Annotated in this window: 111 protein-coding genes (2 of these 111 cut by a window edge); 44 read left to right on the top strand and 67 right to left on the bottom strand. The window is 58.5% G+C overall.

What is annotated here, in order from left to right:
* Positions 1 to 252, bottom strand: partial view of a molybdopterin molybdotransferase MoeA gene (locus BFW87_RS20495; RefSeq protein ID WP_078741590.1) — the beginning only. It extends 936 nt beyond the left edge of the window; 252 of the gene's 1,188 nt are visible here — the first part of the coding sequence; it begins with the start codon at positions 250 to 252; its stop codon lies beyond the left edge, outside the window.
* A 22-nt stretch (positions 253 to 274) separates the two neighbouring features.
* Positions 275 to 814 (bottom strand): molybdenum cofactor biosynthesis protein B, encoded by a 540-nt coding sequence (moaB, locus tag BFW87_RS20490; protein ID WP_078741525.1) that lies wholly within the window; start codon positions 812 to 814, stop codon positions 275 to 277.
* A 76-nt stretch (positions 815 to 890) separates the two neighbouring features.
* On the opposite strand from moaB, the gene mobA reads away from it, so the two are divergent.
* A complete protein-coding gene (mobA, locus tag BFW87_RS20485) occupies positions 891 to 1,493 on the top strand; it encodes a molybdenum cofactor guanylyltransferase MobA (protein ID WP_078741524.1) in 603 nt (200 codons plus the stop codon).
* An 80-nt stretch (positions 1,494 to 1,573) separates the two neighbouring features.
* Positions 1,574 to 1,795 carry a YgdI/YgdR family lipoprotein gene (locus BFW87_RS20480; protein ID WP_065901933.1) on the top strand — a complete coding sequence of 74 codons (222 nt, stop codon included), beginning with the start codon at positions 1,574 to 1,576 and terminating at the stop codon, positions 1,793 to 1,795.
* A gap of 56 nt (positions 1,796 to 1,851) precedes the next feature.
* Here the strand turns inward: BFW87_RS20480 and BFW87_RS20475 are convergent, their stop codons facing one another.
* From BFW87_RS20475 to BFW87_RS20460, 4 genes are all read right to left on the bottom strand, one after another.
* Positions 1,852 to 2,742 (bottom strand): pseudouridine synthase, encoded by an 891-nt coding sequence (locus BFW87_RS20475; RefSeq protein WP_078741523.1) that lies wholly within the window; start codon positions 2,740 to 2,742, stop codon positions 1,852 to 1,854.
* Between the two features lie 70 nt (positions 2,743 to 2,812).
* Positions 2,813 to 3,148, bottom strand: a complete 336-nt coding sequence (locus tag BFW87_RS20470) for a hypothetical protein (protein WP_016978478.1) — start codon at positions 3,146 to 3,148, stop codon at positions 2,813 to 2,815.
* Between the two features lie 74 nt (positions 3,149 to 3,222).
* Positions 3,223 to 3,459, bottom strand: a complete 237-nt coding sequence (locus BFW87_RS20465; protein WP_078741522.1) for a glutaredoxin family protein — start codon at positions 3,457 to 3,459, stop codon at positions 3,223 to 3,225.
* A 65-nt stretch (positions 3,460 to 3,524) separates the two neighbouring features.
* Complete coding sequence (locus BFW87_RS20460; protein WP_078741589.1) at positions 3,525 to 4,733, bottom strand: ammonium transporter; 1,209 nt, start codon at positions 4,731 to 4,733, stop codon at positions 3,525 to 3,527.
* Positions 4,734 to 5,090: 357 nt separating this feature from the next.
* On the opposite strand from BFW87_RS20460, the gene BFW87_RS20455 reads away from it, so the two are divergent.
* From BFW87_RS20455 to BFW87_RS20420, 8 genes are all read left to right on the top strand, one after another.
* Positions 5,091 to 5,405, top strand: coding sequence for a DUF883 family protein (locus BFW87_RS20455; RefSeq protein WP_078741521.1), 315 nt, complete (start codon positions 5,091 to 5,093; stop codon positions 5,403 to 5,405).
* 4 nt (positions 5,406 to 5,409) lie between these two features.
* Entirely contained in the window at positions 5,410 to 5,796 is a 387-nt protein-coding gene (locus BFW87_RS20450; protein ID WP_078741520.1) for a phage holin family protein, read from the top strand.
* On the top strand, positions 5,793 to 6,128 hold the full coding sequence (locus tag BFW87_RS20445; protein ID WP_078741519.1) for a hypothetical protein: 336 nt from the start codon (positions 5,793 to 5,795) through the stop codon (positions 6,126 to 6,128). Before BFW87_RS20450 ends, BFW87_RS20445 begins: the two co-directional genes overlap by 4 nt.
* A gap of 93 nt (positions 6,129 to 6,221) precedes the next feature.
* A complete protein-coding gene (locus BFW87_RS20440; protein WP_078741518.1) occupies positions 6,222 to 7,385 on the top strand; it encodes an EAL domain-containing protein in 1,164 nt (387 codons plus the stop codon).
* Positions 7,386 to 7,457: 72 nt separating this feature from the next.
* Positions 7,458 to 8,789, top strand: coding sequence for a deoxyguanosinetriphosphate triphosphohydrolase (locus tag BFW87_RS20435; protein WP_078741517.1), 1,332 nt, complete (start codon positions 7,458 to 7,460; stop codon positions 8,787 to 8,789).
* A gap of 169 nt (positions 8,790 to 8,958) precedes the next feature.
* Entirely contained in the window at positions 8,959 to 9,354 is a 396-nt protein-coding gene (locus BFW87_RS20430) for a response regulator (protein WP_078741516.1), read from the top strand.
* A 253-nt stretch (positions 9,355 to 9,607) separates the two neighbouring features.
* Entirely contained in the window at positions 9,608 to 10,231 is a 624-nt protein-coding gene (locus BFW87_RS20425) for a response regulator transcription factor (RefSeq protein WP_078741515.1), read from the top strand.
* Between the two features lie 8 nt (positions 10,232 to 10,239).
* On the top strand, positions 10,240 to 13,878 hold the full coding sequence (locus tag BFW87_RS20420; RefSeq protein WP_078741514.1) for a transporter substrate-binding domain-containing protein: 3,639 nt from the start codon (positions 10,240 to 10,242) through the stop codon (positions 13,876 to 13,878).
* A gap of 39 nt (positions 13,879 to 13,917) precedes the next feature.
* Here BFW87_RS20420 and BFW87_RS20415 read toward each other — a convergent pair whose 3' ends face one another.
* The gene (locus BFW87_RS20415) at positions 13,918 to 14,400 is read right to left on the bottom strand and encodes a GAF domain-containing protein (protein ID WP_078741513.1); all 483 of its coding nucleotides are present in this window, start codon (positions 14,398 to 14,400) and stop codon (positions 13,918 to 13,920) included.
* Positions 14,397 to 15,287 (bottom strand): ATP-binding protein, encoded by an 891-nt coding sequence (locus BFW87_RS20410; RefSeq protein WP_078741512.1) that lies wholly within the window; start codon positions 15,285 to 15,287, stop codon positions 14,397 to 14,399. The genes BFW87_RS20415 and BFW87_RS20410 overlap by 4 nt, the downstream gene beginning before the upstream one ends.
* 164 nt (positions 15,288 to 15,451) lie before the next feature.
* Between BFW87_RS20410 and BFW87_RS20405 the strand changes: the two genes are divergently transcribed.
* Positions 15,452 to 17,761, top strand: coding sequence for a hybrid sensor histidine kinase/response regulator (locus BFW87_RS20405; protein ID WP_078741588.1), 2,310 nt, complete (start codon positions 15,452 to 15,454; stop codon positions 17,759 to 17,761).
* On the opposite strand, the gene BFW87_RS20400 is transcribed toward BFW87_RS20405, so the two are convergent.
* The 3 genes from BFW87_RS20400 to msrB all read right to left on the bottom strand — a co-directional run bounded on the left by BFW87_RS20400 (position 17,715) and on the right by msrB (position 19,282).
* Entirely contained in the window at positions 17,715 to 18,206 is a 492-nt protein-coding gene (locus BFW87_RS20400; RefSeq protein ID WP_078741511.1) for a MarR family winged helix-turn-helix transcriptional regulator, read from the bottom strand. The two genes, BFW87_RS20405 and BFW87_RS20400, sit on opposite strands and share 47 nt — an antisense overlap.
* Positions 18,203 to 18,688: a glutathione peroxidase gene (locus tag BFW87_RS20395; RefSeq protein WP_078741510.1), complete on the bottom strand. Its 486-nt coding sequence runs from the start codon at positions 18,686 to 18,688 to the stop codon at positions 18,203 to 18,205. Before BFW87_RS20395 ends, BFW87_RS20400 begins: the two co-directional genes overlap by 4 nt.
* Positions 18,689 to 18,889: 201 nt before the next feature.
* Complete coding sequence (gene msrB, locus BFW87_RS20390; RefSeq protein ID WP_058411775.1) at positions 18,890 to 19,282, bottom strand: peptide-methionine (R)-S-oxide reductase MsrB; 393 nt, start codon at positions 19,280 to 19,282, stop codon at positions 18,890 to 18,892.
* 202 nt (positions 19,283 to 19,484) lie between these two features.
* On the opposite strand from msrB, the gene BFW87_RS20385 reads away from it, so the two are divergent.
* Together BFW87_RS20385 and htpX are read left to right on the top strand one after the other, a co-directional pair.
* Complete coding sequence (locus BFW87_RS20385; RefSeq protein WP_017734399.1) at positions 19,485 to 20,696, top strand: pyridoxal phosphate-dependent aminotransferase; 1,212 nt, start codon at positions 19,485 to 19,487, stop codon at positions 20,694 to 20,696.
* A gap of 304 nt (positions 20,697 to 21,000) precedes the next feature.
* On the top strand, positions 21,001 to 21,888 hold the full coding sequence (gene htpX, locus BFW87_RS20380; RefSeq protein ID WP_012723005.1) for a protease HtpX: 888 nt from the start codon (positions 21,001 to 21,003) through the stop codon (positions 21,886 to 21,888).
* Between the two features lie 173 nt (positions 21,889 to 22,061).
* On the opposite strand, the gene BFW87_RS20375 is transcribed toward htpX, so the two are convergent.
* A complete protein-coding gene (locus BFW87_RS20375) occupies positions 22,062 to 22,718 on the bottom strand; it encodes a thiopurine S-methyltransferase (protein ID WP_078741509.1) in 657 nt (218 codons plus the stop codon).
* Between the two features lie 103 nt (positions 22,719 to 22,821).
* On the opposite strand from BFW87_RS20375, the gene BFW87_RS20370 reads away from it, so the two are divergent.
* On the top strand, positions 22,822 to 23,589 hold the full coding sequence (locus BFW87_RS20370; RefSeq protein ID WP_078741508.1) for a DODA-type extradiol aromatic ring-opening family dioxygenase: 768 nt from the start codon (positions 22,822 to 22,824) through the stop codon (positions 23,587 to 23,589).
* 183 nt (positions 23,590 to 23,772) lie between these two features.
* Here the strand turns inward: BFW87_RS20370 and BFW87_RS20365 are convergent, their stop codons facing one another.
* The gene (locus BFW87_RS20365; protein WP_017136163.1) at positions 23,773 to 25,446 is read right to left on the bottom strand and encodes a DEAD/DEAH box helicase; all 1,674 of its coding nucleotides are present in this window, start codon (positions 25,444 to 25,446) and stop codon (positions 23,773 to 23,775) included.
* Positions 25,447 to 25,868: 422 nt separating this feature from the next.
* Here BFW87_RS20365 and BFW87_RS20355 point away from each other — a divergent pair, with 422 nt between their 5' ends.
* Positions 25,869 to 26,660, top strand: a complete 792-nt coding sequence (locus BFW87_RS20355) for a crotonase/enoyl-CoA hydratase family protein (RefSeq protein WP_078741507.1) — start codon at positions 25,869 to 25,871, stop codon at positions 26,658 to 26,660.
* Between the two features lie 117 nt (positions 26,661 to 26,777).
* Here the strand turns inward: BFW87_RS20355 and BFW87_RS20350 are convergent, their stop codons facing one another.
* On the bottom strand, positions 26,778 to 27,533 hold the full coding sequence (locus BFW87_RS20350) for a spermidine synthase (RefSeq protein WP_078741506.1): 756 nt from the start codon (positions 27,531 to 27,533) through the stop codon (positions 26,778 to 26,780).
* A gap of 124 nt (positions 27,534 to 27,657) precedes the next feature.
* On the opposite strand from BFW87_RS20350, the gene BFW87_RS20345 reads away from it, so the two are divergent.
* On the top strand, positions 27,658 to 29,004 hold the full coding sequence (locus tag BFW87_RS20345) for a class II 3-deoxy-7-phosphoheptulonate synthase (protein ID WP_078741505.1): 1,347 nt from the start codon (positions 27,658 to 27,660) through the stop codon (positions 29,002 to 29,004).
* Positions 29,005 to 29,099: 95 nt separating this feature from the next.
* Here BFW87_RS20345 and BFW87_RS20340 read toward each other — a convergent pair whose 3' ends face one another.
* Positions 29,100 to 30,332 carry a winged helix-turn-helix domain-containing protein gene (locus tag BFW87_RS20340; protein ID WP_078741504.1) on the bottom strand — a complete coding sequence of 411 codons (1,233 nt, stop codon included), beginning with the start codon at positions 30,330 to 30,332 and terminating at the stop codon, positions 29,100 to 29,102.
* A 45-nt stretch (positions 30,333 to 30,377) separates the two neighbouring features.
* Positions 30,378 to 30,584, bottom strand: a complete 207-nt coding sequence (locus BFW87_RS20335) for a DUF1127 domain-containing protein (protein ID WP_176159789.1) — start codon at positions 30,582 to 30,584, stop codon at positions 30,378 to 30,380.
* 70 nt (positions 30,585 to 30,654) lie between these two features.
* Here BFW87_RS20335 and BFW87_RS20330 point away from each other — a divergent pair, with 70 nt between their 5' ends.
* Positions 30,655 to 31,536, top strand: a complete 882-nt coding sequence (locus tag BFW87_RS20330) for a LysR family transcriptional regulator (RefSeq protein ID WP_078741503.1) — start codon at positions 30,655 to 30,657, stop codon at positions 31,534 to 31,536.
* On the opposite strand, the gene BFW87_RS20325 is transcribed toward BFW87_RS20330, so the two are convergent.
* Positions 31,526 to 32,275 carry a sulfite exporter TauE/SafE family protein gene (locus BFW87_RS20325; protein ID WP_078741502.1) on the bottom strand — a complete coding sequence of 250 codons (750 nt, stop codon included), beginning with the start codon at positions 32,273 to 32,275 and terminating at the stop codon, positions 31,526 to 31,528. The two genes, BFW87_RS20330 and BFW87_RS20325, sit on opposite strands and share 11 nt — an antisense overlap.
* Before the next feature lie 109 nt (positions 32,276 to 32,384).
* On the opposite strand from BFW87_RS20325, the gene BFW87_RS20320 reads away from it, so the two are divergent.
* The 4 genes from BFW87_RS20320 (at position 32,385) to BFW87_RS20305 (ending at position 35,590) form a co-directional block, all read left to right on the top strand.
* The gene (locus BFW87_RS20320; protein ID WP_078741501.1) at positions 32,385 to 33,335 is read left to right on the top strand and encodes a LysR family transcriptional regulator; all 951 of its coding nucleotides are present in this window, start codon (positions 32,385 to 32,387) and stop codon (positions 33,333 to 33,335) included.
* Positions 33,336 to 33,414: 79 nt separating this feature from the next.
* The gene (locus tag BFW87_RS20315; RefSeq protein ID WP_078741500.1) at positions 33,415 to 33,867 is read left to right on the top strand and encodes a MarR family winged helix-turn-helix transcriptional regulator; all 453 of its coding nucleotides are present in this window, start codon (positions 33,415 to 33,417) and stop codon (positions 33,865 to 33,867) included.
* A 259-nt stretch (positions 33,868 to 34,126) separates the two neighbouring features.
* Entirely contained in the window at positions 34,127 to 34,546 is a 420-nt protein-coding gene (locus BFW87_RS20310; protein WP_057710901.1) for an organic hydroperoxide resistance protein, read from the top strand.
* 27 nt (positions 34,547 to 34,573) lie between these two features.
* Positions 34,574 to 35,590, top strand: coding sequence for an alpha/beta hydrolase (locus BFW87_RS20305; protein ID WP_078741499.1), 1,017 nt, complete (start codon positions 34,574 to 34,576; stop codon positions 35,588 to 35,590).
* 66 nt (positions 35,591 to 35,656) lie between these two features.
* Here the strand turns inward: BFW87_RS20305 and BFW87_RS20300 are convergent, their stop codons facing one another.
* Both BFW87_RS20300 and earP read right to left on the bottom strand, forming a co-directional pair.
* Complete coding sequence (locus BFW87_RS20300) at positions 35,657 to 36,229, bottom strand: elongation factor P (RefSeq protein ID WP_071487782.1); 573 nt, start codon at positions 36,227 to 36,229, stop codon at positions 35,657 to 35,659.
* Positions 36,230 to 36,278: 49 nt separating this feature from the next.
* Positions 36,279 to 37,412 (bottom strand): elongation factor P maturation arginine rhamnosyltransferase EarP, encoded by a 1,134-nt coding sequence (gene earP / locus BFW87_RS20295; protein ID WP_078741498.1) that lies wholly within the window; start codon positions 37,410 to 37,412, stop codon positions 36,279 to 36,281.
* A gap of 132 nt (positions 37,413 to 37,544) precedes the next feature.
* Here earP and BFW87_RS20290 point away from each other — a divergent pair, with 132 nt between their 5' ends.
* Positions 37,545 to 37,913, top strand: coding sequence for a hypothetical protein (locus BFW87_RS20290; RefSeq protein WP_078741497.1), 369 nt, complete (start codon positions 37,545 to 37,547; stop codon positions 37,911 to 37,913).
* 5 nt (positions 37,914 to 37,918) lie between these two features.
* Positions 37,919 to 38,401, top strand: a complete 483-nt coding sequence (locus BFW87_RS20285) for a GreA/GreB family elongation factor (protein WP_078741586.1) — start codon at positions 37,919 to 37,921, stop codon at positions 38,399 to 38,401.
* A gap of 5 nt (positions 38,402 to 38,406) precedes the next feature.
* On the opposite strand, the gene cysB is transcribed toward BFW87_RS20285, so the two are convergent.
* The 5 genes from cysB to BFW87_RS20260 all read right to left on the bottom strand — a co-directional run bounded on the left by cysB (position 38,407) and on the right by BFW87_RS20260 (position 42,343).
* Positions 38,407 to 39,381: an HTH-type transcriptional regulator CysB gene (gene cysB / locus BFW87_RS20280; protein ID WP_012722988.1), complete on the bottom strand. Its 975-nt coding sequence runs from the start codon at positions 39,379 to 39,381 to the stop codon at positions 38,407 to 38,409.
* A gap of 104 nt (positions 39,382 to 39,485) precedes the next feature.
* On the bottom strand, positions 39,486 to 39,986 hold the full coding sequence (locus BFW87_RS20275) for a universal stress protein (protein WP_016972341.1): 501 nt from the start codon (positions 39,984 to 39,986) through the stop codon (positions 39,486 to 39,488).
* A 66-nt stretch (positions 39,987 to 40,052) separates the two neighbouring features.
* Positions 40,053 to 40,970 carry a 5'-nucleotidase gene (locus BFW87_RS20270; protein WP_078741496.1) on the bottom strand — a complete coding sequence of 306 codons (918 nt, stop codon included), beginning with the start codon at positions 40,968 to 40,970 and terminating at the stop codon, positions 40,053 to 40,055.
* 27 nt (positions 40,971 to 40,997) lie between these two features.
* Entirely contained in the window at positions 40,998 to 41,960 is a 963-nt protein-coding gene (locus BFW87_RS20265; RefSeq protein ID WP_078741495.1) for a putative 2-dehydropantoate 2-reductase, read from the bottom strand.
* Positions 41,957 to 42,343 (bottom strand): thioredoxin, encoded by a 387-nt coding sequence (locus BFW87_RS20260; RefSeq protein WP_078741494.1) that lies wholly within the window; start codon positions 42,341 to 42,343, stop codon positions 41,957 to 41,959. The genes BFW87_RS20265 and BFW87_RS20260 overlap by 4 nt, the downstream gene beginning before the upstream one ends.
* On the opposite strand from BFW87_RS20260, the gene BFW87_RS20255 reads away from it, so the two are divergent.
* Positions 42,342 to 42,776, top strand: coding sequence for a PilZ domain-containing protein (locus tag BFW87_RS20255; protein WP_078741493.1), 435 nt, complete (start codon positions 42,342 to 42,344; stop codon positions 42,774 to 42,776). The genes BFW87_RS20260 and BFW87_RS20255 overlap by 2 nt on opposite strands.
* Positions 42,777 to 42,907: 131 nt before the next feature.
* On the top strand, positions 42,908 to 43,984 hold the full coding sequence (locus tag BFW87_RS20250; protein ID WP_060753323.1) for a 3-deoxy-7-phosphoheptulonate synthase: 1,077 nt from the start codon (positions 42,908 to 42,910) through the stop codon (positions 43,982 to 43,984).
* A gap of 61 nt (positions 43,985 to 44,045) precedes the next feature.
* Here BFW87_RS20250 and BFW87_RS20245 read toward each other — a convergent pair whose 3' ends face one another.
* Entirely contained in the window at positions 44,046 to 44,327 is a 282-nt protein-coding gene (locus BFW87_RS20245; protein WP_003233387.1) for a GNAT family N-acetyltransferase, read from the bottom strand.
* A gap of 612 nt (positions 44,328 to 44,939) precedes the next feature.
* Here BFW87_RS20245 and oprI point away from each other — a divergent pair.
* Positions 44,940 to 45,191, top strand: coding sequence for an outer membrane lipoprotei OprI (oprI, locus tag BFW87_RS20240; protein ID WP_003172710.1), 252 nt, complete (start codon positions 44,940 to 44,942; stop codon positions 45,189 to 45,191).
* A gap of 122 nt (positions 45,192 to 45,313) precedes the next feature.
* On the opposite strand, the gene BFW87_RS20235 is transcribed toward oprI, so the two are convergent.
* The 3 genes from BFW87_RS20235 to BFW87_RS20225 all read right to left on the bottom strand — a co-directional run bounded on the left by BFW87_RS20235 (position 45,314) and on the right by BFW87_RS20225 (position 47,326).
* Positions 45,314 to 46,285 carry a L,D-transpeptidase family protein gene (locus BFW87_RS20235; RefSeq protein WP_078741492.1) on the bottom strand — a complete coding sequence of 324 codons (972 nt, stop codon included), beginning with the start codon at positions 46,283 to 46,285 and terminating at the stop codon, positions 45,314 to 45,316.
* A gap of 83 nt (positions 46,286 to 46,368) precedes the next feature.
* Positions 46,369 to 46,662, bottom strand: coding sequence for a hypothetical protein (locus tag BFW87_RS20230; RefSeq protein WP_078741491.1), 294 nt, complete (start codon positions 46,660 to 46,662; stop codon positions 46,369 to 46,371).
* A gap of 58 nt (positions 46,663 to 46,720) precedes the next feature.
* On the bottom strand, positions 46,721 to 47,326 hold the full coding sequence (locus BFW87_RS20225) for an arylesterase (RefSeq protein WP_078741490.1): 606 nt from the start codon (positions 47,324 to 47,326) through the stop codon (positions 46,721 to 46,723).
* A gap of 10 nt (positions 47,327 to 47,336) precedes the next feature.
* Between BFW87_RS20225 and BFW87_RS20220 the strand changes: the two genes are divergently transcribed.
* Together BFW87_RS20220 and BFW87_RS20215 are read left to right on the top strand one after the other, a co-directional pair.
* Positions 47,337 to 48,020, top strand: a complete 684-nt coding sequence (locus BFW87_RS20220; protein WP_059397119.1) for an ABC transporter ATP-binding protein — start codon at positions 47,337 to 47,339, stop codon at positions 48,018 to 48,020.
* Positions 48,020 to 50,530 (top strand): ABC transporter permease, encoded by a 2,511-nt coding sequence (locus BFW87_RS20215; protein WP_078741489.1) that lies wholly within the window; start codon positions 48,020 to 48,022, stop codon positions 50,528 to 50,530. Before BFW87_RS20220 ends, BFW87_RS20215 begins: the two co-directional genes overlap by 1 nt.
* Before the next feature lie 44 nt (positions 50,531 to 50,574).
* On the opposite strand, the gene greB is transcribed toward BFW87_RS20215, so the two are convergent.
* Positions 50,575 to 51,048, bottom strand: a complete 474-nt coding sequence (greB, locus tag BFW87_RS20210; protein WP_078047544.1) for a transcription elongation factor GreB — start codon at positions 51,046 to 51,048, stop codon at positions 50,575 to 50,577.
* Positions 51,049 to 51,174: 126 nt separating this feature from the next.
* On the bottom strand, positions 51,175 to 52,176 hold the full coding sequence (locus tag BFW87_RS20205; RefSeq protein ID WP_078741488.1) for a hypothetical protein: 1,002 nt from the start codon (positions 52,174 to 52,176) through the stop codon (positions 51,175 to 51,177).
* A 241-nt stretch (positions 52,177 to 52,417) separates the two neighbouring features.
* Between BFW87_RS20205 and BFW87_RS20200 the strand changes: the two genes are divergently transcribed.
* Genes BFW87_RS20200 through BFW87_RS20190 form a run of 3 tightly spaced genes read left to right on the top strand, consistent with a single transcriptional unit; the run spans position 52,418 to position 55,826 of the window.
* Positions 52,418 to 53,344 (top strand): ATP-binding cassette domain-containing protein, encoded by a 927-nt coding sequence (locus tag BFW87_RS20200; protein ID WP_078741487.1) that lies wholly within the window; start codon positions 52,418 to 52,420, stop codon positions 53,342 to 53,344.
* On the top strand, positions 53,341 to 54,066 hold the full coding sequence (locus BFW87_RS20195) for an ABC transporter permease (RefSeq protein WP_078741486.1): 726 nt from the start codon (positions 53,341 to 53,343) through the stop codon (positions 54,064 to 54,066). The genes BFW87_RS20200 and BFW87_RS20195 overlap by 4 nt, the downstream gene beginning before the upstream one ends.
* Before the next feature lie 14 nt (positions 54,067 to 54,080).
* Positions 54,081 to 55,826, top strand: coding sequence for a GldG family protein (locus tag BFW87_RS20190; RefSeq protein WP_078741485.1), 1,746 nt, complete (start codon positions 54,081 to 54,083; stop codon positions 55,824 to 55,826).
* A gap of 16 nt (positions 55,827 to 55,842) precedes the next feature.
* On the opposite strand, the gene BFW87_RS20185 is transcribed toward BFW87_RS20190, so the two are convergent.
* The 3 genes from BFW87_RS20185 to BFW87_RS20175 form a co-directional block, all read right to left on the bottom strand.
* Complete coding sequence (locus tag BFW87_RS20185; RefSeq protein ID WP_078741484.1) at positions 55,843 to 56,151, bottom strand: hypothetical protein; 309 nt, start codon at positions 56,149 to 56,151, stop codon at positions 55,843 to 55,845.
* A gap of 272 nt (positions 56,152 to 56,423) precedes the next feature.
* A complete protein-coding gene (locus tag BFW87_RS20180; RefSeq protein ID WP_078741483.1) occupies positions 56,424 to 56,858 on the bottom strand; it encodes a DoxX family protein in 435 nt (144 codons plus the stop codon).
* Positions 56,859 to 56,961: 103 nt separating this feature from the next.
* Positions 56,962 to 58,383 (bottom strand): transglycosylase SLT domain-containing protein, encoded by a 1,422-nt coding sequence (locus BFW87_RS20175; RefSeq protein ID WP_078741482.1) that lies wholly within the window; start codon positions 58,381 to 58,383, stop codon positions 56,962 to 56,964.
* 236 nt (positions 58,384 to 58,619) lie between these two features.
* Here BFW87_RS20175 and BFW87_RS20170 point away from each other — a divergent pair, with 236 nt between their 5' ends.
* The 5 genes from BFW87_RS20170 (at position 58,620) to BFW87_RS20150 (ending at position 67,038) form a co-directional block, all read left to right on the top strand.
* On the top strand, positions 58,620 to 59,426 hold the full coding sequence (locus BFW87_RS20170) for a TatD family hydrolase (protein WP_078741481.1): 807 nt from the start codon (positions 58,620 to 58,622) through the stop codon (positions 59,424 to 59,426).
* Between the two features lie 96 nt (positions 59,427 to 59,522).
* Positions 59,523 to 61,004 carry a methyl-accepting chemotaxis protein gene (locus BFW87_RS20165; RefSeq protein WP_078741480.1) on the top strand — a complete coding sequence of 494 codons (1,482 nt, stop codon included), beginning with the start codon at positions 59,523 to 59,525 and terminating at the stop codon, positions 61,002 to 61,004.
* 198 nt (positions 61,005 to 61,202) lie between these two features.
* Positions 61,203 to 65,879 carry an RHS repeat-associated core domain-containing protein gene (locus BFW87_RS20160; protein WP_078741479.1) on the top strand — a complete coding sequence of 1,559 codons (4,677 nt, stop codon included), beginning with the start codon at positions 61,203 to 61,205 and terminating at the stop codon, positions 65,877 to 65,879.
* A 3-nt stretch (positions 65,880 to 65,882) separates the two neighbouring features.
* Positions 65,883 to 66,515, top strand: coding sequence for a hypothetical protein (locus BFW87_RS20155; protein ID WP_078741478.1), 633 nt, complete (start codon positions 65,883 to 65,885; stop codon positions 66,513 to 66,515).
* 160 nt (positions 66,516 to 66,675) lie between these two features.
* Positions 66,676 to 67,038 (top strand): Mpo1-like protein, encoded by a 363-nt coding sequence (locus BFW87_RS20150; RefSeq protein ID WP_078741477.1) that lies wholly within the window; start codon positions 66,676 to 66,678, stop codon positions 67,036 to 67,038.
* Positions 67,039 to 67,041: 3 nt separating this feature from the next.
* Here BFW87_RS20150 and BFW87_RS20145 read toward each other — a convergent pair whose 3' ends face one another.
* The 3 genes from BFW87_RS20145 to BFW87_RS20135 form a co-directional block, all read right to left on the bottom strand.
* On the bottom strand, positions 67,042 to 67,839 hold the full coding sequence (locus BFW87_RS20145) for an acyl-CoA thioesterase (protein WP_078741476.1): 798 nt from the start codon (positions 67,837 to 67,839) through the stop codon (positions 67,042 to 67,044).
* Positions 67,840 to 67,929: 90 nt separating this feature from the next.
* Entirely contained in the window at positions 67,930 to 68,691 is a 762-nt protein-coding gene (locus BFW87_RS20140; protein ID WP_078741475.1) for a CHAD domain-containing protein, read from the bottom strand.
* A gap of 44 nt (positions 68,692 to 68,735) precedes the next feature.
* Complete coding sequence (locus tag BFW87_RS20135) at positions 68,736 to 69,014, bottom strand: hypothetical protein (protein WP_010176194.1); 279 nt, start codon at positions 69,012 to 69,014, stop codon at positions 68,736 to 68,738.
* Between the two features lie 215 nt (positions 69,015 to 69,229).
* Here BFW87_RS20135 and BFW87_RS20130 point away from each other — a divergent pair, with 215 nt between their 5' ends.
* A complete protein-coding gene (locus BFW87_RS20130) occupies positions 69,230 to 70,267 on the top strand; it encodes a patatin-like phospholipase family protein (protein ID WP_078741474.1) in 1,038 nt (345 codons plus the stop codon).
* Positions 70,268 to 70,388: 121 nt separating this feature from the next.
* Here the strand turns inward: BFW87_RS20130 and BFW87_RS20125 are convergent, their stop codons facing one another.
* The 6 genes from BFW87_RS20125 to kdpF all read right to left on the bottom strand — a co-directional run bounded on the left by BFW87_RS20125 (position 70,389) and on the right by kdpF (position 78,368).
* Positions 70,389 to 71,078: a response regulator gene (locus tag BFW87_RS20125; protein ID WP_078741473.1), complete on the bottom strand. Its 690-nt coding sequence runs from the start codon at positions 71,076 to 71,078 to the stop codon at positions 70,389 to 70,391.
* 37 nt (positions 71,079 to 71,115) lie between these two features.
* Positions 71,116 to 73,767 carry a sensor histidine kinase gene (locus BFW87_RS20120; protein ID WP_078741472.1) on the bottom strand — a complete coding sequence of 884 codons (2,652 nt, stop codon included), beginning with the start codon at positions 73,765 to 73,767 and terminating at the stop codon, positions 71,116 to 71,118.
* A 126-nt stretch (positions 73,768 to 73,893) separates the two neighbouring features.
* The gene (gene kdpC, locus BFW87_RS20115; protein ID WP_078741471.1) at positions 73,894 to 74,439 is read right to left on the bottom strand and encodes a potassium-transporting ATPase subunit KdpC; all 546 of its coding nucleotides are present in this window, start codon (positions 74,437 to 74,439) and stop codon (positions 73,894 to 73,896) included.
* A gap of 66 nt (positions 74,440 to 74,505) precedes the next feature.
* Positions 74,506 to 76,563 carry a potassium-transporting ATPase subunit KdpB gene (gene kdpB / locus BFW87_RS20110; protein ID WP_439848395.1) on the bottom strand — a complete coding sequence of 686 codons (2,058 nt, stop codon included), beginning with the start codon at positions 76,561 to 76,563 and terminating at the stop codon, positions 74,506 to 74,508.
* An 11-nt stretch (positions 76,564 to 76,574) separates the two neighbouring features.
* Positions 76,575 to 78,269 carry a potassium-transporting ATPase subunit KdpA gene (kdpA, locus tag BFW87_RS20105; RefSeq protein WP_078741469.1) on the bottom strand — a complete coding sequence of 565 codons (1,695 nt, stop codon included), beginning with the start codon at positions 78,267 to 78,269 and terminating at the stop codon, positions 76,575 to 76,577.
* A gap of 9 nt (positions 78,270 to 78,278) precedes the next feature.
* Positions 78,279 to 78,368 (bottom strand): K(+)-transporting ATPase subunit F, encoded by a 90-nt coding sequence (gene kdpF, locus BFW87_RS20100; protein ID WP_003218754.1) that lies wholly within the window; start codon positions 78,366 to 78,368, stop codon positions 78,279 to 78,281.
* Between the two features lie 413 nt (positions 78,369 to 78,781).
* On the opposite strand from kdpF, the gene eat reads away from it, so the two are divergent.
* Together eat and BFW87_RS20090 are read left to right on the top strand one after the other, a co-directional pair.
* Positions 78,782 to 80,146, top strand: coding sequence for an ethanolamine permease (gene eat, locus BFW87_RS20095; protein WP_078741468.1), 1,365 nt, complete (start codon positions 78,782 to 78,784; stop codon positions 80,144 to 80,146).
* A gap of 111 nt (positions 80,147 to 80,257) precedes the next feature.
* The gene (locus tag BFW87_RS20090; protein ID WP_008437727.1) at positions 80,258 to 80,425 is read left to right on the top strand and encodes a DUF2897 family protein; all 168 of its coding nucleotides are present in this window, start codon (positions 80,258 to 80,260) and stop codon (positions 80,423 to 80,425) included.
* Positions 80,426 to 80,431: 6 nt separating this feature from the next.
* On the opposite strand, the gene BFW87_RS20085 is transcribed toward BFW87_RS20090, so the two are convergent.
* On the bottom strand, positions 80,432 to 81,280 hold the full coding sequence (locus tag BFW87_RS20085) for an urea carboxylase-associated family protein (RefSeq protein ID WP_078741467.1): 849 nt from the start codon (positions 81,278 to 81,280) through the stop codon (positions 80,432 to 80,434).
* 14 nt (positions 81,281 to 81,294) lie between these two features.
* Positions 81,295 to 81,939 carry a GntR family transcriptional regulator gene (locus BFW87_RS20080; protein WP_078741466.1) on the bottom strand — a complete coding sequence of 215 codons (645 nt, stop codon included), beginning with the start codon at positions 81,937 to 81,939 and terminating at the stop codon, positions 81,295 to 81,297.
* A gap of 133 nt (positions 81,940 to 82,072) precedes the next feature.
* On the opposite strand from BFW87_RS20080, the gene BFW87_RS20075 reads away from it, so the two are divergent.
* Positions 82,073 to 82,651 (top strand): TetR/AcrR family transcriptional regulator, encoded by a 579-nt coding sequence (locus tag BFW87_RS20075; protein ID WP_078741465.1) that lies wholly within the window; start codon positions 82,073 to 82,075, stop codon positions 82,649 to 82,651.
* Positions 82,652 to 82,678: 27 nt separating this feature from the next.
* Here the strand turns inward: BFW87_RS20075 and BFW87_RS20070 are convergent, their stop codons facing one another.
* From BFW87_RS20070 to mtnA, 23 genes are all read right to left on the bottom strand, one after another.
* A complete protein-coding gene (locus tag BFW87_RS20070) occupies positions 82,679 to 83,011 on the bottom strand; it encodes a ComEA family DNA-binding protein (RefSeq protein ID WP_078741464.1) in 333 nt (110 codons plus the stop codon).
* 111 nt (positions 83,012 to 83,122) lie between these two features.
* Positions 83,123 to 85,117, bottom strand: a complete 1,995-nt coding sequence (locus BFW87_RS20065; RefSeq protein WP_078741584.1) for a polysaccharide biosynthesis protein — start codon at positions 85,115 to 85,117, stop codon at positions 83,123 to 83,125.
* A gap of 69 nt (positions 85,118 to 85,186) precedes the next feature.
* Positions 85,187 to 86,224, bottom strand: a complete 1,038-nt coding sequence (locus tag BFW87_RS20060) for an MraY family glycosyltransferase (RefSeq protein WP_078741463.1) — start codon at positions 86,222 to 86,224, stop codon at positions 85,187 to 85,189.
* Entirely contained in the window at positions 86,221 to 87,183 is a 963-nt protein-coding gene (locus tag BFW87_RS20055; RefSeq protein WP_078741462.1) for a UDP-glucose 4-epimerase family protein, read from the bottom strand. Before BFW87_RS20055 ends, BFW87_RS20060 begins: the two co-directional genes overlap by 4 nt.
* Complete coding sequence (locus BFW87_RS20050) at positions 87,183 to 88,436, bottom strand: glycosyltransferase family 4 protein (RefSeq protein ID WP_078741461.1); 1,254 nt, start codon at positions 88,434 to 88,436, stop codon at positions 87,183 to 87,185. Before BFW87_RS20050 ends, BFW87_RS20055 begins: the two co-directional genes overlap by 1 nt.
* A gap of 14 nt (positions 88,437 to 88,450) precedes the next feature.
* Positions 88,451 to 89,581: a non-hydrolyzing UDP-N-acetylglucosamine 2-epimerase gene (gene wecB / locus BFW87_RS20045; protein ID WP_078741460.1), complete on the bottom strand. Its 1,131-nt coding sequence runs from the start codon at positions 89,579 to 89,581 to the stop codon at positions 88,451 to 88,453.
* Between the two features lie 22 nt (positions 89,582 to 89,603).
* A complete protein-coding gene (gene wbjC / locus BFW87_RS20040) occupies positions 89,604 to 90,722 on the bottom strand; it encodes a UDP-2-acetamido-2,6-beta-L-arabino-hexul-4-ose reductase (RefSeq protein ID WP_078741459.1) in 1,119 nt (372 codons plus the stop codon).
* 3 nt (positions 90,723 to 90,725) lie between these two features.
* Positions 90,726 to 91,760: a polysaccharide biosynthesis protein gene (locus BFW87_RS20035; protein WP_078741458.1), complete on the bottom strand. Its 1,035-nt coding sequence runs from the start codon at positions 91,758 to 91,760 to the stop codon at positions 90,726 to 90,728.
* Positions 91,753 to 92,964 carry a glycosyltransferase gene (locus BFW87_RS20030; RefSeq protein WP_078741457.1) on the bottom strand — a complete coding sequence of 404 codons (1,212 nt, stop codon included), beginning with the start codon at positions 92,962 to 92,964 and terminating at the stop codon, positions 91,753 to 91,755. Before BFW87_RS20030 ends, BFW87_RS20035 begins: the two co-directional genes overlap by 8 nt.
* An 83-nt stretch (positions 92,965 to 93,047) precedes the next feature.
* Positions 93,048 to 94,061: an EpsG family protein gene (locus BFW87_RS20025; RefSeq protein ID WP_078741456.1), complete on the bottom strand. Its 1,014-nt coding sequence runs from the start codon at positions 94,059 to 94,061 to the stop codon at positions 93,048 to 93,050.
* Positions 94,062 to 94,066: 5 nt separating this feature from the next.
* A complete protein-coding gene (locus tag BFW87_RS20020) occupies positions 94,067 to 95,074 on the bottom strand; it encodes a hemolytic protein HlpA (protein WP_078741455.1) in 1,008 nt (335 codons plus the stop codon).
* Positions 95,075 to 95,171: 97 nt separating this feature from the next.
* The gene (locus BFW87_RS20015) at positions 95,172 to 96,356 is read right to left on the bottom strand and encodes an oligosaccharide flippase family protein (protein ID WP_176159788.1); all 1,185 of its coding nucleotides are present in this window, start codon (positions 96,354 to 96,356) and stop codon (positions 95,172 to 95,174) included.
* A gap of 672 nt (positions 96,357 to 97,028) precedes the next feature.
* Positions 97,029 to 97,271, bottom strand: a complete 243-nt coding sequence (locus BFW87_RS20010; protein WP_078741453.1) for a lipopolysaccharide assembly protein LapA domain-containing protein — start codon at positions 97,269 to 97,271, stop codon at positions 97,029 to 97,031.
* A 24-nt stretch (positions 97,272 to 97,295) separates the two neighbouring features.
* Positions 97,296 to 97,592 (bottom strand): integration host factor subunit beta, encoded by a 297-nt coding sequence (gene ihfB, locus BFW87_RS20005; RefSeq protein ID WP_003218804.1) that lies wholly within the window; start codon positions 97,590 to 97,592, stop codon positions 97,296 to 97,298.
* Between the two features lie 129 nt (positions 97,593 to 97,721).
* Positions 97,722 to 98,003 carry a hypothetical protein gene (locus tag BFW87_RS32335; RefSeq protein ID WP_078741452.1) on the bottom strand — a complete coding sequence of 94 codons (282 nt, stop codon included), beginning with the start codon at positions 98,001 to 98,003 and terminating at the stop codon, positions 97,722 to 97,724.
* Positions 98,004 to 98,163: 160 nt separating this feature from the next.
* Positions 98,164 to 99,852: a 30S ribosomal protein S1 gene (rpsA, locus tag BFW87_RS19995; protein WP_078741451.1), complete on the bottom strand. Its 1,689-nt coding sequence runs from the start codon at positions 99,850 to 99,852 to the stop codon at positions 98,164 to 98,166.
* A gap of 119 nt (positions 99,853 to 99,971) precedes the next feature.
* Entirely contained in the window at positions 99,972 to 100,661 is a 690-nt protein-coding gene (cmk, locus tag BFW87_RS19990) for a (d)CMP kinase (RefSeq protein ID WP_003172653.1), read from the bottom strand.
* On the bottom strand, positions 100,658 to 102,868 hold the full coding sequence (locus BFW87_RS19985) for a bifunctional prephenate dehydrogenase/3-phosphoshikimate 1-carboxyvinyltransferase (protein WP_254865920.1): 2,211 nt from the start codon (positions 102,866 to 102,868) through the stop codon (positions 100,658 to 100,660). The genes cmk and BFW87_RS19985 overlap by 4 nt, the downstream gene beginning before the upstream one ends.
* A 28-nt stretch (positions 102,869 to 102,896) precedes the next feature.
* Complete coding sequence (gene hisC, locus BFW87_RS19980) at positions 102,897 to 104,009, bottom strand: histidinol-phosphate transaminase (protein ID WP_078741449.1); 1,113 nt, start codon at positions 104,007 to 104,009, stop codon at positions 102,897 to 102,899.
* Positions 104,010 to 104,018: 9 nt separating this feature from the next.
* Positions 104,019 to 105,113, bottom strand: a complete 1,095-nt coding sequence (gene pheA / locus BFW87_RS19975; protein ID WP_078741448.1) for a prephenate dehydratase — start codon at positions 105,111 to 105,113, stop codon at positions 104,019 to 104,021.
* A complete protein-coding gene (gene serC / locus BFW87_RS19970; RefSeq protein WP_078741447.1) occupies positions 105,113 to 106,198 on the bottom strand; it encodes a 3-phosphoserine/phosphohydroxythreonine transaminase in 1,086 nt (361 codons plus the stop codon). Before serC ends, pheA begins: the two co-directional genes overlap by 1 nt.
* Before the next feature lie 242 nt (positions 106,199 to 106,440).
* Positions 106,441 to 109,095: a DNA gyrase subunit A gene (gene gyrA, locus BFW87_RS19965; RefSeq protein WP_078741446.1), complete on the bottom strand. Its 2,655-nt coding sequence runs from the start codon at positions 109,093 to 109,095 to the stop codon at positions 106,441 to 106,443.
* A gap of 423 nt (positions 109,096 to 109,518) precedes the next feature.
* Positions 109,519 to 110,589: an S-methyl-5-thioribose-1-phosphate isomerase gene (mtnA, locus tag BFW87_RS19960; protein WP_078741445.1), complete on the bottom strand. Its 1,071-nt coding sequence runs from the start codon at positions 110,587 to 110,589 to the stop codon at positions 109,519 to 109,521.
* A gap of 109 nt (positions 110,590 to 110,698) precedes the next feature.
* On the opposite strand from mtnA, the gene BFW87_RS19955 reads away from it, so the two are divergent.
* From BFW87_RS19955 to BFW87_RS19940, 4 genes are all read left to right on the top strand, one after another.
* Positions 110,699 to 112,030, top strand: coding sequence for a TRZ/ATZ family hydrolase (locus tag BFW87_RS19955; RefSeq protein ID WP_078741444.1), 1,332 nt, complete (start codon positions 110,699 to 110,701; stop codon positions 112,028 to 112,030).
* A gap of 64 nt (positions 112,031 to 112,094) precedes the next feature.
* Positions 112,095 to 112,793 (top strand): bifunctional 2-polyprenyl-6-hydroxyphenol methylase/3-demethylubiquinol 3-O-methyltransferase UbiG, encoded by a 699-nt coding sequence (gene ubiG, locus BFW87_RS19950; protein WP_017734479.1) that lies wholly within the window; start codon positions 112,095 to 112,097, stop codon positions 112,791 to 112,793.
* Positions 112,794 to 112,797: 4 nt separating this feature from the next.
* On the top strand, positions 112,798 to 113,469 hold the full coding sequence (gene mupP, locus BFW87_RS19945) for an N-acetylmuramic acid 6-phosphate phosphatase MupP (RefSeq protein ID WP_078741443.1): 672 nt from the start codon (positions 112,798 to 112,800) through the stop codon (positions 113,467 to 113,469).
* A 176-nt stretch (positions 113,470 to 113,645) separates the two neighbouring features.
* Positions 113,646 to 113,755: the 5' end (the start) of a YciK family oxidoreductase gene (locus BFW87_RS19940; RefSeq protein WP_078741442.1), read on the top strand. It continues 631 nt past the right edge of the window; 110 of the gene's 741 nt are visible here — the first part of the coding sequence; the start codon lies at positions 113,646 to 113,648; its stop codon lies off the right edge, out of view.

Here is a 113,755-nt window from a genome sequence, read left to right as displayed (position 1 = left end):
GGCTAAAGGCTGCGGCGCCTGGCCTGCGAAAACCCTCTGGCTGACGGCCAACGGCTCGCCGGTCCAGTCCGCGAGGCGCAGCGCATAACCGTCCATGGCACTGTTGGGCCAGGGCGGCAAGTCGAGGGTGGAAACCAGATCCTGCGCCAGTACGCGACCATCACAGTCGGCCAGCGTCAGGGTTTCCTGCTCGCGGATCGGCGCGGCTTCGGCCATGTCCAGCAACTGCTTGAGCGCTTGTTCGACCGGCATCAAGGCGCCGGTTTTGCCGGGCTTATCCACGGGTTTCGCAGGGTTCAGCCTGCTTCAAGTGGGGCACGAAATTGCACGGGCGGTGACGGTTGTCGAGTTGCTCGGCGAGGATGCCGTCCCAACCGGTGCGCACGGCATTGGTGGAACCCGGCAGGCAGCACACCAGCGTGCCATTGGCCAGGCCGGCCAGTGCGCGCGATTGCACGGTGGAGGTGCCGATATCGGCCACGGAAATCTGGCGGAACAGTTCACCAAAACCATCGACCTGTTTGTCCAGCAGGCAGCTCACGGCTTCGGGCGTGCTGTCGCGGCCGGTGAAGCCGGTGCCGCCGGTGATCAGCACCACTTGCACCACGTCTTCGGCGATCCAGTGGGCGACTTGGGCGCGAATTTTATACAGGTCGTCCTTGAGCAACACGCGCTCGGCCAGGCGGTGGCCGGCGGCGGTGAGGCGGTCGACGAAGGTCTGGCCCGAGGTGTCGGTATCGAGGGTGCGGGTGTCGCTGACGGTCAATACAGCGATGTTCAGGGGTACGAAGGGCGCATCTGCCTTGGCTTTCATGGCACGGTCCGGTTGTCGAAGGAACAGCCCGATGTTATATCACAGGGCCCTGTTTACCTGCCCCTGTGGAACCGCCATGTCTCTCGATTCTTCGCCTTTACCGTGTTCAATTTTGCTGCTGGCCGGTGGGCGTGGCCAACGCATGGGAGGCCAGGACAAAGGCCTGCTGACCTGGCAGGGCGAGCCATTGATCGCGCATTTACAGCGCCTGACCCGGCCGCTGACGGACGACTTGATCATTTCGTGCAACCGCAATCATGAAATCTATGCGCCCTATGCCGACCAGCTGGTGAGCGACGACAGCCCGGACTTTCCCGGCCCGCTGGCGGGCATCCGCGCGGGGTTGGCGGCGGCACGGCACGAACACTTGCTGATCTTGCCCTGCGATGTGCCACACATCGATGCGCGCCTGCTGGCCGAGCTGCGCGCGACGGCGCAGCGCAACCCGCTGCTGCCTCTGATGGTGCGCCATGGCGAATTCTGGGAACCCTTGATCTGCATCATCCCCACCCGCCTGCGATCCGAGGTAGAACAGGCGTGGGATGCAGGAGAACGCAGCCCGCGTAAAATCTTCATGCAATTGGGCGGAACAGGCCTGGAATGCCCGGCAAATGACCCGCGCTTTGCCAACCTGAACACACCCGAGCTGTTGCTCCCGGGGTTGGGCGTGTCAGAATGAACCTCGCACAAGGAACTTTGTCGACGCCGCGTGCGTCACAGGGTCAGCACTTCAAAAAGTATTCTCTCGGAGACAAACTCATGACTCAACGGACCATCGCCGCTCTCATGCTTGCACTGGGCCTGGCTACTCTCGCCGGTTGCGCTTCGCCTACAGTGATCACCCTGAATGACGGTCGCGAAATCCAGGCCGTCGACACCCCTAAATTCGACAAGGCTTCGGGCTTCTACGAGTTCGAACAGCTTGACGGCAAGCAGACCCGCATCAACAAGGATCAGGTTCGCACCGTTAAAGACCTGTAAGTCTTAACGCTGAACCCACAAGGCCCGCCTCGCGCGGGCCTTGTCGTTTCCGGGGGTTACCAGTCGAGGGTAATCCGGCTGCGAAAACTGCGCTCCTCGCCGGTGACCGGGTCAATAAAACGCACGCCCTGGGCCAGCAGTTTAAGTGGGTTGGCGTAGTCGTCTTCGGCGTCCTTGAGCACATCCGGGTAGAACGGATCGTTACAGATGCTCGCCCCCAGAGCCGTCATGTGCACGCGCAACTGGTGCTTCTTGCCCGTCACCGGGAACAGGCCGTAGCGCCATAAATCGCCGTTTTTTTCGCGCACTTCCACGGCTGTTTCGGTATTGCTGGCACCCGGCCCCTCTTGCATTCGGAAGAACGGCTCGCCGTCGACGAGGCGGCTTTTGTGCACCAGGGGAAACGTGAGCTGAGGTAAGGCCGGGGCGATGGCTTCGTAGAATTTGTCGATACGCCGCGTGGGAAACAGCTGTTGATACGCCGAGCGAGTGGCCGGGTTGGCCGAGAACAGCACCAGACCTGCGGTGTGCCGGTCGATACGGTGCAGCGGCACCAGCGAGGGGTTATCCAGGCGACGAATGAGGCGGCGCAACAAGGTTTGCTCGACGTACTCACCGGCAGGCGTCACCGGCAGGAAATGCGGTTTGTCCGCAACCACCAAATGCTCATCGGCATACAGGATGGTTTCCTCAACCGGAATTACTTTCTCATTCGGCACTTCGCGAAAGTAATAAATGCACAGGCCTTCCTTGTAGGCCAGGTCCACGCTGATCGGGTTGCCGTTGATATCCAGCACGCGGCCACGGGCAATGCGATCCAGCCAGTGCTCACGGCTGATGGCCGGGAAGTGCTCGCACAGGCAGTCCAGCACCGTCGCCCAAGGGCCAGGAGGCAGATACAGGGTGCTGGCTTGGTGCTGCGACGCGGAAAAACCGGATGTGGACATGAAATGCTCGAGGCCTGGACAAACAGGCGGGCATTATCCCGCATGACGCGGGATGCAGCCTAGGCTGATCTCAGGCCTTGGCCAACTCCGCGCGCAGGATCGGCGAGGCGCTGGCGGCGTCGGTGAATTCCTTGAGCCAGCGCAACACGTCCACTGCTTCCCAGCGGCCCGGGTCATAGAGCGCATACAACAAGCCCTGATAACCCACCACATCCAACTGTTTGTGATAGCCGGCGCGCTGGAACAACGCTTCGATCTCGGCAAAGCAGGTGTTGAAATGCACTTTGTTAAAGGGCGTCTTGCCTTCCGTGACCAGACCGTCGAGGCGCAGCTCGTTCACCGCGTCGCGCACGACGTCGGCGGACATGCGATTGACGCTGCTTTTCAGTTGTTCAACATTCACCACGGGCGTTCCCTCTATTCAATCGCTGTACAAACATACAGTAACGTAATATTTGGAAACCCGCCATCGGATAACCGCTAAAGCAGAAAGGACACCACCTGCTCGGTGTCGAAAGGCCAATCCAGTTCAGCCCCGGTGTCCACCCGCCGAAGTACCGGAATCCGCAGGCCGTAAGCCTCAAACAGGGCCTCGGAATCGGCAATGTCGATCAACTCTACCAACAGCCCGTGTTCGACCAACGGCATGATTTCCTCTTCGGCGAGTTCACACAGATGGCAACCCAACGTGGTGAACAGCTGGCATTCAGGAGGCATGTCAAAAAGACCTGATCAGAAGTAGGCCATTATTCTATGCCCGCCCAATATCCATGGCGAGCCCGTCAATCCTGGCTGACTGCACCAATTTTGTGGATCGACAGGTCCGCGCCGTAATACTCCTCTTCCTGACTCAGACGCAGCCCGTGCACGCGTTTGATGACGCCGTACACCAACAGGCCGCCGGCCAGTGCCACGGTCACGCCCAGGGCGGTGCCGATCAACTGGCTGATGATGCTGACGCCGCCCAATCCGCCGAGGGCAGTCTGGCCGAAAATGCCGCACGCGATACCGCCCCACACGCCGCACAAACCATGCAAGGGCCACACACCCAGCACGTCGTCGATTTTCCAGCGATCCTGGGCGGCAATAAAGAACCACACAAACAGGCCACCGGCGACCACACCGGTCACCAGGGCGCCGACAGGGTGCATCAGATCCGATCCGGCGCAGATCGCCACCAGCCCGGCCAATGGGCCGTTGTGCAGAAAGCCCGGGTCGTTGCGCCCAATGATCAGCGCCGCGACCGTGCCGCCCACCATGGCCATCAGCGAATTGACCGCCACCAGGCCACTGACGCCGTTCAGGGTTTGTGCGCTCATCACGTTAAAGCCGAACCAGCCGACGATCAGAATCCACGAGCCCAACGCCAAGAATGGAATACTCGATGGTGCGAATGCCACCAGCCGCCCTTCACGGTAACGCCCGTTGCGCGGCCCGAGCAGCAGCACCGCCGCCAGCGCCAGCCAGCCGCCCATGGCGTGCACCACCACGGAACCGGCGAAGTCGTGAAAGCTGGCGCCAAACTTCGCCAGCAACCAGGCTTGCAGACCGAAATTGCCGTTCCACACCATGCCTTCAAAAAACGGGTAGATAAACGCCACGATCAGCGCGGTGGCGCACAACTGCGGAGCGAACTTCGCACGCTCGGCAATCCCTCCGGAAATGATCGCGGGGATGGCCGCCGCGAAGGTCAAAAGAAAGAAAAACTTCACCAGCCCATAGCCGTGATCAGCGCTGATGACCGCCGCCGGTTGCATGAAGCTCACGCCGTAAGAGATCCAATAGCCTATAAAGAAATAGGCCAGGGTGGAGATGGCGAAGTCGCTGAGGATTTTCGACAGGGCGTTGACCTGGTTTTTCTGGCGCACCGTGCCGACTTCCAGGAACGCAAACCCGGCGTGCATGGCCAAAACCATGACCGCACCGATCAAAATAAACAGGGTGTTGGAACTGTGAACTAGGGTGTCCACCGCGCTTTGCAAATTTTCCATGGAGGTTGGCAGGCCTGCATTAAAGGCAAAAAGCACCAAAGCGGTTCAAGCCAGGGTTTCGCGCACTAAATTGGCACCACCGGCCCCGCCCCTCTTCAGAGGGCGTGAACCGCTTTAGCGCAGCGATCAACACGACAGGCCGATGCCGACAGGGTTTTTCCGCGAGTTTCAGTTATTTAGGGTAAGGTTTTTCAAGGTTTTAGCCTCGACCGCCCAGATTCAGCGCAAGCCATAGGGCATGCGCACCAAGGCAAAGCAAAAGCTGTACCACACAATTGCACTGAACCTTCACCGATGCCGGTGACTCGAAACCACACCTGCACGCACAGTACAGATCAGCCAATCACGGAGATAACCATGGCCAGAAGAACTGCAAAGACCGCTCAAGAAATTCTGTTGGCGGATTTTCAAACCCTGGTGAGTGACACCGAAAAGCTGTTGGATGACACCGCCGTGCTGGCGGGTGACCAGGCAGACGAGCTGCGCACCAAGATCCACGACAGCCTGCTCAAGGCCCGCGAAACCCTGCAACTGACCGAAGACTCGCTGCGTGAACGCGGCCAGGCGGCAGTCACCGCCACCGAAGATTACGTACAGGCCAACCCTTGGCAGTCCGTCGGCATCGCAGCCGGTGTGGGCTTTTTGATCGGTCTGCTGGCTACAAGGCGCTAACATCATGTCTATTGGCGAAACCGGCTCGTCATCGGGCACAAGCTCTACCTCCCGACGCCTGGGCGCAGCCGTTCTGGGCTTGCTCCACAGCCACGTCGAGCTGTTTGGCATCGAACTGCAGGAACAAAAGTCGCGCACCGTCAGCCTGCTGTTGTTTGCAGGCCTGGCACTGGTGTTTGCCCTGCTGTTGCTGGTTGGGCTGTCGGCGCTGGTGATGATTCTGGTGTGGGACACCTACCGGCTCACCGGCATCATCAGCCTCTGCGTGTTCTACATCCTGGCTGCCGGGTTCTGCGGGTTGCGCTTGAAAGCGGCGATTTTCGATGAATCCACGCCGTTCCACGCCACCCTCGAAGAATTGGCCAACGACCGGGAGCGCCTGCTGCCATGAACCTGACAGAAATTCCAAAAACCACCTCCCGCCGGGAAATGCGCAAAGCCTTGATCCGCCTGCGCATGGAAATGCATCGTCAGGAAATCCGCCATGAGTCCCAGCAACTGATGGCGCCCCTGCACAAGGTGCGCAGCATGGGCAGCAACTGGCAGGACAGCCTGGGCATCAAGCACGCGCCGCTGTGGGGCGTGGCGGCGGTGACGCTGATGGGCTTCTTCACCGGCAAAGGTGCCAAGGGCGGCGGTATCAGCAGCCTGACGCGCCTGGTGCGGCTGGGCGCCGGTTTGATCCCGCTGATCAAATTGGCCATGGCCGGGCGCAAAGGTTAAGCACTGCTGGCTGCATTCTTGCAAACAGAATCGGCCCGGCCCTCGCTATCGAGGGCCGGGCCTTTTTTTCGCCACCACCATTAAGGAGGCCCCGTGATCGACGGGCAACCGCTCGCCTGCTTCCAGCCCTTCATCGACACCGCCACCGGGCGCATTGCTGGCGTTGAAGCGCTCGGCCGCCTGCGTCAGGCCGATGGTCGCTTGCAGTCGGTGGGGCCGCTGTTTGCCGACCCGCGCACACCGGGCGTGTCATTGCGGCGTCTCGACCGGCAAATCCGCGATAACGCGTTGAGCCGTCTGCACGAGGCGCCCGGCGACTGGTTTCTCAGCCTGAACATCTCGCCTCGCTGGATCAACCGCCTGCGTCCCGGCCAGGCCTTGCCCAGCCTCAAGCAGGTGCACGCCCATGGCGTCGACCCACAGCGCATTGTGTTTGAGATCACCGAACTGGGCGGCGACATCCGGCGCCTGGCCGACGTTGTGGCACGGTATCGCGAAGCCGGAGCGCGTATTGCCATTGATGACTTCGGCGCCGGTTATTCCCAGCTCGACCGGGTGCTGGCGTTGCAGCCGGATATTCTCAAGCTGGACATGCGCCTGTTCCAGGAAGCCGCGCGCGGCGGGCCCAGCAGTGAAGTGGTACGGGCCCTGGCGCAAATGGCGGAAAAGACCGGGTGCTGGATCATTGCCGAGGGCGTGGAAACCGAGGCGCAATTGAGCTTCGCCCTGGAATGTGGCGCGCGCTATGTGCAGGGCTATCTGTTTGCCCAAGCTCAGCTTGACTGGTTCGCCACGGACGCATTCGTGTCGCGTTTTGCCCACCTGCGCACCGCGTATGTCCAGCAAAAACTCGTGGAACGCGGACGTGTCATGCAACTGCGCCTGCAACTGGTCGAGTTGATGAAAATCCTGCAAAACTGGGCCCAGGCCCGGGCGCCACTCAGCCAGCTGCCGCAATTGCCTGACTTCCCCTGGCTGCTGCGCTTCTACCAGTGCGACCGCCACGGTACCCAACTGACGCCCAACTTCGAATGGCGCCAGGACGCCTGGCAGGCCGACAGCCGCTACCTGGGACACAACTGGTCGTGGCGACCGTACTTCTATCACCTGCTCGCTGAAGGCTGGGAAGAACGCCGCCTGATTCTCTCCTCGACCTACCGAGATGCCACGACCAACCAATACTGCCTGACCGCAGGACAATTCTTCGATAACGGTCAGCGTTTGCTGTTAATCGATATCGACGCGGCCGGTCTGTAGATTTTCGCTTGCCCCGCCGAGGCGGAACCGGGAAGCTGGGCGGTGTCATTCACTGCACGGAGAGTACTCGCCTTGGATTGGCCCACCCTGCTAAATCGTGAACGCCTTGGAAAACCCCTGCACAGCCCGGAAGAACTGGGCCGCAGTCCGTTTCACAAAGATCACGACCGTATTATTTTCTCCGGCGCGTTCCGCCGCCTGGGCCGCAAGACTCAAGTGCACCCGGTGTCCAGCAACGACCATATTCACACCCGCCTGACCCATTCCCTGGAAGTCAGTTGTGTCGGTCGCTCCCTGGGCATGCGTGTGGGCGAAACCCTGCGCAGCGCCCTGCCCGACTGGTGCGACCCGAGTGACCTGGGCATGGTGGTGCAGTCCGCTTGCCTGGCCCATGACATTGGCAACCCGCCCTTCGGGCACTCCGGTGAAGATGCCATCCGCCACTGGTTCCAACAGGCTGCCGGGCGCGGCTGGCTGGATGACATGAGCAGCGCCGAGCGCAATGACTTCCTCAATTTCGAAGGCAACGCTCAGGGTTTTCGAGTGCTAACCCAGCTTGAATATCACCAGTTCGACGGTGGCACGCGGCTGACTTACGCCACCCTGGGCACCTATCTGAAGTATCCGTGGACTGCGCGGCACGCCGACTCTCTGGGCTACAAGAAGCACAAGTTCGGCTGCTATCAAAGCGAGCTGCCGATCCTTGAGCAGATCGCTAACAAACTCGGCTTGCCGCAACTTGAAGAGCAACGCTGGGCACGTCACCCGCTGGTCTACCTGATGGAGGCAGCAGACGACATCTGCTACGCCTTGATCGACCTCGAAGACGGCCTGGAAATGGAGTTGCTCGAATACGCCGAGGTGGAGTCTTTGCTCCTCGACCTGGTGGGCGATGACCTGCCCCAGACCTACCGGCAACTGGGCGCGCAGGATTCGCGCCGGCGCAAGCTGGCGATCCTGCGCGGCAAGGCCATCGAGCACCTTACCAACGCGGCGGCGCGGGCGTTTGTCGAGCAGCAGGACGCCTTGCTTGCCGGCACCCTACCCGGTGACCTGGTGGAGCATATGCACGGCCCGGCCAAACGTTGTGTACTGGACGCCAAGGACATGGCGCGCAAGAAAATCTTCCAGGACAAACGCAAGACGCTGCATGAGATCGGCGCCTACACCACCCTGGAGATCCTGCTGAATGCCTTCTGCGGCGCGGCGCTGGAGCAACATGGCGGACGCACGCCATCGTTCAAGAACCGGCGCATTCTCGACTTGCTGGGAAACAGCGCGCCAGATCCAGCGTGGTCATTGCACGCCTCGTTCCTGCGCATGATCGACTTTATCGCCGGTATGACCGACAGCTACGCCACCGAAATGGCGAGGGAGATGACCGGACGCTCCAGCCCGCAATAAAGAAGCCGGTCACGCCGCCTGTCTCCCGAACAGAATCTGCCTACGACGGGAACAGAGCGGCCTGATCGAATTCGCACAACCACTCAAAGAATAATCACGCACGCTTCTGGCGGACTTGGCGAGCAATTCCTACGCCCCCATCGATGCTTGACTGACCCGTGTGCCTTCCATGCCCATAAACCCCTTTCGAATCCTGCTGGTGGAGGATCACCCCTTCCAACTCCTGGCCACTCAGTGCCTGCTTAAAAGCTTCGGCTTTGATCAGCTGACTCTCGCGGAAAATGCTGAACAGGCGATCCGTTCGATGTCCCAGTCCCACGCGCCGTTCGACCTCATGCTGTGCGACCAGTGCCTGCCCGATTTACGCGGGTTGGAGCTGGTGGAAATTGCCAGTCGCCGCCACTTCATTGTCGGCGCCATTTTACTGAGCGGGCTGCCTCGCACGGAGCTGTCCAGGCTGACCGCCCAAGCGTTACTGCGCGGGCTGCCGCTGCTTGGGTACTTGTCGAAACCCTTGAATAACGAAGAACTGTGCAAGTTGATCGCTCCCATCGTCCGGCCATGAATGTAGGACTTTAAACATCAGATGCCCACTAAGAGTGACTAAATACTACTGTTAACGTCTTGCCCCCTTATGACGTCTGTCATTAAAAACCTGCTTACACTTGACGTCGCAAAGCCTTAGCGCATGGTAGGCCGTCACCTTTTTTGCTGTAGGACTTCTCCTGTTTTACACCTACTCGCCCCATGGCTCATGCTCCTCCCTCATCTTCTGAGCTAATGTGCCCGCTTTATTTGCACTTGCATGGAATGTGATTATGAACACAGTTTTTATCATTGATGACCATCCTGTTATCAGGCTGGCGATTCGAATGTTGCTGGAACATGAAGGTTATAAAGTCGTCGGCGAAACGGACAACGGTTGCGATGCAATTCAAATGGTTCGCGAATGCCTTCCAGACTTGATCATTCTGGATATCAGCATTCCGAAACTGGATGGGCTGGAAGTGCTGTGCCGATTCAATGCAATGAACACCCCCATGAAAACACTTATTCTGACGGCCCAGTGCCCGACGCTGTTTGCCACTCGCTGCATGCGCTCAGGCGCGGATGGCTACGTCTGCAAGGAAGGTGACCTGGGTGAATTGCTCAGTGCCATTCGCGCCGTATTGTCCGGCTACAACTACTTCCCCAGCCAGGCGTTGAATACGGGTGGGCCGGAATGTAACTCCGAAGAACTGGAACTGTTCAAAACCGTGAATGACCGAGAGTTAATGGTCTTGCAACTTTTTGCACAGGGTCGCACCAACAAGGAAATCGCCAAGGGTATGTTTCTAAGTAATAAAACCGTCAGCACCTACAAAAAGAGGCTCATGCAAAAACTTAAAGCCAAATCCTTGGTAGAACTTATCGAGATGGCAAAACGAAACGCGCTAGTGTGAGAAAGCGGATGCCCAGGCGTATAAAGGACTATTTGATTATATTGATTGCCGGCGTGTGTATCAGCACTGCCGTGCCCGCGAGCCCAGCAACTGGCCCGGAACACTTCACCTTACTGAGCCGCGCGAGTGCCGTTCAACTGGACATTCAACTGGATAAGGCTCAGCGCCAGTGGTTACAGAACAAACGCGAGTTGGTGTTGGGCACTGCCGCGCCCGATTACCCCCCCTTCGACCTGACTTCCAGCGGCCGCGATTACGAAGGCCTCACCGCCGACTATGCAGGGTTGCTGGCCAAGGCCATTGCCTTGCCGATAAAAGTCTTGCGTTATCCCTCCCGTGAAGCAGCGATTCACGCCCTCGAGGCCGGCGAAATCGATTTGCTGGGGTCCTCCAACGGCTTTGAGGCCGCCAACCCGAACCTCGCGCTGTCAGAGCCCTACGCCGTGGATCAACCGGTACTCGTCACCCGTGAAGGTGAAACACGCAGCCTCGGCGATGACTTGGCCGGGCTACGCGTGAGCCTTGTCTATCACTACCTGCCGCTTGATGAAGTGGAGAAGTTGTACCCGCACGCCATTATTCGCGCCTACCCGTCCTACCAGAACGCCTTGAATGCGGTTGCGTTTGACCAAGCTGATGTGTTCATCGGCGACACCATTTCCACCCATTACATGCTCAACAAGGGCTACCTGAAAAACATTCGCATGGCCAACTTCGGCAAACATGAGGCGTATGGATTCAGCTTTGCCCTGCGTCAGGATCAGCGCCTGCTCTTGAGTATTGTCGATGCGGTGCTGATGGCCGTGCCCAGCAATAAGCGCGACAGCATCGCCAAACGCTGGAGCGCCGGCAGCGACATCCTGCTGACCGACCAGAAACTGCAGCTGACCCAACGTGAAGAGCGCTGGTTGAGCGACCACCCGGTGGTCAAGGTGATCGTCAACGAGACGTTGGCACCCATGACGTTTTTTGATGTGGACGGCAACTTTCGCGGCATCACCGCCGACCTGCTTGAGTTGATTCGCCTGCGCACCGGGCTGCGTTTCGATATTCAGCGCGGCCGTGACGTCAATGCAATGATCGAAAAAATCGACAGCGGCAAAGTCGACATCATCGGGGCCATTGTTCCCAGCGTCGAAAGAGAGGCACAACTGAATTTCAGCCGCCCTTACCTTGAAAACTCCTACGTGCTGTTGACACGTAAAGAGCCCGGCGCCCCTTTGAACCTGGAGCAGATGACCGGCAAGCGTCTGGCGATTACTCAAGGCAACCCGCTGAGCAAGGTCTTGCGCGAGGATTTCCCGCACATTCAACTGGTGGAAACCAGCGATACCTTCAAAGCCTCGGAACTGCTGGCCCAGAGGCACGTCGACGGCGCGGTGAACTCGCTGGTCATCGCCAATTACTTGCTTTCATCGCAAATATTCCAGGACAAACTGCAGATCAGCAGCAGCGTGGGCACGATGCCCGCCACTTTCGCCCTGGCAACGTCTCGCCGTGCGACCGAGTTGAGCTCGATCCTCGACAAGGCGCTGCTCAGCATCGCACCGGACGAGCTGGGCATCATCAACAGCCGCTGGCGCGGCTATACCGCCGCGCCTGACAGTTACTGGCGCAACTACCACCAGTTGATCGCGCAAATCATTTTCGGCACCGGGATGTTATTGCTGATTTCCCTGACGTGGAACGCCTACATGCGCCGTCAGATCCAGCACCGGAAAATGGCTGAGCGCGCCCTCAACGATCAATTCGAGTTCATGCGTGCGCTGGTCAACGAGACGCCGCACCCGATCTACGTGCGCGATCGCAAGGGTTTGCTGCGGACCTGTAACGACAGCTATCTGCAAGTGTTCGACGTCAAGCGCGAAGACGTGATCGGTAAAAGTGTGATTCAGATGAACATGGCACTCGAAACCGAAGCGGCGCAGTACCATGCCGATTACCAACGGGTGGTGGCCGAAGGCAACCCGCTGATTCTTGATCGAACCCTGCATATCCACGGGAAAAAGCTGACGATCTACCACTGGATCCTGCCGTACCGTGATTCCGATGGTGAAGTTCAGGGCGTCATTGGCGGCTGGATCGACATCAGTGAGCGGCGCCAGCTGTTCGACGAGTTGCGCGCCGCCAAGGAGCGCGCCGACGAAGCCAATCGCGCGAAAAGTACCTTCCTTGCCACCATGAGCCATGAAATCCGCACGCCGATGAACGCAGTGATCGGCATGCTGGAATTGACCCTCAAGCGGGCCGACCAGGGCCACCTTGATCGCCCTGCCATCGAAGTGGCCTACAACTCCGCCAAGGATTTGCTGGAGTTGATCGGTGACATCCTGGACATCGCGCGCATCGAGTCCGGCCGCTTGAGCCTTGCGCCGGAACGCGTGAACCTGCGGGAAGTCATCGACTCGGTCGCGCGCGTGTTCGACGGTCTGGCGCGCCAGAAAACCTTGAGCCTGCTGCTCGAATTCAAGCCTGAACTGGACGCTATCGATGTATTGATCGACCCGCTGCGCTTCAAGCAGGTGCTGTCCAACCTGGTCAGTAACGCCATCAAGTTCACCGAACGCGGGCAGGTCAAAATCCGCGTGGACGTGCAAGCCACAGACCTGCCGCAACAAGTCGAGATGAAACTGGTGGTGGAGGATACGGGTATCGGCATCAGTCGGGATGACCAACTGCGCCTGTTCGAACCCTTTGCTCAAGCCGACAACTCGGGGCATCTTGCTCGCAGCGGCGCAGGCCTGGGGCTTGTCATCTGCCGCAGCCTGTGCTCAATGATGGGCGGGCAATTGAGCCTGAGCAGCGTGCCGATGGTCGGCACCCAGGTGCACATCAGCTTGAAAATGACCCGGCTGCCACCGGTTCAGCCCGTGCACGAACTCAAGCCTGCGCCGCCCGCACCGGCACCGGTACTCAACGTGCTGGTGGTGGACGACCACCCGGCAAATCGGTTGTTGATGTGCCAGCAACTAGGGTACCTGGGGCACCAGTTCACGGCGGCCCAGCATGGCGCTGCAGGGTTCCATGCCTGGCGCCAGGAGCGCTTCGATCTGGTCATTGCCGACTGCAACATGCCCATCATGAATGGCTACGAGTTAAGCCGCTCGATCCGCGAATATGAGCAGCGAGAACAACTGCCCCCCTGCGTGATATTGGGGTTTACCGCCAATGCCCAGCCGGAAGAGAAGATACGGTGCGCCGAAGCGGGGATGAACGACTGCCTGTTCAAACCCATCAGCCTGACGGCATTGGAACGCCAACTGGCGCAGATCGGGCCACCGTCTTCTGGTACGCAACTCGACCTGAGTAGCCTGGATGCGCTCACGGGCGGCGACCCCCAACTGAGTCGCCGTCTGCTGGAAGAACTGCTGAGCAGCAGCTGCCATGACCGCCAGGAACTGATTGCGTTGCTGGCACGCCAGGCGACGCCCCAAGACATCATTGACCAGGCACACAAGATCAAGGGCGCCGCACGCATCGTGCAAGCGGCAGCGTTGGCCGGCCAATGCGAGGCACTGGAACAGGCGTGCGCCCGAGGTGATGATCAGCCGATGATCGAAACCGGCATCAAGACCCTGGAAAAATGCATGCTGGAATTGGAGAGGATGCTGCAAATGCGCCTGAACGGCCTGGACACCGCGCTGTAGGCAGGAGCGAATACTTTCATTCGCCCCTGCAACAGTCGATCAGCAATCGGTCAAGCGCAGGAAAATCGCCGCCAGTTGCTCGATACCCGTCTGGTCTTGCGCGGTAAAGCGGGCCAGCGATGGGCTGTCCAGATCCAGCACGCCGATCAGTTGGCCATCCTTGACCAGCGGCACGACCAGTTCGCTGTTCGAGGCGCTGTCACAGGCGATGTGCCCGGGAAATGCGTGCACATCTTCAACCCGCTGGGTCTGCCGCGTTGCCGCCGCTGCGCCGCACACGCCACGGCCGAACGGAATGCGCACACAGGCGATCTGGCCCTGAAACGGGCCCAGCACCAGTTCTTCATCACGATTGAGGTAGAAGCCAGCCCAGTTAAGGTCGTCCAGCTGATTGAACAAAAACGCGGAGAATTGCGCGCTGTTGGCGATGAAGTCACGCTCATCAGCCAGCAGCGACTCCAACTGCGCACACAACAGGGCATAGCCATCCAGACCGGTGCCGGCCTGTTGTAAATCGATCATGCTTGACGCTCCAGCAATTTGAGACCCACCCAGTAACGGGCGAATTGATACGCGCAACGACCATTGCGATTGCCGCGCCCGGTGGACCAGCGGACGGCCAGGATGTCGAGCTGTTCATCGCGCTGCCACTGCAAACCCGCCTTGCTCGCCAGCTCGCCGATCCAGTGTTCCACCACGTCCAGGAAATGTTCCTGAGTGAACGGGTAGAACGACAGCCACAGGCCAAAGCGGTCCGACAGCGCAATTTTGTCCTCTACCGCTTCGCTCGGGTGCAGCTCGCCGTCCACACGTTTCCAGTTGTCGTTGTCGCTCTGGTTTTCCGGCACCAGGTGACGACGGTTGGAAGTGGCGTACAGCAGCACGTTTTCCGGCGCTTGTTCGAGCGAGCCATCCAGCACGCTCTTGAGCACGCGGTAGTCGCCCTCGCCCGCCTCGAACGACAGGTCATCACAAAACAGGATAAAGCGCTGCGGCAGCTTGAGCAGTTGCTCGACCACTCGCGGCAGGTCCGCCAGGTGATCGCGCTCGATCTCGATCAGGCGCAAACCGGCGTTGGCATGCTGGGCGAGCAAGGCGCGCACCATGGAGGATTTGCCGGTGCCGCGCGACCCCCACAGCAGCGCGTGGTTGGCGGGCAGGCCGTCAAGAAACTGTTGGGTGTTGCGGGCGAGTGTTTCAAGCTGTTTGTCCACGCCGATCAGGTCGGACAGACGCATGTCCAGGCTCACTTCCAGCGGCAGCAAAAAACCGCTGCGGCCTTCACGCTGCCAGCGAGCGGCCAGGCACTGGTTCCAGTCGATGGCCTGGCGCGGCGCAGGCAGCAAGGGTTCCAGGCGGGCGAGTACGGCGTCGGCGCGCTCAAGAAAGGCATTCAATCGAGAATCCACGATTATTCCTCTGGCAAGTTCTTGCAAAAGATGGCGTATTGGCAACCCTGCGGCAGACCGCACGAGGCTGCGTAAAAAATCGATTCATGCCGGGCAAGCCAGAGCCTGTGGATGTTCAGCTATGCTTGCCGGGCGAAGGGAAACGTGAAGTGGTTCAACACCCGATGGATATCAAGTTCGCCCACCGCTTGTCTTATAAACAAGCCAGATTGACTGTGCTGGTCGGTTTCGTGTTGGGAACCTTGCTCAGCCTGATCCAAATCGGCATTGATTATGCCAGTGAAGACGCATCCATCAACCGTGAAATCCGCTCGCTGATCGAAATCAGCCATAACCCTGCCTCGCGTATCGCTTACAACATCGATGCCGAACTCGCTCAGGAACTGACGTTGGGCCTGCTGCACTCCCCGGCAATTACCCGCGCGCAACTGGTCGACAACAATGGCGTGGTGCTGGCCGACGTCAATCGTCCGCGCAAGGAAAGCACCTACCGGCCCATCAGCGACTTTCTGTTTGGCGCCAACCGCGAGTTTGAAGACCATCTGTTTCTCAGCCACATGCCCAATGATGCCTTGGGTGTGCTGCGTCTCGACGTCGATACCTATGCCTTTGGCAGCCGTTTCCTGCACCGCGCCGAAATCACCCTGCTCAACGGTTTTACCCGCAGCTTGCTGCTGACCGGGATCCTGCTGGGCCTGTTCTACGTCATGCTGACCCAACCACTGGTGCGCATCATCCGCGCGCTGAGCACCAGCAAGCAGGCCCATCTGGACTGCCCGCCCGGGCATGAAAATGATGAAATCGGTGTGCTGGTGAGCGTCGCCAACCAGCAGTTCGAAAACATGGAGACCGAAATCCAACAGCGCCGCCACGCCGAAGACCGCCTCACCGAGTACCTGGGGCAACTGGAAGATATAGTCTCCGCGCGCACCCTTGAGCTCAAGGCCAGCAACAAACGCTTGATTCAGTCCAACGATGAGCTGGAAGCGGCCAAGATGACCGCGGTGGGCATGGCCCAGGCACGGGCGGCGTTTCTGGCCAACATGAGCCATGAAATCCGTACCCCGCTCAATGGCCTGCTGGGCATGATCGCGCTGTCGCTGGACAGCCCGCTGAATGCCGAGCAACGCCAGCAGCTGTCGATTGCCCATGACTCAGGCAAAGTGCTGGTGGAATTGCTCAACGATATCCTCGACCTGTCCAAATTCGACGCCGGCCAGCTGGAGCTGGAGAAAATCCCGTTCGACCTTGGCTCATTGGTGGAAGACACCGCCAACCTGTTGTCGCAGAACGCCGCGCCGAATGTTGAATTGACGTGCTTGATCGACCCGCTGTTTCCCGCCCAGGTGATCGGCGACCCTACCCGCGTCAGGCAAATCGTCAGCAACCTGCTGTCCAATGCGTTGAAGTTCACCCGTTTCGGCCGCGTCGACGTGCGTTTGAGCTCACATGAGGGCCGGGTAAACATTGAAGTGTGCGACACCGGAATCGGCATTGCCCAGGACGCCCAGGTCAAGATCTTCCAACCTTTCACCCAGGCCGGCGCGGGTATCACTCGCCAGTTTGGCGGCACGGGCCTGGGCCTGGCGCTGACGCATAACCTGTGCGAAGCGATGAAGGGCCGCCTGAGCATCAGCTCGGAAGTGGGCTTTGGCAGCCAATTCTGCGCGGACCTGCCATTGCCCACGCATTTGCCGGCGGTTCGGCAAGCACCACTGACAGGGAACGTTATCGCCATCACCAGCGCCGACAGCGGCCTGACAGAGCTGCTGAGCAGCTTGTTGCCCCATTGGGGCCTGACGCCTCAATGCTATGCCCGCGACGCAGACGTGAGCGGGCAAACGCCTGACCTGCTGATCACCGACTGCCCGGAGTGCCTGTTCCGCCTGCGCCCCACGATCAGCGCGCCGATTCTGCTGGTGACCGCCTATGGCAACTTTATGCCCAGCGAGGAAGTCGCCGCCCTCGGGCCCTTGCAGCAACAGGCCCGCCCCCTGAGCCGCAATGCGCTGTATCAGATATTGCAACGCAACCTGCGCAGCGATGAAGAGCTGGTCCTCGACACCCTCCAGATGGACGCTGCGCCCCTCATGCACCGTGCGCGCATCCTGTTGGTGGAGGACAATCCCGTGAACCAACTGGTGGCCAAGGGCATGCTCAGCAAGCTTGGTTGCGAAGTGATTGTGGCCGCCCATGGTGGCGAAGCGCTGAAGCTCCTTGAAGAGCAACGCTTCGACATGGTGTTGATGGACTGCAATATGCCGGTGATGGATGGCTACGAGGCCAGCCGGCAGATCCGTCGCAGCGGGCGCTGGCCGGACCTGCCCATCGTCGCCTTGACCGCCAACGCGCTGTCGGAAGAACGCGAGCGTTGCCGGGCGGCCGGGATGGATGATTATCTGGCCAAACCCTTTCGCCGCGAAGAACTTAAAGCCCTGCTGGACCTGTGGGTGTCGAAGACGACAAGCCTTTGATCTGCGCCAGCAACTGGTCCAGGCCATCACGCAAGGCATCGGCCTGATTGAGGTCGACGCCGCTGTCACAGAGCAGCCGGGTTTTCAAGCGGTGCGCTGCATCCTGAAGCTGTGCGCCTGCCTCGCTCAACCCCAGGTGCACTTCTCGTTCATCGCGCGCACTGCGCTGGCGCCGAACCCAGCCCAGTTGCTCAAGGCGTTTGAGTAACGGCGTGAGGGTGCCCGAATCGAGCATCAACCGCTCACCCAGGGCCTTGACCGTAGGTTGCGCCGGCGTAGCCACGTGCCACTCCCACAACACGAGCATCGCCAGGTATTGCGGATAGGTCAGGCCCAATTGATCGAGCATTGGCTTATAAGCGCGCGTGACCGCCCGCGAAGCGGCGTAAAGTTTAAAGCACAGCTGGTCGTCCAGGGCGAGAGAAACGGTGGGTGCGTCGGTCATTTGAGCAGGGCTTCGATCTCTTGGGTCAGGTCCTGAGGTTTGGTGGTCGGGGCGAAACGCTTGACCATCTGGCCATCGCGGCCGATCAGGAACTTGGTGAAATTCCACTTGATGCCCTTGGAACCCAGCAGGCCCGGAGCCTGTTTTTTTAGCTGCACGAACAAAGGGTGCGCATTGCCGCCGTTGACGTCGATCTTCTTGAACAGCGGAAAACTCACGCCAAAGTTCAGCTCGCAGAACTCGGAAATCGCACCTTCGTTACCCGGTTCCTGCTTGCCGAACTGATTGCAAGGAAAGCCCAGCACCACCAGGCCCTGATCCTTGTATTGCTGCCAGAGCTGTTCCAGACCTTTGTATTGCGGGGTGAAGCCACACTTGCTGGCGGTGTTGACCACCAAAATGGCCTTGCCGGCGAAGTCGGCCAAGGTCTTTTGCTCGCCCGTGATGGTGGTGCACGGGATGCTCAGCAGTTGGTCGCTCATGGCAGTGTCTCGAATCTGGAAGAAGAAGGAAGAAACATAGCTTGCAATTCAATTGTGCGCAATTGAATTGATCGCAATGATGATTCGTAATCGCTTCAAATGTGGGAGCCGGGCTTGCCCGCGATGCAGGCACCGCGCGCTCTCAGTCGCACCGGTTTGCCCGCATCGCAGGCAAGCCAGCTCCCACACAAGCCACCTGCCCTAGCGCGGGACGAGGTCCAGGCACACCGAATTGATGCAGTAACGCAGGCCGGTCGGCGGCGGGCCGTCCGGGAACACGTGCCCCAGGTGCGCATCGCACTTGGCGCAGGTGACTTCGGTGCGGATCATGCCGTGGCTGACGTCACGGATCTCGATCATCGCGCTGTCGGCGATGGGCGCGTAGAAGCTCGGCCAGCCGCAGCCGGAATCGAACTTGGTGGCCGAATCGAACAGCGCTTCGTTGCAGCAAATGCAGTGGTACACGCCGTCAGTCTTGGTGGCGTTGTACTTGCCGGAAAACGGGCGCTCGGTGCCCTTGAGACGACACACGTTGTATTGCTCTGGGTCGAGCATCGCTTTCCATTCATCAATGGTTTTCTGCAGCTTTTCCATCGGTACACCTCGGCAACTGAAAAACCCTGATCTGTGTCTTTTCCATGGATCAGGCGGCACGTATGATTGCGCCTCTTCAAAACGCCAGTCTGGCACCCGCGCTACCGGCATTCAAACGTATTTATGGGTGCGGGCCCCGCAGGTTTCGCAGTACGGTAGTGTCCACACCGTCTGGATCGTTCATTTTCAGGATCACATCGCCATGCAGGTCAGCAAATCGAACAAGCTCGCCAACGTCTGCTACGACATTCGCGGCCCGGTGCTCAAGCACGCCAAACGCCTGGAAGAGGAAGGCCATCGCATCCTCAAGTTGAACATTGGCAACCCGGCGCCCTTTGGTTTCGAAGCACCGGATGAAATCCTGCAAGACGTGATCCGCAACCTGCCGACCGCCCAGGGTTACAGCGACTCCAAAGGCCTGTTCAGCGCGCGCAAAGCTGTGATGCAGTACTACCAGCAGAAGCAGGTTGAAGGTGTCGGCATCGAAGACATCTACTTGGGCAACGGCGTGTCCGAGCTGATCGTGATGTCCATGCAGGCCCTGCTCAACAATGGCGACGAAGTGCTGGTGCCGGCGCCCGACTACCCGCTGTGGACCGCCGCCGTAACCCTGGCCGGCGGCCACCCGGTACATTACCTGTGTGACGAAGGCGCCGACTGGTTCCCGGACCTGGCCGACATCAAGGCCAAGATCACCCCGAACACCAAGGCGCTGGTGATCATCAACCCGAACAACCCGACCGGCGCCGTGTACTCCAAAGAAGTGCTGCTGGGCATGCTTGAACTGGCACGCCAGCACAACCTGGTGGTGTTCTCCGACGAGATCTACGACAAGATCCTCTACGACGACGCCGTGCACGTGTGCACCGCCTCCCTGGCGCCGGACCTGCTGTGCCTGACCTTCAACGGCCTGTCCAAGTCCTACCGCGTGGCGGGCTTTCGTTCCGGCTGGATCGCCATCTCCGGGCCCAAGCACAATGCCCAGAGCTACATCGAAGGCATCGACATGCTGGCCAACATGCGCCTGTGTGCCAACGTGCCGAGCCAGCACGCGATCCAGACCGCCCTCGGCGGCTACCAGAGCATCAATGACCTGGTATTGCCTCAGGGCCGCCTGCTGGAACAACGCAACCGCACGTGGGAATTGCTCAACGCAATCCCGGGCGTCAGCTGCGTGAAGCCCATGGGCGCGCTGTACGCCTTCCCACGGATCGACCCGAAAGTCTGCCCGATCTTCAACGACGAGAAGTTCGTGCTCGACCTGCTGCTGTCGGAAAAACTGCTGGTGGTGCAAGGAACCGCGTTCAACTGGCCGTGGCCGGATCACTTCCGCGTAGTGACTTTGCCGCGTGTGGATGACCTGGACATGGCCATTGGTCGCATCGGCAACTTCCTCAAGTCCTATCGCCAGTAACGAATGGTGCGCTGTACGGCCGGTATTTGGTCGTACAGCGAGTATCTGGCAACACTTCTCCACCCTTTACCCCTTCTCCTCTGTCGCGGCGCACCAAGGATCGGTCAGCCCCCTATAATTACGGGACGGCAAGGCGAGAATCCGGTGAAGCCTGTCGGCTTTCCAACTCGGAAATTCCCTTCAAGGCTCTACATTCCGGCTGTAGGACACAGTTTGAAATAGTCGCTCGGTTGAATCACCCCAACGCGCACCTTATATACCCCGCAGTACGCGACATATTAAGCATGAGGAGAACTCTACAACCATGATGCGCATCCTGCTGTTCTTGGCCACTAACCTGGCGGTCGTGCTGATTGCCAGCATCACCCTGAGCCTGTTCGGCTTCAACGGGTTCATGGCGGCCAACGGGGTCGATCTGAACCTCAATCAGCTGCTGGTTTTCTGTGCGGTCTTTGGTTTTGCCGGCTCGCTGTTCTCGCTGTTCATCTCCAAGTGGATGGCGAAGATGAGCACCAGCACCCAGGTCATCACCCAGCCACGCACCCGGCATGAGCAATGGTTGCTGCAAACCGTGGAGCAACTGTCCCGCGAAGCCGGCATCAAGATGCCTGAGGTCGGGATCTTCCCCGCCTATGAAGCCAACGCCTTCGCCACCGGCTGGAACAAGAACGACGCACTCGTTGCGGTAAGCCAGGGCATGCTGGAACGCTTCTCCTACGATGAAGTGAAGGCCGTGCTGGCCCACGAGATCGGCCACGTGGCCAACGGTGACATGGTCACCCTGGCGCTGGTACAGGGCGTGGTGAACACCTTTGTGATGTTCTTCGCGCGGATCATCGGCAACTTTGTCGACAAGGTGATCTTCAAAAACGAAGGCGGCCGCGGTATCGCCTACTTCGTGGCAACCATCTTCGCCGAAGTGGTGCTGGGCTTCCTGGCCAGTGCGATCACCATGTGGTTCTCGCGCAAACGCGAATTCCGCGCAGACGAAGCCGGCGCCCGCCTGGCCGGTACCGGGGCGATGATCGCAGCGCTGCAACACCTGCGCTCCGAACAGGGCCTGCCGGTGCACATGCCGGACAGCCTGACCGCCTTCGGCATCAACGGCGGCATCAAACAGGGCATGGCTCGCCTGTTCATGAGCCATCCGCCGCTGGAAGAGCGCATTGACGCGTTGCGTCGGCGCGGCTGATAGCTCAGCAGCGAGACTGGAAGGGGCGATCTGATCGCCCCTTTTTTTGCGGGTGCTGGAATTGTCATCGCGGGCAAGCCCGGCTCCCACATTGGCCGATGCCGTTCATAGACTGTGTGAACCCACAAAGATCCCTGTGGGAGCCGGGCTTGCCCGCGATGGCGGTGGCAGGTTCAGCGCTTTACCAACCGATACACACGCTCTTCCAGCCGAGTCACGCCGTCCTGCACAAACTTCCAGCTCTCGCCCAGGATGTCTTGCTCTTGCAGCACATTCAGAGCCCAGCGAGCCCCGAATAGCACCTTCACTTCCTCGTCCGTTACCGCAAACGGCGGGCCTGCCTTTTGCGTCTGGTCATAGTCGAGGGTAATCAACAGCCCTGTGCAGCCAGAACCCAGTAAGGTATTGAGATGCTCCGCGTACTGCGCTCGCATCAAGGGCGGCAAGGCGATCAGCGCAGCGCGGTCGTAGAGTGCGCTGCAACCGGCCACAGCATCAGCGTCCAAGGCGAAAAAATCCCCGCACCACAGTTCGATCAAGTCAGCCTGAAACACCTTGAACGCGCCTTGCCGGCTGATCCGTGGCACGAGCCCTTGCTCACTGAAAAACGCCTCTACCGCCTGCTCCGACAGCTCCACGCCCATCACGCGATGCCCCAGGCTGGCCAACCACATCAGGTCCAGGCTCTTGCCACACAAGGGCACCAGCACCTTGGCGCCTTCAACAAAGCCTGACTGCGGCCAGTGCCGTTGCAGGTAAGGGTTAACCTCAGGCAAATGAAAGCCGATCTGATTGCGCGCCCAACGCTCCTGCCAAAACTTAGGCTCCATAAATCACCCTGAAAATTCGATCAAAATGGGCTAAAACTTATATTAGATTTAGATCAATGATCTGATTGAAGATGGGCCCATGTTAACGCTCAGGACCCTACTTATGCTCCCTAGCCTCTATATATCCCACGGTTCGCCCATGCTGGCCCTGCAACCCGGCGCCAGCGGCCCGGCGCTGCAGCGCTTGGCGGCCGAGCTGCCACGCCCCACAGCGATTGTGGTGGTCTCCGCGCATTGGGAAAGCCAGGAATTGCTGGTCAGCGGCAGCCCCGCCCCGGAAACCTGGCACGACTTCGGCGGCTTTCCTCGCGAGCTGTTTGCCGTGCAATACCCGGCGCCGGGCGACCCGCAGCTGGCTGGCAACATTGTCGAACTGCTGCATGCCGATGGCTTGAATGCACGTATTGATGATCGCCGACCCTTTGACCACGGCACCTGGGTGCCGCTGTCGCTGATGTACCCGGCCGCGGATATTCCGGTGGTTCAGGTTTCCCTGCCCAGCCGCATGGGCCCGGCCCTGCAGACCCGCGTAGGCCACGCATTGGCCAGCCTGCGTGAAAAAGGCGTGCTGCTGATTGGCTCCGGCAGCATCACCCATAACCTGGGTGAACTGAACTGGCACGCCGGGCCTGAGAGCATCGAGCCTTGGGCGCGGGACTTCAGGGATTGGGTGGTGGACAAACTTGCCGCCAATGATGAAACGGCGCTGCACGATTATCGTCGCCAGGCGCCCCATGCCGTGCGCAGCCATCCCAGCGATGAGCATTTGTTGCCGCTGTACTTTGCGCGTGGCGCTGGGGGCGAGTTCAGCGTGGCGCACCAAGGGTTCACCATGGGCGCTCTCGGGATGGACATCTACCGTTTTGGCTAACGTGTGGGAGCTGGCTTGCCTGCGATTACGGTGTAACAGTGACAAATATGCTGACTGAACTACCGCCATCGCAGGCAAGCCAGCTCCCACAGTTGAGCGACTGCTGATCCAAAGAATCAGGCAAAAAAAATCCCCGAACATGTCGGGGATTTTTTATGTGGGATCAATCAGCCCAAGGGCGGATCAATCTTCGCGGTAGCGACGCAGCTTGAGCTGCTTACCGGCAACGCGAGTGTCTTTCAGCTTGGCCAGCAGTTTTTCCAGGCCATCTTCCGGCAGTTCCACCAGGGAGAAGCTGTCACGTACCTGGATACGACCGATCGCTTCACGTGCCAGGCCACCCTCGTTGAGGATAGCGCCCAGCAGGTTCTTGGCTGCAATACCGTCACGCGCGCCCAGCGCGGTACGGCAACGAGCACGGCCTTCAGCCAATGGAACCGGAGCGCGACGCTCACGATCACCACGGTCTGGACGGTCGCCAGTACGCTCTGGACGATCACCGCGTGGCGCGTTGTTCGGAACCAGTGGGCGTTCTTTCTCGATGGCTGCCAGGGTCAGGGCTTGACCGTTGGTCGCTTTGCGCAGCAGGGCCGCAGCCAAGGCACGCGGGGTGCAACCGATATCGGCGGTCAGGCGGTCCAGCAGGTCGCCGTGGGTCGATTCAGCGTCAGCCACCAGCGGCGACAGGCTGTTGGTCAGTTTCTTGATGCGGGCATCCAGAACAGCCTGAGCATCCGGCAGGCGGACTTCGGCAACTTTCTGACCGGTTACACGCTCGATCACTTGCAGCATGCGGCGCTCACGTGGAGTCACCAGCAGCAGTGCACGACCTTCGCGACCGGCACGGCCGGTACGGCCGATACGGTGAACGTAGGACTCTGGATCGTAAGGCATGTCAACGTTGAACACGTGAGTGATACGTGGAACGTCGAGGCCACGAGCGGCTACGTCGGTCGCTACAACGATGTCCAGACGGCCATCCTTGAGGGAGTCGATCACGCGCTCACGCTGGTTCTGGGCGATGTCACCGTTCAGCGCAGCAGCTTTGTAGCCTTTGGCTTCCAGGGCACTGGCCAGGTCCAGGGTCGCTTGCTTGGTGCGCACGAACATGATCAGGGCGTCGAAGTCTTCGACTTCCAGCAGGCTCAATACAGCCGAGGTCTTCTGGTCAGCGTGAACCAACAGGTGAGCCTGTTCGATCGCGGTAACGGTCTGAGTCTTGGTCTGGATCTTCACGTGTTGCGGATCGCGCAGGTGGCGTTCGGCAATGGCACGGATCGACTGTGGCAGAGTGGCCGAGAACAGCACGGTCTGACGGGTTGGTGGCAAAGCCTTGAAGATGACTTCCAGGTCATCCATGAAGCCCAGCTTCAACATTTCGTCAGCTTCGTCGAGAACCAGGTGGTTCACGGTCGACAGCACTTTTTCGTCGCGACGCAGGTGGTCGCACAGACGGCCCGGGGTGGCGACAACGATCTGTGCGCCGTTACGGATTGCTTTCAGTTGTGGGCCCATAGGCGCGCCGCCGTAAACGGCCACAACGGTTACGCCCGGCATTTGCTTGGCGTAGGTTTCAAAAGCGGTTGCTACTTGCAGCGCCAACTCTCGGGTTGGCGCCAGGATCAGGGCTTGCGGCTCGCGCTTGGCAGGATCGATGCAGTGCAGGATTGGCAGAGCGAACGCGGCGGTTTTACCGGTACCGGTTTGCGCCTGGCCAATCATGTCTTGGCCGGCCATGATGATCGGGATCGATTGCTGCTGAATAGCCGAAGGTTCTTCGTAGCCAGTCGCGATGACGGCAGCAAGAATGTTCGGGTTAAGATTAAAAGCGGCGAAGCCGCCGGTTTCCTGGGTCATGGGTCTGCCTCTAAGTGCATCCGCAAAGACCCATGCTCCAAAGCTGCGCATGCCGTGTTGAGACTCAAGAGTCGCCCTGGCTGCTTTGTCGGCGGGGATTTGCGAAAACGAATGAATGAAAAAGATTCGTCAAGGGAGAGTCCGCTGTGCGGACGTGCAGCCGAAGCTGACTTCGGGGAATTGCGCTACCTAAACGCGGCCCGGTTAAAGGCCGGCGCGCACTATACCGGAAATACCTGAAAAAGGGAGCTTTTTTTATCGGAAAACACTGATAAACCGCGCTGGATCACAGTCTTTGCAGATAACTCGCGCAGGGTCTATTTTTCAAAGGCCCGGCCATGTGGGTCATGAAGCTTAAACGGTTCACCTATCGATCAAGACCTTTGGTCTGAAACCCCAACCCGCGCCCGAGGGCACACTCGATGAATCAAGCCAGCAGCAGTCGCGTCAGTCGTGAATTACAGGGCCATGTCTTGCTGCTGGGCCTGGACCGGGTCGCCAAGCGCAACGCCTTTGATCTGGATTTGCTCAATGAGCTGAGCCTGGCCTATGGCGAATTTGATCGAAACGACGACGCGCGGGTTGCCGTGGTGTTTGCCCACGGTGACCACTTCACCGCCGGGCTGGACCTGGCCAATGTCAGCAGCGTGATGTCGGGAGGCTGGCAACCGCCGCTGGGCGGCTGCGATCCGTGGGGCGTGTTCGCCGGTCCCAGGGTCAGCAAACCGGTCATTGTGGCGGCCAAGGGTTACTGCCTGACCATCGGTATCGAATTGATGCTGGCGGCGGATATCAATATTTGTGCGAGCAACACGCGCTTTGCGCAGATGGAAGTGCAGCGCGGGATCTTTCCCTTTGGCGGCGCGACGTTGCGCTTTCACCAGATCGCCGGCTGGGGCAATGCCATGCGTTGGTTGCTCACGGGTGATGAGTTTGATGCTCATGAAGCCTTGCGCCTGGGTTTGGTTCAGGAAGTCATGGCCAGTGAGGATCTGCTGCCGCGCGCGATTGAACTGGCCAGCCGCATCGCGCGGCAGGCGCCGCTGGGGGTTCAGGCGACCTTGATGTCGGCGCGTCAGGCGCGCATGGAAGGTGAGGCCGTCGCGGCGGCGGGGTTGCAGGTGGTGGTGGAGAAATTGTTGAACAGTGAGGATGCCAAAGAAGGTGTGCGGGCGATGGTTGAGAAGCGGCCGGGGGTGTTCAAGGGGATTTGAGTGGGCTGTGCGGGCCTCATCGCGGGCAAGCCCGCTCCCACATTTGAAATGCATTTTCCTGTCGAATGCATTCCCCTGTGGGAGCGGGCTTGCCCGCGATGGCGTCAGAACAGGCAACTAAGTCGCCGGCCGGATGGCCTTGATCAACTCCTGCAACGAATACCCCAACCGCGGCGCCAAAGCCTCGGCGCGGGCCGACAGCGCATCAATATCCAGCACCTGATCCAGCTCCGAAGGCACCAACAGAATCACGTTGCCCTCCTTCACCGGCAATTCCCAGTAATGCCGGTGATACAAACCACGCAACAACGCCGCCCCCAAAGGTTTTCCATCGTCGGTCGCCCACTGGTTGATCACCAGCCAGCCACCCGGGTTGAGCTTCTTCTGGCAGTTCTCCAGAAACGTCCAGGCCAGGTGCCCGACGCCTGGGCCGACGTCCGTATAGAGATCGACGAAAATCAGATCGGCCGACTCGGCGGTGTCCAGCAATTGCAGGGCGTCGCCGATGCGAATGTACAAGCGCGGGTCGTCATCCAGCCCCAGATATTCGATGGCCAGGCGCGGCACATCGGGCCGCAGCTCGATGGCTTCGACGTCTTCCAGCGGCAGAAACTTGAGGCACGCCTGGGTCAGCGTGCCGGCACCCAGCCCGAGGAACAGCGCGCTTTCCGGCTGCTCATGGCACAACGCACCAATCAGCATGGCGCGGGTGTAGTCGTACTCCAGCCAGCTCGGGTCGGCGGTGAACACGCAGCTTTGCTCGATGGCGTCGCCAAATTCGAGAAAACGGTAATCGGCCACTTCGAGCACGCGGATCATGCCGAAGTCATCGTGGACCTCAGCCAGCAGGCGCTCGACACGCTCTTCGGTCATCACTACTCCTAAAGGGTTTGGCGCAGGGCAAAGGCGCGATTGTCGGCCAACCGGCGGCAACAGGTCACGCACTAATTGCTGATAACATTGGCGCCCGACCGTCAATCAACCTATCGAGTTCATGATGAGCCAACCCTGGAGCCCCGACAGCTGGCGCGCCCTGCCGATCCAGCAACAACCCCAGTACCCGGACGCTGCGCATTTGCTGCAGGTTGAGCAGAACCTGGCCAGCTACCCGCCGCTGGTGTTTGCCGGGGAAGCCCGCGAGTTGCGTCGTCAGTTTGCCGAAGTGACCCAGGGCCGCGCGTTCCTGCTGCAAGGCGGCGACTGCGCCGAGAGCTTTGCCGAGTTCTCCGCCGCAAAAATCCGCGACACCTTCAAGGTGCTGCTGCAGATGGCCATTGTGATGACCTTCGCCGCTGGCTGCCCAGTGGTCAAAGTCGGGCGCATGGCCGGCCAGTTCGCCAAGCCGCGCTCAGCCAACGATGAAACCATCGACGGCGTGACCCTGCCCGCCTACCGTGGCGACATCGTCAACGGCATCGGCTTCGACCTGAAAAGCCGCGTGCCGGACCCGGACCGTCTGTTGCAGTCCTACCACCAGTCCACCGCGACCCTTAACCTGCTGCGCGCCTTTGCCCAGGGCGGTTTTGCCGACCTGCATCAAGTGCACAAGTGGAACCTGGACTTCATCGCCAACTCCGCGCTGGCCGAAAAATACAGCCAACTGGCAGACCGCATCGACGAAACCCTGGCCTTCATGCGCGCGTGCGGCATGGACAGCTCGCCGCAACTGCGCGAGACCAGCTTCTTCACCGCCCACGAAGCACTGCTGCTGAACTATGAGCAAGCCTTCGTGCGCCGCGACAGCCTGACCAACGACTACTACGACTGCTCGGCCCACATGCTGTGGATCGGCGACCGTACCCGTCAGCTCGATGGTGCTCACGTCGAGTTCCTGCGCGGCGTGAACAACCCGATCGGGGTCAAAGTCGGCCCAAGCATGAACCCCGACGACCTGATCCGCCTGATCGACATTCTCAACCCGGACAACGACCCTGGCCGCCTCAACCTGATCGCGCGCATGGGCGCCGGCAAGGTCGGCGATCACCTGCCCGGCCTGATCCGCGCGGTGCAGCGCGAGGGCAAGCAGGTGTTGTGGAGTTCGGACCCGATGCACGGCAACACCATCAAGGCCAGCAGCGGCTACAAGACCCGCGACTTTGCGCAGATCCTGGGCGAAGTGAAGGAGTTCTTCCAGGTGCATCAGGCCGAAGGCAGCTACGCCGGCGGGATTCATATCGAGATGACCGGGCAGAACGTCACCGAATGCATCGGCGGCGCGCGGCCGATTACGGAAGATGGTTTGTCGGACCGTTACCACACCCATTGCGACCCGCGGATGAATGCCGATCAGTCGCTGGAGTTGGCGTTTTTGATTGCCGAGACCTTGAAACAGGTCAAACGCTGAGGGTTTAGTTGTCTGGGCTGACCCCATCGCGGGCAAGCCCGCTCCCACAGTTGACCGCATACTCCTGTGGGAGCGGGCTTGCCCGCGATGAGGCCCTAAAGACCACTATCCATGTGAGTCATTGCCACCCTTAACCGGTCAGCACTCGGCCGCTGGCAATTGAGCTGTACCTGCTCAAGCCCCAGCCAACTGGCCATCCGCACCAAGCTCAACGCCAACGCCTGCATCCCCTCCTCATCCAGCCCTGGCTCCTCTTCATACACCGCATGCACCGCCAACCGCCCATTCGCACGCTCGGCGCGTAAATCCACGCGCGCGGCAATCCGTTCATTGTGCAAAAACGGCAGCACGTAATAGCCGTACACCCGCTTGTCTTGCGGGGTGTAGATCTCCAGCCGATAACGAAAATCGAACAGCCGCTCGGTACGGCTGCGCTCCCAGATCAACGAATCAAACGGCGACAGCAACGCACTGGCTGGCACCTTGCGTGGCACTTTTGGATCGGGCAGGCAGAACGCCGGCGCTTTCCAGCCCTGCACCTGGCACGTCAGCAATTGGCCGCCCTCAACCAATTCGGCAAGGCGGTTTCGGCTGTCAGCAGGGTCGAGCCGGAAGTAATCGCGCAGGTCTTTTTCGGTAGCCACGCCCAACGCTGTCGCACTGTGCAACAGCAAACCACGCTGGGCCTCGGCTTCGCTCAATGAGGTCTGTTGAAGGATCTCGTCAGGAATGACTCGCTCCGGCAAATCATAAAGCCGCTCAAACCCACGCCGCCCCGCGACGGTGACCAAGCCAGCGGCAAACAGCCACTCCAACGCGTGCTTTTCATCACTCCAGTCCCACCAAGGCCCTGCGCGTTCTTCGCGGGTGGACAAACTCCCCGCGCCCAACGCCCCCTGCTGCTCGACGGTCTGCAATACGCGCTGAATCGTGGCCTGTTGCTCGCGGCCAAAGCGCGCCATCTGCGAATAAATTCCCTGGCCCCTCTTTGCCCTTTCCATGCGCCAGCGCATCAACGGGTACAACGCCAGAGGCAATAACGAGGCCTCGTGCCCCCAATATTCAAACAATGCACGCCGCCGGCCCTGACTCCAGGCCGCCTGTTCAAGAATCAAAGGGGAGTAATTACCGAGACGGGAAAACAACGGCAGGTAATGCGAGCGCACCACGGCATTGACCGAATCGATCTGCAACACGCCGAGGCGTTCAATCAACCGGTTGAGTTGCGCAGCCTTGACCAGCGCAGGCGGCTGACGCCCGGAAAACCCCTGGGCCGCCAGCGCCATGCGTCGTGCTTGTTTGACTGAAAAAGACAGGTCGGCGGGCATGAGTTTCTCCGTAAGGGCGCGCCGACCACCCTACCCCATCACGGGTCATTTTCGCAGCGGGTCTTGCCAGAAATGCTGGTGGCGTTCTTGCTCGACATCGCCTCGGTTGAGCCCGATATCCTTCAGCGCCTCATCACTCAAACTCGCCAGCAACTGGCGCTCATGATGCAGTGTCTGCCAACGGGCAATTGTGTGAAACAGCCCGGAAAACGGGCGTTTCGCCAACAACACAAAACCTTTCTGACCTTTCATCTTCTCGCCCTCCAGTGGGGATGACGCGAGTGTGTGCCCTGCCTTATGATCAATCCAACGAATGTTTCTTATGCAATACATCTCGGAGATTGATCAATTGTCTGGCTACCCGAGCATTGATACAGAAGTGCTGCGCACCTTCGTCGCCATCGCCGATCTGGGCGGTTTTACTCGTGCTGGTGAAGTGGTCAACCGCACCCAATCAGCGGTGAGCATGCAGATGAAGCGCCTGGAAGAAGACGTGCTGCAGCGCAAGCTGTTTGAACGTGACGGGCGCCAGGTTCGACTGACACCCGAGGGCCAGGTGCTGCTGGGGTATGCGCGGCGCATCCTGAAACTGCACAGTGAGGTCTTTAATACCCTGCGCGAGCCGCATATGGTCGGGCTGGTGCGCATCGGCACGCCGGATGATTACGTGATGCGGTTTTTGCCGGGGATTCTCAAGCGGTTTTCCAAAGCCTACCCGCTGATCCAGATCGAAATGCATTGCGAGTCGTCACGGGAGTTGATGCAGCGCCGAGACCTGGCGTTGACGGTGATCAGCCGTGAGCCGGGGGTTGAAGTCGGCGAATTGTTGCGCACCGAGCGCATGGTGTGGGTAGCGTCACCCTGTTTTTGTTTAGACGAGCACGATGTCCTGCCTCTGGCAGTTTCCGGCGTAGAAAGCTATTGCAGCCAGTGGACACGCGCGGCACTGGATGCAGCTGGGCGGGACTATCGCTTGGCGTATCACAGCTCCAACGTGGCGGCGATCCAGGCGGTCGTCAGTTCCGGCTTGGCGATTATGGCCAGCATGGAAAGCCTGGTGACCGAAGACTTGCGCGTACTCGGGAGCGCCGAAGGTTTTCCGCCACTGCCGTCGATGAACCTGCGCTTGTTGCGTAACCCGACAATGAAGTCGCCGATTACCGATTGCCTGGCCGAATACATCCTCGAAGGCTTCAGACTTTAAACGTCAACATCACCGCACAGATCGCCAGAAAGCCACAGAACAGGCCACGCAGAACACGCTCCGGCAATGCATGAGCGACTTTTACGCCCCAACTGATACTCAGCAGGCCGCCGACAGCCAGGGGCACGCCGATCATCCAGTCCACTTCGTGGTGCCAGGCGTAGGTGACCAGGGTCACACTGGTGCTGGGCAGCGCCAACGCCAGGGAAAGGCCTTGAGCAACCACTTGAGTGGTGCCGAACAGGCTGGTCAACACCGGCGTGGCAACCACTGCTCCGCCTACGCCAAACAGGCCGCCCATAGAGCCGGACGCCGCCCCCAGCACCCCAAGCCATGGCCAGGAATAGCGCATCTCGGCCGTCGGCGGTGCATTGCGAGTGAACATGCGCAGCAGGTTGTAGGCCGACAGCACCAGCAGAAACGCGATAAAGCCGACGCGCATCGCACCTGCGTCCAGGCCCACCGCCCAGATCGAGCCGAGCCAGGCAAAGCTGAACCCCATGACGCCGAGCGGCAACGCGTGGCGCAATTCGATGCGGTTGCGCTGGTGGTAACGCCACAGGGCCAACATCACATTGGGCACCACCATCACCAAGGCTGTGCCCTGGGCGAGTTGCTGGTCCAGGCCGCACAGTACGCCGAGCACGGGGATGGCGATCAGCCCGCCACCGATACCAAACAGGCCGCCCACAGTGCCCAAAGCCACGCCCATTATCAGGTACATCACTAAATCCAACACCGCGCGTCACTCCACAAAGCCCAGGCGTCACATGCTACGCAGTCGGCTCTGGCGCGGAAACGCACAGCAACGCACAATGGCTGTGCCAATCTCGCATAAGCGTCCGCTCATGAACCCAAATGCCCTGACCGATCAGCTCGGCCTGTTTCTGGATGTATTGGAGACCGGCAGTTTCTCCGCCGCCGCGCGGCGCCATCCGCTGACCCCTTCGGCGGTGGCCCGGCGTATCGACAGCCTGGAAAGCTCGGTGGGCAGCCGCCTATTTCAGCGCAGCACCCACGCGGTAGTGCCCACTCCGGCAGGTTTGGCGTTTGCCGAACGGGCGCGGCGGATCGTCAGCGAACTGCAATTGGCGCGCGCCGAGGCCGTATCCCTCAGCCATGCGCCGGAAGGCCTGATTCGCGTGGACGCGCCGGCGGCCTTTGGTCGGCGGCACCTGGCACCGGTCATTGCCGACTTTTTGAATGTGTACCCGGGGCTGGATGTGCACCTGCATTTGATCGACAGCTTCGTGGATATGCAGGGCGCGCACCTGGGCAAAGTCGATCTGGTGCTGCGCGCCGGGCATATCGTCGACACCCGCCTGATCGCCACACCCCTGGCGAGTATTGTGCGCATCGCCTGCGCCAGCCCGGCTTACTTGAAAAGCCGGGGCACGCCGACTCATCCCCGTGAACTGAGCGAACACGACGGCCTGGACTGGGACGGCATCGCGCCGATGTTCGCCTGGCGCTTCGAGCTGGACGGGCGCCGCGCCACCTATCGACCGCAACGCATCCGCATGAGCGCGAACAACGCCGAAGCCTTGCTCTCGGGCGCACTCGCCGGCTTGGGCATCGCGCATTTGCCCACGTGGCTGGCCAGTGAATACCTGGTACGTGGCGAGCTGATGCCGCTGTTCTGCGAAGACGGCTTGCCCAGCCCGGAAACCAGCGGCATCTACGCGCTGCGCCTGGAACAACAGGCCAATGCGCGCAGCCGCCTGCTGCTGGAGTACCTGAAATCACGTTTTAGCCCGATACCCCCATGGGATCTGGCGCTGCAAAGCGGTTTGGTCTGACTCGCCGACAGAATTATCTGGCGCATTAAAGGTTTGCCCGCTAGATTCCAGCCAAGACACGCTTTTTCGAGGTACTGCCATGAGCAAAAACCCTGACCCGTGCGAATCCCTGATGCTGGACAACCAGCTGTGCTTCGCCCTGCATTCCACCTCGCTGCTGATGACCAAGGTTTACAAGCCCCTGCTGCAAGCGCTCGGCCTGACCTACCCGCAATACCTGGCGATGATGGTGTTGTGGGAAGAGGATGGTTTGACCGTCGGAGAAATCAGCAGCCGATTGCTCACCGACCCCGGCTCGCTGACCCCACTGCTCAAACGCCTGGAAGTCGAGGGCCTGCTCAGCCGCACCCGCAGCCGTGAAGATGAACGCGTGGTGGTGGTGGAGCTTACCGCTGCTGGCCGCGCGCTGCAGGACAAGGCCATGGGTATTCCGCAGTGCATTCTCGGAGCCAGCGGCCTGGAACTGGAGCAGTTGCGCAAGCTGCAAGGCGACCTGATCGCGCTTCGCGCCAACTTGCAGTCCAACATCTGACGCAGTACCCCCGCGTACAGATATCTAACATGTGGGAGCTGGCTTGCCTGCGATAGCGTCACCTCGGTTTGAGTGGTCGACCGAGGTGTCTGCATCGCAGGCAAGCCAGCTCCCACATTGCTTTGTGGAAGGCCAGGAAATCCGCCAGCAAAATAATTTGTAAATTTATCTTGCGCGCTAAACATTAGCGCTATACATTCATCTCACCAACTACTTAGCGCGCAAATGTTTAGCGCTAACAACCCAAGAGGAAAACGCCATGCAAACTCTCTATACCGCAGTAGCCACCGCCACCGGCGGCCGTGATGGTCGTGCTGTTTCCAGCGACAACATCCTCGACGTCAAGCTCTCCACCCCCAAAGAACTCGGCGGCGCCGGTGGCCAGGCAACCAACCCGGAACAACTGTTCGCCGCCGGTTACTCGGCCTGCTTTATCGGCGCCCTGAAATTCGTCGCCAGCCAGACCAAACGCAAAATCCCGGATGACGCTTCGATCACAGCCCACGTGGGTATCGGTCAAATCCCCGGCGGTTTCGGTCTGGACATCGACCTGAACATCAGCCTGCCGGGCCTGGCCCAGGACGACGCGCAAAGCCTGGTCGACGCCGCTCACCAAGTCTGCCCATACTCGAACGCCACCCGTGGCAACGTTGATGTGCGCCTGCACGTGACCGTCTGATGCCCTCTGCCGCCCCTGGAGAACACAATGAACACAATTGGTAAAGCACTCACCGGCACCCTGCTCGCCCTGTCCATCAGCAACGCCTTCGCCGCTACCGGCGATGTCGAGCACACCACCCAGGCTTTTCTGGATGTGCTGAACGCCGGTACCGGCAAGCCGATGGAACAACTGACACCAAAAGACGCGCGTGCAGTTTTGACCGGCGCTCAGGCTGGCGTGAAGCTGACCCTGCCAGCGGCTGATGTCAGCCAGAAGACCATTGAGGTCGATGGCAAGCCACTGAACCTGACCATCGTGCGTCCGGCCGGGGTCAAGGGCACATTGCCAGTGTTCATGTTCTTCCACGGCGGCGGCTGGGTGCTCGGGGATTACCCGACACACGAACGTCTGGTACGGGATTTAGTGGTGGGTTCAGGCGCGGCGGCGGTGTTCGTCAACTACACGCCATCGCCGGAAGCGCGTTACCCGGTGGCGATCAACCAGGCCTACGGCGCCACCAAATGGGTGGCCGAGCATGGCCAAGAGATCAATGTCGATGGCAAGCGTCTGGCAGTAGCGGGCAACAGTGTCGGCGGCAACATGGCGGCGGTAGTAAGCCTGATGGCCAAGGACAAGGGCACGCCGGCGATCAAATTCCAGCTGCTGCTGTGGCCGGTGACTGACGCGAACTTCGACACAGGCTCCTACAACCAGTTTGCTGAGGGGCACTTCCTCACCAGAAACATGATGAAGTGGTTCTGGGACAACTACACCACCGACGCCAAGCAGCGCGCCGAGATCTACGCCTCGCCGCTGCGGGCTACAACCGATCAGTTGAAAGGCTTGCCACCTGCGCTGATTCAGACGGCCGGCTCCGACGTGCTGCGCGATGAAGGCGAGGCGTATGCCCGCAAACTGGACGCCGCCGGTGTACCGGTAACCGCAGTGCGCTACAACGGCATGATCCACGACTACGGTTTGCTCAACGTGGTCAGCCAGGTACCCGAGGTACGTTCGGCCCTGTTGCAGGCCTCGCAGGAACTGAAACAACACTTGAAGTAAAACGCAGCGCCCACAAAAAAGCCCGACGCATGGTCGGGCTTTTTCATTCGTACGGTTTGGCCAGAATTACTTCTTGGCGCGACCTTTGTACGAACCACCTTCGCGGGTGTCGATCTCGATCAGGTCGCCGATTTCGATGAAATCTGCAACAGCCAGTTCGGTACCGTTTTTCAGTTTGGCAGGCTTCATCACCTTGCCCGAAGTGTCACCGCGAGCGGAACCTTCGGTGTAGTCAACCTGACGCACGATGGTGGTCGGCAGTTCTACGGAAACCAGGCGCTCTTCGAAGAAAATAGCTTCGCAGACGTCTTCCATGCCTTCTTCAATGAACGGCAGAACGGCTTCGATATCTTCAGCGTTCAGCTCGTACATGGTGTAGTCAGAGGTGTCCATGAACGTGTAGGTGTCGCCGCTGATGAAGGACAGGGTCGCTTCTTTGCGGTCGAGGATTACGTCGTCCAGTTTGTCGTCGGCGCTGTAAACGATCTCGGTCTTGTAACCGGTCAGCAGGTTCTTCAGCTTGGTCTTCATGATTGCGCTGTTACGACCAGACTTGGTGAACTCAGCTTTCTGAACCAGCCAAGGGTCGTTTTCGAGACGGATCACTGTACCGGGTTTCAGTTCTTTACCAGTTTTCATTGCATATATCCGAAATTTGGATGGGATTTACAAAAATCAAGGTGGCGTATCATATCCAACTTTCATAAAACTGTACCAGCGCCGTCGCAAGATCGGCCTGCAAGCCTTGTTCCAGACACCACGATTGCGCGTGCTGACTGACCTCGGGCCAGTGTTCCAGCAGCATTTTCCACGGTTGGGCCATATCGCCATCCGTGTTCCAGGCCTGCCAAAGCGCGATCAGCGCCGCCTTGGCAGCCGGGGATAAGGCGGCGGTGTACAGGTCCAGAAACGCATCGAGCTTGTCCAGGTGGATGTCTTCATCCTGGCGGTAGATGTGCCACAACAGCGGGCGCCCGGCCCACTGGGCGCGCACGAACGAGTCTTCGCCACGTACGGCGTTGAAATCGCAGCACCACAGCAAACGGTCATATTGCTCCTGGCGCACGAACGCAATGACCTGCACGGTCAGCGCGTCACGTTGATGGACGTCCCCCGCGACCAACCCGTCCACACCCAGCCAGCGCTGTACATCGCCGAGAATGCGCCCTTCCGGCACCAACAGATGAGTGGCGTGCCCGTCCGTCGACAACACGTCCAACCAACTGCCGAGCCCGGCATTTTCGTAGGCGAACAGCGACATCAACCGCGCACCGGCTGCAGGAAACACCCCCAGGTTGTGCAGGAATTGCTGCTGCGCAGCGGCGTCCTGCTGAAATGCCTGACGCTGCTCCAGCAAACCGGTCTCACGTAATAAACCGCCGGTTCCCGCGCGAAACCCAGGAAAGAAGAAGTACTTCTGCACGCCCTTGAACTTCACCGATGGCAGTCGATGGCAACCTACAACCCACTCTTCAGCGCTGAGGTAATCCAGGTTCATCCACAACGGCGTGCGCGCACGTGCGGCCATGGCCTCCATATAGTCAGGCGGCAATTGACAGGCGAATGCGGCAATCACCACATCGGCGGATTCGGCCCCAGGCCATTCGGCGGGCCAATGGCGGACTTCGACGCCCTCTTGCCATTGCTGAATCAACTGCACATCAACCTCGGGGCACATGCGTTCGAACGCCCGCAGGTCATCGACCCACAAGCGCACGTCGCACCCGTGCTCCACCACCAGTTGCCGGGCCAGACGCCAGGTCACGCCGATGTCGCCGAAGTTGTCGACGACGCTGCAAAAAATATCCCAGCGGGCTTTCATTCCGGGCTCCAACGCTCAAAGGCTCGATTGTCCGCATAAATGCGCCGATGCAGAAGGCTTGATCGCGATTATTCTGCACAGCGGCTGTGCGACAATCGCCGCCACACCGCAAATGCCTGCCAGGAGGCCGCCATGTCTGACCGTCCGCTGTCACTGCTCAAATTGTGCTTCGCCATCGCGTTTGGCCTCTGGCTCGGGTTTATTGCCATTGTGCTGACCACCTGGCTGGCCTCGCGCTACCTGTTCCCGCAAAGTCTGGCACCAGTCGCGCAAGCCGTTCAGCAACTGGGAAAACCGGCCGTCGTTGCGCCGGAGCCGCCGAACCGAATGTTCGAGCAGTATCAGGAAAACCTGCAAAAACAGGCCCAGCAGCAATCCCTGGATCAGGCCCGCAACAATGCGCGCAACCTGTCCAACCCCAAATGCCAGTTCTGGCTGCAGCAGGACCAGAACGCACCCAACGAAAAGACCCGGGCGAATGTCCTGCAATTCTGTGATTGATGACCATGAATAAACACGCCGTTCACCTGCTCATCCTGGAAAAGCTCACCGTCGACCTCGACATCGCTCAGCGCGCTGCGCAGACCGCCTACGAAACCGCGACCCACGAAGAAAATATCGCGGAGAACAAATACGACACGCTGGGGCTGGAAGCGTCTTATCTCGCGGCCGGGCAAGCCAAGCGTGTCGAGGAAATCAAGCAATCGCTGGCGCTGTGTCAGAACATGCAACTGCGTGCTTACGATGATCAGCGCGGTATAGAAGTGGGTGCGTTACTGGGTCTGGAAGACGAAAACAGGCGCCAGCAATGGCTGTTCCTGGCGCCGGATGCGGCGGGCTTGAAGGTGGATGTGGTTGGGCAACCGGTGACCGTCATCACCCCGCGCTCGCCGCTGGGCAAAAGCCTGCTGGGCAAGTTTGAAGGTGATGAGGTGGAGATTCTGGTGGCAGGCGCCCGGCAACACTTCACGGTTACCGAGGCCAAATAAGCCACTCAGTGGACGGGCAGTTCCACGCCGTCAAACAGCTCTTCCAGTTCCTGCTTGTTGTGGCACTGGATCGCCTTGGCCATGACTTCACGGGTCAGGTGCGGCGCGAATTTCTCGATGAAATCACACATGAAGCCGCGCAGGAACGTGCCGCGACGGAAACCGATCTTGGTCACGCTGGATTCGAACAGCTCGCTGGCGTCGAGTACCACCAGGTCTTTGTCGAGGGCGGTGTCGACCGCCATCTTGGCGACGATGCCCACACCCAGGCCCAGGCGTACGTAAGTCTTGATGACGTCGGCGTCGGCGGCGGTGAACACCACTTTCGGCGTGAGGCCACGGTGGCTGAAGGCTTCGTCGAGCTTGGAACGGCCGGTGAAACCGAACACGTAGGTCACGATCGGGTATTCAGCCAGGGCTTCCAGGGTCAGCTTCGGCAACTTCGCCAGCGGGTGACCTTGAGGCACGACCACGCAACGGTTCCAGCGGTAGCACGGCATCATCACCAGGTCGCCGAACAGCTCCAGAGCTTCGGTGGCGATGGCGAAATCGACGGTGCCGTCAGCGGCCATCTCGGCGATCTGCATCGGCGAACCCTGGTGCATGTGCAACGCAACGTCAGGGTATTGCTTGATGAAATCGCGGATTACCGGCGGCAATGCGTAACGTGCCTGGGTGTGAGTGGTGGCGATCGACAGGGTGCCTTTCTTCTCGTTGGAGAATTCCTGGGCAATCTGCTTGATGCTTTCGACTTTGCGCAGAATCTCGCCGGCGGTGGTGATGATGCGCTCACCGGCTGGCGTGACGCGGGTCAGGTGCTTGCCGCTGCGTGCGAACACTTCAACGCCCAGCTCGTCTTCGAGCAGGCGGATCTGCTTGCTGATACCGGGTTGCGAGGTGTAGAGGCTTTGAGCAGTAGCGGAAACGTTGAGGTCGTGGTGCGCCACTTCCCAGATGTAGCGCAGTTGTTGAAGCTTCATATGTGTCCCTCAAAGCAGATAGACGCCACGGGTATCAGCGACGGTATATAACTATATTAAAGGTAGGACGGATAAATCTAGAACTTTTTATCGTTTTCTACAGGTCATATGTCGTCGCTGCGTCGCCGCTGCAAAGAGGGCACCAGATAAACCGGTACCGTAGACAGCTGCAACACCCGTGCAGCGGTGCGTCCGAGCGGTGTGGCCGCTGCGGTTGCATGGCTATGACTACCTACGATCAACAGGTCAACGGAAAGTTTACGCAGTTGGTCGAGAATCACCTCGCACGGGTCCCCCTGGATCACCCGCACCGAGCGAATCAACTGCAAGTCCTGCTCCCCTTCCCCCAACTCCTCGCGAAAACTGTCCAGCACGCGTTGCTCAATGGTCGCCATCACGGTGGTCAAGCCCTGGCTCTGCCACTCATTCAAGGCCTTCTCATCAAGGTAGCTCTGCAACACCGATTCGGCGAACAGCCCGATCGGCTCGACCACGTGAATCACATACAAATCCGCCTTGAACGTTCGGGCCAGTGCCAGCGCATGTTGCATCACATAAGGCGCATACAGACCAAGGTCTGTGGCGTACAGCATCGAACGGATCATAGAACCTCCTGGACGGCCAGGATGGCGGAGATTGAATCAGCTTAGCAGCGCCTTGCAGAGTTCGGATCAGCTCTCGCTCTGGATTTTCAACTCGTTACTGATGCCATGGGGCACATGCCCGGTGGCGACCACCGCGTTGGCTTTCTCACAATGCCCGGCCTGGTCATCGAAAAACACATCGGCGGCAAACGCTTCCAGGAACGCGGACTTCTCCAGGCCACCGAGAAACAGCGACTCGTCCAGGCGGATATCCCATTCGCGCAACGTGCGAATCACCCGTTCGTGAGACGGCGCCGAGCGTGCAGTGACCAGGGCGGTGCGGATCGGACAAGCCTCGTCGGCGAACTCACGCTGCAACAAATTCAGCGCCGCCAGGAACCCTTTGAAGGGTCCGCCATGCAAAGGCTCGCGCGCTGACTCGCGCTCGTTGGTCAGGAATGCCTCCAGGCCTCCGGCCTGATACACACGCTCCGACTCATCGGAAAACAACACGGCATCGCCATCAAACGCGATCCGCAATTCTTCACTCGAGGCGCGTCGCGCACCGCCTGACAGAATAGTCGCAGCGGCAAAGCCGGCATCCAGCGCGCTGCGTACATCTTCGGCATGGGTGGACAGAAACAGGTGGCAACCAAACGCCGCCAGATAAGGATAAGGACTGCGCCCGCCCACGAACGCGGCGCGGGAAATATCCAGGCCGTAATGCTGGATCGAATTGAACACGCGCAAGCCGGTGTCGGCACTGTTGCGCGACACCAGCACCACTTCCACCCGTGCACGGCCCAGGCTGGCATTGAGGCTCAACAGTTTTTTTACCAGCGGGAAAGCATCGCCGGGCTCAAGCGTCTCTTCTTCGTGCTCGATCTGGTATTTGCGATATGCCTCAACCCCTTCTGCCAGGTAGACCTTGTGGCTGTCGCTCAGGTCGAACAGCGCCCGCGAGGAAATCGCCAGCACCAGTTTGTCGCCCAATCCCTTCGCCATGGTGTTTCCCCCGAGTCAGCGTCCCGCTCAACGATTGTGCCGATCAATAAAACTCAAGGCCTGATACAGCGCCTGCATGCGTGGCAATTCGCAACCTGCCGCACTGGCCGCCGCCAGTGGCCGCGCGTAAATGGCCGCCAGTTCCAGCGGACGTTTGTGCACGTGGTCGTGGTACATGCTGGGCAGGTAGTCGTCCATGGTTTCGGTCATGGCGAACATCTGCTCGGCATAGCTTGCAGGAATTTCATGGCCACAGGCATGAGCCCCCTTCACCACTTCAGCCATCAGCGCCTGGATCAATTCGCGGCTCGATTCATCAGCCATCATCGCCGTGGTGCCGCTACCGAGCAACACGGAAAGGCCGTTGTACGGCACATTCCACACCAGCTTGTGCCAGCGTGCCTGATGCACATTGGCCATGGCCTGGGAGTCGATACCCGCCTTGTGAAACAACGCGGCGCCTTCTTCGACGATGGCTTGCTGACGGCTTTCATCATGGGCTGCGCTGCCACTGTGATAACCCAGATTGACCCGGCCCAGGGCCTGATGCTCGACGACGCCGGGCGCCGAGCGGTGCACGCCGATGTAGCACAGGCCACCGAGCAAATGCAGCGATGCCGGCAAGTGTTGGCGCAGGCTGTCTTCAACGTCGAGGCCGTTTTGCAGCAGCACTATTTTGGCGTCCGGCGCAGCGACCTGGGCGAGGGTCGGGGCGAGGTCCACATTGCCGGTGGACTTGGTGCCCACCAGCAGCCAATCGCACGCCGGCATGTCGGCGGCGCGTGCATAAGCCTGCACCGGGTGCAGGTGCAATCTGCCGTGCAACGTACTGTTAAGGTGCAGGCCATGCTCGCTGACCGCGGCGTATTCACTGCGCAACAGAAAGTGCACATCGAACCCGGCACGCGCCAGCATCAGGCCGTAGAACCCACCAATAGCGCCGGTGCCGATGATGCCAATGCGTGGCGACGGGGGTGTAACTGCGGTCATGGCAAATCCTCTGGTGTGCGGGTCAGTGCTTGATTCACGGCGTCAGTCAGGTCGGCCAGCGTAAGACGTGTCTGTAATTGCCCGAGGAATTGACCCTCGCACACCACGAACAATGCGGGCAAATGAAAGATCTCGTAGCGCTCGACCGCGCCGCCGTTGTGCCCGGCATCCACCCAGCACACGCGGTCCACCGGCAACGGCCAACCCGGCAGTTGCTGGCGTGCCCAACGGCAACTGGAACAGCCTGCGCCTGTAAACACCACGAGCGAAATACCTGGCAATCCCAGCAATTGCTGGTCAATATCCAGGTCGGTCAATTCCAGTTCCTTCACTATACTGCTGCCACCGCCGTCAACTGGACGGTGCTCGGAGTCCGTGTACATGGGTCGTTTTTTACCTCACCCTGATGATGTCGCTGTCGAGTTAATCCAACGTCCCGCTCCTGCCATTCCCCGCCAACGCCTGCACACTATCGGCCTGGGCGGCGTCGCCTGCAATTGCCCGCGCGCCTGGCGCCAGGGCACTGCGGTGGACTTGCGCATCCCCTCCCTGGGCGCCAGCGCCCGCTATCCGGGCTATGTAGCCTGGTGCCGCAAGGTGGAAACCGGCTACCGCATCGGCATCTCGTTTACCGATGAACACGCCTTGTTTGGCGCGCGAATGGGCGAGCAAGTGTGCCAGATCGAACGCTACTGCCGCTTGCACGAACACACGGAGCCTACGCCTGCGCAACTCGAAACGCTGGCCCGCGAATGGGTCTCGCGCCATGCCGGCGAGTTTGCCCACGAGACGTTTGTGCAGCCAGTGCTGGATTAAACCCGGCTTTGCCCATTGTCGCGGGCCCGTATTACGCGCTAAGGTTCCTCCCCCCTGCATTCAAATCATGCTGTGCTCCGCCGCACGGGGATGGCTGGCGGCCGGCACCCGTGACCCTGACGAGTAACACGATGGCTGATTTACCGATCAACGACCTAAACGTCGAATCCAACGAGACCCTGATCACGCCCGATCAGCTCAAACGCGAAATCCCCCTGAGCGACGCTGCCCTGCAGACCGTCACCAAGGGTCGCGAAGTCATCCGTGACATTCTCGACGGCACCGACCACCGCCTCTTCGTAGTGATCGGCCCTTGCTCGATCCACGACCTCAAGGCTGCCCACGAATACGCCGAACGCCTCAAGGTGCTGGCGGCAGAAGTGTCCGACACCTTGTACCTGGTGATGCGCGTCTATTTCGAGAAGCCGCGTACCACCGTCGGCTGGAAAGGCTTGATCAACGACCCGTACCTGGATGACTCGTTCAAGATCCAGGACGGCTTGCACATCGGTCGTCAGTTGCTGCTCGACCTGGCCGAAATGGGCCTGCCGACGGCCACCGAAGCCCTTGACCCGATCTCCCCGCAGTACTTGCAGGATTTGATCAGCTGGTCGGCGATTGGCGCGCGCACCACCGAATCCCAGACCCACCGTGAAATGGCGTCCGGCCTGTCTTCGGCCGTGGGTTTCAAGAACGGCACCGATGGCGGCCTGACGGTTGCAATCAACGCACTGCAATCGGTCTCGAGCCCGCACCGCTTCCTGGGTATCAACCAGGAAGGTGGCGTGTCCATCGTCACCACCAAGGGCAACGCCTACGGCCACGTGGTATTGCGCGGCGGCAATGGCAAGCCCAACTATGATTCGGTCAGCGTCGCACTGTGCGAACAGGCGCTGAACAAGGCCAAAATCAAACCGAACATCATGGTCGACTGCAGCCACGCCAACTCCAACAAGGACCCGGCCCTGCAGCCGCTGGTGATGGAAAACGTCGCCAACCAGATCCTCGAAGGCAACCAGTCGATCATCGGTCTGATGGTCGAGAGCCACCTGAACTGGGGCTGCCAGGCGATTCCAAAGGATCTGGCCGACCTGCAATACGGCGTGTCGATCACCGATGCCTGCATCGACTGGTCTGCCACCGAGACCACCTTGCGCAGCATGCACGCCAAGCTCAAGGACGTATTGCCGAAACGCAAACGCACCTGAAATCGTACGCACACAAAAACGCCGGGCTTAGCCCGGCGTTTTTCATTGTGCTGCAGAAGGTTTACAGCTTCGCGGCATGCCGCTGGTGACGCTCCATGTAGCGCTCTACGTAGGAGCACGACGGGATCACGGTATAGCCGGACTCTTCGGCGAACTTCAAGGCTTCTTCGGTCAACGCGGCAGCAATGCCACGGCCCCGCAGTGCGTTGGGCACGAAGGTCCGATAGATATCCAGGGTCTGCTTCCCGAGGTCCATGTAGGTCAGGTAGGCACGATGACCGTCCACATTGGTCTCGAACTGATGACCTGCCTGGTCATGGTGGATGGACAACGCCTCGCTCATCACTACTCCTCGCGGGTCTTGAAATTCGACCCCTACCTTACCGATGTTTTTCCGGCGAAGGAACATCTACGCCACCCCGTGCCGGTTTCGACAACGAGAAAACCTATAGCGCTCACAACCAGCACGTAGGGAATAGTAAGCACCAATGCTGCAATAGCTCAAGGCGCACTCGTCATCCCCTGCCGCTGGCGGTTACAGAAAGGGCTTCGATCTACCTGCGATCGATAGCCTGAACATTGCCGGCAGTTGAAGCTTGAGACGAACTGCCGCTGTTAAAGTCACCTCTACATGCGCAAAAGATGCCAGGCGTGGTAAAGGCGAGCGTTACGAAAGTGTCATCGACGATATATAAGATTTCACTCGATCACCTGGCCTAACACATGCGGGCCGGACCTTTCAGCTTGGATCCAGTTCCCGCAAAAAAGAAAATATTTGAACAGTTTTTATACAAACCTCCAAAAGATTAGCCAAAATAGATTCCGTGCAAGAATTTTTTTTGCTTCTTGCGCTACGTCAGTTTACTTACTACAAGTAATGAGTAGTATGTACGCCGGCTATCAGCTCACTCTGAGAAAGTAGCCATTTAATAGAAAGTCCTTGAAGGGGAACACGATGAACAACGTTCTGAAATTCTCTGCTCTGGCTCTGGCCGCAGTTCTGGCTACCGGTTGCAGCAGCGTCTCCAAAGAAACCGAAGCTCGTCTGACTGCAACTGAAGACGCAGCAGCTCGCTCCCAGGCTCGTGCAGACGAAGCCTACCGTAAAGCTGATGAAGCGCTGGCTGCTGCTCAAAAAGCACAACAGACTGCTGACGAAGCTAACGAGCGCGCTCTGCGCATGCTTGAAAAAGCAAGCCGCAAGTAATAATCCCTCGGGGTTGTTATCAAGCCGATCCATTCTTGGGTCGGCTTTTTTATTGCCCGCGATTCGGCCCTGAATCCGGGGCAATAAAAAGCCCGCCGGAGCGGGCTTCTGATCATGCAGGCTTACTGCTGCAGATCGACCGGTGTGCTCGACGCCACGGGTGCATTGCCGCCCGGTACGCCAATTTCGGTAGGCAGACCATCTTCAGCCGCCACTACGTCACGCACCTGGTCCCAATTCACCCGCAGGTTATTCGCCAGGTCTTCACGCTTGAGCAAGGCGTTGATCACTGCGGTGTGTTTGTCGACCACGGACGGCGTGCCGTCGTCATTGAGCGGCGTATGCGCTTCAAGGTAGACCTTGCCACCGCTGGTGCCGAATTTGTAGGCATCACTGATGATGCGCACCGACGTCCCCACCGGCACCATGTCGGCCATTTCCAGCACATTGTTGTTGAACATGCGGAAGCAGCCGTGGCTTGTACGCGTGCCGATACCAAATTTCATGTTGGAGCCGTGGATCAGGTAGCCCGGCGTGCCCAAGGTGAACTTGAACGGCCCCAGCGGATTATCCGGCCCGGCCGGCACCACGTTGGGCAGCGGGTCGCCATTGGCAGCGTGTTCAGCCTTGATAGAAGCCGGTGGCGTCCAGGTCGGGTTGGGAATCTTGCCGGTAATGGTGGTATGTGCAACCGGCGAACCCCAGCCTTCACGACCAATGCCCAGCGGGAAGGTGTAGACGACGTTCTGACCTTTCGGATAGTAGTAGAGCCGGTACTCCGCCAGGTTGATCACGATGCCTTCGCGTGGGCCGGGCGGCAGGATGAAGCGCGTGGGCAGCACAATGTCGGTGCCGGCGCCCGGCAACCAGGCGTCGACGCCTGGGTTGGCCGCGACCATTTCCGAATAACCCAGGTCGTAGGTGGTGCCCAGGTCAGCAAAGGTATCTTCGTACTTGGCCTTGATCACCTGGACCTGACCGACAATGTCCTCACCTGGCGGCGGCAAGGGCAACTGCAAGGCTGCTGCCGAACCGGCCGCACAAAGAGCAGCGAGAGACAGGCAGCAGGTGACGACGGAAAGGCGCGACAACATCCGGAAAATCCTTCGCAGAACGACGGGTAGGAAAAAACTGATTGTATACGTGAAGCGCGCCTCAAGCATCAAGCGCCCCGCGTTTACAGCTCGAAGCGCAGCTCCGGCCAGATCGGCGGTGTGCCGCGCTTTTGCGATTCGAGAATCGCCCGACACAACGGGCACAGACGCTGGTCCTGGAAGATCGAGCGATCCACCGACGACCAGCGTGGCTGTGCCGGCAACAAAGTGCCACAGAGTGTGCGATCGATCGAACCGCCCAATTCCAGTTGACGCGGCACCAGATGCACCCTGACTTCCTGGCAGGCGAACAAATCCAACTGCTCGTCCGGCTCGATCAGTTGGTAGTTAAACAGGGACCAGGCAGGACGCGACATCGGGGGCTCCAAATCGGGGGGGCGCCACCTTAGCCGAAAGGCCGTCTCGAGAGAAGCGTCATAGCAGCGGTTTTAACGTCGGCCAGACATTTTCCAGCAAACGGCCCTGGGCGCCGACCGCCGGGTGAAGTTGGTCGGCCTGCATCAGCTCCGGATGACCACCGATACCTTCGAGGAAGAACGGCACCAGCGGGATGTTTTTCTCCTCCGCCAACTCGCCATAAACCTTGGCAAAGGCCGTGGTATAGCGCGGGCCATAATTGGGCGGCAGTTGCATGCCCAGCAGCAACACCTTGGCGCCGCCCGCTTTGGACTGGTCAATCATCGAAGCAAGATTTTGTTGCAATTGCGCAGGTGGCTGACCACGCAGGCCATCGTTGCCGCCCAACTCAAGGATCACCACATCCGGCTTATGCTCTGCAAGCGCCGCCGGCAGCCGCGCCAGGCCTCCCGCACTGGTGTCGCCACTGATGGACGCATTGACGACTTTATCGTCGAAACCTTCCTTTTTGAGCCGTTGTTCGAGCAAGGCGACCCACCCTTTGCTGGTATCCAGGCCGAAACCGGCACTGATACTATCCCCAACGATCAGGACTGTACCCGCCGCTGCGTTCTGGGCCATGCACATCAAGGCCAGGCCAGCACTCAAAAACCACATTCGCATTGGATTCTCCATGGGCGCAAGCATTCTCACCGCGCGAAACCTTAGCAAAGTGGTTCCCAGCGCGGAAGGTGAACTGACTATCCTGCACGAACTGAGCCTGGAACTGAACAAGGGCGATAGCCTGGCTATCGTCGGCAGCTCCGGTTCCGGCAAATCCACCCTCCTCGGCCTGCTGGCCGGTCTCGACCTTCCCAGCAGCGGCGAAGTCACTCTCGCAGGGCAAGCACTCAGTGCCCTGGACGAAGACCAGCGCGCGCGCATTCGTGCCGAACACGTGGGCTTCGTGTTTCAGTCCTTTCAATTGCTCGACAGCCTCAACGCCCTCGAAAACGTAATGCTGCCGCTGGAACTGGACGGCCGCAAAGACGCTCGCGAGCGGGCCAGACACCTGCTGGAGCGCGTCGGCCTGGGTCAACGCCTGACCCACTCGCCCCGCCAGCTTTCCGGTGGCGAGCAGCAACGCGTGGCCATTGCCCGCGCATTTGCCGCCGAACCCGACGTGCTGTTTGCCGATGAACCCACCGGCAACCTCGACAGCCACACCGGCGAGCGCATCAGCGACCTGTTGTTTGAGCTCAATAAAGAAAGCGGCACGACCCTGGTGCTGGTCACCCACGACGAGCGCCTGGCCCATCGTTGCCGACGCCTGATCCGCCTTGAAGCCGGCCTGATGGTCGCGCCCCTGGAGCCTTGATGGCACGCTTGCCGCTACTGCGTTTGTTCAGCCTTGCCATGCGCCAATTGCTGCGCGATGCCCGCGCCGGTGAATTGCGTGTGTTGTTCTTCGCCCTGCTGGTAGCTGTGGCTGCCAGCACCGCTATCGGCTACTTCGGGGCGCGACTCAACGGCGCCATGATGTTGCGTGCCACCGAATTCCTCGGCGCCGACCTGGTGCTCGAAGGCAGCTCGCCAGCGCGCCCCGAGCAAATCAAATCCGGGACCGAGCTGGGCCTGGACCACGCGCGCATCGTCGAATTTTCCAGCGTAATCGCCACGGACAACGGCATTCAGCTTTCCAGCATCAAAGCGGTCAATGAGCGGTATCCGCTGCGTGGCGAACTGAAAAGCGCTGCCGAGCCCTTCGGTGCAGAAACCCCAGGGGGAGGCCCGAAACCCGGCGAAGCCTGGGTGGAGGCACGGTTGCTGACGGCGCTTGACCTGAAAGTGGGCGACAGCATCGATGTCGGCATGAAGACGCTGCGCCTGGCGCGCATCCTGACCTATGAGCCCGACCGCGCCGGCAACTTCTACAGCCTGACGCCGCGGGTGATGATCAACCTGGCGGACCTGGACGCCACCGGTGTGGTCCAGCCCGGCAGCCGCGTGAGCTATCGCGAACTGTGGCGCGCCCCTCAGGGCACCACGGTGCTGCAAACCTATCGTGACCTGGTGAAGCCTGGCCTCGCCGCCAACCAGCGCCTGCAGGACTCGCGGGACGGCAACCAACAGATCGGGGGCGCACTGGGCAAAGCCGAGCGTTACCTGAACATGGCAAGCCTGGTCGCGGTGCTGCTGGCGGGTGTGGCGGTGGCGCTTTCGGCCAACCGTTTTGCCAGCCGGCGCTTCGACGCCAGTGCGCTGCTGCGCTGCCTCGGCCTGTCACGGCGAGAAACGATGCTGCTGTTCAGCCTGCAATTGACCGTACTCGGCCTGCTGGCAAGCCTGGCCGGCGCGGTACTCGGCTGGCTGGCGCAGTTCGGGCTGTTCTATTTCCTCCACGACTTGCTCCCGGCCGACGTGCCGCCAGGTGGGCTGTTGCCGGCGATTGCAGGCATCGGCACCGGTCTGGTCGCACTCGCCGGCTTCGCCCTGCCCCCACTGGCAGCGCTGGGCCGCGTGCCGCCATTGCGGGTATTGCGCCGCGACTTGCTGCCCATCCCCTCCAGCACATGGATGGTCTACGGTGCCGCGCTGTTTGCCCTGGGCCTGATCATGTGGCGCCTGAGCCTCGATCTGGTACTGACCTTCGCGTTGCTGGGCGGTGGCGTGGTGGCCGCGCTGATCCTCGGCGGTCTGCTGCTGTTGTTGCTGCAAAGCCTGCGCCGCTTGTTGGCACGTGCCACCCTGCCCTGGCGTCTGGGCTTGGGCCAATTGCTGCGCCATCCATTGGCGGCCGCTGGCCAGTCCCTCGCGTTTGGTCTGATCCTGTTGTCGATGGGCCTGATCGCCCTGCTCCGGGGTGAGCTGCTCGACACCTGGCAAAACCAGTTGCCCAAAGACGCACCCAACTATTTCGCGCTGAACATTCTGCCCGCCGACAAAGATGCATTTGGCGCGCGGCTCCTGGAGTTGCAAGCGCAAGCGGCGCCGCTGTACCCGGTCGTGCCGGGGCGGTTGATCAGCATCAACGGTACCCCCGTGCAGGAGATCGTCAGCAAAGACTCAGGTGGTGACCGCGCCGTGCAGCGTGATTTGAGTTTGACCTGGGCGGCCGATCTACCCCCGGGCAACGTGCTGACTGCAGGTTCCTGGTGGTCACAGCAGCCGACGGATGAGGTGCCTGGCGTGTCAGTTGAGGCCAAGGTTGCAGAAAGTCTGAAGCTCAAACTCAATGACCACCTGGTGTTCACCGTTGGCGGGGAAAACCGTGAGGCCCGGGTTACCAGCCTCCGGACCATCAACTGGGATAACTTCCAGCCCAACTTCTTCATGATCTTCCAGCCGGGGACCTTGAAGGACTTGCCCGCGACCTACCTGACCAGCTTTTATCTGGCGCCGGGTCATGATCAGCAGATCGTTGACCTGTCCCGAGCCTTCCCGGCGGTCACCATCCTGCAGGTCGAGGCTTTGCTGGAGCAGCTACGCAGCATCCTCGCCCAAGTGACGCTGGCGGTGGAGTACGTGCTGCTGTTTGTGTTGGCGGCGGGGATGGCGGTGCTGTTTTCCGGCTTGCAGGCCACACTGGATGAGCGGATTCGTCAGGGCGCATTGCTGCGCGCACTGGGCGCCGAACGCAAACTGCTGGTCAAGGCACGGCGTATCGAGTTCGGCTTGCTGGGTGCCGTCAGCGGCTTGCTGGCAGCACTGGGCACCGAACTGGTGACATGGGTGCTGTACCGCTACGCGTTTGACTTGGCCTGGCACCCTCACCCGTGGTTATTGGTGCTACCGGTGATTGGCGCGGTGCTGATCGGCGGTGCGGGGGTGTTCGGCACGCGCCGCGCGCTGAATGCCAGCCCGTTGACCGTATTACGCGAAGGCTGAAACGCAAATGGCCCGCACCTCTACTCAGAGAGCGGGCCATTCGCCTACTTCACATACTCGATTCCGGTAATCCACCAGCACACTTCTCCGCTTGGAGTCTGCACCATCGCCTCATCATCGACTTCCTTGCGCAACAGCGCCCGGGCCATGGGCGAGTCGATAGAGATGTAATCCATTCGATCGTAGATCTCGTCATACCCCACAATGCGAAACCGCTTGGTCTCGCCCTGCTCGTTTTCAATATCCACCCAAGCGCCGAAAAACACTTTGCCCTCCTGCTCGGGCATGTACTCCACCACGCGCATGTCTTCCAGGCGTTTGCGCAGATATCGCACCCGCCGGTCGATCTCACGCAGCAGTTTTTTGTTGTACTGGTAGTCAGCGTTTTCGCTGCGATCCCCCAGCGAGGCCGCCCACGTTACTTTGCGCGTGGTATCCGGACGCTTTTCACGCCACAGATAATCCAGCTCCTTTTTCAGCGCTTCATGGCCTTCTTTGGTAATCAGCTTGGTACTCAAACGCATGCATCCCCAGGCAATGTCCAACGGTGCCGAAACGCTACGGCGTCATGCCTTGGCGTCGGCTGGCAGGGGTTGATGATAAATGAACCCGGGAAAGTAGCCAGACCGCAGACCTCTTCTGATTCAGCCTTGACCCTCAAGGGCCTGGTCCAGTTCAAGCAGCGCGCTGCGTAAACGCTGGCGCATACCGGACAAATGCGCCATTGCCAGCGTCATCTTTTCAGCCTGCTGGTCAGCCTCCTCTTTTTGGCTATGCAGTTGTGCGTCGCGCTGCTCCAGGCCACGACCTTTTTCATCCAGGTCACTTTGCGTCTGCTGCAATCGAGCCTGCCACTGCTCGAGCATTTCCTCTCGCTCAGTGACTGCACGTTTTTGTTGCGTCAACTCTTGCGCCACTTTGGCAAGATTGGTGAGCGTGCTGTCGACCTCCTGCAATGAAGCAGGCTCCATCGGGGCGGGCAGCTTCAGCGGGGTTGATTCACCGCGCTCAACGTCGGCAGGCGGCGCCTGCGCTTCAACCGGCTCCACCGCAGGCACGTCATCCACGGAATCCGATGGTTCGGCTTCAACAAACACATGCTCGGATGGCTGCGTGGGCTGAGAGGGGGTTGCGTTTCTGATGGGCGCAACCATTTGCGAAGAAAAGCGAATGGACGGCACGATCAGCGCAGCGCTTTCGATCGCCGGCAGCGCAGGCGCAGCGATGCCCAGGGTAATCACCTTCATCACCAACGCTTTCTTGATGATTACCGAGTGATGGTCCTCAGGCCTTGCAGGCGGCAGCTTGCAGCCTTTCAAATCGATAAAGTGAAAGGGCACTGCCGCCTCCACTGCAGCACCTGCCTTCGCTCCGGACGCTGCGGCTGCCGTCAAAATTTGCTTAAACACCTGCATGGCCACTTGCAGGTCTTCCTTGGACTCGACACCGCCCAGAAAATATCGGTCGAGCTTCTTACGCAATGCCGCGATATAGACACGGGAGTTACCGGGTTCGGTTTCTTCATCCAGGCTGTAAACAAGAAAGTTGGAAGCGGTCTGGGCCACTGCAAAACCACAGAGCAGTGCACCGTTGACCGGAGCGTCCTGACCACTGCGTTCAAGAACAAGGGTACGTAGAAGCATCATAGTAATCAGGCCTCATCACAAAAGAGCAAACCTTACCTAAAACATTAGATAAACATCCGAGCATTTAGAAGCGTCGAGATCTCACAATTGTTTCAGCAAGTTATCAAGCTCGGTGTAGGACTTTTCTGAGATGTCCGCCACCGCATTCACAAACTCAGTCATTAAACGTAACCTTTTTAACGCTTCAGCCTTCATCGCCAGCGCTTCTCCAATACGCCTACCACACTCACGCGGTAACACAATGCTCGAAATAAGTAACCTGACCAAGCATTTGGGCAAAAGAGAGGTGATCACCGATCTTTCGTTTTGCGCGCAACACCGAGAATGCATAGGTATTTTTGGAGGACAGGGCGCGGGCAAAACGACGTTACTGAACTTGATTGGCGGATTAGCCAAACCAACTTCCGGGCATATTGGTATTGCGGGAATGAGTCTTCACACCCATCCACTTCAAGTAAAGCAAGCGGTGGGTTATCAACTTCAAGGCGGGCTCAGCCATCACGTGTTATCCGTCAAAGGTGTACTGAACTTTATTGCAGAAGTCCGGGGCTTCAGCGGGGCTGAAAAGCGCGAGCGAGTAGCGCGTGCAGCCGCGCGACTAGACTTGTTGCCCGTGTTCAACACGCCCATCAATGCACTCTCTCCAAGTATGAAACGCAACGTTGCCATCGCTCAAGCCATCCTGCATACACCAAGCCTGCTCTTGCTGGACGAACCAACGGAAGGCGTGGGCACGGATCAACGAATCAAGTTCAAAACACTGATCCAGTCATTGATTGAAGAGATGACAGTGATTATTGCGTCTCGCCACTGCGACGAACTGTCGAACCTCTGCACGCGCGCGCTGGTTATCGCAAACGGCAGGTTGATATCAGATACTCCGCTGCACGAACTCCAACGCAGTTCCCGACACTTTCAATCCGTCACGCTGGCGGCAAAAACGCCGTTGGACTTACTGGCACTCGCCGTATTACCCGGCGTTGCAGGCATAGAAGAAGATCGACAGGCACCAGGTACGGTGACCGTACTTGCGATGCCGGGGCATGCCATTTATTCCCATATCAATGCACTGATCGCCAGTCGCGGTTGGGACATCACGTCCTTAAGCCTGGAGCCAGGTCGCCTGAACGAAGTCGTTCACCACTTGAGCCAGGAGGCCTCGCTTTGAAACGGCTACCCGTCATTTTCAAGCGCCAACTCGTCAGTTATGCCTGCACGCCAGGCACTTACGTGAGTGTTGCCGCGTTCCTGGTGCTCAGCACCTCACTGGGATTGCACGCAAGCCAATGGGTGGAGAACAACAGCGGTGATTTACGCGTGTTCTTTCACTTACATCCCTGGCTTTATCTGCTGCTGATACCCACGCTGTCGACACAACTATGGTCAGACGAGCAAAATATCAGCCTGCGTGAACTGATGAAAACGCTGCCCCTTACTGCAGCAGAACTTGTCATCGGCAAGTTTCTGGCCGCGTGGGTCGTATGCGGCATCGCCGTAGTGCTGACGTTTCCTGTAGTGCTTGCTGCCAACTATCTCGGCGCTGCAGACAATAGCGTTATCGCCTCACAATTTCTCAGCAGTTGGTTGCTGGCGGGGAGTTACCTGTCCGTCGGTTGTTTCATCTGCGTGCTGACGCGTCACCGTATTGTTGTTTTCCTGATGACGCTGGGTTTGCTGCTTATCGCCAGTGGGCTGTATTCGATTTTGGACGCACTTGATCATCAGGCCCCCATCTGGCTAATCGACAGCTTGATCAAAATAAACCCACTTTCACGCTTCGACGCTATCGACAATGGAAAACTGACACTTCGTGACAGTTTGTACTTCATCAGCATGATCCTTGCATTTCTCTGTGCAACGACCGTCACACTTAACGGCAAAGCCAGCTGAGAAGGAAGCAACGTATGCGGTCCGCGCTACTTACGGGTATGACACTTGCAGTCATATCGTTACTGTTTCTGGCATTTAATCTGGTCTGGATAAACAATCTTCCCGATATCCGCTGGGACCTTTCACACCAAAAAAACCATACGCTTTCGCCGTCCGCACGGCAGTTGTTGACCGAGCTGGAAAGCCCGGTGGACTTGTATTATTTCAACTCACGCAACGGCGCAAAAAAAAATCAGGCGATGAAACGCTATGGCGAACACGTGGCAGACCTGCTTAAGGAATATGAAAAAGCCGCCAACGGCATGATCAACCTGCACGTGATCGATCCCGCACCTTATTCAGAGGATGCCTACAAAGCCGGCCTGTTCGGTCTGGATGACACGCAAGGCTTTTTGGGCCTGATTGGCACCCGTGCAGGCCAGGTTGCACAGCGCATAGAAGCCTTCAGCCCTGGGCGCGAAGCTTTCCTTGAGTATGAAATCAGCCACCTGATCCACAAATTGAAGCAACCTGAGCCTCCTGTGATCGGCCTGGTGTCCGGGTTGGCACTGGCGGAGTCCGCGGGCCAGGTGCTGGAGCAAATACATCAGCATTTCAACGTGATAGACCTGGCAGCGAAGATCGAACAAATCCCTGAATCGATCACAACACTCATGGTCGTGCACCCGCGCGCACTGCCGGAACACACTTTGTATGCGATCGAACAGTTTGTATTGAGGGGAGGCAAGCTGATGATCTTTATCGATCCCATGAGCGAAATGGAGGCGAACGCTGCCCCCTTGGACTCACGACTGGACGGCTTGCTGACAGCCTGGGGCGTACAGATGCCTATGGATAAATTGCTGGTCGACAGTCTCTACGCCTCATCGGCCACAGTCGGTCAGGGCGAGCCGACGGTAATCCACCCGGCCAGATTGAATTTAACGCGACAGGCGATGGCGGCAGACGATATCAGCACCAGGAAACTGGGCTCGGTGATCGTTTCGAGCAGCGGTGCACTCTCGCGTATCAAAAAAAGCCGTACAACGCTTACCCCGTTGCTGCGTAGCTCCAGGCAGTCCGCACTGATGGATGCCACGCAATTTGCATCGGCGACCACGTTTGACTCATTCACCCACAAGATATCGGATGGGGCGCAACAGCACGTCATCGCGGCTCGACTCGAAGGACCGGCCTATTCGGCATTTCCGGACGGCATCAACGGGGTCTCATCCGGTTTGCAAAAAGCCGCGCACATCCAGGTGGTGGTGGTGACCGACACGGACTTGCTCGCAGACGCTGTTATCAATTCGGGCCCCAACGACAACGCGTTGTTTATCCTCAATACCCTGGACAACCTGGTGGCTCCTGATGCGCTTGCAAACATCCGGCCCCCGGCGGTAGCCAGCCAGTCGGCATACCCACTGGAACAGATGCGCGAGGCAGCGGCGCAGGCCTATGCGCAACAGGCCGGCGAACGGGAACGACGGCTGGAGCAGACGGAGCAAGAGTGGCAACGACTGGCTCCGCCGAGCAAAGGCGTAGTGACCCAAGCGGTGAATACCAATACCCAGTTGCAAGCACTCAATAAAGAGCGTCTGCGACTGCCCATGGAGTTGCACGCGCTCAATGTCGAGACCTACGCGCAAGTACATCGAACTGAAAAAATCCTCAAACTGCTGATGATTCTTCCCGTTCCGCTACTGCTCTGTCTAATCGCCTGGATACTGTTTCTGCTCCAGCGCCGACGCCGATTCGCGGCAGCCACTGCACCTCACTGAGGGTCTGAAAAACCAATCAGCGACGGGTAATCAGCCCCTGGCGGGCAATACGCGTCAGTTGGCGAATCACTTCTTCGGCGGCGTCGGCACTGGGCGCCTGGATAACGGCGAGGTCAAAGCTGTTGCTGGCAAAGCGCGCCAGCGAATCACCCTCTTCAACAAACTGAATCAGAAACGCTGAAGGCCGCCCAGTGCGGCGTGGCCAGCCATCCAGGTAGCGCAATAGCGTTGGCTGGTGCTTTCCGCCGAGGAGAATTTTTGGATTGCGTTGAGTCAGGCCCGCAGTGATCGGGGCCAGGCGTATGAGGGGGCGTAGTGCATTCATTGTGTCGTGTCTCTGCCTCAAAAGTCTGCGGGCAGGTGAGAGGCAACACCGAACCAGCGCTTTAGCGGAATTTCGAAACCTGCCTCTATCAAGAGTGCATGTTTCTGTCGGGCTGTATCGAGTCCCGGTGGCGCCCCGCAATTAGCTGTTTAAATCGGCGCATGAGAGCCATCCTAGAGAAGCCGATAGGGCCATGTCAAGAATCCCGCGCAATGAAAAGGCCCGCTTATAGCGGGCCTTTTCCGGTCTGGTGCGTGGATTTTTCCCACGTTTCAGCGGGCAATGGCGCGGTCAGCAGACAGTTTTCCAGCCCCTTCCACCAGCACAGCCAACGAACCGCCGAGTAAGGCCAATGCGAATTCATAACCGTTGTTGGCCATGAAAAGCCCGTTATGGATATGCACCGAGAAAATCGCCACCAGCGACAGGATAGTCAGCCCCAACGCCGCGGGACGCGCCAACAAGCCGATGATCAGTGCCAGGCCCGCGAAGAACTCAGTGCCGCCCGACAACACAGCCATCAAAGTGCCCGGTGCAAGGCCGATGCTTTCCATCCACTGCGCAGTGCCTGCCAGGCCGTAGCCGCCAAACCAGCCGAAGAGTTTTTGCGACCCGTGGGCAGCGAAAATGATGCCGACGAAAATCCGCAGGATGGTCAAGCCATAACCGGCGCGGGTGAACAGGATGCGGTTGATCAGTGGGCTCATGGCGATAATCCTTTTTAAAGTAGAGGTCTGTTGGCCGCCATCTTAATCGGATTAACCAATGATAAAAGCGCAAATAATGCCTAATACATATCGATAAATTAGATTATTTTCGAGAGGCAATTTTGGGCGTTGACGGCTCAAGGGACTCCCGTTCCCGATCAAATGCCAAGTAGTACTTGTTGACGCTATTCACATAGCTGACGCCGCCCATCCCGACTTGCTCCATGGCAATGCGCTCGACCTGAAAGAACCATTGGTTCGGGTTGAGACCACGGCGACGCGCTTCAGCGCGCATGCCCTGCACCCGTTCAGGCCCCATGTTGTAAGCCGCCAGCACAAACGCCATGCGTTCACGTTCATTCAGTTTGGGGCTGGAAAAAAACTTGCGACGAATCATCGCCAGGTACCGGGCGCCCGCCTGAACATTGCTGTCGAGACTCTCGATATTATTGACGCCCACCCGCTGCGCCGCCGAAGGCGTGATCTGCATCAGCCCGGTCGGGCCTCCGCTGCTGCGCGCGCCGGGGTCCAGCGCAGATTCCTTGAAGGCCAGGGCAGCGAGGTTCAACCAGTCCATGCCCTGCTCGCGGGCGTGTTTTTGCAGGACCGGACGCAGTTTTTCCAGGCGCTGGCGGTCGGCGCGGGCCAACGGGTTGCGCACCTGATAGAGGCGTCGGTAGATGCGCTGGAACGCTACGTCCTGGTCAGACGGGGTTCTGTAAGTCTTGAGAAAACGATCAATGCTGGCGCGCAACATCGAGGCATCCTGGCGTACAAACCAATACTCGTCGCCCGGCTCACTGATCACCACCTGTCGATCAAACCGCAACTTGGGCAGGATTTTCGACCAGCGTTCGGCAATCGGCTTTTCGACGATGGTCAGGTGGAAAATTCCCGCCTGAACCATTTCCAGCACATCTTCCACCGCCAACGTCGGGTCAACCCATTCCACCTTCACCGGCGGCTGCTTGTGCAAGGCCAGTTTCTGGTTGACCTGGCTGATCGCATCCGCCGCCGCGCTGCCAGTGGTCAGCGCCAGCGTACGCCCGGAAAGCTGCTCCAGCCTGGTAAACCGCCGCTCCCCTTTCACGCCCACCAGCCACAACGGCACATCGCTGGCGATCGGGTCGCTGGTGCTGATTTTGTGCGCAGCCTTCACATCCAGCAACTCACCGGGCGCCACCAGATCGCCTTCGCCACGGGCCAGCGCGCCGAGTAGCTGGTCCTTGGCCTTTGGAATGATCTTGAGGTTGATTTCTTCGCCATCACGGGCGTGGCCGTTCAAGTACTGCTCGAAGGCACGCAGGCGATGGTATTCGACACCAATGGCCTGGCCCTGGACTTCACCCGAACTGTTTCGGCTCTGGTTGACCAGCACGCGCAAGGTTCGGCTGCTGCGAATTTGCGCCAGGTCACGCACCTTGCCGGGCTTAGTCACTTCCAGCGGCCCGTCCAGACGTGCAACCGCCGCCATGGGCAGCAGTAACGTCAGGCATAACATTAGCAACGCCGAGGGTCGGATCATCCGCTCTCCGGAAAGAATACTGGCCAGCGCCGGCGCGAAAGACGCGGTGCTGGGGGTCAGAAACAGAGCGCTTTATGCGCAGGCTTTGCGTGCATCGGCGGCAGGGTAAGCGGCGAACCACTCACCACAATGTCACTTGCGACGTTCAAAGACAGCTATAACTCGTTGTAGTTCTTAGATTTTCTTATAAATCTACAGCTCTGATATGCTTTCCGACCGCAGGCGGAGATAGCACCATGCAACTCATTGATATCGGCGTCAACCTGACCAACCCCAGTTTCGACGAGAGGCACCAGGCCGTCCTCGACCGCGCCTACGCCGCCGGCGTGCAACAATTGGTGCTCACCGGCACCAGTGTCGAAGGCAGCGAACAGGCCCTGGAACTGTGCGTAAAACTCGATGAAAGCGGCCAACGCCTGTTCAGCACCGCTGGCATCCACCCCCACTCCGCCAGCGACTGGAACGGCGAAAGCGCCAGGCGTTTGCGCGGTTTGCTCACTGAAAGCCGCGTGCGCGCGGTGGGTGAATGCGGGCTGGACTTCAATCGTGATTTCTCTCCGCGCCCTCAGCAGGAAAAGGTCCTGGAAGAACACCTGGCGTTGGCCGTCGAGTTGAAATTGCCGGTATTTCTCCACGAGCGCGACGCCAACCAACGCCTGCTGGAAATCCTCAGGGACTACCGCGACCACCTGACCGCCGCCGTTGTCCATTGCTTCACCGGCGAGCAACAGGCGCTGTTCAGCTACCTGGACCTTGACCTGCACATCGGCATCACCGGCTGGATCTGCGACGAGCGCCGTGGGACGCATCTGCATCCACTGGTAAGAGAAATCCCCCGCGGCCGTCTGATGCTGGAAAGCGATGCGCCCTACCTGCTGCCACGCACCCTGCGCCCCAAGCCGAAAAATGGCCGCAATGAACCGGCTTATTTGCCGGAAGTCCTGCGCGAGGTGGCCCTGCACCGCAACGAAACCGTGCAAGACCTGGCCGAACACAGCACTGCCTGCGCCCGCACGTTTTTCGGGCTGCCGACCGTGGAGTGATGCGGCGCATTGACCCATGTCAAAACCGGCTTTCTGAGTAGCGGCACAATAATGGCACCTTGCCAATACTGTTTCCGCTATCAGAGAAAACCTTCCATGGGTGCCTGGCTTAGCAATATCTCGCTGAAATACAAATTCTGGGCCGTGAACGCGGTCGCCTTCATCACCACCTTGCTGCTGGTGCTGTACGCCGTGCAGCTTGAGCAACGAGCGCGCAGCGATGCGTCTCAGGCCTCGGCTCTGGCGCAGGGGCGATTGCTCAATGCCTGGCCTGCCGACAAGCCATTGCCCAAAGGCGAGCAATGGCTGACGTTTACACACGGCCAAATCCCACAGCTTGAACGTTATGATCTGTCAGCCTTGAGCACAGCCAGCGGCTGGGTCGAGCTTAATCACCTGCCCCTGTTCGGTGAAAACCCTCTGATAGGCGCCGAGGTGATCGCCAGCCCCGACGGCCAACAAATCGCCGTTCTGGCCTACGGTCGCAGCTTGAGCCAGGTGTTCGGCGAACGCTTTGCCAACTACGCCGTGGCGGTGCTGATATTGATGCTGGCGATGCTCGGCGCCTCGCAGTTGCTGATCCGTTTTTTGCTCAGCCAACTCAACACCCTCAAGGACGTAATGCTGCACGTGGAAAAAACCGGCGACCTGTCAGCCCGCGTGCCCTTGGCGTGCAAGGATGAAGTCGGCCAGATGGCCAGCGCATTCAACGCCATGCAAGCGGGTTACCAGCGCGTGGTCAACACTGTCGCCCGCACCGCCAAGCAGTTGGATGAGGGCGCCGCGCGCCTGGCCAGCAGCATGAACGAGGTGCAGCACGGCATGCTCGGCCAGCAAAGCGAAACTGACCAGGCTGCGACCGCGATCAACGAAATGACCGCCACCGTTTATCACATCGCCCAGCACGCTGGCGCTACCCGCGACCTGTCCCAGACCGCCGACACCCTCGCCGGCAGCGGCCAGGAGGTGGTCACCCGCGTGCAACGCTCGATTGCCGGGCTGTCTACCGGGGTGCAGCAAACCGCAGAAATGATCCAGAAACTCGCCGAAGACAGCCAAAAAATCAACGGCGTCGTCGGCGTGATCCACAGCATCGCCGAACAAACCAACCTGCTCGCCCTCAACGCCGCGATCGAGGCCGCCCGTGCCGGGGAAATGGGCCGTGGTTTTGCCGTGGTCGCCGACGAAGTACGCAACCTCGCCAAGCGCGTACAAAGCTCCACCGACGAAATCACCCGCATGGTCTCGGCGCTGCAAGCCGGCACCCGCGACGCGGTGGATTTTATGCAGGAGAGCTCATTCAAGGCTGACGATTGCGTTCAACAGGCCCAGGAAGCCGGCGCCGCCCTCGCCGAAATCACCGGCGCCGTGGCGCAAATGCGCGAGAGCAACACCCAGATCGCCGTAGCCGCAGAACAACAAAGCCACGTCGCCGAAGAGATGAACCGCGCGGTGGTGAGCATTCGCGATGTGACCGAAAACACGGTGCAGCAGACCGTGGATTCGGCGACAACCAGCAATGAGTTGGCGACGCTGGCGGGGGAGTTGAGCAAGGCGATTGGGCAGTTGAAGCTGTAAGACTTTGCACGTTGTAATCCCTCACCTACACAAAGCCCTCGGTTTGCCGAGGGCTTTGGCGAAACGCCCTACCCCTTCTGGCGAATAGAGCCGACTTCTTTTCCTCACCAACCTCTCCAAAGTCTCTCGCCTGATCAATCAGTGCGAGGGACCGCCGATGTACTTCTCCGTTAATACCTTGCTCGTCCGGGCTGCCTTTTGATTCCGGTGATTGCCAGGTTTGTCCTGGCCCCCATGGATGCCAAAGCGCCCGACGTTGAGAGCGTCTTGCGTGATTTCAGGGGTTGCCTGAACGCCTTTGACGAATGGGCCGAGAGCTTCTGGAGTGGCTCGGCGCTGGACGTCGAGCAAGTGTTCAAGGTCGGGGAAGAGGTCGCGCTTGTGGCGCCGGCGTCCTCCAAAGCGCCAAGCGCTACCGTTACCGTGTGTAAAGCCCAGGGCTCGCTGACCCTGGTGCATATGTTTCAAAGCACGCAGTTCGTGCCCATCGGTAATACGCCGGTGATGCTGCAAGCCATCGCCATGGACGGCACCCCGACTGGCGCACCGTTTCATCAAACCATCGGGCCTAGCGGCATCCTTGAAGTCAAGGACTGTACCCGTAACCAGCGCTACAAAATCACCTTCTACCCCAACATTTCCAAAGAGCACGTCAAGGCGCTCTACGCGTCTTATCAGTCGGTGATCGCAGGGCTGCAAGCGCGCCTGCGTGATGAGTGGGAAAAGACCTTCAAGGCCCAATGGCGTGAGTTTTCAAACGCCAAGCCTCTCGAACGCAGCTTCATGCAAGGCGCTGCGTTTTCAGCTGGCATCCTTCAGGCGCTTTACAACCTTTGGGACAACGTTACGCAACTGTTTGACCTGCTGACGAACATCAAGGCCAACAGCGAGAAACTGCTGCAATACATGTCTCAAGGCGAACTCGATGAGCTGCTGAAGCTCGGTAGCGACGCGATTGCGCAAGGCCTGCTTGTGCTCAGCGATGAGCCCTTATTGTTTATCTACCTGTCCGCAATGGTCAGTTGGATACGCATGCTCCCCCCACCACAGATGCATGAGCTGCTAGGGGAAATCACTGGCGAGGTTTTGATCAATCTGTTCCTGGTCTGGGCGACCCGGGGCATGGGGGTGAAGATTCGCTTGGGCGCGCAGGCGCTGGGGCATATCAAGTCCGGGCAGGTGCGCACGTGGCTGGAGCTGCTGGCCGATCAGCTGGTGGGCCCCAGTTTGAAGCCGCATGTTGAGGCGGCTAAACCGTTGCTGATCGGCAGTGCATCGACGTCGATCAAGACAATTCCTGCGGCGCAGTTGAAGGCTGGGGATCAGTTGGTTTCTAACCCGGTTACAGCGGTTCGCAGCAAGACGCAGCGGACGGCGTTGGTCAGGCAAGAGCACGTCGACGATGTGCCCTCGCCGGGAAAAAACCCCGCAGGGGATGCAGCCGCCTCGGCTGATAAAACCGCTACCAACGGCTGCCCGGTGTCGATGGTGACCGGCGAGGAACTGCTGACACTGACCGATGGCACGCTGGACGGGATTTTGCCGTTTGAGTGGACGCGCTTATATCGCACCAGCGCCGTGGAAGTGGATTGCGGGTTGGGGTTTGGCTGGAGTCATTCGCTGGCGCAGCGGCTGGCGGTGGTGGGTGATTCGGTGGTTTGGACGGATCACGAGAATCGTTCGACTGAGTTTCCGTTGCCTACGGTTTCTCGGCCTGCGATTACCAACAGTCTTGCTGAGGCCGCAATTTACCTGGGTTCGTTGCCTGATGAGTTGGTGCTGGCGCAGGGCTCGCGGTTCTATCACTTTCGCGATGGCACGCTGACGGCGATCAGTGATGCGTATGACAACCGGCTGCGTGTTTCCCGGGATTTTTTGGGGCGGGTTGAGCGGCTGGATAACGGTGTGGGGCGCTCGCTGTTTTTGCGTTATGAACTGGGCCGCATTGTTGCGGTGGATTACCAGGTTCATCGGGCTGAGGGGCCGGGGCCGTTTGTTTGGGTTACTGAGCAGAACGTTATTTCCTACGCCTATGACGGAAATGGACGACTGATCTCAGCGACCAACGCCGTAGGCGAAAGCGAGGCTTATCGGTACGACGATCAGCACGTCATTCTTGAACGCCAGTTGGCCGGTGGGGCGAGTTTCTTTTGGGAGTGGGAACGGGCTGGCAAGGCGGCACGCTGTGTTCGGCACTGGGCCAGCTTTTCGCAGATGGACACGCGGTATGCCTGGGGTGAGGACGGCCGCGTCACGGTTCACAACGCTGACGGCAGTCAGGAAGTTTACGTACACGATCAACGTGCGCGGCTGGTTCAGCGCGTTGATCCGGATGGCGCCGAACACTTCAAATCCTACGACGACAAAGGCCGGCTGACGGTCGAGCAGGATCCGTTGGGGGCGGTGACGGCGTATCAGTACGACGAAGCCGGACGCTTGGTGGTGTTGTTTCCTGGGAACGATGAGCCGACTTCCTACGAGCACGACAACGGATTCGTACGGGTTTTAAGGCGGGGCGAAGCGGTTTGGAAGTATGAGCGCAATGATCAGGGCGATGTCACGCGTAAGACTGATCCCGATGGCAGCGTCACGGACTACAGCTACAACAAATACGGGCAGCTGACGGGGGTTTGGTATCCCGATCACAGTTGTCATCGGCTGGTGTGGAATGAGCGTGGACAGCTCATTGAAGAGCAACTGCCCAATGGCGGGGTGAAACGCTATCGCTATGACGATCTGGGACGCCAGATTGCGCGCGAGGATGAATATGGCGCGCTGACGCAATACCAACTGGACAGTGTTGGTCGCTTGGTTCGCGTGGTTCTACCGGGCGGTTCCGCGCGGGAATACAGCTACAACCCTTATGGAAAAATCACCGCCGAACGCGATGAACTGGGGAACGTCACCCGTTACGAATACGGTGACGGGCTGCACCTGATCAGCCGCCGCATCAACGCTGACGGCACTCAGGTCAAATACCGCTACGACAACGCGCGGTTGTTGCTGACCGAAATCGAAAACGAGGTCGGCGAAGTTTATGGGTTGCAATACCACCCAAACGGCCTGATTCAACAAGAGATTGGTTTTGACGGCCAGCGCACCGCCTATGTCTACGACCTCAACGGCAACCTGCAGGAAAAGACGGAACACGGCGACGATGGCAGTCAGCTAGTTACGCGTTACCGGCGAGACCACGCCGGTCGCCTTGTAAGAAAAACCCTCCCCGATGGCAAAACTGTCGATTACGCCTACGACCGCCAAGGCAATCTCCTCGGCGTCAACGACGGCCACTGGGCGCTTACCTACGAATACGACCTGCAAAACCGCCTCACCGCCGAACACCAGGGCTGGGGCACGCTCCGCTATGGCTACGACGCCTGCGGTCAGCTGAAAAACCTGCGCCTGCCGGACAACAACCGCGTCACGTTCAATCATGAAAAAGGCGGCCACCTCTCCACCGTCGAATTGAACGGCGAAACCCTCACCTCCCATTTATTCAAAGCAGGCCGCGAGCGACAGCGCCAACAAGGCCAGCTCATCAGCCACTACGGGTACGACGAGCAAAACCGCCTGCACGCCCACGCCGTCACCCAACAAAAACACGATCTCTACCTACGCCACTACGACTACGACAAAACCGGCAACCTCAGCCGAATCCTCGACACCCGCAAAGGCGAGCACCACTACAGCTACGACCCCCTCGCCCGCCTGACCCGCGTCGATCACTCAAACGACGAACAGGAACGCTTCGGCCACGACCCGGCGGGCAACCTGCTGATGCAGGATCGCCCCGGCCCGGACATCGTGGCCGGCAATCGGTTGGCGATTCAGGGCGATCACCATTACGACTATGACGCCTTTGGCAATCTGATCCGGGAACGGCGCGGCAAAGGTCATCAACTCGTCACCGAATACCGCTACGACTGCCAGCATCGGCTAATTGGCATCACCCAACCTAATGGTCAAACCGCCAGCTATTGCTATGACCCGTTTGGTCGCCGCATCAGCAAAACCGTTGCCGACATAACCACAGAGTTCTTCTGGCAAGGCGACAAGCTGATCGCAGAACACCACGCGGATCGCCACCGCAGCTATATCTACGAACCCGACAGCTTCCGCCCGTTGGCCCTGCTCGAAGGCTTCGGCCCAAAAGAAACCAAGCCCTACCACTACCAACTCGACCACCTCGGCACCCCGCAGGAACTCACCGCCTCAGATGGCGAAATCGTCTGGTCTGCACACTACAAGGCCTACGGCAAAATCAGCCGGTTGAATGTCGGAAAAATCGACAACCCGCTGCGCTTCCAAGGCCAATATTTCGACCCGGAAAGCGGCCTGCACTACAACCGGCATCGCTACTACAATCCAGATCTGGGTCGTTACCTGACCCGTGACCCGGTGAAGCTGGCGGGTGGGATTAACGCGTACCAATATGTGCGTAATCCTACGGGATGGGTGGATCCGCTAGGCTTAAACACATGTCCCGGTGGAAATGGCTGTAACCCCGCAAGCAGCGCTGAAGAGCCCACGGCCAAAGCCCGAGTCAATGAAGGAGAGGTAGAGGCACCCAAAGGTGCAGAAAGCGAGCTATCAAGGACCGGTGCATTCAAAAGGGCAAAATTAATTGGAGGGGTTCCAAAGACTCAGCATCCCAGCCGTATCTACCGAGAACCCATCACAGACCAAGATCGCTATATTCGAGGAAGGGTGTATGAGTTCGAATTACGAGGTAAATTTGTAGAAATTCGTGAGCATTCCCTAGGGCACGAGAAAGGCAATCACGCCCCGCACTTCAATACTGAGGTCAAGAATATCGATAGAAAAAAAGCCCCACTGACCATCGGCAATGACTCACACACTTACTTTAAGAGATAACTAATGGACACAGTATTCTTACAACAAACCGGCATACGCCCCTGGGATCAACTGTATCCAACGGAAGAACAAGAATATGTCACAGTTTCACTACTCAACCAGGACTTTGAAAGCGTGTGGAAAACATGGCACGCACTTGCGTCCTTGCTGACAAATGATTGGCCCATGATAGTAATGTGGTACTCCACGAGTTACCCCTCGCACAGTAAAACCCAAGAGTATATCACCTTAAAGCATTTTGCGAAAAATTCAGGCCCTAAAGATATATTCAAAAAAAATGAGGCGACATTGGTTTATTCAGGTATAGAGTATTTAAATCAAGACCCAAAACACATAGATCCAGCCAAACTCACAAGTTACAGTAGATCGGTGACCATAATGATGAAAAAGGACAGTCAACCAGAGTCATTGTGGCAGCGACTAAGCCATTTAAAATACATCTCCACAACCGACGATTTCAGATTGATATTAAAAGACAATAATGATCTAACATTCAGATTTTATGACGCCGAAACGCACGGTGTTGCTCAGCTCATATGCCACTCCATCCATTTAAAAAAATTAGACAATGCACTTAATATTCTAAAGCTCAGGAGGATTCAACAAGAAGGTGTTTACGAATATATTCATAGTTAGCACACCCTGGAACAACTAAAGTTGACGCTAGCGAAAAAAATGCCTATTTAGATGTTAAATCCACGTCCTATGAACCCCATAGCCAACCCCAATTCGCCGCCCCGCCCGCCCCCACCTAAACTCTGCCCATAGCCTTTCAACGGACAGAGGACACACAACCATGGGCAAACGTCACCCCAATCTCCCCGCCTGGCAATGGCGCAACTACCCACAAAATCACCAGCACCCGACCAATCTGGCGTTGCACCTGATTGCCGTGCCGCTGTTCATCATCGGGTTTCTGTTGATCGTTTCCGGGGTGTTCAGCCTCAGCCTGGCCAGTTTCGCCATAGGCGTTGTGGGTATCCTGGCTGGCCTGGCGTTGCAGCGTCACGGCCACAGCCTGGAAGCCCAGGCGAATGAACCGTTCAGTGATCGCAAGGACGCCGTGCAGCGGCTGGTGGTCGAGCAGTTTGTGACGTTTCCGCGCTTTGTGCTGAGCGGTGGCTGGTGGCGCGCCTGGCGTCAGCGCCACCGTCATTGAGGGTCAGGCGAAGACCACCACGGTCTGGCGGCTGATGGCGATCAAATCGCCGGTCGGGCTCCAGAGCGCGGCGGCGGCGTGGCCGTAGCCGTCGCGGGCGTGTTCGATATTGACGTAGTACTGGCACCAGTCGAGGGTGGTCAGGTTTTGCAGCGGCTGGATAAATTCGATAGTCCAGGTCAAAGTACTGCCCGGCGCCGGTTTTTTCAGGTGCGGCAGCAGGGCCGGAGGCCAAGCATCTACCAGTGCAAGGATATGCGACTCGGTCAGAGGTTCTTCCGTCACGTCACCGCGCAGTCGTACCCAACCGCCCATATCGCGGGATTTATTACCGGTGAACGGCAGCCCGCCGACACTCCAGCGCATCGCCACATGCTTCATGAACTCCGGCGTGACACCTTTGATGTAGGGCAACTCCTGGCATTCATCCCAGTGTTTGAACGTCGGCGGCGCTTCGCTGGCAACATCAATCTCGGACTCGCGGGATGCGCCAAAGCTGGCCTGAACCAACGTCGCCACTTCGCCGTTTTGCACCACACGCCCGAGCAACTGGCTGACCGCCTTGCCTTCACGCAGTACTTCCACCTGATAACGGGCGGGCACCTCCGGCGCTACCGGGCCAACAAAGGTGACGGCCAGCGAGCGCAATGGGCGGCCTTCAGGCACTTGAGTGCGCAAGGCTTCGTATTGCAACGCCGCCACCAGGCCACCAAATGTGGCACGACCCTGCGCCCATTCGGCGGGGATGGTGACATCCAGCGGGTTGCTACGGGCGGCGTCGAGCAAATCACTAAAGCGCATGGCGACCTCACATCAAGAAAACAGATGCACGGATCTTAACCAGCGGGCCAACAAGGTACAGCGCTCATTCCGGCCAAAAACCGGACCGTTTTAGAAACAATCCTTGCCGAGCTTCTTCAGCACCCGATCCGCCTGCCCCTCGGCTTCGGACATGGTGCGATGCCACACCGCAACACAGGGTTGCAAATCTGCCTGGTGCTCGGCCTGAGCCAGCCATTGCCAGCAGTCGTGCCAATCACCGAGGGCACTCTGGGCTTTCTTGAGGCGTGACATGGCGTTGGCAGGAAGCTTGTCCAGCTCGGGATAGGCCTCGGCGGCGTAACGCACGCGCTTGATCAGCAAGCGCAGGCGGTGTCGATCGTGGTCGGGGTCCTTCAAGGCGTCATCGAGTTTCTGCCATTGTTTGGCCAAACGTTTCTCGATACGTGGGCGAAGGCCCCTGAGTAATTTCTGGTGCTGGGAAGCACGGATAAAGCGTGGAAAAGCATCAAGGATCAGCAGTAAGTGCGCCACTTCCGGGCTTTGCGCCACGCCGCGATAAGCCTCGGGCTGCATACGTAGACGCCGATCGGCCGCTTCGTGGTGCCCATGCTGGTGCAGGTATGCCGCCAGCACCTCACGGTCACGCAATGGCGTGGTCAACTGGCCGACCGTGCTGGCGGCCAGTTCAAGCTGTTCCACACCCGGCAGCCCACGCAAGGGGCGCAATAAGCTGCGCAGGCGTCGTACGGTGGTGCGCAGGTCGTGCAAGGCTTCATCGTCGGTGACGGCGGCGAGGCGAGCCTGGCAGCTCAGTAACCCTACTTCCAGGCCAATGACCTGAGCGACTAACTGATCGACCAAAGCTGACATCCCTTCCTCTCCTGACGATAAAAACCCCTGCACGCCGTTATGGATCAACGCCCGGCGCGCGACTCACGAATGTAGAACCGTGCTTTCTCGGCTTTGTTGGAGCAGCCTTCAAAGGCTTCGAATTGCTGCTGGGTCTTGGCACCGGTCAACAGGGACAGGGCTTTGGAATAGCTCACGGTGCCGGCAAACCCTTCGGCTTTGGCCAAATCGAGTTCGTGCCAAGCGGCATCCAGTTGCGTGCCACAGCTGTCGCGGTACGCGGTTTTCCCGGCACAACCGGCCAGGGCCAACACGATCACAGGCACACACATCCAGGCTTTCATCGATGACACCTCAAAAAAAGAAAAACAGTCGTACGGTGTAGACGTTGCCTACAAGGAAAAGTGCCTTGTCTGTCAGCCCCAATCTAAAGCGCCTATAGCCAAAGCATACCCGAGCATGGTGGCTATCCTGGAAAAATATTACAGGCCCGACGACGATTGAAGCAGCCCCCTCAATAGGTGCATTGTGGGCACCTGCCCTGGAAGGAACATCGACCATGAATAAACGTGTTGCCTTGGTGCTGGGCTCGGGCGGGGCCCGGGGTTACGCCCATATCGGCGTGATCGAGGAAATCGAACGGCGCGGCTATGACATTGCCTGTATCGCCGGCTGTTCCATGGGCGCCGTGGTGGGCGGAATCTACGCCGCCGGCAAGCTGGACGAATACCGAAACTGGATCGAAAGCCTCGACTATCTGGACGTACTGCGCCTGGTCGACGTGAGTTTTCGCCTGGGCGCGATTCGTGGCGAAAAGGTCTTCGGGCAAATCCGCAAGATCGTCGGCGAGATCAATATCGAAGAGCTGCGCATCCCCTACACCGCCGTGGCCACCGACCTCACCAATCAGCAGGAGATCTGGTTTCAGGAAGGCTGCCTGCACCAGGCCATGCGTGCTTCAGCGGCGATCCCCAGCCTGTTCACGCCGGTCATGCAAGGCAACCGCATGCTGGTAGACGGCGGCCTGCTCAACCCGTTGCCCATCGTGCCGGTGGTGTCGAGCCATTGCGATTTGATCATCGCCGTCAACCTCAACGCCACCAACCAGAAGCACTACCAGTTGCCGGTAATCCAGCGCCCACCGGCGTTCAAAAGTCGCTTCAACAGCCTGGCAAAATCATTGGGGTCGCACCTGCCGTTTCGACGCAAGCAAGCTGAGCAGTTGATGAAGCTGGAGCAGGAGGCGCTGCAGGCCCAGGCGGCGGAAATCAATCCTTGGCTGGAGTCAGCCGAGCCGGAATCCCAGCAACCCGCTGCTGCCCCCGAGAAGCCCGGCGCGCCGAAATCGGCGACCGGCTCATTCATTATCGATAACGTGGGGCCGGCGTCGCTGCTGGACCTGATCAACCAGAGTTTTGAGGTGATGCAGACGTCATTGGCGCAGTACAAAATCGCCGGCTACCCGCCGGATGTGCTGATCAACGTGCCGAAACGGGTGTGCCGGTTTTTCGAGTTTTACAAGGCGCCGGAGTTGATCGCCCTCGGACGGGAAATTGCGAGTGACACACTGGACCGGTATGAGAGTGAGCAGCGCTGAAATTTTGGGTGTTGCTGAAGGCCTCATCGCAGGCAAGCCAGCTCCCACAGTTTGAATTGTGAACACCTTCAAATGTGGGAGCTGGCTTGCCTGCGATGGCGTCGGCCCAGTCGCCAAAAATCTAAACGCTCAACAACCGGTACCCCACCCCAGCCTCGGTCACAATAAACCGTGGCTGAGTCGGATCATCCGCCAGCTTCTGACGCAAATGCCCCACCACAATCCGCAGATAGTGGCTGTCCTCGGTATGGGTCGGCCCCCAGATGTCCTTAAGCAACTGCTGCTGGGTAATCACCCGCCCAGGATGGCGCGCCAACTGCGCCAGCACGGCGTATTCCTTGCGAGTCAGCGCCACTTCGGCACCGTCCAGCAGCACCCGCCGATAAGCCAGGTCCACAGTCAACGGACCAAAACTCAGGGCGGCCTCCTGCGCTTCCCCCGCCGGTGCCTGGCGCAGCAAGGCGCGGACCCTGGCGAGAAACTCCTGGATACCAAACGGTTTGGTCACGTAATCATTCGCGCCGCCGTCGAGGGCTTCGACCTTCTGCCCTTCACTGGCGCGCACCGACAGCACCAACACCGGCACGGTCGACCACTCGCGAAACTCGCGCAGCACTTGCTGGCCGTCCATGTCGGGCAGGCCCAGGTCGAGCACCAGCAAGTCCGGTTTGCTCAATGCCGCTTGGGCCAGGCCTTCGTTGCCGGTACCGGCCTCGATCACCTTGTAGCCCTGGGAGGCCAGGCTGATGCGCAAGAACTTGCGGATCTGCGGTTCGTCATCAATGACCAAAATCGTCGCGGTCTGGCTCATGGTGTCCAATCAAAATCCGTGGAGAAAAGAGGGTAGCTCAAGGCTCACGCTCCAGGCCAGGCTGAGTCGGCAGGGGCAGGAACAATGTGATACAGGTTCCGCGGCCTTCGATGCCCTCGGCCACACTGATATGCCCGCCGTGGGCGCCGACCATGCCTTGGCAAATCGCCAGCCCGAGGCCGGTGCCCTGCCCGCCCCGATCGCCGCGAGCAGCGGTGTAGAACATGTCGAAAATCTTTGCGCGTTCGTCCTCGGGAATCCCCGGTCCCTCGTCGGCCACGGCGAAAAACAACTGGTCATCGACCACACCGGCGCTCAACTGCAAACGACCTTGAGGCGGTGAAAACCGCGCGGCGTTTTCCAGCACATTGACCAAGGCTTGCTCGATCAACGCGGCATGCACATACAGCAAGGGTAACGCGGGTGGCACATCGGTACCCACCTGCAATGGCGCAAGCACCGCGCGCAAACGGCCCAGCGCGCTGCCGACGATATCGCCCGGCGAGACCCAGTCCCGCGCCAGTTTGAGGGCGCCGTGGCCCAGGCGCGTCATGTCCAGCAGGTTCTGGATGTAGCGATCGAGGCGCTCGGCTTCATCACGAGTACCTTCAAGCAATTCGCGGCGATCCTCCAGGGAGATGGCTTCTCCCAGCGCCAGCAAGCTGTCGATGCTGCCGCGCATGGAGGTGAGCGGCGTGCGCAAATCATGGGACACCGAGGCGAGCAAGGCACTGCGCAGTTGCTCGGTTTCGCCGTGCAAACGTGCGGACTCCAGCTCCTGCCCTAACTGTGCCCGCGCCAGGGCCTGGGCCAGCGGCTGGCTCAACGCAGTCAGCAAACGCCGGCGTTGACCACTCAGCTCCAAACCCGGCTTGGGGCTGACACCGAGTAAACCCAGCGGGCCTTCTTCACCCGACAGCGGCCACCACCACCAGCGCCCGAACGGCAAGGTGCCGGTGCCCATGCCCGCCGGTTGATCGTGCTGCCAGGCCCAGTCGGCGGCGGCGCGTTCGGCTTCGGTGAACGTCAGCGGGCCGCCGGTTTCGACCTTTAATTCACCGCCGCTGTCGCGGTTGACCAGGCACAAGTCCAGGTCGCTCCAGCCTTCCAGATGGTGGGCCGCGGCGCTGATTACGGCCTGGCGATCGGTGGCGGCGGTCAGTTTTCGCGACAGGTCGAGCAGCTCGCTGGTCTCTTCCTGAGTATCACGCAATGCCTGCAACTGCCGGCGTTGGCGCGCGGCCAGGTTGCCGGTCAAGGCCGCCATCAGCAGGAAGAACAGCAGGGTCAGCACATCCTCTTCGCGCTGGATGGCGAAGGAAAAATTCGGCGGGATAAACAGAAAATCGTAGGTCAGAAATGACAGTGCCGCGCACGCCAGAGAAGGCCCCAGGCTACTGCGCACCGCGACCAGCAGCACCGCGGCGAGAAACACCAGCGAGATATTCGGCAAAGGCAACACGCTGGACACCGCCCAGGCCACGGCGGCAGCCACCACAGTCGCCACCACCGCAAGCGCGTAGTCGAACCACACCAGGCCGCGCACATCCGGCAGGCGTGGCGGCGCGGGGATATCGTCGCTGTCGAGGACGTTGATTTCCAAACCGCGCGCATTACGCAGCAACCGCGCCGCCAAACCGCCACCGAACAGTCGACGCCGCCAGCGCATCCGCGACTGCCCCACCAACAGCAGACTGGCGCGGCGCTCGGCGGCGTGCTGAATCAGCGTTTTCGCCACCTCACCGGCGCGCAGCAAGACCACTTCCCCACCCAACCGCTCGGCGAGTTGCTGGGCATTTTGCAGGCGCAAGCGCGATTGCTCATCGCGCGCGCGGCCGTTGTCGATATGCACCAGGCTCCAGGGCAAATGCCGGCGTTGGGCCACGCGGCTGGCGTGACGCACCAGGCGCTCGGCTTGCGCGTCGCCGTCCACGCCCACCAGCAAACGGCCGCGTACCGCTGGCGCGGCTTGGCCAAGTTGGCGATAACCCTGGGCCAAGTCGTCGTCGACGTGGGCAGCAGCGGTCTGCATCGCCAGCTCGCGCAGGGCCATCAGGTTGGTCTGGGTGAAAAATGCGTCGATGGCGGCGCGGGCCTGTTCCGGCACATAGACCTTGCCGTCACGCAGGCGCTCCAGCAGTTCGCGGGACGGCAGATCGATCAGCAACAGTTCGTCCGCTTCTTGCAGTACCCAATCCGGCAGGGTTTCGCGCACTTGCACGCCGGTGATACCGCGCACCTGATCGTTGAGGCTTTCCAGGTGCTGGACGTTGACCGTGGTGAACACGTTGATGCCGGCGGCGAGCAGTTCCTGAATGTCTTGCCAGCGCTTTTCATGGCGGCTGCCGGGGGCGTTGCTGTGGGCCAGTTCGTCGACCAGCACCAGCCTGGGCTTGGCGGCGAGCAAGCCGTCAAGGTCCATTTCTTCGAGCATCACGCCGCGGTATTCACTGCGCAACAAAGGTTGCTGCGGCAGGCCGCTGAGCAAGGCCTCGGTCTCGGCACGGCCGTGGGTTTCGACGACCCCGGCGATCAGGCGCACGCCTTGGCGCAACTGGGTGTGGGCGGCCTGGAGCATCGCGTAGGTCTTGCCCACGCCCGGCGCAGCGCCGAGGAAGACTTTGAGCCGGCCACGGCCGTCCCGTGGCAGTTCGGCTAACAGGGCATCGGCGCGGCCGGAGTCGCTCATGCTTTACGGTTCCTTCAGGTGTTTATTTCGAGTCTTTCAGGCCGTCATCGCGGGCAAGCCCGGCTCCCACAGGGGAATGCATTCCAAATGTGGGAGCGGGCTTGCCCGCGATGAGGGCATCACTGCTTACAACTTTTCCAGCGCCATGTTCAGTGCCAGCACGTTCACTACCGGCGGCCCCACCAGCGGGCTTTCGATGTGCTCATCCAGCAAACGCTGCAGTGTAGACACCGGCACATTCCGCGCCGCCGCTACCCGCGCCAGTTGATAGGCAATCGCCTGTGGTGGCAAGTGTGGATCAAGTCCGCTGCCGGAGGTAGTCAACGACGCCAACGGCACCGGGCCCTGGCCTGGCACCAGCTGTTTGTTGGCGTCATCAAAAACGCGCGTCGCTAACGCAGGGTTGCTTGGGCCGAAGTTACTCGCGCTGCTGGAGACGGTGGCAAAGGCACCGGCCGATGGGCGCGGATGGAACCAGCCGTCACCGGTAAAATCCTGGGCGATCAGGCTGGAGCCGCGCACTTTACCGCTGGCGTCGCGCACCAGGCTGCCATTGGCCTGGTCCGGGAAGGCGACTTGCGCCACGCCGGTCACCACCAAAGGGTAGGCAACGCCGGTGATCAGGGTCATGAGTACCAGCAGGCTCAGGGCCGGGCGGATCATGTTGGACATTTCAAATTCCTCAATTCGGTCATTGCAACCTGTGGGCCCGGTTGATCAGAGCCCACAGGGGTCGGGTCAAACCAGGTGCAGCGCAGTCAGCAGCATGTCGATCGCCTTGATGCCCACGAATGGCACCAGGATCCCGCCCAGCCCGTAGATCAACAGGTTGCGACGCAGCAACGCCGCCGCACTTGCCGCCTGCACACGCACACCGCGCAGCGCCAGGGGAATCAGCACGACGATGATCAGGGCGTTGAACACGATGGCCGAGAGAATCGCGCTCTGCGGGCTCTGCAAGTGCATCACGTTGAGCACACCGAGTTGCGGGTAGATCGAGGCGAACAGCGCCGGCAGGATCGCGAAGTACTTGGCCACGTCGTTAGCGATGGAGAACGTGGTCAATGCGCCACGGGTCACCAGCAGTTCTTTACCGATCTGCACCACGTCCAGCAGCTTGGTCGGGTCGCTGTCGAGGTCGACCATGTTGGCGGCTTCGCGAGCGGCCTGGGTGCCGTCGTTCATCGCCATGCCGACGTCAGCCTGGGCCAGCGCCGGGGCGTCGTTGGCACCGTCGCCGCACATCGCAACCAGGCGGCCGTCGTTTTGCTCGTGGCGAATACGCGCGAGTTTTTTCTCCGGGGTGGCTTCGGCCAGCACGTCATCAACGCCCGCTTCAGCGGCAATCGCGGCGGCGGTCAGCGGGTTGTCGCCGGTCACCATCACGGTGCGGATACCCAGTTTGCGCAGCTCGGCGAAACGTTCGCGGATGCCGGGCTTGACCACGTCCTTGAGGTGAATCGCACCGAGCAACTTGCCGTCGGCGCACACCAGCAAGGGCGTGCCGCCGCTCTGGGCGATCTTGTCGATTTCACGCGAGAGGGCCGGTAGCAGGTCACGGCGTTGTTGGCCGATAAAGGCCAGCAGCGAATCCACGGCGCCTTTACGGAACACACGGCCCTGGTAGTCGACACCGGACAAACGGGTTTCAGCACTGAATGGCACAGAGGTCAGCTCATCCAGAGTCGGCTCGGCCTGAGGGTGCAAGGCGCGCAGGTATTCGACGATGGATTTACCTTCCGCCGTGTCGTCCGCCAGCGAGGCCAGCAGCGCGCCTTCAGCCAAGTCCCGACCACTGACGCCTGGCGCCGCGATCACGGCTGCACAGCGACGGTTACCGAAGGTGATGGTGCCGGTTTTGTCCAGCAGCAGCACATGCACGTCGCCCGCAGCCTCCACGGCGCGACCGGATTTTGCGATCACGTTGAGGCGCACCAGGCGGTCCATACCGGCGATACCGATGGCCGACAACAAGCCGCCAATGGTTGTAGGAATCAGCGTCACCAGCAGTGCGACCAGGAACACCAGCGGCAAACTGCCATTGGCGAAGTGGGCGAACGGCTGCAGGGTCACCACCACCAGCAGGAAGATCAGGGTCAGGCCGATCAGCAGGATATCCAGCGCAACTTCGTTGGGGGTTTTCTGGCGCTTGGCGCCCTCCACCAACGCGATCATGCGGTCCAGCGTGGACTCGCCGGGGTTGACGGTGATGCGGATCAGCAGCCAGTCCGACACCAGGCGGGTATTGCCGGTGACGGCCGAGCGGTCGCCGCCGGACTCGCGGATCACCGGCGCAGATTCGCCGGTGATCGCCGCTTCGTTGACTGCCGCGATACCCTCGATGACCTCGCCATCGCCCGGGATCATTTCCCCGGAGGCGACGCGTACCACGTCACCTTTGCGCAGGCTGGTGGCCGGCACGACCTTGAAAGTGCCGTCGGCTTCCTTGCGACGTGCGCTGAGGCCTTCGCTGCCGGCCTTGAGGCTGTCGGCGCGGGCCTTGCCGCGACCTTCGGCCAAGGCTTCGGCGAAGTTGGCAAACAGCACGGTGAACCACAGCCACACGGCGATCTGCACAGCGACAAAGGTCGGCACCGACGTGTCCGGCACAAAGCACAACACGGTGGTGAGGATGGCCGTCAGTTCGACCACCAGCATCACCGGTGAGCGTTGCAGTTGACGCGGGTCCAGCTTGACGAACGCCTGGACCAGCGCCGGGCGCCACAGGGCGGAGATGGCGGTTTTGGCGGGCTCCTGGGTGGTTACAGGGGCGGCATTTTTTGCAGGCATATTCATTGTCATATCCCTCAGAAGCCCATGCTCAGGTGTTCAGCGATAGGGCCCAGTGCCAGTGTTGGCAGGAAGGTCAGGCCGCCCACCAGCAAAATGGTCACGGTCAACAGGGTCACGAACAGCGGGCCATGGGTCGGAAAGCTGTTCTGGCCGATCGGTGCAGTCTTTTTCATCGCCAGGCTGCCGGCCAGAGCCAGTACCGGGAGGATGTAGCCGAAGCGACCGAGCAACATGCTCAGGCTCAGCATCAGGTTGTGGAACGTGGTGTTGGCACTGAAGCCGCCGAACGCCGAGCCGTTGTTGGCACTGGCCGAGGTGTAGGCGTACAGCAACTGGCTGAAGCCGTGAGGGCCAGGGTTACTGATGGCACCTGCAGGGCCTGGCAAGCTGGCCGCGATAGCGCCCAGAACCAGAGTACCGACCGGCATCACCAGCAAGGTCACGACGAGCAACTGCACTTCCTTGGCCTGGAGCTTCTTGCCGAGGTATTCCGGCGTGCGGCCGATCATCAGCCCGGCGAGGAACACCGCGATCAGGACGTTGAGCAACATGCCGTACATGCCGGCGCCGACGCCGCCGAAGATCACTTCGCCGACCATCATGTTGACCAGTGCCACCATGCCGCTCAGAGGGTTGAGGCTGTCCTGCATGCCGTTGACCGAACCGTTGGATGCCGCGGTGGTGGCCACCGACCACAACACAGTGCCGGTGGTGCCGAAGCGCGCTTCTTTACCTTCCAGCGGTGCGGTTTGCTCAACGGCAGGGTTGCTCAGCGCCGGGTTGGGCTGGTATTCGGCCCACAGTGAAGTCGCGCCGCCGATCAGGAACAAGGCCAGCATGCAACCGAGGATCGCCCGGCTCTGACGCAGGTCTTTCACGTAGTGACCGAAGGTGAACACCAGCGCCACCGGAATCAGGATGATCGCGCCCAGTTCGAACAGATTGGCCCACGCCGTCGGGTCTTCAAACGGGTGCGCCGAGTTGACGCCGAAGAAGCCGCCGCCGTTGGTGCCCAATTGCTTGATCGCAATCTGGCTGGCCGCAGGGCCCAGTGGGATCACCTGATCAACGCCCTGCAGGGTCACTGCGTTCACATAGTGAGCGAAGGTTTGTGGCACGCCCTGCCAAACGAGGAACAGCGCAAACACCAAGCACATCGGCAGCAGGCCGTAGAGGGTGGCGCGGGTCATGTCGACCCAGAAGTTACCCAACGTCTTGGTGGATTTGCGACCAATCCCACGGCACAAGGCGACCAGGACCGCGAGGCCGGTGGCCGCACTGACAAAGTTCTGTACGGTGAGGCCGGCCATCTGGCTGAGGTAGCTCAGGGACGCTTCACCGCTGTAGTTCTGCCAGTTGGTGTTGGTCATGAAACTGACCGCCGTGTTGAACGCCAGTGTCCACTCCTGACCCGGTAATTTCTGCGGGTTCAGTGGCAAGTATTCCTGGAACAGCAGGATCGCGAACAACAGCACAAAACCGGCAAGGTTGAATGCCAGCAGCGCCAGCGTGTATTTCTGCCAGCTTTGTTCCTGATGCTCATCCACGCCCGAAAGGCGATAGCACACGCGCTCCACGGGGCCGAACACCGGCGTCAGCCACGTGCGCTGGCCTTCCATTACCTTGTAGTAGAACCGCCCCAGGAAGGGTGCCGGCACCAGCACCACGGCAAAGAAGGCGATGATCAGCCAATAGTCATAACTGTGCATAGCCTGCTCCTAGTTCCGATCCGCGCGTAACAGCGCAACCAGCAGATAAATGAACAGCGCCACGGCCAATAGCAGTGACACCCCGTCCAGAACGCTCATGGAAGTCTCTCCGAATTGCGGCGATTGCCGCGTGTAGGGCAATTGTCGGCAGGAGTGGCGTAAAGGAACGAGAGCGAGGGTGCACGCGGGGCGTAAAGACGGCGTAAAGAGTGGGTTTATGCGGGGTTTACAGGGGGATTTATGCTGGCTGGAAGGGCCTCATCGCGGGCAAGCCCGGCGCCCACACTTGACTGAGGTGTCTGGGCTGACCTCAATCAACTGTGGGAGCCGGGCTTGCCCGCGATAGCGACGGCTGAGTCAGCACCGCCCTTTACTGGTGCACCGCTGCAAAAATTCAAACGCAAAACCATTCCGCACGCGACAGTTGCGCGGCTTTACGACAATGATTCTCAGGCTGGCATGGCCGCTGCAACACCTTGAATCATTCCAACCGGTTCAGGGAGAGCAACACGATGAACACACAACTCAAACCTACTTTGGGCACCTTGCACCTGTGGGGTATTGCCGTCGGGCTGGTCATTTCCGGCGAATACTTTGGCTGGAGCTACGGCTGGGGCGTCGCCGGTACGTTGGGCTTCCTGGTGACCTCGTTGATGGTCGCGGCAATGTACACCTGCTTTATCTTCAGTTTCACCGAGCTGACTACCGCGATTCCACATGCTGGCGGGCCGTTTGCCTACAGCCGTCGGGCCTTTGGAGAGAAAGGTGGCTTGATCGCCGGGCTGGCAACGTTGATTGAATTCGTCTTCGCCCCGCCAGCGATTGCCTTGGCGATTGGCGCCTATCTGAATGTGCAGTTTCCCGCGCTCGATCCGAAACACGCAGCGGTCGGCGCGTACATCGTGTTTATGGGCCTGAACATTCTCGGTGTGAAACTGGCGGCCACGTTCGAACTGGTGGTCTGCGTGCTCGCGGTCGCCGAATTGCTGGTGTTCATGGGCGTAGTTGCCCCTGCGTTCAGCTTCAGCAACTTTGCACTCAATGGCTGGGCCGGTTCCGACACGTTTGGCGCGCCAGCGATTGCAGGGATGTTTGCCGCCATCCCATTCGCCATTTGGTTCTTCCTCGCCATTGAGGGTGCGGCCATGGCGGCTGAAGAAGCGAAAGATCCCAAGCGCACTATTCCAAAAGCCTACATCAGCGGCATTCTGACCCTGGTGGTACTGGCCATGGGCGTGATGTTCTTTGCGGGCGGTGTGGGCGATTGGCGCACCTTGTCGAACATCAACGACCCGCTGCCGCAAGCCATGAAAACCGTAGTGGGCGACAGCTCCGGCTGGCTGCACATGCTGGTGTGGATCGGCCTGTTTGGCCTGGTGGCAAGCTTCCACGGCATCATCCTTGGCTATTCGCGCCAGTTTTTCGCGCTGGCCCGCGCCGGTTACCTGCCCTCCTTCCTCGCCAAACTGTCGCGCTTTCAGACACCGCACCGGGCGATTATCGCCGGTGGAGTCGTGGGCATTGCTGCAATCTACAGTGACGGATTGATCAACCTGGGCGGCATGACCCTGACCGCGGCGATGATCACCATGGCGGTGTTCGGAGCCATCGTCATGTACATCATGAGCATGCTCAGCCTGTTCAAACTGCGTAAGACCGAGCCGCTGCTGGAGCGCACCTTCCGCGCCCCGGGCTACCCGATCGTGCCGGGCATTGCGCTGGTGTTGGCGGTTGTGTGCCTGGTCGCCATGGCCTGGTTCAACGCGCTGATCGGTCTGATCTTCCTGGGCTTTATGGTGGCGGGGTTCATCTACTTCCAGCTGACCGCGCAAGACCGTGCCGATGCACCAGCAGATGCGATGCTGACCGGGCTGTGAGGTTAACGAGGCGGAACAGGCCTACACTGAACTACTGTGAAAGCCTATAACTCAAAGCAGTTATTACCGTGGGAAAATTCTCCCACGGCGACCTGCCTCAAGGAGAGCCTTATGCCGTGGTATGCGTGGTTGATTTTGGTGGTAGCGATCGGGTCGATCGTCGGTGGGCTGCTGATGCTGCGTGACAGCGCCAACAAGGTGGAACTCACCGACGAACAACGCAAACGCGTGGCCGAACGAAACGCCCAGGCGGATGCCAAGGACGCGCAGGATCGCTAGGCGGGTCTACTCCCATGCCGCCTTGGCAATATGCAAACCGTGCTGCCCTTTATAGGCAGCACGCTCAGGCTGGCTCCAGCCTTCGAGCAACTCATCTTCCAGCTGATAGATCTCGACACCCAGCGGGCGACATACCGTCAGCGGGTCCTGTGCCTCCGGCCCCCACATCGGCAGTGACAAGTCCCCGCCCGGGCAGGTGGACAATGCACAGAGCAAATCAATCTCGGCAAAAAACTCCAGGTAGTCACCCTTCTGCGCCGGGCAGGCTTTCATGAAGTACATGTCGTCGTGATTGAGGCCCGTGCACTGAAAGATGTTCAACACGTCATGCACATCGAATTCAGTCAGGCCGTGAGGCAGCACAGCGCGGGTCAGGTTCGAGTGGCAATGATGGTGAAAATCCTCCCCTGTCAGCATGCGATTCACATAGGGGTCGCAGCGAGTGCCGAGCAAATCGTGCAGCCGGCCGCCGTGTTCATCGATACCGTAACTTGCCAGGCTGTCATCGGTGATCGTGACTAAAGGCCGTAGAAACGGCAGGTTCGACCACAGCCGGTCATGGGTGCTGACGTGGGCGCCTTGCAACTGGCGCGTACGCGCGGCCCAAAGGCGTTCGCGAGGGTCATTGGCGTTCCATACGTTAAAGTCGCCTACTTGCGGGCCCACTGGCGTCGTCACACGAAACACGTGCCCGGCCGGAACTTTCCATGCCTTGCCCGTGCGAATCGGCACTTCAAACTGCTCGATCAGCGTGCGCTTGTCAGCCCGATCACGAATACGCTCATAGAACGCCGTATCGACCTGCAACGCCGAACCTTTGCTGACTTGGTAAGCGGCTGGGTAATCTTTATACATAAGGCGATCCTCCGTTAAGGGTAGTCAAACAGCGCGAGCGAAAGGCGTTCCGAATCGTGCAGGTACTGGCTCATCGCCTCTTGCGCCGCGAGCCGGTTGCCTTTTTCCAGCAGTGAGTAAATCTCGCGGTCGCGCTCAAGCCAGGGCGACTGGAATCGCTGCTCGTCAGGTGCAGCACAAAACACCAGGCGCAGTTGCGCAATGACCTGAGCGAAAAACTCATCGAACAACGGGCTGTGCATCAACCCGACAATCAGTTGGTGGAACAGCAAACTGTGAGTCGCCACTGCCCGCCAGTCTTCACGTTCCCGGGCCAGCGTCGTGGCCTCAATGGCGTTTTGCATGCGCTCGGCCTGCTGTTCCGTCAAAGCGCTGCTGTGTGCGATGGCCTGCAGTTCAAGAGTACGACGCACGACAAACAAATCGCGCACCTCTTCACGCTCCAATCGCCGGACCATCACGCCCTTATTGCGTACATAGCGTGTCAGCCCCTCTTGCCCAAGGCGATGCAACGCTTCGCGAATGGTATTGCGCGAGGCGTTATAGGCCTTCACCAGGTCCACTTCGATCAATGCCATGCCGGGCAAAAGCCGCCCGCCAATGATGTCGGCACGCAGTTCCAGGGCAATCTGGTCAGCCAACGACAAACCAAGGGTCATGATCACCTCCCGATTGTTGAACAATCACTGAAGTAAATGTAATCACTTTCCATGCCAAGGCTCTCAGTCATTACTCCGATGGGTAAAAAGACGCAACTCCGCTAAAATGCCGCCACGTCATCGAGGCATTACCATGCGTTACTCACAACAACACAAAGCTCAGACCCACCAGCGCATCATCAAGGAAGCTTCTGTACGCTTTCGCCGCGATGGTATTGGCGCCACCGGCCTGCAGCCGTTGATGAAAGCATTGAACCTTACACATGGCGGTTTCTACGCGCACTTCAAATCAAAGGACGAACTGGTGGAAAAGGCTCTCCAGGCCGCTGCTGCGGAACTGGATGCACACTGTGAAACACTGTTCAGCCAAGCGCGACCACTGGATGCTTTCATTGACAGCTACCTGTCTGAATGGCACCTGACCTCACCCGATCAGGGCTGCCCGTTACCGACCATGTCCTCCGAACTGGGGCTGAGAGGTCAGCACAGTTCGACGACGGATGCAGTGCTTGAGGCTCGGTTGAAGCAGGTTGAGGCGGCCTTGGGCAGCGAAAATGCTGATGAAAAAAGCCTGGTGTTGATGTCGACCCTGGTGGGCGCACTGGTATTGGCAAGAAGCGTTGAAAACCCGAAATTGGCAGCACGCATTCTGGAAGTCGTGCGCGGGACATTGAAAGACCAGGTTTCGGACGAAGAGAAGGCCGATCAATGATCGGCCTTCCGCCCTGCACTCAGTTCCTTAGTTGATCGCCAACCTGTCGCGATTCTTCTCCAGTAACGCCTTGCCGATACCCTTAACCTCCAGTAACTCATCCACCGCAGTGAATGGGCCGTTGCTGTCGCGATAGGCGATGATCGCCTTTGCTTTCGCGGCGCCGATACCGAACAGGTCACGACGAAGGGTCTCGGCATCGGCGGCGTTGAGATTGACCTTGGCGGATTGCTCGACTTTGACCATCTGCGCAGTAACAGGCGCAGGGGCTTCCGGTTTAGCGGACGGGGCGGCGTGAGTGGCTACAGAGATACTGGTGAGAAAAGCAAAGATCAGGGAAGAGATGTAAGTGTTTTGCATTGGTGACGCTCCATGACATCGGAAGAAGAAAAGCAGCTTTCCAAAAGCTGCTTTTCTAACTTAGGTGATGTTTGAAGATAGTCAAAAACCCATGAGTAACAGTGTGTTAAATCACGGCTCCAAACGTCGCTGCTGGTAGATCCAATCGACGATCTCACCATCCGGCGCGTACCCGCTGACCGTCTCGCGCAGCAGTTGGCGGACGCGGGTGTAGTCATCCCCCTCCACCGCCGCCAGCAGTTCGGTCAGCTTGCTTTTGAGCACATCCCAAGCCAGGTGATCTTCATTGGCACTCATAATCATCGGGTGCTGGGTAGCCACCACGTTGTCACCGATCAGCAACTCTTCGTAAAGCTTTTCGCCCGGGCGCAGGCCGGAAAATTCGATGGCAATATCGCCATGCGGGTTCTTGTCAGAGCGAACGCTCAAGCCGGACAAGTGGATCATTTTCTCCGCCAACTCGACGATTTTGACCGGCTCGCCCATGTCCAATACGAACACGTCCCCGCCGAGCCCCATGGAGCCTGCCTGAATAACCAGTTGCGCGGCTTCGGGAATGGTCATGAAATAACGAGTGATCTTGGGGTGAGTCACCGTCAGCGGCCCACCCGATTTGATCTGCTTATGGAACAGCGGAATCACCGAACCCGAAGAGCCCAGCACATTGCCGAACCGCACCATGGTGAAACGGGTTTTATTGACCCGCGAGACGTTTGATTTGTCACCGAACAATACCGGCGCCAGTTCACGGCTGAGCGCTTGCAGTGTCAATTCGGCCAGGCGTTTGGTACTGCCCATCACATTGGTCGGGCGAACGGCCTTGTCGGTGGAGATCAGTACAAAGTTCGACACACCCGCCTGCAACGCGGCCTGCGCCGTGTTCAAGGTACCGATGACATTGTTCAAGACGCCTTCGGCGATATTGTGCTCGACCATCGGCACATGCTTATAGGCCGCGGCATGGTAGACAGTGTCCACATGCCAGGTCTTCATCACGTCCAACAGCTTGGACTGATTGCGCACCGACCCCAGAATAGGCAGCAACTTGACCGGCAGCGACTCACGGATCACTCGCTGCTCCAGCTCCGAAAGGATGCTGTAGAGGTTGAACTCGCTGTGCTCCAGCAGCAGCAGCGTGGTGGGGCGCAAAACCAGGATCTGCCGGCAGAGTTCCGAACCGATCGAACCGCCCGCACCAGTCACCAGGACGTTTTGCCCCTTGATGCAGTGCTCCAGCAGCTCGGCCTGCGCCGGTACCGCATCACGTCCCAACAAGTCTGCGATGTCGACTTCCTGGATGTCATCCACCTTGACCCTGCCGCTGGCCAAATCCATAAAGCCCGGAACGCTGCGCACGTGCAATGGAAAACCTTCGAGGAACCCGAGGATTTCACGACGGCGCCCACGGTTGGAAGAAGGGATCGCGAGCAGTATTTCCTGGGCGCCGGTGGCGTCAATCATGCGTTGGATGTGCTTGGGCTTGTAGACCTGCAGGCCTGAAATCACTCGGTCGGCAATGCTGGCATCGTCGTCAATGAAGGCCACAGGGCGCATCACCCGGCCCATGCGCAGCGCGGCGACCAGTTGATTGCCCGCGGCTCCGGCGCCGTAAATCGCCACGCGCGGCAGGCCGTCATCGCGGCTGGTGAAAGGCACGTGCTGGGAGGCGGCGAACCAGTCGCCCAGGAAGTACTGACGCATGGCAAGGCGCAGCCCACCCACCATAATCAGGCTCAACCACCAATAGTTGAACACGATGGAGCGGGGAACCACGTTCTGGTGATTGCTGTACCAGTAAACGACGACGCCGAGAATCAGCGACGACAAACTGACCGCCTTGATAATCGCAACAAGCGCATCATTGCCGAAGTAACGCATCACCGCCCGGTACATGCCAAAGCGTATGAATAAAGGGATAGCAACAACCGGAGCGACGATGAACAACCACAGATGGGCCCGAAGGGGGTTGACCATCTCGTCAACGCCGAGCCGAACGACAAATGCCAGCCACAGAGCAGCCCAGACCACCACAACATCGGTAGCCACTTGAATCAGGCGTTTTTTACGGCGTGGCAACCCCACCAGGAAGGCTCGTAACCGTTCCATAATCCCTTCATCCACCTCAGGCAGTTCCTTTCGTTAATAACCAACAATCATATTTGACGTTTTAAATCGTCAGACATCTTCCGCCGTCGTGCCAGATTTTTCCAGTTCGCCTGCATGATACTTGACTGCGAGTACAACCAGAGGCACGTAGGCAATAACAGTGCCCAATGCGCCGTCCAGCCCAAACCAGACCACAGTTGTTGCGACAGGAAGCAGCCAGAATAGGTTCAACCCGGCAACCGCCAGCGTCACCGGCAAATGCCTTCCAAAGCGCCGTGAAGCAAATTGGTAGGCGTGGCTGCGATGGGCTTCATACACTTTGTCTCCACGTACCAAGCGGCGGGCCAGGGTGAACGTCGCATCTACAATGAACACCCCTAACAGAATCAACCACGCCCACATCAACTGCGAAGACGCCCAAGCGGCCTGGATGGAAAACACACCCAGCACAATCCCCAGAAAACCACTGCCGGCATCGCCCATGAATATTCGCGCCGGCGGGAAATTCCAGAACAGAAATCCGGCAACGGCCATGACCAACATCAGCGGCAGTAAAATCAGGTCAGCATGACCACTGAGCCCATACAACAGACACATACCCAGGCATGCGCAGATGGCTTCAACACTGGCGATACCGTCAATGCCGTCCATGAAGTTATATAAGTTGAGCATCCAGACCAGGTAGAACGCAGCCAGCACACAGCCCACCCACCCCAGGTTTATCGCCAGGCCGAATACCGTTATCTCGGGCAAACCGCCCAGCCAATACAACGCCCAGGCAGACGCGGCGAAGTGCCCTAACAGGCGTCGGCGGGCAGCAATATGCCCGTGATCATCCATAAAGCCGATGACGGCGATCAACGCTCCTGCTCCGCCTACGGCGAGCAACGCAGGAAACGATACAAGCTGGGCCAACCCCAGCCCAAGCAGCGCCAAGAGAAACGACACCACGATGGCGACACCTCCCCCCCTGGGCGTAGGGACGGAGTGGGAGCTGCGGGCGATGGGAATATCGATGATGCTGTGCGCCAGAGCGTAGCGTCGCAAAGCCCCGGTCAATACCCACGACAACAAAGCGATAACTACAATAAACCACCAATATGTCATTGTTTCTTATCACTCATATACTGCGCTGCGACGGATTTAAGTGCGTTGTCCACTGAAACGGGAGGCGACCATTGCAATAATGTCGTGGTCTTGTTGATATCGACCTGCAACGAGCCACATAGCCGTTGAGACAACGACTTTTTACCCAGGAGGTTCGCAGCAGTACTGAGCATCCAGCCGGGAACAGGCAGCAGGCGAGCGGACTTGCCCAGCGCCACAGCCGTCTTGCGTAACAGTTGAGTGGTGGATAGATCCTCGCCATCGCTGACCAGAAACACCTGGTTTGCGGCGCCCGGGTGATCAATCGAGCGGATGATGAGGTCCACTAGGTTATCCAGGGCGACGAGGCTGCGGCTGTTATTAATCGCGCCAAAAGGCAGCGGCACACCTTTCTCCAGCCAACGCATCATATTAAAGAAGTTGGCTTTTACTCCCGGCCCATAGACCAGCACCGGACGAATGATCACGACTTCCATACGGGTTCGCGCGGCAAGAGCCAACAACCCCTGCTCCGCTTCCAGCTTTGAAATGCCATAAGGGTCACTCGGCGCCGGGACGTCTTGCGCCGTATAGGGCCTGCCAGGCTGAGTGCCTTCGCCATTGACCTTGATGGAGCTGATGAAGACGAAACGTCGAACACCGGCTTGCGCAGCCTGCTCCGCGAGATTCAAAGTGCCCTGCACATTGACTTTGCGAAAGGCCGCCAACGGGTCGGTTTCGGCATCATTCATGACATGAACACGCGCTGCGCAATGCACAACCGCATCCACACCTGCCAGGTTTTCCAGCCAATTGGTGCTGTCAAAAGCGCCAAATTGCACAGTCTGCACCCCGGGCTCCAACACCTTGCTGCCATCGCGAACAGGCGCTGTTACGTTGGCGCCCTCCGCCAATAGACGGCGCAAGACCGCGCGCCCCACAAAACCGCTGGCACCTGTCAAAAAAACAGATTGTGACATTAATGCTTTTCCTTGCGTAAAGTGGCTTCGCGAAACAGCGTTTCCAGGCGAGCCAACAACGTTGGTTTGGAATAGTTTTCCAAATAATACTGCCGACCGGATTCGCCCATTTTCCTTCGCTGCTCAACATCAAAAGCCGCCAGTTTCGACGTAATATCCGCCAAGGCACTCGCATCACCCGATGGGCAACACAATCCGGCCCCGGACGCTTCAATGACACGAGCGGCTTCACCGTTAATCATGCCCAGAATGGGCTTGCCCGAGGCCAGATAGGCCTGAACTTTCCCAGGGATGGTCTTCTCGAAGACATCATTGGTCCTGAGGGAAACCAGTAAGGCATCCGCACAGGCGAACAAGCCTGGCATCTCTTCCAATGGATGGCGTCCCAATAGAACGACATTATCCATTTGGCGAGTGCTGACTTCACTCGCCAGCCACTCACTCATCCGACCGTCTCCGACAATGACCCAACGAACAGGGGTCGACTCGGCCAGTGAATGAGCAGCGTCAATAATTGCAGGAAAATCCTGAGCCTCTCCCAAGTTACCGGCAAAGACCACCGTGAACACCGAATCATCCCGCTCAAGCAGCGGGGAGGTTGGTTGCACTGGGCTGGAAAAATCATCTTCGGCCCAACTTGGGAAATAAACCAGGCGTTCAGGGGCAATGTGCTGGGTACAGTAACCCTTCACATTCTCGATAAACCCATGAGACTGAAGCAGCAAATAATCTGCGCGGTTATATATCCAGGATACCATTCGTCCAACCGCCCCAAGTAACTTGGGGTTACTCACAGCACCTACCGCGCGAAGCGTTTCAGGCCACAAGTCCAGTACCCAAATAAATACCGGGGCTTTTTTAATACGACCAAGCAGCAACGCGGGAATGGCAGCCATGATAGGTGAAACGGCATAGACGAATACGGCATCGAACCGTTGGCCACGCAACTTCCAGGGCGCCAAAACCGAGGCCGACATAAAAAATGAAGCGTAGTTCAGCATCAACTGCAAACTACGCTTCCCACGTGCGAGCAGAGGCACCCGCACTACTTTTGCACCGGCGTATTGCGCAAACTTCTGCGGGTCGGCTCGGTACTCAGTATAAATGCTGCCTTCCGGATAATTAGGGAGCCCTGTCAATACCGTAACGGAATGACCCTTTTCGGAAAAATCACGAACAAGATCATTGATACGCATATTTTCGGGCCAGAAATACTGCGTAACAACCAAAATTTCAAGTTTTCGCTCAGGCATTGACATGGGCTCAATCAGTACCGTTTCCAGACTATCCGATTTACATAATCCGTGTAGCTATGAATGATTCGAGCTACTTTCTCGGATACGTTCGGCATACTGTAATCGGCAACCTGTCGCAACGTCCGGACATCCCCGGTGCCTTGCCCTTCCAGCAGGTTCAACGCTTGTAGCACCCGATTAACTTCCAGGCCAACCATCATGACAGCCGCCTCCTCCATACCCTCTGGACGTTCGTGGGCTTCACGAATATTCAAGGCAGGGAAGTTCAATATGGACGACTCTTCGTTAATGGTGCCACTGTCAGAAAGAACAGCTTTCGCCTTCAACTGCAGCTTGTTGTAGTCTTTGAAACCCAGCGGTTTGAGCAACTTGACGTTTTCGTGGAAAACAACACCCATTGCATCTACGCGCTTTTGCGTACGCGGGTGAGTCGACACGATCACCGGGAAGTTATAGTGCGCCGCAACGGTATTAAGCACGTCCACCAGTTTCAGGAAGTTCTTGTCCGAATCAATGTTTTCTTCGCGGTGAGCGCTGACAACGAAAAACTTGCCGTCCTCAAGACCGAGGCGTTCGAGCACATCCGACGAGTCGATACCTTCGCGGTAATGAGTCAGCACTTCAAACATTGGGCTACCCGTCTTGATGACCATGTCCGGAGACAGGCCTTCACGCAACAAGTAATCACGGGCAATGGTGCTGTAGGTCAGATTGATGTCAGCCGTATGGTCAACGATACGACGGTTGATTTCCTCCGGAACCCTCATGTCAAAGCAACGGTTACCAGCTTCCATATGGAAGGTCGGAATCTTGCGGCGTTTCGCAGGGATGACAGCCATGCAGCTGTTAGTGTCACCCAGTACCAGTAACGCCTCGGGGCTGACTTCGGCCAACACTCGATCCACCGCGATGATCACGTTGCCGATAGTCTCGGCACCGCTCGCACCCGCGGCATTCAAAAAGTGATCAGGCTTACGAATGCCCAAATCCTGGAAGAAGATCTCGTTCAGCTCATAGTCGTAGTTTTGACCGGTGTGCACGAGGACGTGATCGCAATGCCTGTCAAGCGCATCAATGACACGCGACAAACGAATGATCTCGGGGCGAGTACCGACGACGGTAACAACTTTCATTTTTTTCATAACTGTATGCTCGAGAGTGTGTTTAGGCTTCGGTTCCCACAGGCATTGAGTAAGTGTCCGGATGTGCACGGTCAAAAATCTCATTCGCCCAGAGCATAACGATTAGCTCATCAGTGCCGGAATTGGTCACATCATGGGTCCATCCAGGAACCGTCTCGACGATTTCAGGTGTATCACCCGTGGTGAACAATTCATAAAACTCACCCGAGACGATATGCCGAAATCTGAAACACGCCGTGCCTTTGATAACAAGGAACTTCTCGGTTTTGGAGTGGTGGTAATGCCCGCCACGTGTAATCCCGGGATGCGCGGTGAAGAACGAGAACTGGCCGGCATCGGGAGTCTTGAGCATCTCCACAAACGTCCCGCGCGGATCCTCATACTTGGGAACCTTGTAGGTGAAGTTTTCCGGCGGCAGATAGCTCAGGTAAGTCGAGTACAACGCCCGAACCAGGCCTGTGCCCACACGTTCAGTGATCATCGTCGCGCGGCTGTCGCGAAACGCGGTCAGTTGCTCGACCAAACCACCCACACTGATGCTGTATTGGGTTTCGACAGTTACGAAAGGCTGGGTATCGACCTTGCCTTCCATCACGGCAATAAACCGTGCAACCACATCGTCGATATAGACCAGGTTAATCAATGCACTTGGGTCATTGACCTTGACTGGAATATCGCGGGCAATGTTATTGCAAAACGTCGCCACGGCAGAGTTGTAGTTAGGCCGTGCCCACTTGCCGAAAACGTTTGGCAAGCGAAATATGTAGGCAGGGGAGCCCGAGCTTGCCGCCATGCTCAGCAGCAATTCTTCAGCGCCGCGTTTGCTCTTGCCGTAAGGATTATCCAACTCAGCCTGGCTGGAGGATGTATACAGTACGGGTACTTGTCGGCCGCTATTAATGACAGCCTCGCAAAGCGCTCCGGTCAGGTCCGTGTTACCCGTATTGAACTCCTGGGGATCAACAGGCCGGTTAACACCTGCAAGATGGAAAACAAAATCCACCTGCTCCACCAAACCAGGCAGGCTCGACAAAGCGTCGTCGCGAGTGAACCGCAAGACTTCAATATCATCACGCTCCGCCAGGTGCGAGATGAGATTCTGGCCGACAAAACCGTTGGCACCCGTAATCAGAACCTTCATTGCTTATTCCTCAGCTGTTGCGTGCTCGCCGCGCTGAATCGCACGCATGAAATCCAGTTTCAGCAACAGCTTTTTCATACCCTCAACGTCAAGACGTTCGGTGTTATGAGAGTTGTAGTCCTCGGTCCGGGATATTTTGGTCTCACCTTGCTCAACGAACTTGGCGTAGTTCAGGTCGCGCAAATCAGGCGGCACACGGAAGTATTCGCCACGGTCTTCAGCGCAGGCCATTTCTTCACGACTCAACAGGGCTTCATACAGCTTCTCGCCATGACGAGTACCAATTACCTGGATCTCGTGATCTGGCTTACCCACCATTGCGGTCAATGCCTTGGCCAACACTTCCACAGTGGCAGCGGGTGCCTTTTGCACGAACATATCGCCATTGTTGCCATGTTCAAACGCGTAAAGAACCAAGTCCACCGCATCGGCGAGGGTCATCATGAAGCGCGTCATGTTGGGGTCGGTCAGCGTCAACGGCAAACCAGCACGAATCTGCTCAATGAACAAAGGAATTACCGAACCACGGGATGCCATGACATTACCGTAGCGCGTGCCGCAAATTACAGTCTTGGTGTCATCGACATTGCGAGACTTCGCAACCATGACCTTTTCCATCATGGCCTTGGAAATGCCCATGGCGTTGATAGGGTATACAGCCTTGTCCGTGCTCAGGCATACAACGCGCTTGACCTCGTTCTGGATCGCGGCCTCAAGCAGGTTTTCCGTACCCAGAACGTTGGTTTTGACAGCTTCCAGCGGGTGAAACTCGCACGATGGCACCTGTTTCAATGCCGCCGCGTGGAAAATATAGTCAACGCCACGGGTGGCATTCAGGACACTTTGATAGTCTCGAACATCACCAATGTAAAATTTCAGCTTGGAGTTTGCGTAACGTTTACGCATGTCATCCTGCTTTTTTTCATCGCGGCTGAAAATCCGGATTTCAGCAATATCGGTGTCGAGAAAGCGCTTAAGAACTGCATTGCCAAAAGATCCGGTACCACCGGTAATGAGCAACTTTTTACCTTCAAACATAACTTTCTCCTTTAATTTTTTCTAGCAATTTGCTCACCTGTATGCCAGGCATTTTGTTTTCTACGATAAATTTCTTTGCAGAGCGCCCCTTTTCCGCAAATGCTTCATCAGAAAGCGTCGACATCTGCGACAGCGCTGCACTCAGCCCATTATCACCCGCCGGGACCACAAAGCAAAACGCGTAGTACTCATCAGGGATGCCGTCTAGCGCATACATCAGAACGGGCGTGCCTGAGGACATGTATTCAATCACCTTCGAAGGGAATGAATACTTCGTGAATGCCGACTCGTTACTTCTAGGGTTGATCAGCAGCTTGGCGTTGCGCTGAAAGCTCAGCACCTCGCTGCGATCGAGTTGGCCTAAAAATCTGATTCGCGGGTGTGCTGCACTCATCTCCTCAACATATTGACGGTCATCACCGTCGCCACATATCAGCAGTTCATAGTTATCGATGCCGGAGGACACAAAAGAGTCGAGCAGATTTCTGATGCCATAACGGCGATCCAGTGTTCCGGTATACAGAAAGTAATTTGCTCTTTGCTCAGGCTCACCAGACGAAATATATTTCGCGTCTGCAATCCCTTCGATGACCACTTTTTTTACATCGCCCTTGAACACATTCAACATTTGCTCGGTGATCGCGACAATACTGTCTGCCCTATTGACCACGTAATAAGAAATTTTTGAAAGCATGCTGAACACAAATTTCAGGACACCAGTTCTCACGCTCATGTATTCAGGCAAGTCCGGGACAATCACACAAAGGTGAACATCTTTTCTCAGGCGCTTGACGATATGGCACGCCACCAGGAAAGGTAGATGCATCGAATAGCACACTAAAACACTTGGCTCCCCCTTGCTTTTTTTAAGATGCGAAAGCATCTCTCTTATAGCAAGGAAAACCTTATGAACATTTTTCACTACAGAAAGATTCAGAAAGCCAACGTTATAGACCACCGCACGCCCTATCGGCTCGGTGCGTTCCCGAGGTTCGAAGAACACTTCACTGTAGCGCTTGGGGTAGGCACCTATAAATGGAAAATTGATGATCGAAACCGCGTGCACACTTTCACTTTGGCAAAAACCATCGATATAGTTTTTCTGCAGCGTGTCGGCTGCGTATTGCATGCCGCCCTTGGACCTCTGAATGATTCGGTCCTTCTCCCGCTCAGTAAAAACACCACCCAAGAACACAATATTCACATCGACCTCATCTGTCTGAACAAAAGCGAAGAGAGAAGAACTCGTCGCTTGCCAACACCGCTTACACTACCCTACCTCGCGCCTCAGTTCAAAAGCAGATTATTCTTGAACATGGAAATGTAAGTATCCTGAGCAACCGGAACCAGGAAAAACAGAATCAAGTAACCACCAAAGATGAAGATGTACGCCAGCAAGAACAGGTAAGTACGACGCTTCAAAAACAGGGAGTTTACACAGTGCAAAAGATTAAAGAATATGATGACCCTCAAGAGCCGAACAAATATTTCAGACTCAAAATAAAGCACAAGAAAGAATAACGAAAAAATATTAATATTCAAAATAAAGGCGAGTTCTTTTTCCCGCCCAGAAGAACAGTCCAATTTGTGAAGGCTTTTTCTTTCAGCCATCACCGCCAATGCGAACAACACAAACGACACCAAGTGAGTCACTATATTCGCAGTAACACTCTTCCAAGTTGTATTATAAAAGTCAAAGTGATTTGCAATACTTTCCGGCAGCGGCACCGCATACCGGACCAGCAAATAAAACACGATGAAAGATATGTAAACAAACAAAAACCGCCCTAATGGCACCACTCTGTTAAGCGGTATAAATACAAACACCATAAACATTAACGAAGACTGATGCATCGCCGTCGCCAACAAAATAAGAGCGACATACTTCACCCTGCAATATCGCTTGCCCTCATACAGCAATATTATTCCTTGTAAAAAAATCGCAAAAGCAAAGAAATTCCTCATTAACACGAAGTCAAGAGAAAAGAAGCAGACCAGGTAAATTACAATTGAGGCAAATGGCGATAAGGTTTGTTTAGTGAAATACCTGAACAACAACAGCAGTGTTGCCAGCGACATCAGAATCTGAAATCCCTGGAATGAAAGACCGGACTGACTGGCGATAATATTGAGATAACCATACCCAAACTCCCCCCCCCAACTGGAGAGCGTATCGCGCGTATGGTAGTAGAGCTCATAGCCGTCCCTGTCTCCATTCCACGAATTCCAGCCATACAAACCCCACATTATCAGGCATACCAATAATGCAAAGAATATGGACAGCGATCGCTTTTTGTACATTGGCGTTAGCCTCTGGAGAGCTTGCTTTTTAGAAAACCCAATATGCTTTGGGTTTTCTTTATTCCCAAAAACTCTCTGATAAATCGAGACACTCTTGAGCGCAGCGAAAAAAAGCCCGGATTCAATATTATCTTGGCGACCAGCACCTCAAACTTCATGTCCAAAAGGACACTCTTTGGGTGTTTCAACGGAAACTCCATCATTTTGGTCTCGATGCCACAAAACCTTTCGACCATCACATCCTGCAAACTGTTCCCACCGTGAGTGGAATCGTTATCCACACCGATATTTTTTATCTGATTATATTTTGGAACGACGGCATACACATTATGCGCACGCATTGAAAAACTCATCTGATAGTCCCAGGAGTAAAACTTGCCGCGCGCCGCCTTGGCATCAAGTTCGTACTCGACATTATATTTGTCCTGATAGTACAGCCCTTTATACAGGTATTCCGCCTTGATTCTGTCCTGTATGTACTTATCCTGCCAAAGCGAGAGTTCGCCATCATAGAAAGCATTAAACTTGTCGGCCCAGGAGGCCCACCCGCACGGCATCATATTTTTGGTGAATACATAACTCGATCCGTCTTGAGGATCGTACTCTTTCAAATAGTTTGTACCGCAAATCCAAAGTACACGCGTGTCATTACGGTACCGATCCAGAACCTCTTCACAAAATGTAAAAAATGACAGCTCAGGCAAGTTGTCATCTTCTAGAAAAATGGCAAACTTCTCGCGTTCAAATACCCACTTTGCACCTTCGGCAATATTGGCATAAACGCCGATATTTTCAGCCTCGTACTTCTTGATAACCTCACAGTCCCATGTGATTGCGCTCTCGATAGCGTCCCTGCACTTCGCAGCCTGTGCTTTCTCTTCGTCAGTACGCCCACCGTCAGCAAGCAGATAGAGCCTGGTCGGTGCCACTTTGGAGATTTGTTTTATAACCTCCAGTGGCTTGTCTATTCTCTTGAACAAAAACAAAACGACGGGCACATTAAACTGTTTCATTTTCTCTGCTTACTCCGAGCATCAAACGGGACTTAACCCTTCGCCATATACACCTTGGCAGCCAATCGCACAACGAATCATATTCGCCTTGTCAGGTCTAATACCCCTCGACCTTTTTTACCAACGAGTAACTATAGAAAATCTCCAATAGCGCCGAGCTCATGAGCGCCAGCACTACAGAGTAAACACTCCAGCTCACCATCAGGTAGGCCGAGCAAAAAGCATAAAACGAAACCACGGAAACCACTTGGTTTCGCAGCACAAGATCATAGCGCTGGTGCGGCACATAGATAAAATATATATGACTTCCCACAATGAGAAAGGTCATTATATTGAAACTCAGTAATATCGATAAATAGTAGGCATCATGCATGTCATGTACGGAGACTAAATCCACAACCCAGTAGCCGCCCACAACCACCGACAAAATACACAACAGCCCTACAAAGAACTCAATTTTAATAACTTTAGTGACTACATTCTTTTGGGCTTTCTTCACCATAATGGGAAAGAGCGCTGCATTGATGTTGGAGGCCAACAAACTTGGCACAGAAAAAATCTTGTTGGCGAGGTCATAAATGGCTAACTCCTTCATACCAAAAAAGGAACCGATAATAATTTCAACACTCTTCTGCTTCAGCGTATTGGTCGCCGTTGACCAGAAAAAGGGCTGAACCTCATTAAGCAGTACTTTCAAACTGGAAAATTCCGGCAACCTCAAAGAGAATTGACTCATTTTTACGGCCACGATAAATGCCACCAACGACGACAACACATTGGTAAACACAACGATTGCAGCATAAATAGTAATATCATCCTCGCCCTTTATGGCAAAATAAATGACGGGCAGCGACAGAAGTTTGAATGAGAGTTGAATCATCGTCAGTACTTTCATTTTCTGCACGCCATGGAAATACCAAGTCGGCAAAAATAAGCACGAAAGCGTGTTGGCGAAGCACAACAGGAATAAAAAATTGTTATTCCTTAAAAAATCTATACTGAATATCAAAATCGCAAACACCACGACTGCCAATATTTCCAGCAAAATCTTCGCTGCAGTAATAGATGACAACAACGAAGCATGCAGCCGGCCATCAGTCTGATTCAACGAAACCAGCTTCGCCGCATGCATATCAAAGCCAAAGTTTATAAACACCATAAAATAAGTGGCAATGCTTGTCGCAAAAACAAAAAGCCCATAGTGATCTACACCCACGGTATTAATCACAAACGGGTATATCAAAATATAAAAAAACGAGTTCATCACTTGCAGAATGGTCATATGAGAGTAATTACTTATTACTTTCATATTTTGCTGGAGCAGTATCTTAATTGCAGCGAAATTCAACAAACACCTCACAAGGGTTAAACTGCCTGCAAACCATTACTCAACTCAACGCTACGGCTGAGAAAAACCGTATTTTCAAGCGAAGAAACATCCTGCGGAAAAATAAAAAACTAAAATATTACCTACTCCGCCAAGGCAATCTGGTGCAGATTTTCTATAGCAGCCATCTCATGCCGTGGTGCTAGACGGTATTTGTCACCGAATCATTTTGTCAGAAAAAGCTGAAATTCGCAGCACAAACGCGCTGTGTCCTCAAATATTGCTTACCCACCCGGTAGGGATTATCGTATTTGGATAGAAATTTGGACGATGCCGCTCATGCCGTCATGAGCAAGCAGCCCTGATCGCACACATCCAAAATACTGGCATATACACCTATGCATGAACTAATGATGCAAAGGAGATGAGCTTTGGCATCCGCAGGGCATTACCCATACGCTGCAAAAAAGCCGTTAGCCCTGGTAAAACCTGGGCCAGATTAGAAATTTAAAACGGCGCAAGCAGTCTCAAGCGCAATTTAGGTTACGGAGATAAAGATACTCAACAGCCTATATGACCACCCCAGAGGGTCTGAAGTTGATCACACCGCCTCTCAACATGCCGGTATCAGCGCTCTGGCGGCTTCAACCGACTACGGGCGCGGGGCCTTATCAGCAAGGCCACCACAGGACCAATTGCCATGCCGACAACCAAAGACAACACCATGAAGACAGAAGCTGGAAGCTCCATGGTAGCCCACCCAAGGAACGACAGAGAAACGCCCTGCTGATTTTCCAGTACAAACCCCACAACTACCAACACGACAAACAATACCGCCAATACTAGAACAACGCGCTTAACCCCACGCATACCTTTCTCCCGCGTCAAAAAAACTCAGACTCCCTCTTCCTCGTCTTCGTTCACTCGGTCTCGTAACTCCTTGCCCGGCTTAAAGTGAGGCACAAATTTGCCATCCAGGCTGACGGACTGGCCGGTTTTCGGATTGCGGCCTACACGCGGCGCGCGATAATGCAGGGAAAAGCTGCCAAACCCTCGGATCTCAATACGATCCCCAGTAGCCAGACATTGGGACATTTGTTCAAGCATGGTCTTGATAGCCAGCTCCACATCCTTAGATGAGAGCAGCCCTTGATGGGTGACAATTCGTTCGATCAACTCCGACTTCGTCATATTTTTCCCTTCTTTTTCAAGCAGCTAGGAAAAGCGCTTCGAAGGTTTTAGCATGACTTGGTGAATTTGAACAGCCCGCGCATCAACTTATCTACTGGCGCGCTTGCCCCTGCAAAAATCACCGCACCTCTAATTACAGATCACCAGCATCGTCCGTGTAACTGCGCCTGCAGGGTTCCAGCCAAAAACATATTCGCTTTCGTCATCCTTTGCATCACTAGACCGGGTTACAACCTTGTAGCCCTGCATTTTGCACTCGCGGGCTGCGCGCTTCTCGCACTTCCCCCAATTAGAGCCCAGCCCTGAACAATCGATCTCGATGCCACTGACGCCGTGCCTGGCGTGAGTCTTTGCGCTGGTGGAGCACCCAGCAAGCAGCACCATTGCGAGAACTACAATCACCCTGTTCATTCAATTCCTTATTGATACGGCAATTTCGGGATAGCTTGCATTGAAACTATAGTCACTTCTGACACCTGGCTACGCCACGGGTTCTCAATTGTTGATTCAACGAATTTCAGGCACAAAAAAGGGCGACCGAAGTCGCCCTTTTTCTACAGCCTTACAGAACTTAGCTCTGTTTAGCCATTGCTTCGCGCAGCAGGGAGGCCATGGTGGTCTCGCCAGTTGCAGCAGCTTCTGGAGCCGATTTCAGGCTCTGCATAGCTTCTTTCTCTTCCACTTCGTCTTTCGACTTGATGGAGAGTTGGATCACGCGGCTCTTGCGGTCAACGCTGATGATCTTGGCTTCTACTTCCTGGCCTTCTTTCAGAACGTTACGCGCGTCTTCAACGCGGTCACGGCTGATTTCGGAGGCTTTCAGAGTCGCTTCGATATCGTCGGCCAGAACGATGATGGCGCCTTTGGCGTCAACTTCTTTCACAGTGCCTTTAACGATGGCGCCTTTGTCGTTAACCGAGACGTACTCGGAGAACGGATCGCTTTCCAGTTGCTTGATACCCAGGGAGATACGCTCGCGCTCTGGGTCAACCGACAGGATAACGGTGTCCAGCTCGTCGCCCTTCTTGAAACGACGAACAGCTTCTTCGCCCACTTCGTTCCAGGAGATGTCGGACAGGTGAACCAGGCCGTCGATGCCGCCGTCCAGACCAATGAAGATACCGAAATCGGTGATCGACTTGATGGTGCCGGAGATTTTATCGCCCTTGTTGAACTGGCCAGAGAAATCTTCCCATGGGTTAGATTTGCACTGCTTGATGCCGAGGGAGATACGACGACGCTCTTCGTCGATGTCCAGAACCATAACTTCCACTTCGTCGCCGACTTGTACGACTTTCGAAGGGTGGATGTTTTTGTTGGTCCAGTCCATTTCGGAAACGTGTACCAGGCCTTCCACGCCTTCTTCCAGCTCAGCGAAGCAGCCGTAGTCGGTCAGGTTGGTAACACGCGCGGTTACGCGAGTGCTTTCCGGGTAACGGGCTTTGATAGCAACCCATGGATCTTCACCCAGTTGCTTCAGGCCCAGGGAAACACGGTTGCGTTCGCGATCGTATTTCAGAACCTTTACATCAATCTCGTCGCCAACGTTGACGATTTCGGAAGGATGCTTGATACGCTTCCAAGCCATGTCGGTAATGTGCAGCAGGCCATCGACGCCACCCAGATCGACGAATGCGCCGTAATCGGTGAGGTTTTTGACGATACCTTTGACTTGTTGGCCTTCCTGCAGGGATTCCAGCAGAGCTTCACGCTCGGCGGAGTTCTCTGCTTCCAGGACGCTGCGACGGGAAACGACAACGTTGTTGCGCTTCTGGTCGAGCTTGATGACCTTGAATTCGAGTTCTTTGCCTTCCAGGTGCGTGGTGTCGCGCACAGGACGAACGTCGACCAAAGAACCTGGCAGGAACGCACGGATGCCGTTAACGTCGACAGTGAAGCCGCCTTTAACCTTACCGTTGATAACGCCCTTGACCACTTCTTCAGCTGCGAAGGCTGCTTCGAGAACAATCCAGCATTCAGCGCGCTTGGCTTTTTCACGGGACAGCTTGGTTTCACCGAAACCGTCTTCAACCGAGTCCAGAGCAACGTGAACTTCGTCACCGACATTGATAGTCAGGTCACCAGCATCGTTGTAGAACTGTTCCAGCGGGATCAGAGCTTCAGACTTCAGACCAGCGTGAACGGTTACCCAGCGAGCTTGGTAATCGATATCAACGATAACACCGGTGATGATGGAGCCAGCCTGAAGGTTCAGGGTTTTTAGGCTTTCTTCAAAGAGTTCCGCAAAGCTTTCGCTCATTTTAATTCCTGTTGATAAGGGCGAAGAATACGCCCATCTCCACACCCCAGACGGTGTGGGTCAGTTTCAATTAAAAGAAGCACCACAGGACTATGACTGGTCCCCTGCGGCCTTCTTGGTCACCCGGCAATATCGCGAATGGCGATTTCACTCAGAATGCGTTCCAGCACCTGCTCGATGGACAACTCCGTGGAATCCAGCTGTATGGCGTCAGCCGCCGGCTTGAGCGGGGCTACCGCACGCTGGGTGTCACGCTCATCGCGTGCACGGATCTCATCTAGCAGACTCGACAGACTAACACCATCGACTTTGCCCTTCAACTGCAAGTAACGGCGGCGAGCCCGCTCCTCGGCGCTGGCGGTCAGGAAAATCTTCAGCGGCGCCTCTGGAAACACGACCGTGCCCATGTCGCGGCCATCGGCCACCAGGCCCGGCGGTTCCTGAAAGGCCCGCTGGCGCTGCAGCAATGCGTCACGCACGGCCGGCAGCGCGGCAACCTGGGAGGCCCAGGAACCGACTTGCTCATTACGCAGGTCGTCGGTTACATCGTCCCCTTCGAGGATGATGCGCTGAGGATGACCTTCCGTCGCCCCGACGAACTGTACATCCAGGTGCGCCGCCAACAGCTTCAGAGACTCTTCGTTGGTCAGGTCAACGCCATGGTTGCGCGCAGCAAACGCCAGCAGGCGGTACAGCGCGCCGGAGTCGAGCAGGCACCAGCCAAGGCGCTTGGCCAGAATGCCGGCGATCGTGCCTTTGCCCGAGCCGCTTGGCCCGTCGATGGTAATCACCGGTGCTTTGATATTCACAATTGAGCCTCTTGGGCAACACGGATGCCGACATGGGCACACAGTGTAAGAAAATTCGGAAAAGACGTAGCAACATTGGCGCAGTCACGGATACGAATCGGCGCCGCCGCCCGCAGGGAAGCCACGCTGAACGCCATGGCAACCCGGTGATCGCCATGGGCATGGACTTCACCACCGCCCAGCAGGCCACCGTCAATGATAATCCCATCAGGCGTCGGTTCACACTTCACACCCAGCGCCAACAGACCATCGGCCATGACCTGAATACGATCAGACTCTTTGACCCGCAGCTCTTGCGCGCCGCGCAGCACAGTTCGCCCCTCGGCACAGGCCGCAGCAACAAACAACACGGGAAACTCATCGATAGCCAGCGGCACCAACGCCTCAGGTATCTCGATCCCTTTCAGCGCAGCGGCACGCACGCGCAAGTCGGCAACCGGCTCACCCCCGACTTCGCGTTGATTTTCCAGGGTGATATCCGCCCCCATCAAGCGCAGGATGTCGATCACACCGGTGCGTGTCGGGTTAACGCCCACATGCTCCAGCAACAGCTCGGAACCCTCGGCAATCGAAGCGGCGACCAGGAAGAACGCCGAAGAAGAAATATCCCCCGGCACTTCTATATGGGCAGCGGTCAACGCATGGCCCGACTCAACCGAAGCCGTAGCCCCTTGCACCTCAACCGGATACCCAAAGCCGCGCAGCATGCGCTCGGTATGGTCACGGGTCGGAGCCGGCTCAGTCACGCAGGTCTTGCCCTCGGCGTACAGACCAGCCAGCAACAGGCAGGATTTAACCTGCGCACTGGCCATAGGCATCGTATACGTCAGACCTTTCAACGCCTGACCGCCCCGAATCGTCAGCGGCGGGCGCCCCTCAGGCCCCGTCTCGATCTCGGCGCCCATTTCCCGCAGCGGCGTGGCCACGCGACTTATCGGGCGCTTTGACAACGAGGCATCACCGGTCAGAACACTGTCGAAACGCTGCGCCGCCAACAACCCGGACAACAGGCGCATCGACGTGCCGGAATTACCCAGATAAATCGGCCCCGGCGCCGGCTTCAAGCCATGCAAACCCACACCATGAATGGTGACGCGCCCATGATGCGGCCCTTCAATCACCACGCCCATGTCGCGAAATGCCTGCAACGTCGCCAGGGCATCTTCGCCCTCAAGGAAACCTTCGACCTCGGTCACCCCTTCGGCCAAGGAGCCCAGCATGATCGACCGATGAGAGATCGACTTGTCACCCGGCACCCGGATACGCCCGCTCAAGCGGCCACCCGGGTTGGCGAGGAAGGTCAACTCATCAGCGTCCACAGCAGCTTCCATATAAGCCCGGCGTGCCAGGATCTTGCTGAAATGTTCACGCGCCACCCGCGCACGGGTGAACACGCCCAACAATTGATGGCCATCTCCGGCATCAACCGCATCGCGCAGGGCGTCGAGGTCACTGCGGAAGGTGTCCAGGGTGCGCAACACCGCCTCGCGGTTGGCGAGGAAGATGTCGTGCCACATCACCGGATCGCTGCCGGCAATGCGCGTAAAATCGCGAAAGCCACCGGCGGCGTAACGGAAAATCTCGAGGTTTTCATTGCGCTTGGCCAAAGAGTCCACCAAGCCAAAGGCCAGCAAATGCGGCAGATGACTGGTCGCCGCCAGCACTTCGTCGTGACGCTCGACCTGCATGTGCTCGACATCCGCCCCCAGCTCGCGCCACAGACGATCTACCACCACCAATGCGGCCGGATCGGTCTGCTCAAGCGGCGTCAGGATGACCTTGTGGCGGCGGAACAGTTGCGAATTGGACGCCTCCACCCCGCTTTGCTCGGAACCGGCAATCGGATGGCCCGGCACAAACCGCGCCGGCATGCCGCCAAACGCCAATTGCGCCGCGCGCACCACATTGCCCTTGGCACTGCCGACGTCCGTCAGGATCGCCTGGCCGAGGTCCATACCCGCCAACAACGCCAGCATTTTCTCCATGGCCAGGATCGGCACGGCGAGCTGGATCACGTCAGCGCCCTGGCACGCACGCGCCAGGTCAGCCTCACAGCGGTCTACCACACCCAACTCAACCGCCAACTCTCGCGATCGCGGGTCCAGGTCCACCCCCACCACTTCGCCACACAGCCCGCTTTCGCGCAGGCCTTTGGCGAAGGAGCCACCGATCAACCCCAGACCGACCACCACCAGGCGACCGATCATAGGCACAGCAGGTTGCAATGCAGTGACATCAACCACGAGCCAGAACCTTGGCCAGCGCCTCGAGGAAGCGGGCGTTTTCGGCCGGCAAGCCGATGGTGATGCGCAGGTGGTTCGGCATGCCGTAATTAGCCGTCGGGCGCACGATCACGCCTTCACGCAACAAGCCCTGGAACACCGGGGCCGCTACTTGGCCGAGGTCGACGCAGATGAAGTTGCCTTTGGACGGGATCCAGCCCAAGCCCAACTCACGAAAACCGTCCTGCAACTGCAGCATGCCGGTTTCGTTGATGCGACGGCCTTCTGCCAGGTACTCGGCATCCTGCACCGCAGCGCATGCCGCCGCCAGCGCGAGGCTGTTGACGTTGAACGGCTGGCGCACGCGGTTCAGCACATCGGCTACCACCGCAGTAGACAGGCCGTAGCCGACACGCAGCGACGCCAGGCCGTAAGCCTTGGAGAATGTGCGAGAGACCAGCAGGTTGGGGTAAGCCGCGAGGAAATCCAGGCCATCCGGCAGGTCGCCGCCTTCGGCGTACTCGATGTAAGCCTCGTCCAGCACCACCAGCACGTGCGCCGGCACGTCCTGCAGGAAGTGGTTCAACGCCTTGGCGTCGAACCAGGTGCCGGTCGGGTTGTTCGGGTTGGCGATAAACACCACGCGGGTTTGCGCGTCGATGGCTGCCAGCATGGCAGGCAGGTCGTGACCCCAATCCTTCGCAGGAACAACATGAGCGTCAGCACCCACGGCCTGAGTCACGATCGGATAGACCGCAAACGCATGCTCGCTGAACACCGCATTCAGGCCGGGCGCCAGGTAAGCGCGACCGACCAGCTCAAGAATGTCGTTAGAACCGTTGCCCAGGGTTACCTGGCTCAGCTCAACCCGGCACTTTTCCGCCAGCAGGGTCTTGAGTGCAAAACCATTGCCGTCGGGGTAGCGCGTCAGCTCGGCCAACTCATCACGAATCGCTGCCAACACTTTAGGGCTCGGGCCCAGCGGGTTTTCGTTACTGGCCAGCTTGACGATGTTCGCCGGGTCCAGGTTCAGCTCACGCGCCAGCTCGTCCACAGGCTTGCCCGGAACGTAAGGCGACAGTTGTTGCACGCCCGGCTGAGCCAGGGCGAGGAAGTTGCCACTCATGTTAAAGCCTCACAAAACCGCTTTCGGGTAAGAGCCCAGCACCTTGAGTGCCACGGCTTCCTGACTGATTTGCTCCAGCACACCTTTAACCAGCGGGTCGCGGTGATGGCCGATGAAGTCGATAAAGAACACATAAGTCCATTTACCACTGCGCGAAGGGCGAGTTTCGATGCGCGTCAGGTCAATCCCGTTGTCGTGGAACGGCACCAGCAGCTCATGCAGCGCGCCGGGCTTGTTGCTCATGGAGACGATGATCGAGGTCTTGTCGTCGCCGGTCGGCGGCACTTCCTGGCTGCCGATCATCAGGAAGCGCGTGGAGTTGTCCGGGCGGTCCTCGATTTTCTCGGCCAGGCGCGTCAGGCCATACAGGCCCGCGGCCATATCACCGGCAATCGCCGCCGAATTCCACTCACCCTTGACCCGCTTGGCGGCTTCGGCGTTGCTGGATACCGCCACGCGCTCGACATTCGGGTAATGCGCGTCCAGCCACTTGCGGCACTGCGCCAGCGACTGCGCGTGGGAGTAAATGCGACTGATGCTGTCGGTCTTGGTGTTCTCGCCCACCAACAGATGGTGGTGAATGCGCAGCTCGACTTCACCGCAGATCACCATGTCGTGTTCCAGGAAACTGTCGAGCGTGTGGTTGACCGCGCCTTCGGTGGAGTTTTCCACCGGCACCACGCCAAAATTCACCGCACCGGCCGCCACTTCACGGAACACTTCATCGATCGCCGCCATGGGCTTGCTGATCACCGCGTGGCCGAAATGCTTCATGGCCGCTGCCTGGGTGAAGGTGCCCTCCGGGCCGAGATAAGCCACTTTCAGCGGCTGCTCCAGCGCCAGGCACGAGGACATGATTTCACGGAACAACCGCGCCATCTCTTCGTTGCCCAACGGGCCCTTGTTGCGTTCCATCACGCGCTTGAGCACCTGGGCTTCACGCTCAGGCCGGTAAAATACCGGCACTTCGCCTTCGGCCAGGGACGCCATCTTTACACGTGCCACTTCCTGGGCACAGCGCGCGCGCTCACTGATCAGCTCCAGGACCTTCTCGTCCAGGCTGTCGATGCGTACACGCAGGGCCTTGAGTTCTTGCTCAGACATTAGCCGTGTTCCTTTTCGAACTCTGCCATGTAGGCAACCAGCGCGTTGATCGCGTGGATGTCGACAGCGTTGTAGATGGAGGCGCGCATGCCACCGACCGAACGGTGACCCTTGAGGTTCAGCAGGCCGCGTGCATCAGCGCCTGCCAGGAACGGCTTGTCGAGGCGGTCGTCAGCGAGGCGGAACGGCACGTTCATCCACGAGCGGTCGGTCAGGTTGATCGGGTTGCTGTACAGGCCGCTGGCGTCGATGAAGTCGTACAGGGTGCGCTTCTTCTCTTCGTTGAGCTTGCCCATGGCCGCCACGCCGCCCTGCTCTTTCAGCCACTCGAACACCAGGCCGGAGAGGTACCAGGCGAACGCCGGCGGGGTGTTGTACATCGAGCCGTTATCGGCTGCGACCTTGTAGTTGAGCATGGTCGGGCACAGCGAACGGGCGCGGCCCAGCAGGTCTTCGCGGATGATGTTGACCAGAATGCCGCTCGGGCCGATGTTCTTCTGGGCACCGGCGTAGATCATGCCGTATTTGGACACGTCGATCGGGCGCGAGAGGATGTCCGAAGACATGTCGCACACCAACGGCACGTCGCCGACTTCCGGCACCCAGTCAAATTCCAGGCCGCCAATGGTTTCGTTCGCCACGTAGTGCACGTAGGCGGCGTCCTTCGACAGCTTCCACTCGTTCTGACCGGGGATGGCGAAGTAGTCGTAAGGCTTCGCAGTGCCCGCCACATTGACGTGACCGTAGCGGGAGGCCTCTTCAATGGCCTTCTGACCCCAGATACCGGTATCGATATAGTCGGCCGTGCCCTCTTCCGGCAGCAGGTTCAGCGGAATCTGCGCGAACTGCTGGCTGGCGCCGCCCTGCAGGAACAGCACTTTGTAGTTGGACGGGATGCTCAGCAAGTCGCGCAGATCCTGCTCGGCCTTGGTGGCGATTGATACAAACTCATCGCTGCGATGGCTCATTTCCATCACGGAGAGGCCTTTTCCATGCCAGTCGAGGAGTTCACCCTGCGCACGCTGCAGGACTGCTTCAGGAAGCGCCGCGGGACCGGCACAGAAGTTATAGGCTCTCTTGCTCACATCCAATCTCACTCTGATCTGGTGGGGCTGCAATCATGTTCGGCAACAACCTTTCTCTGGAGCGAACCACTGTGGGAGCTGGCTTGCCTGCGATACAGGCACCTCGGTAGTTCAGTGATACCGCGGTGATGCTATCGCAGGCAAGCCAGCTCCCACAGAGGCCGCGCCTGGACAAAGGTCGTGTATTTCATAAGGGACAAACAACAAGGGGGCGAATCTTCATCCGCCCCCTGTGTGTCCGCTTATTCCTGCGGTTCTTCTTCGTCTGCGGCAGCATCGAGGGTTGGCTCGTCGACGTTGTCATCGCCCGTTGCGATCACCTCGCCTTCAAACGCTTCACCTTCCAGCTCTTCGCCTTCAACTTCCGACGGCTCCTGCACACGCTCCAGGCCCACCAGGGTTTCGTCGCTGGCCAGCTTGATCAGCGTCACGCCCTGGGTGTTACGGCCCAGGCTCGACACTTCAGCCACTCGGGTACGTACCAGAGTGCCCTGGTCGGAAATCAGCATGATCTCCTCGCCATCGAGCACCTGCACCGCGCCAACCAGACGGCCGTTGCGGTCGTTGCTGACCATGGCGATAACGCCCTGACCGCCACGTTTGTACTCCGGGAACTCGCTGATGGCCGTACGCTTGCCATAACCACGCGCCGAAGCGGTGAGGATCTGGCTGCCTTCTTCCGGGATCAACATCGAAATCAGCTTCTGCCCTTCCGGCAGACGCATGCCGCGCACACCGCGAGCGGTACGGCCCATGGCGCGAACGTCGGATTCCTTGAAGCGCGTTACCTTGCCGCCGTCGGAGAACAGCATGACTTCACGCTCGCCATCGGTGATGGCAGCGCTGATCAGCACGTCGCCTTCGTCCAGTTCGAGGGCGATCAGGCCCACGCTGCGTTGACGGCTGAACGATTCCAGCGGGGTCTTCTTCACGGTGCCTTTGGCGGTCGCCATGAAGATGAAGTGACCTTCGGTGTACTCGTCAACCGGCAGCATGGTGGTGATGTATTCATCACTGTCCAGCGGCAGCAGGTTGACCAGCGGACGGCCACGGGCAGCGCGGGAGGCTTCCGGGATTTCGTAGGTTTTCAGCCAGTACACTTTGCCTTTGCTGGAGAACAGCAACAGCGTGGTGTGGCTGTTGGCGACCAGCAGGTGAGCGATGTAGTCCTCATCCTTGACGCCGGTAGCGGATTTGCCTTTACCGCCACGACGCTGAGCCTGGTACGCAGCCAGAGGCTGGGTCTTGGCATAACCACCGTGGGAGATGGTCACGACGCGCTCTTCTTCCGGGATCATGTCACCCAGGGTCAGGTCGAGGCGTGCATCCAGAATTTCAGTGCGGCGCACGTCGCCGTATTCGGCACGGATCACTTCCAGTTCTTCGCGGATCACTTCCATCAGGCGCACGGCGCTGTTGAGGATGCGGATCAGCTCGCCGATCTGGTTGAGAATCTCCTGGTACTCGGCCAGCAGCTTCTCGTGCTCCAGCCCGGTCAGGCGGTGCAGGCGCAGCTCCAGAATGGCCTGGGCCTGTTCCGGCGACAGGAAGTACTTGCCATCGCGCAGACCGTATTGCGGGTCCAGAGTCTCCGGGCGGCACGAGTCGGCACCGGCACGCTCAACCATCGCCACCACGGCGCTGGATTCCCATGGCATGTTGATCAGCGCTTCTTTGGCTTCCGACGGGGTCGGCGAAGCCTTGATCAGGGCGATCACCGGGTCGATGTTCGACAGCGCAACCGCCTGGCCTTCCAGGATGTGGCCGCGCTCGCGGGCCTTGCGCAGTTCGAACACGGTACGACGGGTGACGACTTCGCGACGGTGACGCACGAAGGCTTCCAGCAGATCCTTGAGGTTCAGGATGCGCGGGCGGCCATCGATCAGTGCAACCACGTTGATACCAAACACGCTTTGCAACTGGGTCTGGGCGTAGAGGTTGTTGAGGATCACCTCAGGCACTTCGCCACGGCGCAGCTCGATCACTACACGCATACCGTCTTTGTCGGACTCGTCGCGCAGCTCGGTGATGCCTTCCAGTTTCTTCTCTTTAACCAGCTCGGCGATCTTCTCGATCAGACGCGCCTTGTTCAGCTGGTAAGGCAGCTCGGTGATGACGATCTGCTGGCGGCCACCGACCTTGTCGATGTCTTCGATCATCGAGCGGGCGCGCATGTAAATGCGGCCGCGACCGGTGCGGTAGGCTTCGATGATGCCGGCGCGACCGTTAATGATCGCGGCGGTCGGGAAGTCCGGACCCGGGATGTATTGCATCAGCTCATCGACGGTCAGCTCGGGGTTGTCGATGAGGGCCAGGCAACCGTCGATGACTTCACCGAGGTTGTGCGGCGGGATGTTGGTGGCCATGCCCACGGCAATACCGCTGGAGCCGTTGACCAGCAGGTTGGGAATACGGGTCGGCATGACCGCCGGGATCATTTCGGTGCCGTCGTAGTTCGGCACCCAGTCCACGGTTTCTTTGTGCAGGTCAGCCAGCAGCTCGTGCGCCAGCTTGGTCATGCGCACTTCGGTGTATCGCATGGCCGCAGCGTTGTCGCCGTCGACCGAACCGAAGTTGCCCTGGCCGTCTACCAGCAGGTAGCGCAGGGAAAACGGCTGGGCCATCCGAACGATGGTGTCGTACACCGCAGTGTCGCCGTGAGGGTGATACTTACCGATCACGTCACCGACAACACGGGCAGATTTCTTGTACGGCTTGTTCCAGTCGTTACCCAGCTCGCTCATCGCGAACAGCACACGCCGGTGCACGGGCTTCAAGCCATCGCGCGCATCAGGCAGTGCCCGACCGACAATTACGCTCATCGCGTAGTCGAGGTAGGACTGTTTCAGCTCGTCTTCGATATTGACCGGGAGGATTTCTTTGGCCAGTTCGCCCATGAGAAGCCTGATTCCTTTTTCGGGTGAAACCTCGTCACATCCTATGGGACGAACGAAGCTCGCCGCTGCCGGCAGAGTGCCTGACAACGACTTACGACAAATCAACGAGTTATGACACGGATCTGCACGTTATGGGCAACCCCTCGGGGCGGCCCTGGAAACCGCCGGATGTTATCACAATCGCCGCCACGCACCTATCCCCCTGATGCGCATGGAGGCTAGTAATTTGACGGATGACAGGCTTGAGGGGGACGAGAGGGGCTCAGAAGTGGGGTGGCGTTATTTTTCGGGCTTGGATCCAAGGGTTTTATTGACTTAAATGGCCAATTGCAGGCAAGCCAGCTCCCACAGTTAGATCTGTGAACACTGTCCAATGTGGGAGCTGGCTTGCCTGCGATAGCGGACTCACAGGCGCCAAAGCCCTCAATGCAACCGTTTACGGCACATTAACTTGGCCAATTTGGCCGTATCCGGCCGCTCGACAATACCCTTCTCGGTCACGATCACATCAATCAGGTCGGCTGGCGTCACATCGAATACCGGGTTGAAAGCAGCAACCTCCAACCGCTGCCCCATCACGTCCAGCAACTCACCGGCATCGCGCTCTTCCAGCGCCACGTCATCGCCAGTTGCCATCATCAGATCCAAAGTCGAACTCGGCGCCACCACCATAAAGCGCACGCCGTGATGCATCGCGCACACCGCCAATTGATAGGTGCCGATCTTGCCGATCACATCACCATTGGCCGCAATGCAGTCTGCGCCGACAATTACCCACGTCACACCTTTGGTCTTGAGAATATGCGCGCCGGCCGAGTCGGCATTCACCGTCACCGGGATGCCCTCGCCCGCCAGCTCCCAGGCTGTCAGCCGCGAACCCTGTAGCCACGGGCGGGTTTCGTTGGCATAGACCTGCTCGACCATACCCTCAAGGAACGCCGCGCGAATCACCCCAAGGGCCGTGCCTACGCCGCCGGTCGCCAGTGCGCCCGCATTGCCGTGGGTCAAGATCGCCTGGGCATTGCCTTGGTGTTTGCGGATCAGCTCGACACCCAACTGCGCCATGGTCAGGTTAGCCTCCCGATCACTTTCATGGATCGCAATCGCCTCGGCTTCCAGCACCGCCACCGGGTCGGCGTGTTTCTTCACGCGATCCAGGCGGTCACGCATGCGCTTCAAGGCCCAGAACAGGTTGGACGCCGTAGGGCGGCTATCTGCCAACAGCGCGTAGTCTTCTTCCCACGCCGCCTGCCAGTCACCGCCTTCGGCAATGCGTTCCCGGGCGGCGAGCACCAGGCCGTAGGCTGCGCTGATGCCGATGGCCGGCGCGCCACGCACCACCATCGTGCGAATGGCGGCAGCCACGTCCTCAACCGTGGAGCACGCCACCCAGCTTTCGCGGGTCGGCAAGGCACGCTGATCGAGCAGGTGCAGCGCGCCATCCCGCCAATCGATGGCCTTCACTTTCTCCGCAGCCAACAGTCGGTCGCGCATCCCTTACCCCGCACTCATGAACAAAAGCCGCCGATTATAGCGATCCGCCAGCCGGGACGCTCGGGTATACTTCGCCCTTCTTTTATAGATGCCCGGGAAGAAGCCTGCGATGACCTCCACTGCCGCCCCGCTCGACGTGTTGCTGCTGCCCACCTGGCTGGTACCTGTCGAACCTGCCGGAGTGGTGCTCAAGGACCACGGCCTGGGCATTCGTGACGGGCGTATCGCCTTTATCGGGCCACGGGCTGAGGCCTTGAAGCTGGCGGCCAGCGAGGTGCGTGAACTGCCCGGCATGCTGCTCAGCCCCGGCCTGATCAACGCCCACGGCCATGCGGCGATGAGCCTGTTTCGCGGCCTCGCCGACGATTTGCCGCTGATGACCTGGCTGGAAAAACACATCTGGCCCGCCGAGGCCAAATGGGTCGATGAAGCCTTCGTGCGCGACGGCACTGACCTGGCCATCGCCGAGCAGCTCAAGGGTGGCATCACCTGCTTCTCCGACATGTACTTCTACCCCAAGGTGGCCAGCGACTGCGTGCACAACAGCGGCATGCGTGCGCAAATTGCGATTCCGATCCTCGACTTCCCGATCCCTGGCGCGAGCACGCCGGATGAGGCACTCCGTCAAGGCATCGAGCTGTTCGGCGACCTCAAGCACCACCCGCGTATCAAAGTCACCTTCGGCCCCCACGCGCCCTACACCGTGAGCGATGAAAACCTGGAGAAAATCCGCGTGATCGCCGAAGAACTGGATGCCTCCATCCATATGCACGTGCACGAAACCGCCTTCGAGGTGCAGCAAGCCGTCGAACAGACGGGCGAGCGCCCATTGGCGCGCCTGGGCCGCCTCGGGCTGCTCGGCCCGCGCTTCCAGGCCGTTCACATGACCCAAATCAGCGAAGATGACCTGGCTTTGCTGGTAGAAAGCAACACCAGCATCATTCATTGCCCGGAATCCAACCTGAAACTGGCCAGCGGCTTTTGCCCGGTGGAGCGTCTGTGGCAGGCTGGGGTCAATGTGGCGATCGGCACCGATGGCGCGGCCAGCAACAATGACCTCGACCTGCTGGGCGAAACCCGCACCGCCGCGATGCTGGCCAAGGCCGTCGCCGGTTCGGCCACCGCCCTCGACGCCCACCGCGCCCTGCGCATGGCCACGCTCAACGGTGCGCGCGCCATGGGCCTGGAAAGCGAGATCGGCTCGCTGGAGGTCGGCAAGGCCGCCGACATCGTCGCCTTTGATTTGTCGGGGCTGGCGCAACAACCGATCTACGATCCGGTCTCACAGCTTATATATGCCACCGGACGCGACTGCGTGAAACACCTGTGGGTCGCCGGCAAGCAATTGCTCGACGACCGGCAATTGACCCGCATGGATGAACAACAGTTGACCGCCACGGCCATTGCCTGGGGCCAACGCATCAGCGGGCACAGCGAATAACGACGGCGTTGAACGGGCACGTTCAGGGCTGACACACCGATTTATCAGATTTAGAGGATTCACCATGAGCAACGTCGACCACGCCGAAATCGCCAAATTCGAAGCCCTGGCCCACCGCTGGTGGGACCGCGAAAGCGAGTTCAAGCCCTTGCACGACATCAACCCGCTGCGGGTCAACTGGATTGACGAACGCGTCAACCTGGCCGGCAAAAAGGTGCTGGACGTGGGTTGCGGCGGCGGCATCCTCAGCGAAGCCATGGCCCAACGCGGCGCCACCGTGATGGGTATCGACATGGGCGAAGCGCCACTGGCCGTGGCTCAACTGCACCAGCTGGAATCCGGTGTCAACGTTGAGTACCGCCAGATCACGGCCGAAGACCTGGCCGAAGAAATGCCGGAACAGTTCGACGTAGTGACCTGCCTTGAGATGCTCGAGCACGTGCCGGACCCGTCCTCGGTGATCCGCGCCTGCTTCCGTATGGTCAAGCCGGGCGGCCAGGTGTTCTTCTCCACCATCAACCGCAACCCCAAGGCTTACCTGTTCGCGATCATCGGCGCCGAATACATCATGAAGTTGCTGCCACGCGGCACCCACGACTTCAAGAAATTCATCCGCCCAAGCGAGCTGGGCGCCTGGAGCCGTCAAGCTGGCCTGACCGTCAAAGACATCATCGGCCTGACCTACAACCCGCTGACCAAGCACTACAAACTGGCCAGCGACGTTGACGTCAACTACATGATCCAGACCCTGCGCGAGGAGTAAGCCTGTGAAGTTGCGAGCAGTTCTCTTCGATATGGATGGCACCCTGCTGGACACTGCACCGGACTTTATCGCCATCTGCCAGGCCATGCGCGCCGACCGTGGCCTTGAGCCGATCAACCCGCAGCACGTGCGTGATGAAATCTCCGGCGGTGCGCGGGCGATGGTGGCCGTGACCTTCTCGATGGACCCTGAATCCCCAGGCTTTGAAGACCTGCGCCAGGAGTTCCTCGAGCGCTACCTCAAGGGCTGCGCGATCCACAGCAAGCTGTTCGACGGCATGGCTGAATTGCTGGAGGACATCGAGAAATCCAACCTGGTATGGGGCGTGGTCACCAACAAGCCGCTGCGCTTTGCCGAACCGATCATGCAGCAGTTGGGCCTGGCCGAGCGATCGGCTCTGCTGATCTGCCCCGACCACGTGAAAAACAGCAAGCCGGACCCGGAGCCATTGATCCTGGCGTGCAAGATGCTCGACCTGGACCCGGCCAGCGTGTTGTTCGTGGGCGACGACCTGCGCGACATCGAGTCCGGCCGCGACGCCGGCACCCGCACTGCCGCGGTCACGTTCGGCTACATTCACCCCGACGACAACCCGCGCAACTGGGGTGCCGATGTGGTGGTGGACCACCCGCTGGAACTGCGCAAAGTGCTCGATAGCGCACTGTGCAGTTGCTGAAGGCTCGAAGCTCTCACAAACACTGAGGTCAATGTGGGAGCTGGCTTGCCTGCGATAGCGGTATGTCAGCCACTGCATAGGAGGCTGGATAACCGCTATCGCAGGCAAGCCAGCTCCCACAGGAAATGGATTCCACTTCAAGAGCTGTATCACCTTGAATTCTGTCGAGGCTATTTATGTTTGATTACTCCGCACGCCCAGAACTCCTAAAAGGCCGGGTCATCCTGGTGACCGGCGCCGGTCGCGGAATTGGCGCAGCCGCCGCGAAAACCTACGCCGCCCACGG

Source organism: Pseudomonas fluorescens (genome assembly GCF_002022275.1).
GTDB classification, from domain to species: Bacteria; Pseudomonadota; Gammaproteobacteria; order Pseudomonadales; family Pseudomonadaceae; genus Aquipseudomonas; species Aquipseudomonas fluorescens_AJ.
This window is presented reverse-complemented; position numbering and strand designations above follow the sequence as displayed.

Bases quoted from the DNA above. Each gene is read 5' to 3' on its own strand.
- moaB (WP_078741525.1), bottom strand. From the start codon at position 814: ATGAAAGCCAAGGCAGATGCGCCCTTCGTACCCCTGAACATCGCTGTA.
- mobA (WP_078741524.1), top strand. From the start codon at position 891: ATGTCTCTCGATTCTTCGCCTTTACCGTGTTCAATTTTGCTGCTGGCC.
- BFW87_RS20480 (WP_065901933.1), top strand. From the start codon at position 1,574: ATGACTCAACGGACCATCGCCGCTCTCATGCTTGCACTGGGCCTGGCT.
- BFW87_RS20475 (WP_078741523.1), bottom strand. From the start codon at position 2,742: ATGTCCACATCCGGTTTTTCCGCGTCGCAGCACCAAGCCAGCACCCTG.
- BFW87_RS20465 (WP_078741522.1), bottom strand. From the start codon at position 3,459: ATGCCTCCTGAATGCCAGCTGTTCACCACGTTGGGTTGCCATCTGTGT.
- BFW87_RS20460 (WP_078741589.1), bottom strand. From the start codon at position 4,733: ATGGAAAATTTGCAAAGCGCGGTGGACACCCTAGTTCACAGTTCCAAC.
- BFW87_RS20455 (WP_078741521.1), top strand. From the start codon at position 5,091: ATGGCCAGAAGAACTGCAAAGACCGCTCAAGAAATTCTGTTGGCGGAT.
- BFW87_RS20450 (WP_078741520.1), top strand. From the start codon at position 5,410: ATGTCTATTGGCGAAACCGGCTCGTCATCGGGCACAAGCTCTACCTCC.
- BFW87_RS20445 (WP_078741519.1), top strand. From the start codon at position 5,793: ATGAACCTGACAGAAATTCCAAAAACCACCTCCCGCCGGGAAATGCGC.
- BFW87_RS20430 (WP_078741516.1), top strand. From the start codon at position 8,959: ATGCCCATAAACCCCTTTCGAATCCTGCTGGTGGAGGATCACCCCTTC.
- BFW87_RS20425 (WP_078741515.1), top strand. From the start codon at position 9,608: ATGAACACAGTTTTTATCATTGATGACCATCCTGTTATCAGGCTGGCG.
- BFW87_RS20420 (WP_078741514.1), top strand. From the start codon at position 10,240: ATGCCCAGGCGTATAAAGGACTATTTGATTATATTGATTGCCGGCGTG.
- BFW87_RS20415 (WP_078741513.1), bottom strand. From the start codon at position 14,400: ATGATCGATTTACAACAGGCCGGCACCGGTCTGGATGGCTATGCCCTG.
- BFW87_RS20405 (WP_078741588.1), top strand. From the start codon at position 15,452: ATGGATATCAAGTTCGCCCACCGCTTGTCTTATAAACAAGCCAGATTG.
- BFW87_RS20400 (WP_078741511.1), bottom strand. From the start codon at position 18,206: ATGACCGACGCACCCACCGTTTCTCTCGCCCTGGACGACCAGCTGTGC.
- BFW87_RS20395 (WP_078741510.1), bottom strand. From the start codon at position 18,688: ATGAGCGACCAACTGCTGAGCATCCCGTGCACCACCATCACGGGCGAG.
- msrB (WP_058411775.1), bottom strand. From the start codon at position 19,282: ATGGAAAAGCTGCAGAAAACCATTGATGAATGGAAAGCGATGCTCGAC.
- BFW87_RS20385 (WP_017734399.1), top strand. From the start codon at position 19,485: ATGCAGGTCAGCAAATCGAACAAGCTCGCCAACGTCTGCTACGACATT.
- htpX (WP_012723005.1), top strand. From the start codon at position 21,001: ATGATGCGCATCCTGCTGTTCTTGGCCACTAACCTGGCGGTCGTGCTG.
- BFW87_RS20375 (WP_078741509.1), bottom strand. From the start codon at position 22,718: ATGGAGCCTAAGTTTTGGCAGGAGCGTTGGGCGCGCAATCAGATCGGC.
- BFW87_RS20370 (WP_078741508.1), top strand. From the start codon at position 22,822: ATGCTCCCTAGCCTCTATATATCCCACGGTTCGCCCATGCTGGCCCTG.
- BFW87_RS20365 (WP_017136163.1), bottom strand. From the start codon at position 25,446: ATGACCCAGGAAACCGGCGGCTTCGCCGCTTTTAATCTTAACCCGAAC.
- BFW87_RS20355 (WP_078741507.1), top strand. From the start codon at position 25,869: ATGAATCAAGCCAGCAGCAGTCGCGTCAGTCGTGAATTACAGGGCCAT.
- BFW87_RS20350 (WP_078741506.1), bottom strand. From the start codon at position 27,533: ATGACCGAAGAGCGTGTCGAGCGCCTGCTGGCTGAGGTCCACGATGAC.
- BFW87_RS20345 (WP_078741505.1), top strand. From the start codon at position 27,658: ATGAGCCAACCCTGGAGCCCCGACAGCTGGCGCGCCCTGCCGATCCAG.
- BFW87_RS20340 (WP_078741504.1), bottom strand. From the start codon at position 30,332: ATGCCCGCCGACCTGTCTTTTTCAGTCAAACAAGCACGACGCATGGCG.
- BFW87_RS20335 (WP_176159789.1), bottom strand. From the start codon at position 30,584: ATGAAAGGTCAGAAAGGTTTTGTGTTGTTGGCGAAACGCCCGTTTTCC.
- BFW87_RS20330 (WP_078741503.1), top strand. From the start codon at position 30,655: ATGCAATACATCTCGGAGATTGATCAATTGTCTGGCTACCCGAGCATT.
- BFW87_RS20320 (WP_078741501.1), top strand. From the start codon at position 32,385: ATGAACCCAAATGCCCTGACCGATCAGCTCGGCCTGTTTCTGGATGTA.
- BFW87_RS20315 (WP_078741500.1), top strand. From the start codon at position 33,415: ATGAGCAAAAACCCTGACCCGTGCGAATCCCTGATGCTGGACAACCAG.
- BFW87_RS20310 (WP_057710901.1), top strand. From the start codon at position 34,127: ATGCAAACTCTCTATACCGCAGTAGCCACCGCCACCGGCGGCCGTGAT.
- BFW87_RS20305 (WP_078741499.1), top strand. From the start codon at position 34,574: ATGAACACAATTGGTAAAGCACTCACCGGCACCCTGCTCGCCCTGTCC.
- BFW87_RS20300 (WP_071487782.1), bottom strand. From the start codon at position 36,229: ATGAAAACTGGTAAAGAACTGAAACCCGGTACAGTGATCCGTCTCGAA.
- earP (WP_078741498.1), bottom strand. From the start codon at position 37,412: ATGAAAGCCCGCTGGGATATTTTTTGCAGCGTCGTCGACAACTTCGGC.
- BFW87_RS20290 (WP_078741497.1), top strand. From the start codon at position 37,545: ATGTCTGACCGTCCGCTGTCACTGCTCAAATTGTGCTTCGCCATCGCG.
- BFW87_RS20285 (WP_078741586.1), top strand. From the start codon at position 37,919: ATGAATAAACACGCCGTTCACCTGCTCATCCTGGAAAAGCTCACCGTC.
- cysB (WP_012722988.1), bottom strand. From the start codon at position 39,381: ATGAAGCTTCAACAACTGCGCTACATCTGGGAAGTGGCGCACCACGAC.
- BFW87_RS20275 (WP_016972341.1), bottom strand. From the start codon at position 39,986: ATGATCCGTTCGATGCTGTACGCCACAGACCTTGGTCTGTATGCGCCT.
- BFW87_RS20270 (WP_078741496.1), bottom strand. From the start codon at position 40,970: ATGGCGAAGGGATTGGGCGACAAACTGGTGCTGGCGATTTCCTCGCGG.
- BFW87_RS20265 (WP_078741495.1), bottom strand. From the start codon at position 41,960: ATGACCGCAGTTACACCCCCGTCGCCACGCATTGGCATCATCGGCACC.
- BFW87_RS20255 (WP_078741493.1), top strand. From the start codon at position 42,342: ATGGGTCGTTTTTTACCTCACCCTGATGATGTCGCTGTCGAGTTAATC.
- BFW87_RS20260 (WP_078741494.1), bottom strand. From the start codon at position 42,343: ATGTACACGGACTCCGAGCACCGTCCAGTTGACGGCGGTGGCAGCAGT.
- BFW87_RS20250 (WP_060753323.1), top strand. From the start codon at position 42,908: ATGGCTGATTTACCGATCAACGACCTAAACGTCGAATCCAACGAGACC.
- BFW87_RS20245 (WP_003233387.1), bottom strand. From the start codon at position 44,327: ATGAGCGAGGCGTTGTCCATCCACCATGACCAGGCAGGTCATCAGTTC.
- oprI (WP_003172710.1), top strand. From the start codon at position 44,940: ATGAACAACGTTCTGAAATTCTCTGCTCTGGCTCTGGCCGCAGTTCTG.
- BFW87_RS20235 (WP_078741492.1), bottom strand. From the start codon at position 46,285: ATGTTGTCGCGCCTTTCCGTCGTCACCTGCTGCCTGTCTCTCGCTGCT.
- BFW87_RS20230 (WP_078741491.1), bottom strand. From the start codon at position 46,662: ATGTCGCGTCCTGCCTGGTCCCTGTTTAACTACCAACTGATCGAGCCG.
- BFW87_RS20225 (WP_078741490.1), bottom strand. From the start codon at position 47,326: ATGCGAATGTGGTTTTTGAGTGCTGGCCTGGCCTTGATGTGCATGGCC.
- BFW87_RS20220 (WP_059397119.1), top strand. From the start codon at position 47,337: ATGGGCGCAAGCATTCTCACCGCGCGAAACCTTAGCAAAGTGGTTCCC.
- BFW87_RS20215 (WP_078741489.1), top strand. From the start codon at position 48,020: ATGGCACGCTTGCCGCTACTGCGTTTGTTCAGCCTTGCCATGCGCCAA.
- BFW87_RS20205 (WP_078741488.1), bottom strand. From the start codon at position 52,176: ATGATGCTTCTACGTACCCTTGTTCTTGAACGCAGTGGTCAGGACGCT.
- BFW87_RS20200 (WP_078741487.1), top strand. From the start codon at position 52,418: ATGCTCGAAATAAGTAACCTGACCAAGCATTTGGGCAAAAGAGAGGTG.
- BFW87_RS20190 (WP_078741485.1), top strand. From the start codon at position 54,081: ATGCGGTCCGCGCTACTTACGGGTATGACACTTGCAGTCATATCGTTA.
- BFW87_RS20185 (WP_078741484.1), bottom strand. From the start codon at position 56,151: ATGAATGCACTACGCCCCCTCATACGCCTGGCCCCGATCACTGCGGGC.
- BFW87_RS20180 (WP_078741483.1), bottom strand. From the start codon at position 56,858: ATGAGCCCACTGATCAACCGCATCCTGTTCACCCGCGCCGGTTATGGC.
- BFW87_RS20175 (WP_078741482.1), bottom strand. From the start codon at position 58,383: ATGATCCGACCCTCGGCGTTGCTAATGTTATGCCTGACGTTACTGCTG.
- BFW87_RS20170 (WP_078741481.1), top strand. From the start codon at position 58,620: ATGCAACTCATTGATATCGGCGTCAACCTGACCAACCCCAGTTTCGAC.
- BFW87_RS20165 (WP_078741480.1), top strand. From the start codon at position 59,523: ATGGGTGCCTGGCTTAGCAATATCTCGCTGAAATACAAATTCTGGGCC.
- BFW87_RS20155 (WP_078741478.1), top strand. From the start codon at position 65,883: ATGGACACAGTATTCTTACAACAAACCGGCATACGCCCCTGGGATCAA.
- BFW87_RS20150 (WP_078741477.1), top strand. From the start codon at position 66,676: ATGGGCAAACGTCACCCCAATCTCCCCGCCTGGCAATGGCGCAACTAC.
- BFW87_RS20145 (WP_078741476.1), bottom strand. From the start codon at position 67,839: ATGCGCTTTAGTGATTTGCTCGACGCCGCCCGTAGCAACCCGCTGGAT.
- BFW87_RS20140 (WP_078741475.1), bottom strand. From the start codon at position 68,691: ATGTCAGCTTTGGTCGATCAGTTAGTCGCTCAGGTCATTGGCCTGGAA.
- BFW87_RS20135 (WP_010176194.1), bottom strand. From the start codon at position 69,014: ATGAAAGCCTGGATGTGTGTGCCTGTGATCGTGTTGGCCCTGGCCGGT.
- BFW87_RS20130 (WP_078741474.1), top strand. From the start codon at position 69,230: ATGAATAAACGTGTTGCCTTGGTGCTGGGCTCGGGCGGGGCCCGGGGT.
- BFW87_RS20125 (WP_078741473.1), bottom strand. From the start codon at position 71,078: ATGAGCCAGACCGCGACGATTTTGGTCATTGATGACGAACCGCAGATC.
- BFW87_RS20120 (WP_078741472.1), bottom strand. From the start codon at position 73,767: ATGAGCGACTCCGGCCGCGCCGATGCCCTGTTAGCCGAACTGCCACGG.
- kdpC (WP_078741471.1), bottom strand. From the start codon at position 74,439: ATGTCCAACATGATCCGCCCGGCCCTGAGCCTGCTGGTACTCATGACC.
- kdpB (WP_439848395.1), bottom strand. From the start codon at position 76,563: ATGAATATGCCTGCAAAAAATGCCGCCCCTGTAACCACCCAGGAGCCC.
- kdpA (WP_078741469.1), bottom strand. From the start codon at position 78,269: ATGCACAGTTATGACTATTGGCTGATCATCGCCTTCTTTGCCGTGGTG.
- kdpF (WP_003218754.1), bottom strand. From the start codon at position 78,368: ATGAGCGTTCTGGACGGGGTGTCACTGCTATTGGCCGTGGCGCTGTTC.
- eat (WP_078741468.1), top strand. From the start codon at position 78,782: ATGAACACACAACTCAAACCTACTTTGGGCACCTTGCACCTGTGGGGT.
- BFW87_RS20090 (WP_008437727.1), top strand. From the start codon at position 80,258: ATGCCGTGGTATGCGTGGTTGATTTTGGTGGTAGCGATCGGGTCGATC.
- BFW87_RS20085 (WP_078741467.1), bottom strand. From the start codon at position 81,280: ATGTATAAAGATTACCCAGCCGCTTACCAAGTCAGCAAAGGTTCGGCG.
- BFW87_RS20080 (WP_078741466.1), bottom strand. From the start codon at position 81,939: ATGACCCTTGGTTTGTCGTTGGCTGACCAGATTGCCCTGGAACTGCGT.
- BFW87_RS20075 (WP_078741465.1), top strand. From the start codon at position 82,073: ATGCGTTACTCACAACAACACAAAGCTCAGACCCACCAGCGCATCATC.
- BFW87_RS20070 (WP_078741464.1), bottom strand. From the start codon at position 83,011: ATGCAAAACACTTACATCTCTTCCCTGATCTTTGCTTTTCTCACCAGT.
- BFW87_RS20065 (WP_078741584.1), bottom strand. From the start codon at position 85,117: ATGGAACGGTTACGAGCCTTCCTGGTGGGGTTGCCACGCCGTAAAAAA.
- BFW87_RS20060 (WP_078741463.1), bottom strand. From the start codon at position 86,224: ATGACATATTGGTGGTTTATTGTAGTTATCGCTTTGTTGTCGTGGGTA.
- BFW87_RS20055 (WP_078741462.1), bottom strand. From the start codon at position 87,183: ATGTCACAATCTGTTTTTTTGACAGGTGCCAGCGGTTTTGTGGGGCGC.
- BFW87_RS20050 (WP_078741461.1), bottom strand. From the start codon at position 88,436: ATGCCTGAGCGAAAACTTGAAATTTTGGTTGTTACGCAGTATTTCTGG.
- wecB (WP_078741460.1), bottom strand. From the start codon at position 89,581: ATGAAAAAAATGAAAGTTGTTACCGTCGTCGGTACTCGCCCCGAGATC.
- wbjC (WP_078741459.1), bottom strand. From the start codon at position 90,722: ATGAAGGTTCTGATTACGGGTGCCAACGGTTTTGTCGGCCAGAATCTC.
- BFW87_RS20035 (WP_078741458.1), bottom strand. From the start codon at position 91,760: ATGTTTGAAGGTAAAAAGTTGCTCATTACCGGTGGTACCGGATCTTTT.
- BFW87_RS20025 (WP_078741456.1), bottom strand. From the start codon at position 94,061: ATGTACAAAAAGCGATCGCTGTCCATATTCTTTGCATTATTGGTATGC.
- BFW87_RS20020 (WP_078741455.1), bottom strand. From the start codon at position 95,074: ATGAAACAGTTTAATGTGCCCGTCGTTTTGTTTTTGTTCAAGAGAATA.
- BFW87_RS20015 (WP_176159788.1), bottom strand. From the start codon at position 96,356: ATGACCATTCTGCAAGTGATGAACTCGTTTTTTTATATTTTGATATAC.
- BFW87_RS20010 (WP_078741453.1), bottom strand. From the start codon at position 97,271: ATGCGTGGGGTTAAGCGCGTTGTTCTAGTATTGGCGGTATTGTTTGTC.
- ihfB (WP_003218804.1), bottom strand. From the start codon at position 97,592: ATGACGAAGTCGGAGTTGATCGAACGAATTGTCACCCATCAAGGGCTG.
- BFW87_RS32335 (WP_078741452.1), bottom strand. From the start codon at position 98,003: ATGAACAGGGTGATTGTAGTTCTCGCAATGGTGCTGCTTGCTGGGTGC.
- rpsA (WP_078741451.1), bottom strand. From the start codon at position 99,852: ATGAGCGAAAGCTTTGCGGAACTCTTTGAAGAAAGCCTAAAAACCCTG.
- BFW87_RS19985 (WP_254865920.1), bottom strand. From the start codon at position 102,868: ATGATCGGTCGCCTGGTGGTGGTCGGTCTGGGGTTGATCGGTGGCTCC.
- hisC (WP_078741449.1), bottom strand. From the start codon at position 104,009: ATGAGTGGCAACTTCCTCGCCCTGGCTCAGCCGGGCGTGCAACAACTG.
- pheA (WP_078741448.1), bottom strand. From the start codon at position 105,113: ATGTCTGAGCAAGAACTCAAGGCCCTGCGTGTACGCATCGACAGCCTG.
- gyrA (WP_078741446.1), bottom strand. From the start codon at position 109,095: ATGGGCGAACTGGCCAAAGAAATCCTCCCGGTCAATATCGAAGACGAG.
- mtnA (WP_078741445.1), bottom strand. From the start codon at position 110,589: ATGCGCGACCGACTGTTGGCTGCGGAGAAAGTGAAGGCCATCGATTGG.
- BFW87_RS19955 (WP_078741444.1), top strand. From the start codon at position 110,699: ATGACCTCCACTGCCGCCCCGCTCGACGTGTTGCTGCTGCCCACCTGG.
- ubiG (WP_017734479.1), top strand. From the start codon at position 112,095: ATGAGCAACGTCGACCACGCCGAAATCGCCAAATTCGAAGCCCTGGCC.